We start from the raw sequence: 115,343 nt of genomic DNA on the forward strand, positions 1-115,343 counted from the left end.
TACCAATATGCAAATGCAAGGTGCAATAGCAATTTTTACAGTCAACTTAAAAAGAATACTCAAATTAATGTAGAAAATGTAATCTACACATGCATTTTGCCAAATGAACCTGTATAAGTCAAAAACCGACTCATATAACCTACAATAAAAAACAGTTGCAAAAAAAAAACGCTTATAACGGATGTTTGAAATCCTGTTACAAGCGTTTTTTATTATCTAAAAAAGGATGCTAATCAAAATAAGCGATGTTTTTCAGTGCCCTCGGCTGTTCGCTATATCTTTTATTCCGCTTGGGCTCCATAAAAGGATGCCGCTGCCATCCTTTACGCACGTGAACCCGTTGCAGCAGCACGCCTACACGAGGAACTGTAGCGAAATTATAAACAAAAAAAAGAGGAATCTCACTTAGTGAATTCCTCTTTTCTATTTTATAAAATGTTGCTAATTTACTTTTGTAGTATCTACAGCTTTCTTTTTCTTTTTAAACAGTCCGTTGAGCAAATCGGCTGCTTTTGCTTTAACTTCTTCTTTTGTAGCAGGTGCAGTAGGCGTAGCTGTTTTTGTGGTATCGCCTGGCTTTTTATTTTTGTTAATATAATCTGTAATTGCAGAGGTTCCCTTTTTAACCAATCGATCTTTTTGTTGGTTTACCAGTTGTGTTGTAAGCTTAGTGACTGCCGTCTTTACATCAGTTGTAATTCTCGGATTGGTAAAATTACCAACTAAGGACGCATTGATAGGTAAATTCTCTAGTTTGGCAGCATCAGCAGGTGTCAGTTTAGCTAGTAACGCATTGGCCTCCGAGCCTAAATATTTGGCAGGCACATCAAATTTTAAGGTGTAATTCATAGTTTGATCAAATCCATGCGTTCCGCCCACAGAAGCTTTGATGTCTTTGTATTTAATATCAAATGGCTTTACATTTACCTTTCCGTCCTTGAACGTGATGGCTGCTTTAATGTCATTTAAATTAAGTTTGTTTACATCAATAAATTTGATGTTAGACCCAATTGCTTTGAGTAAAGTAGAATTATTTGCGTTTACAGTAGATGACAACAACTGACCCAATAAGTCTCCGGTAAGTGTTTTTAAATCGGGAGTAAATTCAGTTGCGTCTAGATTTCCGTTTAGCTTAATGCTCGAGTTCAGCTTCCCGTTGATGATACCTGCAATAGGAGCAATTTTTTTCAGCATGTCCAGCTGCGTAAACGATTGTGCAATATCTACTTGATTTAATTTCAAATCCATGTTGAAAACGGGAGTCTTTCCTTTAGTAGAAACGGCTCCGTTTACGCCAATTGTTCCTCCAAAAATAGATGTTTTTACGTTTTGTAAACTTACCTTTTGGTCTCTTACGGTCAATTTTCCAGATACATCTCTTAGTGTAAGGTTGTCATATAAAACCGTAGTAGCTTTTGCGGTAAGCGTGCAGTTTAAGAACGCAGGAATCTTCATGGCATCGGCTTTTTTAGCTGTACCAGCGTCGGTTTTTGCAGGTTCGCCTGTTGTCATAAAATCGTCAACAGCTATTTGCTTTGAAACCATATTGAAATTTCCTTTTAGTTCTTGATTTCTAAAGATAAAACCGTAAAAATTCTCTAAAATTCCACTTACACTAATATCGCTTTTTCCTGTTGTAGCATTCAATTGTTTTAAATTCACTTGGCTAGGATTGAACTGAACCGCTGCTGTGCTTATGTTCATTGTTTTTCCGTTTTCGTCAGCGTATTTAAAACCAGATAAACTTATGTTACCGGCATTCTTTATTTTTTCATAGTCGCTTTTCTCTACAGATTGCATGTCAAATTTTGTAGTAACATCAGCTTTTAAAATACCTGATAAAGGTTTGTCAAGTTTGATAGGATAGGCCTTAGAAAGATTTGCTAAGTTAATAGTTCCTTTTAATGCGGCATCAACTAGTGCGTTTTGCGTAACGTTTCTAATATTGGCTTTGGCATTAAATACATCCTGATCAATTTGAAACGAAAGTTGGTCTAGGTTTACATAAGTGTCATTAAGAATCCCTGTTTCGTTGATGATTTTGGTATCTATTACAATTTTATCAACTGATTTTGGCAAGTTCGGATATTGAAACGAAGCATTATTTGAGGCAATGGCTATGTTAAACTTCGGAACAGTAGTCTCAGAGTACAACCCTTTTGCAAAACCAACTATGGTGAAATCTCCCGTAGTTTTTACATTGTCCAGACTAGCGGCGTAGGCTTCAGGGATAATTCCTAAGAAGTTTTTGAAGGACGAGGTAGGTGTTTTAAACTTTAAGTCATATTGTTGTCCGTTTGGCATTATTTGTATAAAACCATCAAATTCTAACGGCAATTGATTGATTAAGGCTTTGTTTTCTTTAAACGTATATTTGCTTTGCGCCAAATCAATTCCTAAAACGGCATCTAGTGTCAAGGCAACTTTATTCATATAGTTGACCTTGTCCAGATTGAGAGAAACTTTGGCTGTAGTTTTAGTGTCTAAGTCTAATTTTTGTGCGGCAAAATCTCCAGTTCCTTGATGGTTAAGACTATCAATAACCATCTTAATTTTAGAACTTTCATCAAAATAACGAAATTGAAAGTTCTCAATTTTATAATCTTTGATTTTTAAAAGTAATGGACTGCTTGGACCTTCTTCTTTTGCTTTTTGATCTTTGAGCGCAATATCAAAGTTGCCAATTCCATTTTTATTGAAAATGATATTAATTAATCCATTTTTAGAGTAAATGCCATCAATAGCAATGGCTTCTTTTTTATCCTTAAAAAGTTCTTTGATAGACATTTTTAAGTCTAATTCTCCCAATGAAACAAGAGTGTCACCTTCAAACGGAGCTTTATTGATTATGACAAATTTTTCTAAGGTTACATTTGCATTTGGAAAATTTTTAAAAAGACTTAAATCTGCTTCTGCAAAGGTTACTTTGGCATCTACATTGGCGTTTATAGCCTCAGATATTTTTGCTTTTATCTGGTTTTTGAATAAAAACGGTGCAGCAAATAGCGTTACTGCCAAAAGCAATAAGATGATTCCAATGATTTTTAAAATTTTCTTTACCATAATGTTTTAGTTTTTAATGGGTTAAGACCAAGGGGGATTTTGGACAACTCTATACAAAAATAGTAGTTTCTTGGGGAAATTGTATGTAATGTTTTCATAAAACCAAAAATATTTATTATTTGAAAATAAAAAAATCCGCTCGAGCATCATACTCAAGCGGATTTTGTAAGCTTTTGATTTTTTTAATTACCTAATGTTGATTTCATAAGGCAATATAGCTTGTACACCTTTGCGGTTTTGAAGCTTTTTTATTTCCTGCATCACACGGTAGTTTTCTTCTCCAATTTCTTCTTTAATAAATGCTGCCTTTGAACTAGCAAATGGGAATCCAGCAAATAACTCTTCAAAATTTTTCTCATATTCAGGATAATTTTGAGTGCTGTATGTTTCTATTTTAGCAAGCTTAGCAGCATTTGCAATAGCATCATCAAGACCACCTATTTTATCTACAAGTCCTATTTTTAGTGCTTCAGATCCTGTCCAAACTCTTCCTTGAGCAATGGCGTCTACTTGAGCAAATGTCATTTTTCTTCCTGTAGCTACATGCGTTACAAATGTTTTGTAGATGTGTTCTACCCCTTCAAGAGTAACGGCTTTAAAGTTTTCGTCTAATGGTACAAATGGACTGTAATCAGCTGCATTAGTATGAGTTTTAACTTGCTCGGTATAAATTCCCATCTTTGTTGCCAGTGGCGTAAAATTTGGTAAAACTCCAAAAACTCCTATAGATCCCGTAATGGTATTTTCTTCAGCAAAAATAGTATTGGCGTTACAAGCGATATAATATCCTCCAGATGCTGCGTAATTCCCCATGGAGACTACAATAGGTTTAACTTTTTTGGTCAATTCTATTTCTCGCCAAATCAAGTCAGATGTCAGTGCACTTCCACCTGGACTGTCTATTCGTAAAACAATTGCTTTTACGTCTTTATTATTTCTGGCTTCCTGCAAAGAGCGACGCATAGATCCTTCACCTATTACTGTTACATCTCCTTCACCACCCATAATTTCTCCCTGAGCATAAATAATTGCAATTTCATTTGAGCTATCTTTTGATAGGGAGGTTGTAGCTACTTTTTGTGCATAATCAACAACAGATATGGTGTTGTATTCTTCGTCTTTGTCTACTTTTAAAATTTTCTTAATGGCATCATGATATACATCTTCGTAGGCAATAATATCTACCAGTTTTTGTGCTTTTGCCATTTCTGGTGTTCTAGCTTGCAGGCCATTGGCAATTTCATTTAGTTTTGCCACTGGTATATTTCTGCTTTTTGAAATGTCATTTACAACAGAATTCCAAACAGACGTTAACAAAGCTGTAGTTTGTTCTCTATTGGCGTCACTCATCTTGTTTTCAAGAAAAGGTTCTACAGCACTCTTGTATTTTCCGTGGCGGATTACTTCCATTTTTAATCCTGATTTTTCTTGGAAATCTTTGAAAAACATAATTTCGGATGAAAGACCTTTAAAGTCCATTTCTCCAACAGGGTTAATATAAATAGGACTCGCAACAGAGTTGATGTAGTACTCTTTTTGCGAATACACATTGGCGTAAGCCATAACAAATTTCCCTGATTTTTTAAAACTTTCTAGTGCATCGCGCAAGGCTTTGCTTTGTGCTATACCTAATCCAGAATTGCTGTTCAGAATAGATATTCCTTTAATATCATCATCATTTTTTGCTTCTTCAATAGCATTTAAGATATCAATTAAACCAATGGTTTTATTTTCTGAGAAAACGGTAACCCAAGGGTCTTTGTATTTACCTGCATAATCATTTTGTATACTTCCTAAATCCAACTCGATAACTGAATTATTTTCAACTACAACTCCTTCAGATTCACCACCAAAAATGGCTCCAATGAGAACAATGCCAAAGAAAAACAACATGAAAAACACAAAAATACCAATGATGGTAGCTAATACATTTCCTAAAAATTTCATACTTATATTTTTTTAATAAGTCTCTGAAACCATCGTATTGTTACACAAATGGGAGACTTTTTTATGTTTATTATTTTATGCATAGCGCAATTTGATATAATTCTAAAATTCTTTTAGTTAATTTGCACCCCATTATGAAATCACAACATCAAGTCATATTATCCATAGGAAGTAATCAAGGAAATCGCAAGGAAAACATCCTTCAATGCCTGCACTTAATACATCAAGAGGTTGGTACAATTATCAAAACCTCTAAGTTATATGAATCACCCGCTTGGGGTTTTGAGAGTGAAGCCTTTTATAATTGTGCTGTACTAATTCACACGTATCAAGCGGCGCATAAAGTTTTGAATCAGGTTTTAAAAATTGAAAAACGTTTAGGACGTGTTCCTAATCTATCATCTGAATACCAATCTAGAGTAATTGATATTGATATTGTTGCTTTTGATGATGATGTTATTGCTACTGAAAAACTACAGGTGCCACATCCTTTAATGCAAAATAGGAATTTTGTTTTGGTTCCCGTTTTGGATCTGAATCTAGATTGGAAACACCCTGTTTTGCATAAAAATGTTTCGGAGTTGCTGGCATGTACTACAGACACAAGCGCTTGTGTATACGTAAAAGATCTTGATGAACCGTTGCGTAATATTCCGCTAGAGCGCTATAATTATGTAGCTTTTGAAGGTAATATAGGCGCAGGAAAAACAACCTTAGCATCAAAAATAGCGGAAGATTTTAATGCTAAAACAGTTTTAGAGCGATTTGCCGATAATCCTTTTTTGCCAAAATTTTATAAAGATCAAAACCGTTATGCCTTTCCGCTAGAGATGTCTTTTCTTGCCGATAGGTATCAGCAATTGTCAGATGACTTGGCGCAATTTGACTTGTTCAAAGATTTTTTAGTTGCTGATTATCATATTTTTAAATCGTTAATTTTTGCCAAGATTACACTCGCTGAAGATGAATACCGCTTGTATCGCAACTTATTTGATATCATTTACAAAGAAATGCCTAAGCCAGATTTATACGTTTATTTATATCAAAATTCAGAGCGCCTGCTGCAAAACATCAAGAAAAGAGGACGCAGTTATGAGCAAAAAATCCCAGCCGATTATCTAGATAAAATAAATAGTGGTTATTTAGATTACATTAAATCTCAAACAGATCTCAATGTTTTGATCATTGATGTGTCTAATAGAGATTTTGTTAAAAATCAAGAAGACTATTTGTTTATCTTGAACGAAATTCAAAAGAAAATCAATACTGGAACTGTTTAAATAAATCCCAAACTACAATCCCAGCACTTACAGATATGTTTAAGGAATGTTTTGTTCCTAACTGAGGAATTTCAATACAACCAGTACATAATGCAACGGCTTCTTGTGAGACACCATGGACTTCGTTGCCAAAGACTAAAGCGTATTTTTTTTCTTTTTCAACTTCAAAATTTTGAAGAAAAACAGCATGCTCTACTTGTTCAATAGCTAGAGTAATCACATTTTCATTGTTTAATTTTTCTATAACTTCTAAGACGCTATCGTAATGTTCCCAAGCAACAGTGTCTGTAGCGCCTAGTGCTGTTTTGTGAATCTCTTTGTTAGGAGGAGTAGCTGTTATGCCGCACAAATAAATTTTTTCAATTAAAAAAGCATCTGCGGTACGAAACACAGATCCGATATTGTGCAAGCTTCTAATATCATCTAACACCAATATCAGGGGTGTTTTTGTAGATTTTTTAAAGGTTTCAATTGATTTACGTTCGAGTTCACTGTTTTCTAACTTTCTCATGGTGTGGAATTATTCAAAAAAAAAGCTTCCAATTTTACAGGAAGCTTTAGAGTATTTGTTGTAAAAAGAATTAGCTTTTTGATGTTTCAGCTGCTAAAACGTTTCCTTTTATAGTAAGAGTTTTTGTAGGAACAACTGCGTTTGATGTTAACGTGATTGTTTTTGTAAACGGCTGTCCTCCTCTTGAAGTGTCATATTTCACTCCAATAACTCCTTTTGCTCCTGGAGCAATAGGCTCTTTAGGGTAACTAGGTACAGTACAACCGCATGATCCTTGCGCATTAGTAATGATCAATGGTTTGTTTCCGTTATTTGTAAATACAAATTCTCTTTTTCCATCAGAGTTGTGAGCAACCGTACCATAATCAATGGTTTCGCTTGCAAAAAGCATTCCTGCTCCATTTACTTTTGTAGCAGCAATTTTAGCTTTTACTGGTTTCAATTTTTTTGTAGTTTCTTGTGCGTTCATACCTGTTATCCCAAAGGTAACTAGCATAGCTAAAGCAATTATTTTTTTCATGTCAGTATAATATTAAATTGTACGTACAAATTTAATTAAAAAAAATATATGTTGCATCTAAAAATCATACTAAAATAAATACTTTACCCTGAATTACATTCAATTTTGTTTAAAAATCTATAAATTCGCCTAAATTTTAATTACCAAATACCTCAAAAAAAGTGGCGTCAAAAGATAAAATAGTCAAGGAAACACCATTGATGAAACAATATAACGAGATAAAAAGAAAGTATCCAGATGCTTGCTTATTGTTTCGTGTGGGCGATTTTTATGAAACCTTTGGCGAAGATGCGGTTCGAGCCTCAAAAATCCTTGGAATTGTTTTGACCAAGCGTGGTGCTGGATCCGAAGGAGAAACTGCCTTGGCAGGTTTTCCACATCATTCCTTGAATACGTATTTGCCTAAGCTTGTCAAAGCAGGTTTGCGTGTAGCAATTTGCGATCAGCTCGAAGATCCTAAAATGACCAAAACCATTGTAAAACGTGGGGTTACGGAACTTGTTACGCCTGGAGTTTCAATGAACGATGAGGTTTTGCAATCTAAAACAAACAATTTTCTTGCGGCAATTTATTTTGCCAATAAAATCATAGGGATCTCTTTTCTGGATGTTTCAACAGGAGAGTTTTTAACCGCTCAAGGCAACGCGGAATATATAGATAAGTTGCTTCAAAATTTTAGTCCAAGTGAGGTTTTGATTCCAAAAAATAAAAAAGGGGAATTTAAAGAAGCTTTTGGCGAAGACTTTCATAATTTTTATCTGGAAGATTGGGTTTTTAAGGAAGATTATGCCTTTGAAACGCTCACAAAACATTTCCAAACCGTTTCTTTAAAAGGTTTTGGTATTGAAGATTTGAACGAAGGTATCATTGCATCTGGAGCCATATTGTATTATTTGTCCGAAACACAACACAATAAGGTGCAACACATAACGTCTATACAGCGTATTGCTGAGGATGCTTATGTATGGATGGATCGCTTTACGATTCGCAACTTAGAGCTTTACCATAGTTATAATCCTAATGCGGTGACCTTGCTTGATGTAATTGATAAAACGCTTTCGCCAATGGGTGGAAGGCTTCTCAAACGGTGGCTAGCTTTGCCTTTAAAAGACAGTCATAAAATAAAAGGCAGGCATCAAGTGGTGTCTTATCTAAAAGAGAATCAGAGTGTTTTAAAAAACATTCAAAATCAAATCAAACAAATATCCGACTTAGAACGATTGATTTCTAAAATTGCTGCTGGCAAAGTTTCGCCACGCGAAGTGATTTACTTGAAAGAATCTCTTGATGCCATAATTCCCATAAAAACACTTGCTTTACAAAGTCAGCAAGAAGCAGTAAAAGTAATAGGGGATAGCTTGCATAGTTGCGATTTGCTGCGCGAAAAAATTAAATCGGTTTTAAATCAAGATGCTCCAGTGGCTATTGCCAAAGGAAATGCTATTGCGCCAGGAGTTCACGCTGAACTAGACGAGTTGAGAGCCATTTCAACTTCAGGTAAGGAATTTTTAGAGGGTATTGAAAAACGCGAATCACAAGCAACGGGGATTTCATCATTGAAAATCTCATTCAATAATGTTTTTGGCTACTATATTGAAGTGCGTAATATGCACAAAGACAAAGTGCCTGTAGAATGGATCAGGAAACAAACACTAGTCAATGCGGAACGGTATATTACGGAAGAACTAAAAGAATACGAAACTAAAATCCTAGGCGCCGAGGAAAAAATTCATAAAATAGAAGTCGAATTATTTGAGCAATTGGTGAGTTGGATTGCAACGTACATCAAACCAGTTCAAATGAATGCGAATTTAATTGCACAACTTGATTGCTTGTGCTCATTTACTCAGTTAGCTGTTGAGAATAAGTATGTTTGTCCTGAACTTGATGATAGTTTTGAATTGGATATCAAAAACGGAAGACATCCAGTGATAGAAAAACAATTGCCTGTAGGTACGCCTTATATTGCAAATGATGTTTTTTTGGATAGAGAGACACAGCAATTAATTATGATTACAGGACCTAACATGTCTGGTAAATCAGCAATATTAAGACAAACCGCCTTAATTGTACTTTTGGCTCAAATGGGAAGTTTTGTTCCTGCCGAAAGTTTACGAATGGGAATTGTAGATAAAATATTTACAAGAGTAGGAGCAAGTGATAACATCTCTATGGGTGAGTCTACTTTTATGGTTGAAATGAATGAAACGGCATCTATCTTGAATAATATTTCAGATCGAAGTTTAGTTCTATTAGATGAAATTGGTCGAGGAACCAGCACCTATGACGGAATTTCGATTGCTTGGGCCATAGCCGAATTTTTACACGAACACCCATCTCAGCCCAAAACTTTATTTGCTACGCATTACCATGAATTGAATGAAATGAGTGAGTCATTAACACGCATACAAAATTACAATGTGGCTGTCAAAGAATTAAAAGACAATGTTCTTTTTATTCGAAAATTAGTAAAAGGAGGAAGTGCACACAGTTTTGGGATTCATGTAGCCAAAATGGCTGGAATGCCTCAAATAGTGATTTTAAAAGCCCAAAAACTACTCAAGAAATTAGAGCGTAACCATTCTAGTGATGCCTTAAATGGTACTAAAACCTCAAAGCAGGGATCAATACTAAAAGGAGAACCGGAGGAGCCAATGCAAATGAGTTTCTTTAACCTTGACGATCCTTTACTTGAAGAAATAAAAGAAGAGATCATTAGTCTTGATATTAATACCATAACGCCTATGGAGGCGTTAATGAAACTCAATGAAATTAAAAGAATGTTGACTCGGAAATAATTTATTTTTTTAGTAGCACATTATCAGATTGTTATCTTTTTTGTTTGATTTTTTTGTAAAAAAGACTTGTTTAATCCAATAAATGTCTTAAATTTGCATCCGCAATACAGAACAAGTGTTGTGGTTCTTTTAAATACAAAATGCGAAAATAGCTCAGTTGGTAGAGCGCGACCTTGCCAAGGTCGAGGTCGCGGGTTCGAGCCCCGTTTTTCGCTCAAACACCTCTTAATGCTCGGATGGTGAAATTGGTAGACACGCTGGACTTAAAATCCAGTGAACAGCAATGTTCGTGCGGGTTCAAGTCCCGCTCTGAGTACAAAGCTCCTTCGTTTGAAGGGGCTTTTTTTATGACCTTTTTTTATTGCTGATTATCTGTGGTTTTAGTTGTTAGTGGGTTAATTGTTTTTTATCTTTTTAATAATATGTATGGGTGCTTTTGTAATTAGTAAGCGGTATAATGAGGAGTATAAATTTGTTTTTACTTCTAGAAAAGGGAAGGTAGTTTTTACAAGTTTGAGTTATGAGTTGAAGTTTGAATGTGAGGAAGCCATTGAGCAATTTAAACTTAAAAGTGATACTGCTGATTTTTTAAAGTTCAAATCTACGTCAGGTAAATTTTATTTTAAGCTCATGCTTGAGGGGAGTCATTTTGCAACAAGTAGAAAGTATACCACGTCCTTGCGTCTTCAGAAAGGTATTGATGAAATTGTACGCTACGCATCGGTATCTGAGATGTTAGATTTTACGTCGAATGATTTGATATTTTTAGAAGATTAAACTAAATATTGTAAACTAAAAAAGAGCGCCTGGAATTAAATTCAGGCGCTCTTTTTAATTATGACTGTACTCCAATAAAAAAGCCATCTCGCAAGGCGGATGGCTCTTAAAATTTTTAGAACTGGGTTCTAATTATTTTTTTGCAGCTTCAGTAGCAACTTCAGCAGCTTCAGTAGCAGTAGCAGCAGCAGAATCAACAACAGTTGCAGCAGAATCAACTACAGCAGCAGCAGAATCAACAACAGCAGCAGCAGAATCAACTACAGCAGCTTCGTCAGTAGCAGGAGCATCAGCTTTTTTACAAGAAACAACAGTTAATACAGCAACAGCAGCTAAACTTAAAAATACTTTTTTCATCTTAATTTAATATAAAGGTTAATTATTAATTCGTGGCAAAGATATAAATTTTTTAATATGTAAAATATTTTTTTATTTTTTTTTTGAAAAATAATATACTTTTTACCAACACTGTATTTGATTACAATTTTTGTGCCAATTTTAATAAAACAAACGGTGTTTTTCTTGTTATTAATTTTTGAGCAAAATCTGACTTTATTTTGTGTTTAACTTTTTTGTTGTCAACCTTTTACTTTTTTTTGGGTGTACCAGTTTCAACTCATTGATTAGATTTTTCGCCCCAGCGTATTTATCCATAATGAAGAGCACATAGCGGATGTCTACCATGATGTTTCTACAAATACTTGGGTCGTAATAGATATCACTCATTGTACCTTCCCAAACGCGGTCAAAGTTCAAACCGATCAAGTTCCCGCTAGCGTCTAGAGCAGGGCTTCCTGAGTTGCCTCCAGTAGTGTGGTTTGTACCTATGAAACATACGGGCATTTTTCCGTTTTCAGCATACTCACCGTAGTCTTTCTTTTGATACAAATCAATCAGTTTTTTTGGAACATCAAACTCGTAGTCACCAGGAATGTATTTTTCCATTACGCCATCTAAGTACGTTATTGGATTGTAGAGTGTAGCATCTTTGGGCTCGTATCCTTTGACTTTTCCGTACGTAACACGTAAGGTACTGTTTGCATCTGGGAAAATTCTACTATCGGTGTTAAGTTCTAATTGCGCCTTCATATAAGTGCGTTGCAATGCCGTAATCGTTTGGTTGATTTCGTCATACTTTGGAGCTACAAGTGTATTGTAGCTATCTGCAAGTTCTTTTGCTAATAGATATCCAGGATCTTTATTTAAATTCGCTAAAACGGTTGGTGCGTCTCCAGTTAAAACTTCTTTCAAGCTGTTGTAGCTCGTTAATCTTGAATTGGTGTATATTGTTGTAGCTAAATTTTTGGCATCAATATTTTCTAAACTTTTCGGTAAAAATTGTTTTGGAGATTTTGTAGCGTACAATGCTATCAATTGTTCAAAAACTTTTTCGTCAACGGTAGCATTGAAGTTTTTATAAAAATCAGTCAAGCCGCTAACTAAATTGTTTTTTCGATCCGTAAAGGCTTGTTCACCTTTTGATTTGTATACTTGTTCTAATTGATACAATCTGAAGGCGGTACTCAATAGTTCAGTATTTCGTTGTACGGTTTCCATAAAGTAATCTCGAGCAAGCGCGTAGGGCGCAATTGCTGCGTAGTTCTTTTCAAAATCAGCTAAAAGTGTACCGTATTCTTTTTCTTTACCAGCTTTAGTGATTTTTTGCTGAAAAGCTTTTTCAGCCTCTCTTTTTACAGCTACCGCATTCGATTTTTGAAGTCCTTGAGTTTCACCAATCCATTTTTTCCAATAATTAGCAATACTAGCATATTTAGAGGCGTACTGAATTTTAATAGCATTGTCTTTACGCATGAATCCATCGGCTACTTTTAAGGCTTTATCGCGTATTTCAATCTTTGCAGGATTGAGTTCGTTGACAATTTGTTCGATGGCTACAGATGGTAGGTATTCGTTGGTTTTCCCTGGGTAACCAAAAACAAGCGTGAAATCATCTTCGGCTATACCGTCAAGCGAAATAGGTAAGAAGTGTTTTGGAGTATAAGGAACATTGTCTTTGGAGTATTTTGCGGGACGGTTATTTTTATCGGCATAAATACGGAATAGCGAAAAATCTCCTGTATGACGTGGCCAAACCCAATTGTCTGTGTCAGACCCAAATTTCCCTATTGATGTAGGCGGAGCTCCAACCAAGCGCACATCAGAAAAAGTCTCAGTTACAAAAAGTACGTATTGATTGCCTTCGTAAAAAGTACGAATTTTGTTTTCTTGCCAAGATTCTTTCGGGAAAGAGGCACTCAATTTGGTGATGTTTTCTTGAATTTTTTTTTGTTTGTCAGCCTCGTTTGATATTGACGCTGTACCTTCAAGTATTTGTGTAGTTACGTCTTCAATTTTTACCATAAAAGTTACAGTCAAATTTTCGTTTGGTAATTCGTCTTCCATTTTATAGGCCCAAAATCCATCGGCTAAATAATCTTTGTCTACTGAAGAGTGTGATTGAATTTGCGAATAACCGCAATGGTGATTGGTAAGTAATAAGCCTTTTGGCGAAATCACTTCAGAAGTACAGCCACCGTTAAAATGCGGCACTGCGTCTTTCATACTAGACTGATTGACATCATAAATGTCTTTTATCGACATTTTCATGCCCAGATTCTTCATTTCGGTTTCATTCATTCCTTTCAATAAAGAGGGAATCCACATACCGCCTTGTTGCGCTTGTGTTTGAATGACAAATAGTAATAAGAACAATTTTAAAAATTTCATTGGTATATAATTTAGTTTGAGAAAAGTGTGATACAACTGGATGATTGATTTTAAATATAATGGAACAAAAAATGTCTTAATGTCGTTTGCCTTTCCAAGTTCCTCCGTATTTATATTGAGGCAATGTTTTTGATTTTTCGCAGCAAGATTGACAAACGAAAATCCAATTTTTTCCCGTTTTAATTTGAACCCGAAACATTGTATTGGCTGCAATGGAGCAAATTTCACATATTTTGGTTTTCATATTATTAGCTCAATAGCGTCGTTTCATTTTTAAAATCAAAACTTACTTTGAATAGGTTTCTACAAAACGAATCAATTTTGTATATCTTTTAGAAAGTCCGTGTTTGATTATTGTATTAGCAATTTCAATCGGTTTTAAGACGCATTAATTTTCGATTATGCATTTCGAAACCGCTGGCAAGATACAATTTTTGCGCTTTTGTATTGTGTGGTTCTACCTCAAGATAGATCAGTTTTAACGATAATTTATGGCTTTTGGCTTTTATAAAATCTATGGCTTTGCTGCCAATGCCTTTGCCTCGAGCTGTTTCTGTGACGAATAATTCATCTAAAAAAGCAATTTTTCCTTGGTATTCAAAACTAAACACAAAAGTTAGAATAAGGTAGCCTACCACTTGCTCCTGCCAATAGATCAACCAAGCTTTTCCTAACGCTGGATTGTCTATAAATTGATCTAGTAATTCTTTTGTCTTTTCTGTAGCAATAGGATAACCGTCAATGTCGTAAAAATCAACCATCAAAGCACTGACAGTATTTAAATCTTGTTTATCTATTGGTTTAAAGTGAATCATATTGTTCTATTTAGTAGCGTAAAGGTAGTTAATATCGAATTTGGTCTTGTCATAACCGTTCGTCATTTGCATATAACCGTTCGTCATTTTTCATCAAAACTACAGCCTTAGCCCTTCTATATTTGTCTCATCAAAACAAACAAAAACAATTTAAACAAATAAAAATGAGAACAGAAATTTTAAAAAAAGGAGTTGTTGTAGTAAAAGCAGTATTAGGTTTTATTTTAGGCTTTGCATTGTTTCATCTAGTTAAAACGTTAATCGGCTAAACTCAAATTGGCGTAAGCAGTTCCCTCATCAATCAATCAATCAATCAATCAATCAATCAATCAAGTAACATCTATGGGACAATACAAGGCAAACTCAATAAATTCTCAAAATTTCAATTTAACATTTGACAATCAGAAAATTGGGGAACTAATTTATGAAAAATGGTATTCTTTCAACGCTAAAATTTTAATGTCTGACGGTGCAAAATATCAACTTGAACCAAAAGGTTTTTGGAACTCTAAAATTGAGTTGAAAGACGGCACAAAAGCTTTATTAGAATTTAAAATGGGTTGGAAAGGAATAATTATCAAAACCTTTTTTGATAACAAAGAAGATACTTTTTTATTAAAACTTAACGGGCTTTTGAGTAGTAAGTTTGTTTTAATTGACACAGACAAAAGAGAGTTAATGGTTACTGAAACTGATTTTAAATGGAATAAACTTAACTATGACTATAATATTGAAACAACCCAAAACTTTGAAAAGTTTGACAATAAGGAATTATTAATACTTACAATATTGCACTGCATAAATTACTATATGACAATTTTTGTATCAGCAGAATAAAATGACAAAAGAAGCACAAAAAATGCCCGAACCGCTAACAGCCGTTTGGCGTGATTGGGGTTTTGGGCTGAATTTAAGGATAGATTTGTGTTTGGAAAAATTTGTGTTTAACCGAAAAATCCCGCATCTTTCATCCCCAACCTCGCCAAGCGTCAGAACGTTAATTGCCTAAATTCAAATTGGCGTAAGCAATTCTATCATCAATCAATCAATCAATCAATCAATCAATCAAAAATATGAAAACAGAAATTTCAAAAAAAGGGTTAGTTATTTTAAAAGCAGTTTTTGGTTTTGTAATAGGTTTTTTACTAGTTTACTTAATGAAATTAATAATGGCTTAAAAAATATATCATCAATCAAATCAATCAAAACAAATCAATCAAATCAAATCAATCAAAATCAATTTAAATCATGAAAAAAAATATCATTGTACTTGCACTAGCAATAATGGGATTGTCAAATGCCAATGCACAAACACCTCAACTTGAAGCAAAAAGACCTGGCGATATTTCGCTGCCTTCGTCGAAAGGAGATCTAGAAAAATTAGCCTCTTTTGATAACGGAAATTACAAATATGCTGTTGAAGATTTCTTTACAAAAGCAAAAGCAAGAACGTTTAGATTATCACCTGACGGATTACGCATGTCTTATTTTCAAAAAATGGATAACGGCAAAACCAATGTGTACGTAAAGGAGATTAAAACAGGCAAAGTTTCTCTGGTAATAGAGGAAAAAGAAGAACTCATCAAAACGTATTTTTGGTTGAATAATGAGCGATTAATTTATGCCATGGATAAAGGAGGAAATGAAAATATACATGTTTATTCTGCTGGTATTGATGGTTCTGCTCCAATTGATTTGACGCCTTTTGACGGTGTACAGGCAGAAATTAATACGGTACTAAAAAATCAAAGAGATTTTATTATCGTTTCTATGAATAAGGAAAACAAGCAACTTAAGGAACCTTATAAAATCAATACCAAAACGGGAGCGATAGAAAGATTATATGCCAATACGGACCTTAAAAACCCAATACTGGTCTATAATTTTGATCAAGATGGTAATCTAATAGGCTTTGTAAGAGTGGCTAATGGAATAAGTATGCAGTATTACTATAAGCCTTCAGGTGCTAACGATTTTAAATTGTTAAAAGAATTTGAATCTACAGAAACCTTCACATTTGTTTCTTTAAATTACCAAACGCCCAATCCAGATGATGCTTATGTAATATCAAATTTAGAATCTGATAAAGCACAAATTGTTTTGTATGATTTGAAGCAGAATAAGATGATTAAAGAAATTTATTCTAACCCGACCTTTGATTCTAATATTCTAGGGCTTTCTGAAAAAAGAAAGTTTGAAGTGGACTACGTTGGTTTTAACGGAGAAAAAAACACCATCATCCCAATAAGTAAAACTTTTAAAAAGATATACGACAACATACAAAAGGAATTTAAGGATGCGCAATTTTCAATTGTTTCCCAAAGTGATGATGAAGAAAAAATGTTGATCATTGTTTCTAGTGATAAATTTTACGGAAAATATTATCAATATGATTCGAAGTTAAATAAATTGACTTATATGTTCGATTTAATGCCAAAACTAGAACAAAAAGATATGGCTGTAATGCAACCGATTTCGTTTAAAAGTCGTGACGGAATTTTAATTTACGGGTATATCACCTTGCCTAAAGAGGCTTTAGAAGGAAAAAAGGCACCTTTAATTGTTAATCCGCACGGTGGCCCACAAACGTTAAGAGACAGTTGGGGATTTAGTCCAGAAGCACAATTGTTTGCTAGTCGCGGCTATGCCACTTTACATGTAAACTTCCGAATTTCAGGAGGATACGGAAAAGAATTTTTGAAAGCAGGATATGGTCAAATTGGACGTAAAGTGATGGATGATATTGAAGATGGAGTGCAATATGTATTGTCACAGGGATGGATAAATAAAGATAAAATTGCTATTTATGGTGCAAGTCACGGAGGGTACGCCACTTTGATGGGATTAGTAAAAACACCTGATTTATATGCGTGTGGAGTGGATTATGTAGGAATTTCAAACATTGAAACTTTTTTCAGCTCTTTTCCTGAATATTGGAAACCTTATACAGAAGCGACAAAGAAAATTTGGTATGATTTAGATAATCCTGCACAGGCTAAAATTGCCAAAGACGTATCGCCTTTTTATCAAGTCGATAAAATCAAAAAGCCTTTGTTTGTGATTCAAGGTGCAAATGATCCAAGGGTTAACATTGGAGAATCAGATCAAATTGTGACTGCTTTACGCAAAAAAGGATTTGAAGTTCCTTATCTGCTCAAGTACAATGAAGGACATGGTTTTCTTAGAGAAGAAAATCAAATTGAGCTTTATAAATCAATGCTTGGCTTTTTTGCACAACACTTGAAGTAGTAAAAATTAATTTGAAAAAGTTTACTTTTGGCGGAGTAGTTGTACTTCGCCAAAAGTTTTAAAAGAGTTGTTTAATTTAAAATAAAACAAAATGGTAAAACTTATTTTGATTACAGTTATAAAGATTGTGGAGTACTTCACAGCACTAATTTCATAATAAAACAATGAAAACGAATTCAATAGAAAAAATATCAAAAAGAAAAAACACGTTTTGGATCATTCAAATTGTGATCTGGACTATTGTACTAGGCTTTATATTTATACCTCCAATGTTAGACCCTAAAAGAAATGTTTTAAGATATGAAAAATGGCAATTGGTTTTGGATTATGTATCTTATACTGTTGCTATCCTTGTTGTGACCTATTCTGTACGGTTCTTTTTTAATAAATATATTGATTTTGAAAGTTTTACGAGAAGAGATCTTTTTAAAATAATTGTAGTGTTTGTGATCTCAATCGCTATCTATTATTCATTCGTAATTGGGTATAACTATTTGATGCTTACATATGTGTATAAAAGGCCAGAAGTTTTAGATCACCCTAGCCAAAGTGTATTGGCAAATATTGTATTCATCATTTTGTTTTCTATTTTGTTTTTTTTGTGGATAATTTCATATACTGTTGTTAAAACAATTTTATTACTAAAAGACAATAAAATGAATCGATTAGAATTAGAGTCTACGCTCAAAGAGTCACAGATTAATGCTTTAAAAGGGCAAATTAATCCGCATTTTATGTTTAACAGTTTAAATAATATTCGCGGTTTGATTCTGGAAAATCCAATGAAATCAAGGGAAATGATCACGCGATTGTCTGAAATGCTGCGGTATTCTTTGACAAAAAGTGAAATCAACACCATTGCACTTGAGGAAGAAATTGAAATGGTTGAAAATTTTATCGCCATTTCAAAAATTCAATTAGAAGATCGATTGCAATTTATTTCAGAAATAGAAGAAGAGACTTTAAAATTGCCTATTCCGCCTATGATCATTCAAATGTTGATTGAAAATGCCATAAAACATGGAATTTCGCAACTAAAAAATGGCGGTATTTTATTGTTGAAAATCAAAAAAGAAAATACCAATTTACATATTCAAGTTAAGAATACAGGGAATTTGTCTCAACAAACAGGAACTACACAATTAGGTCTTAAAAATATTCAAAGAAGATTACACTTAATTTACGGCGAAAACGCCACTTTTTCACTTAATGAAATTGAAAATGAAGTCATTGCTAAAATAACACTACCTATTTCTTAGTAACCGATGAAAAAAATAAAAGCTGTCATAGTCGAAGATTCTCGTTTGGCTCGCAATGAGCTAAAGGAATTAATTAAAAATCACCCTGAAATTCAAATAATTGGTGAAGCCGAAAATGTAGATTTGGGTTTTGAACTCATCAACAATACGCAGCCCGACTTGCTTTTTCTGGACATCAACATGCCTGAAAAAGATGGTTTTGCCTTGCTTGAAATGCTCGATAATGTACCTATTACGGTTTTTACGACCGCCTTTGATGAGTATGCTATCAAGTCATTTGAATACAATGCGCTCGATTATTTGTTAAAACCAATCAATCCAAAAAGGTTTGCACAAGCAATAGAAAAAGTAAATACCAATTTGATCGAAAGAGCCGAAAAAAATGAGAAGAAACTAGCTTTAGACAATCAGATTTTTATCAGAGATGGCGAAAAATGCTGGTTGGTTAAAATCTCAGATATTTACTTATTTGAAGTTGATGGCAATTACACCAAAGTATTTTTTCAAAATGAAAAAGCTACGATCAATAAATCATTAAACCAAATTGAGGAAAAACTTCCCGAGAAATATTTTTTTAGAGCCAATAGAAACCAAATTGTAAATGTGCAATACATTGGTAAAATTGAAACCTGGTTTAGCGGTAATCTTTTAGCAGAACTTCCAAAAGATATTAAAGTGGAAATTTCTCGAAGACAAGCCAGCAATTTCAAAGACAAGCTAAGTTTATAGCAATGACTTAGTCTTCATTCAAGGCGGAAATGGTTATTAATTTGAATTCTAGTTTACAGCTCTTTTGCAAGAATTATTAAAATTAGCTTGTTCTCTAAATCATAAATAGAATTATGCAACAGTAAGCACAATGATTCTTAATTTTCTTAATGAACTTAATGGTTTATTGATTTGTGAAAGTTCTATTGGTTGACTAGACTAGTTTAATTGTTTATAACTTATTTGACAAAACCCACTATAAACGGGTTAAATTCGACTCACAATCATTTGCGTTGCGCCTTTGTTCATCTGTACAAAAGTGCTGCACATATGTCCTTTTTCGTGACGGATATCCTCATTTCGAATTAAATTTTCAAAAGCCTCGTTCAATTCTTGTTGATTGTTTATGGCAGTACACGCTTCCATATTAACCAATGCGATAGCTTCTGCAAAATGCGAATAATTGGAACCAATAACAATTGGAACACCAAAAGTAGCTGGTTCTAATACATTGTGCACGCCAGGATTCCCAAAGCCTCCACCTACATAAGCAATATCAGCATAACTGTAAATTTTGGTCAAAATCCCAATGGTGTCAATGATAAAAACATCAAAATCTGCCAGGTTTTTATTTTCTTTTTCAGAGAATAAAACAGTTTTTCGACTGATGCTGTTTTTGAGTTTTTGAATTTGATCGTCTTTAATATTGTGAGGAGCAATTATAAATTTCACATTCAATGCAGTCGAGTTAAGGAAGTTTACAATAAAATCTTCATCCTTTGGCCAAGAACTTCCCACAACAATTGTGGTAGTGTTATCCTTAAATTGAGCAATAAAATTCAGAGCATTATCTTTTTCTAAAATGGTAGCCACACGATCAAAACGGGTGTCACCAGTCACAATAACATTGGTTTTGCCTAATTGTTGCAAAAGTTTTTTAGAACTTTCATTCTGTACAAAAAAGTAAGTAAAAGCATCAAGCGCTTTTTTATAAAAACCGCCATACCATTTAAAAAAGGCTTGGTTTTTTCTTAAAATTCCAGAAATCAAATAGCTTTTTATGTCGCGTTTTTTGAGTTCGTTTAAGTAATTCGGCCAATATTCGTACTTGATAAAAAATACCATTTCAGGATGAACGAGGTCAAGAAATTGTTGTGCGTTTTCCTTTGTGTCCATTGGTAAATAAACCGTTATATCAGCTACAGCATTGTTTTTTCGGACTTCGTAACCTGATGGGGAAAAAAAAGTCAAGATAATTTTATGGCTTGGGAATTGTTCTTTAATTTTTTCAATCACGGGCAATCCTTGCTCATATTCGCCCAGTGATGCGGCATGAAACCAGATAGTTTTGTCTGTTGGTTTTATTTGCTGTTCAAGTTGCGTAAAAACACCTTTTCTGCCGTCTACAAAAAGTTTCATTTTTGGACTAAAAAGCGCCACAATCTTTAAAATAAAACTCGCAACTAAAACTAATAAATTGTAGATAAAAAGCATGGCTAAAATTTTTGGGCTAAAATACGTTTTCTTTAAGTGAATTTCTAACGCATCATTTTTTTAAATTTCAAGACTGCGTTTATTTTATTGTATTACCTGCTTTTTAAGAAACGTTGCATTGGTATCAAGACATAAATAACTATTTTTGTTCTTCGTTTTAAGAAAGGAACAAGAATGCAATCGCAGACTTCTCTTTCGAACATTAAACTGAAAATCGAAATGAAAAAAATCCAAATGGTTGACTTGAAAAGTCAATATGAAAAAATAAAAAATGTTGTAGATGCTTCAATTCAGGAAGTTTTAGACACTAATACGTATATCAACGGACCTAAAGTGCATGAATTTCAAAAATCACTAGAGAAATATTTAGATGTAAAGCACGTAATTCCTTGTGCCAATGGTACTGATGCCTTGCAAATTGCAATGATGGGATTGGATTTAAAACCTGGTGATGAGGTAATTACTGCCGATTTTACTTTTGCAGCCACTGTTGAGGTAATCGCTTTGTTGCAACTAACTCCCGTATTAGTAGATGTAGACATGTACAACATGAACATCTCTATTGATGGGATTCGTAAAGCCATAACTCCAAAAACAAAAGCGATTGTACCGGTTCATTTATTTGGACGTGCAGCCAATATGGAAGCGATTATGGCTATTGCCAAAGAACATAATTTGTATGTGATAGAGGATAACGCACAAGCTATTGGCGCTAATTGCAAATTCTCTGACGGTACAAAAAAGAAAGCAGGAACTATTGGTCATGTAGGAGCGACATCATTTTTTCCTTCTAAAAATTTAGGATGTTATGGTGATGGTGGAGCAATTTTCACGAATGATGATGCTTTGGCTCACAAACTTCGCGGAATAGTAAATCACGGTATGTATGAGCGTTACCACCACGATGTTGTGGGAGTAAACTCAAGACTAGACAGCATACAAGCTGCGGTTTTGAATGCAAAATTGCCTTTATTAGATCAATACGGAAAAGCCAGACAAGATGCAGCACGTAAATATTCTGCAGCTTTTGAAGGGCACAAAAATATAATTGCACCAAGTATTTGTGATATTTGTGACTGTCACGTTTTTCATCAGTATACATTACGAATTATCGATGCAGATAGAAATGGCTTGATGCAACATTTGTTAGACAAAGGCATTCCTTGTGCCATTTATTACCCAATTCCGTTGCATTCGCAAAAAGCTTACGCTGACGCTAGATATAAAGAAGAGGATTTTCCGGTAACCAATCAATTGGTTAAAGAAGTGCTTTCTTTACCAATGCACACAGAATTGGACGATGAACAAATAGAATTCATTACATTGAGTGTTTTAGAATATTTAGGATAATTGTAGAGACGCGATTTATCGCGTCTTTTTTATGAAATAAAATTTAATAATATATTAATAAAGTATGAAAATACTAGTAACAGGAGGTTTAGGATTTATAGGATCACATACCGTTGTTGAATTGCAAAATGAGGGATTCGAAGTTGTAGTTGTAGATGATTTATCTAATACGTCTTTGAATGTCTTAGATGGTATTCAAAACATTACGGGTGTGAAGCCTGCATTCGAAAAAATTGATTTAAGAGAGAAAGATAATGTTCAAGATTTTTTTAAAAGAAATCATGATATTGCAGGTGTCATACATTTTGCGGCTTCAAAAGCGGTGGGCGAAAGTGTTGAAAATCCGTTGTTGTATTATGAAAACAACATCAGTGCTTTGATTTATTTGTTGCAGGAGTTACAGCAAAAGCCAGAAGCCAATTTTATTTTTAGTTCCTCTTGTACGGTTTACGGTCAAGCCGAAACGATGCCGATTACTGAGAATGCGTCTATTCAAACAGCGATGTCTCCGTACGGGAATACTAAACAAATAGGTGAAGAAATTATCACCGACACAGCGAAAGTAACCAATATCAACGCTATTTTATTGCGTTATTTTAATCCAATTGGATCGCATCCATCAGCTGAAATTGGGGAGTTGCCATTGGGAGTGCCACAAAACTTAGTGCCTTTTATTACGCAAACAGGAATGGGTTTGCGTGCAGAATTATCGGTTTATGGGAACGATTATCCTACGCCTGATGGAACTGCCATTCGCGATTATATTCACGTAGTCGATTTGGCGAAAGCCCATGTTATTGCATTACAGCGCTTATTGAATAAGAAAAATGAAACCAAAGTGGAGACGTTTAATCTAGGTACCGGTACCGGAAGCTCTGTTCTAGAAGTTATTGAAACTTTCGAGAAAGTAAGTGGCAATAAGTTGCCTTATAAAATTGTGGGTCGACGAGAAGGTGACATCACATCAGCTTACGCCAGTACTGAAAGAGCTAATGAAATTTTAGGTTGGAAAGCACAATCAACACTAGAAGAAGCCATGGCAAGTGCTTGGAAATGGGAACAGAAAGTTCGTTTGTAGCGCTAGATCTTAGACGCTCTTGCTAAATAGAATGAAAATCCTGAATTATCGCAATGATAATTCAGGATTTTTTCTTTTAAGTAATTTGTTGTAAATTCGTTAAACTAAGAAATGAGTCATGGATGCTGAAAAAAACAAATCTGAAAATAGTAAAGCCGAAGAGCCTTCAATAGGTTATGAAACTTCAAAAATTAGGTTTAAGGGAATTGATAGAGCTACTTTTAATTTTGATGAAGAAGTGAAAAAAGGTTTGACTCCCGAGGAATTTAAATTTGAGATGTATAAAAGAATAAAAGCCTATCCTTGGAAAAAGTAATTTTTAAGGAAGAAATTCTACTATATTTTGATGAACTGATTTCTATACTCTTCGATCGAGAATATTTTAGTTACGAAAAGAATGCAATACTTTATGTTGATAAGATTGTAGATTTTATTATCTTAGAAATTAATAGTTTTCCGCATAAATCAACTCCACAAAAACTCCGTCATTTAGGATCAAACTATATTTTTTACAAAGCGAATAATCGAACTACTTGGTACATATTCTTTGAAAGAAAAGATTCCGTATTTTTAATCACAGGGATTAGTAATAATCATTGTGAAGAAGCTAAGAAGCTGTGAGAAAAAGAAAAGCCAAATCGGAACAGATTTGGCTTTTTTATGATTTATTTTTTTGCTGCTTCTTTCATTTTAGCAGCTGCTTCATCTAATTTTGCTGCACCTTTTTCAAGTGCTTTTCCAGTTTTTGATTGTAAAGTATCTACAGCCTTGTCCATTTTTACAGTGGCAGTATCTATTTTCGCTTCTAATTCAGTACCTACGGCATCTTTCGCCTCGTCTAATTTAGCTTTCGTTTCTTCTTTACAAGATACTGTTACTAGTGCTAAAAATGCTATTCCTAAAATTACTTTTTTCATATTCAATTTATTTATGTGTTTGTAATTTTAAAGATATAAAAAAATCCTCATAAAAATAGTTTCATGAGGATTTTTTAAGATTGAAAAGTAGCTTAGGCGTTGGCTGTAACTGCTTCTTTATTGATTTTTCCAATTAATCCAGCTAGTACTTTTCCAGGACCAACTTCGGTAAATAGGGTTGCTCCATCAGCAATCATTTGCTGTACAGATTGCGTCCATTTTACAGGAGCGGTTAATTGAATGATTAAATTTTTCTTGATTTCGTTCGGGTCCGAAATGGCACTTGCAGTTACGTTTTGATATACCGGACATATTGGTGTTGAAAAAGTAGTGGCCTCAATAGCTGCTGCAAGTTCTTCACGAGCTGGCTCCATCATTGGGGAGTGAAAAGCACCACCTACTGGTAATATCAAAGCTCTTTTGGCACCCGCTTCTTTCATTTTTTCGCACGCTAATTCAACGGCTTTGTATTCACCAGAAATTACCAATTGACCCGGACAGTTATAATTGGCAGCAACCACAACACCATCGATAGAAGCGCAAATGTCTTCAACAATTTTGTCGTCTAAGTTTAAAACAGCGGCCATAGTTGATGGAGTAATTTCGCAAGCTTTTTGCATGGCCAAAGCCCTTTGAGAAACTAGTTTTAAACCGTCTTCAAACGATAAAGCACCATTAGCAACTAGTGCAGAGAATTCGCCAAGAGAATGTCCTGCTACCATTTCTGGAGTAAAATTTTCTAAAGTTTTAGCCAATATTACAGAGTGTAAAAAAACTGCTGGTTGAGTTACTTTGGTTTCTTTTAATTCTTCGGCAGTTCCTTCAAACATGATATCGGTGATGCGGAATCCTAAAATTTCATTGGCTTTTTCAAATAATTCTTTTGCAAGTGGATTACTCTCGTATAAGTCTTTACCCATACCTGTAAATTGTGCGCCTTGACCGGGAAATACGTATGCTTTCATGTGTTTATTTTAAAGATTGAATATTACTAGGGATTGAAAATGTATTTCAATCAGCTTGCAAAAATACTATTTTTTTACAAGCGACAATAGTTTCCTTTTTTTCGGAATAGTACTGTAACGCTTTTTGATGTACGAAGACTAATTTGGTACACAAATAACTTTTCAAAATGAAAAAGACATTTACTTTTATTTTTTTATTGCTTTTAGGGTTTTTATTGGTTTACAATAACCTACCCGTTTTCAATTACGGTTTTCCGGGATTTGCTTTTATTGTACTTATTTTATTGGTTTTAGCTCTTTTGTTTTCGACGGGATTTGCTGTTTCAGGTTCCAATAATCAGTTGAAAGTGGTCTCGAAACCCAGTCGTTTTTTGGTGTATGCTTTTCTTGTTGTTTTAGGTTATTGTACGGTTTTGCCATTTGTAACTAGTCTCAAAATGTTTCGCTCTGATTCGTACCAAAAGTTACTTGGTAAGGTCAAAAACGGCGACAAAATAACCACTCACATCGCTCCAATTGCAATTGACAAAATTCGTGTTGTTGATGAAGAATTAGCACACTTGCTGGGAGAAAAAATATTGGGATCGCAACCAGCTCTAGGTAGCCAGGTAGAATTAGGTGATTTTTGTATTCAAAAAGTAAATAATAGTTTGTATTGGGTAGCACCTTTGTTACACTCTGGTTTTTTTAAATGGTTCAATAATCAAGAGGGAACAGCAGGATATGTTATGGTTTCAGCAACCAATGAGCGTGATGTAAAACTGGTACAAAACATAGCGGGTAAAGCAATCAAAATTAAGTACCAGCAAGGAGCTTTTTTTCAAAGTAATATTCACAGGCATATTTATTTTAACGGAAATGCGACAGTAGGTTTGACTGATTTTAGTTTTGAAATTGACGATGCTGGAAATCCGTTTTGGATTGTAACTAAATATGCTAAAAAAATAGGTTTCTCAGGAAGAGATGCCATTGGTGTAGCTGTTGTCAATGCACAAACTGGAGCTATTGTAGAATACTCTATTGATAAGACACCAAAATGGGTGGATAGAATTCAGCCTTTAGAATTTATTGAAGATCAGTTGAATGATTGGGGCGAATACGTGCATGGATATTGGAATTTTTCGAACGCGAATAAACTTCAAATTACCGAAGGTTTGACATTAGTTTACGGAAACGATAACAAATCATACTGGTATACGGGTTTGACATCAGTAGGAAAGGACGAATCTGCTGTGGGTTTTGTATTGGTGGATACCAGAACCAAAGAAACTACTTTTTACAAACAAGGTGGAGCAACTGAATTTGCTGCCCAAAGTTCGGCTCAGGGTAAAGTTCAAGAAAAAGGATATGAGGCATCTTTGCCTATTCCTTACAACATAAATAACATTCCAACGTATGTGATGACTTTGAAAGATAAAGGCGGATTAGTTAAAATGTTTGCTATGGTTGCAATTTCGGATTATACCATTGTAGGTGTTGGAAATACCATGCGTGAAACGCTGACTTCGTTTAAAAATGTCTATAATATGGCAGATAATAAAATCAATCCTAACAGTGCTGCGACTCAAAAGTCAGTACAATCTATTGTGACGCGCATTCAAAATGATGTAAAAAATGGAAACAGCTTTTATTATTTCAAAGTTAAAGACTATCCTAATATTTTTGTAGGCTCATCGCAAATATCCAATCAACTGCCTGTGACGATGGTGGGTGATAGCGTGATGATTTCTTTTGATGTCGATTTAGAAGAAGTGATTGATGTGGCAACATTTGCCAATAAAACTTTGAAGACAAGTTCAAAAGCAAAATAGATAGAATAGTTTAAGATAAAAAACACCCCAAAAAGTTCACGACTCTTTGGGGTATTTTTTTAGGATTTCTTTTTTTCTTTTGGCAAAAGGGTAAAGGAGGTTGCCTTGAAACGATTGTTGACGACTTCGCCTTGTACAGATGCCTTTCTAATGGCAGAACAAAAGCCATCTTTGGCATGCGCATCTCCGTGAGAATCGATGGAACTGCCATCAACAAAATAAGATTTTCCGTCTATGCGAACGGCTAAATCGCATCCGTGTCCTGTCATACCAAATTGGCATTGACCACAAGAAGCTTCAACAATTTTAGCTTTTTGATTTTCTTTCTTATCCTGAGCGCTGGCAAGTGTAGCCATAAATAGAAGCGCTAAACAAAGTATTTTTTTCATGGTAATAGAGTTATAGAAAACAAAGATACCTGTTTTTTACATCGAATAATTTTTGAACATGTAAATCCATAACAGTCGCGACAAACGAATATTGAACGAAGCTAAGGCGATTATCACAAAGGCAATAATGGGTATGATTCTCAAATCAAATCTTTCCTGAAAGAAAAACTGAGCAATTCCATAAGTGGCTATACTTTGCGCCACTGTTAGGCCATAATTGACATACATAGCTCCAAAAAAATAGCCAGGTTCTTTCTCAAATTTGTAATGACAATGCGAGCAGTATTCGTTCATTTTAGGGAAACCAAAAGTAAAAAATATACTCTTTTCATTAAAAACCTTACCTTTTTGACACTGTGGACAATCATTATTTAGGATATGAGCGATAGCGTGCGACATGATATTTATTTTTATCAAAGGTATTTCTTATTGCTATGCTTAGTATTTTCTATCTTCGCTACTTCTAGGACAATAAAGACATTTAGATATCATGGCTAAGTATCCCATTTACAACATTCAGCGGTTTAATTGCAATGCAGTCAACAGTAGTTTGTATATCAATACCTTTAAAAATCATTTAATTACGCACAGTTTTGTTGAGGAGCCCCACCGTCATAACTCTTATGTTTTAGTGTTTTTTACACAAGGCTCGGGGACGCATGAGATTGATTTTGATGTTTTTGATATTCAGCCAGGAAGCATGTTTTTTATGCAACCTGGACAAATTCACCATTGGCATTTATCCGAAGATGTTGAAGGATATGTTGTTTTTTACTCGCAGGAATTTTACAACCTTTACTTTGGACAAAAAGATATTGCCGACTATCCTTTTTATTCTGCTGTGGATAATAAACCCGAGCTTGTATTACAAACTGCCGAAAGTCTAGCGATTGTGCCGTATTTTGAAAGACTTATCGAGGAGTCACAGTCTCATCAGCCTTGGCAAAAGGATTTCATTTTGAATCTTTTGGACTGCATTCATATTCAAATTGCGCGTAAGTATGAAAGATCGAATTTGCATCAAGCAAATGCTTATAATGTGAAAATTAAAGCTTTTGAAACCGAATTAGAAAAGCATTACAAAACAGAAAAAGCGGCCTCTTTTTATGCAGCCCAGCTTCACATAACGCTGAAACATTTAAATAGAATTTGCAACGAAAGACTCCAAAAAACCACCACCGAAGTGATCACGGACAGAGTTATACTCGAAGCCAAACGCATGTTGTTTGACAAAGATTTTACGGTGAACGAAATCGCGTCACGTTTAGGATATGAAGATTACTCGTATTTTACCCGATTGTTTAAGAAACATACGGGATTGACACCTAGCCATTTTAGAACCACCAAAAATTAGTTTTTGGTGGAGATGTTTTGTTTTTTCTTTGCCAGTACCACATAGATAATACACAAACTGCAAAAAGTATTAATGAAATACAAATAATTAGGCTTTATAAAAGTCACTTCAAGGATTAATGAAGTACTGTTTATAATGAGCGCGCAACTAGATAGCAAGAGTAGGGTATTTTTAAATTTCATATTGGCAAATATTTAGAATTTATGTCTTACGTTTTAATGCATGCACTTATGGGTGAACCGTTATTTGTGCTGCTGCTTTCTTCGCTTTTTCTACAAGAATGTCAATTGGTGTTTCAAGCGAGTCATTTACTAAAGCGACTCCCATACGTCTATAAGGTCTTGAAGTGGGTTTGCCAAAAATTCTAAAATCAGTTTTGGGTAAAGCAGCAATCTTTTCTATTCCTGTAAAACTAGGGCTTTCAGAGTTTTCAGATGCCAAAATAACGGCACTAGCACCCACTTTTTCTAGGGTGATTTCAAAAATAGGCAAGCTTAAAATAGCACGTAAATGCAATTCGAATTCGTTAAAGTTTTGCGTTCCCGCTAAAGTTACCATTCCTGTGTCGTGAGGTCTTGGTGATAATTCTGAAAAATAAACACCATCATCAGCCAAGAAAAATTCGACTCCAAAAAGTCCTGCTCCTCCCAAAGCTTCGGTAACTTTCTCGGCCATATCTTGGGCTTCGTATAAGTCTTTGTCAGATATTAGGGCAGGTTGCCAGCTTTCTTGATAATCGCCACGTTCTTGTCTATGACCAATTGGAGCACAAAAAAGCGTAGGATTATTATTTTGCGTGACGGTCAATAATGTAATCTCCGAATTGAATTTGACAAAAGCTTCTACAATTACTTCAACTACATCACCACGAGAACCATCAACAGCGTATTGCCAGGCTTTTTCGATATCAGATTCCGTTTTTATGGTCGATTGCCCTTTTCCAGACGAAGACATCAATGGTTTTACCACGCATGGCATTCCGACTTCGGCTACCGCTTTTGTTAATTCTTCGGCGGTGGTGGCGTAACGATAGTTGGCAGTTTTTAATCCAAGATCTTTGGCGGCCAAATCACGAATGGCTTTACGGTTCATCGTAAAGTTGGCTGCTTTTGCGGATGGCACTACGGTTATACCTTGTTTTTCGTAATCATAAAAACGTTCGGTACGAATAGCTTCTATTTCGGGAACGATAAAATCGGGTTGGTGTTTGGCAACAATGCGGTCTAATGCATCGCCGTCAAGCATATTAATGACTTCAAAACCGTGCGCTACTTGCATAGCAGGGGCATTTTCATAACTGTCTACTGCAATTACAGTTTGCCCAATGCGTTGTGCAGCGATTATAAATTCTTTGCCTAATTCGCCAGAGCCGAGGAGTAGTATTTTCATTTTGAAGTTTGTTGTATAGTTGTGGGATTTTAGAATAGTAAAAGTAACTAAAAATGTTTTTAACCGCAAAGTCCGCGAGGATTTACGCGAAGATCGCAAAGCTTTGTGTTGAATTAAAAAGAGTCAATAAAGGCTTCAGTGAAAGCTCTTTGAGCCTTGTGTAAGTTTAGATTCCTTTTGGGTTAAGTTTTAATCGCGAGCTAAGTAACTAAAAATGTTTTTAACCGCAAAGTCCGCGAGGATATACGCGAAGATCGCAAAGCTTTGTGTTGAATTAAAAAAGGTTCGCAAAGACTTTATGAAAAAATCTTTGCGAACCTTGCGTAAGCTTTGTGCTCTTTGCGGTTAAGATCTAATGAAAATGATCTTCTTCAATTTCGAATTCAGCATCTTTTTCCCAAATCTCCATTTCACAGGGTTTACAATTGAATTTGAGTTTGTATTCTAATTCGCCTTGTTTTAATACCAAAGGTTCTTTTACCTTTTTGTCCATATTTTCACGATGGTATTTTGGACAGCGTTCTAATTCGTATTTGATGCAATATTTCGTGGTCATCACCCGTGATTTTCCAGGATCCCACTGCAATTCAAAGGCTTTTTCGATTTCGGTAACGCCGTGACGCTCGTAGAATTTACGGGCTAGTTTGTTTGAAACATTGTACATGAAATCCAGTTTTGTCTCTGGATAAGGATGCGATGTTTTAACCAATTGGTGTTCCTCAACTTTGTAATTAGCCAAACGAATTTCCGACAGTTGTTCGAAAACTGTTCTTCGCATTTCGTTGATTTTGGATATTGGTAGGAACCAATTTTCAGAAAATGCAATTGTAATTTCATCGGCTGTATAAGGCGTGAAACCTGTTTTTGCCAAGTTAATTTTAAAGTTTTCTTCAATCGACTCGTTGTTCTTGGTTCTTTCTTTTTGGTGTGCCAATTGAACCTTACTCACATTACCATCTTCGTCAGTAGCTTTTAATTCAAAGCCATTTTCTGTTTCGGATAAGTGCAAAGTGGTACTTATTTTACGAACCGCACTGTCTTCACGTTCTACAATTTTGATAAAAGCTGCATCGTTGTTACGGTATATAAAAGTACCTTCTTTTAGTTCTTTTAATACATTTGGGTAAGCCAAGCCATTTTCGACTTTATTTACATAAATTCCGTCAGCCTCGTTGTTCTCATTGATGTAACACAAACCGTCGCCGTTGTGGAGTAATTCGCCGTTTTCTATTTCATAAGCGTTACCTACAGTACGAATCAGTTTCCCGATGTATTGCCCTTTTGATTTTGGACTTTCCCAAGAACCGATAGATTGGTGTCTTTCGTTTACAAAATAATCGGTGTATCCACGATTGAAACTTTTGTTCAAAGCTGAGTCAAAAGTGTAGGTACATTTTCCAGAAGAAGCTTTGGTGTAGTTTTCATTCCCTTCCAAGAAAGCATCTAATTTTTGACGTAAATACGAAACATTATTTTTTACATAAACGATATCTTTTAAACGCCCTTCGATTTTAAAGGACATCACGCCGGCTTCTATAAGATTTGGAATTTGATCCGAAACATCAAAATCTTTAATTGAAAGTAAGTGACTGTTCTTGATTAAAGTGTCACCATTACCATCAATTAAGTTGTACGGCAAACGGCAGTTTTGTGCGCAGGAACCACGGTTAGCCGAACGCTCGCCATTGGCCACACTCATATAACAGTTTCCGCTGAATGACACGCAAAGTGCACCGGTTACAAAAAATTCTAACTCAACATCAGCTGTATCTGCAATTTCTTTGATTTGGTGTAAATTCAATTCACGAGCCAAAACGACGCGTTTCATTCCGGCATCTTTCAAGAATTTAATCTTATGAGGATCACGGTTGTTGGCTTGAGTACTAGCATGCAATACAATAGGAGGCAAGTCCATTTCCATGATGGCCATATCTTGCACAATTAAAGCATCAACTTTAATATCATACAATTGCCAAATCATCTGGCGGCAAGTTTCTAGCTCGTTATCGTACAAGATCGTGTTGATAACCACAAAAACTTGTGCATTAAAAAGGTGTGCGTACTCCACCAAAGCAGCCACATCTTCGATAGAGTTGGTGGCATTAGAACGGGCTCCAAATTGTGGTGCACCAATATAAACGGCATCAGCCCCACTATTGATAGCTGCCATACCATGAATTAAATCTTTGGCAGGTGCTAGAATTTCTATTTTTTTCTTCATCGATTTGATGATAAATTAGTTGTTTTTTAACACTTTAGTCTTTTTGGTGGTTCCAAAAAAAAAGTGAGCAAAGGTCTAATAAATTATTCAAGATTTCTAATGAATAGGTGATTTTTTAGAAATAAAAGAAACACTCCATTCGGATTTAAATTGTCCTACTACAAAAGAGCTATTTTAGAATAGAATATGAAATTTTTGGTATTAAATAGAAAACCACTTTGCGATAGAACAAAGTGGTTTTAACATTGAAATGTGAATGGTGCCTAGTGCACTTTTTTGGATTTTATCTCCGTCAAAGTGTGTTGAATGCTTTTTAACTGCTTGGTAATTATTGCAATTTGCGTAGCTTCAAGATTATTTTCTTCTAACACTTTTTGGTATCTCATAACTGCAGCTTCATCTCCTGTGATGCAAGCGTTTAAAATTGCATCAGAATCACCTGCTGTTAAAGATGATTTAATGTCAATCCAAGTACGATGTAAGGACCCTAAAAGTCCACCGCCAGCTGTATCAGTAGATTTTCCAAGTTTATTAATTTCATCTTGCATGGCTACAATAAAGAGGTCGCGTTCTCGTGCATACCCTAGTAAATCGGTTTTTACAGCATGATTGTCTACATGTTCAGCTGCATTTGTATAGCCTAGTTTTCCGTCTTCTAGAATCGAAATAAGTCCTTCAAATGTATCGATGGCTTCTTTTCTGGTTTCATCTGTGTGTGTCATAGCAAATATTTTTTATTAATACTTACTTCAAAGTTGGCGCTATTGGCTTGGTAAATTGTTACAGAATTAAAGCTAATGTTTGTGACTTTTTTGTTATCGAAATCGACTCTGTTACTATTTATTTACTGTTGTTTATGATAGCTTCATTACTGTAAAGTATAAAAAAATGCCCCAAGAAATAAATCTTGAGGCATTGTATATTAAATATTTCAATACTAGTTTTAGGCGACTGCTTCTTTAATGCGACGCAATGCTTCTTTTAATAATTCTTCGCTAGTAGCGTAAGAGAAACGAATGCAGTTTGGATTCCCAAAGGCGTCACCAGTTACAGTAGCTACATTAGCTTCGCTTAGAAGATACATAGAAAAATCATTGGCATCTTTGATAAAAGTTCCTTTAAGAGTTTTTCCAAAGAACGATGAAACGTCAGGAAAAACATAAAAAGCACCTTCTGGAACATTGATTTTGATTCCTGGAATGTCTCTCAGTAATCCTACAACTAAATCTCTACGGCTGTGGAAAGCATCTACCATGTGTTTTAAAACACTCGGGTCAGCATCAACAGCAGTAATTGTAGCGCGTTGCGCTATAGAATTGGCTCCTGAGGTTACTTGTCCTTGAATTTTTGTACACGCTTTTGCAATGAATTCTGGAGCGCCAATGTATCCAATTCTCCAACCTGTCATGGCAAAAGCTTTGGCTACACCATTTACAGTGATTGTTCTTTCTAGCATTCCCGGGATAGATGCAATGCTGCAAAAAGTCCCCGAGAAATTGATGTGCTCATAAATTTCATCAGCAACTACATATACGTGTGGGTATTTTTCTAACACAGCAGCAAGTGCTGTTAATTCCTCACGGCTGTAAACAGATCCTGATGGGTTACATGGCGATGAAAACCACATCATTTTAGTTTTTGGTGTAATGGCAGCTTCTAATTGTGCTGGTGTTATTTTGAAATCTGTTTCTACAGATGTAGGAACTTCAACAGGGACACCTCCTGATAATTTTACAATTTCGAAATACGATACCCAATAAGGTGCTGGCAAAATTACTTCGTCACCATCATTCAGCATTACTTGAGCGATGTTGTACAACGATTGTTTCGCTCCGGTAGAAACCACAATTTGTGTGGGTTTATAGTCTAAATTATTATCTCTTTTAAACTTTCGGCAAATGGCTTCTTTCAGTTCAAGGTAACCTTCAACAGGAGAATAGGTGCTGTAATTTTCATCAATAGCACGTTTTGCTGCTTCTTTGATAAAATCAGGCGTATTAAAATCAGGTTCACCAAGGCTTAAACTGATGATGTCTTTACCTTGGGCTTTTAATTCTCTGGCTAAAGCCGCCATGGCTAAGGTTTGTGAAGTAGATAAATTATTTATTCTATCGGATAATGGATTCATTGGTATTAAGTTGTAGTTAGTTTTAATATGTTAGTAGCCCATAAAGGCTTTTTTTATGCGGTTAATGCTGGATTTTGTCCTAAATCTTTTAAATGTTTGAAATGAGCAATCACGGCACTTCTCATTGTTTTGTATTCGTAATAAGGGAGGTTGCATTCTGCAGCAGTTTCTTTTACAATTTTTGCAATTTTACCATAATGTACGTGGCTTATATTTGGGAAAATATGGTGCTCAATTTGATGATTCAAACCGCCAGTGTACCAGTTTACGATTGCGTTTTTTGGTGCGAAATTAGTAGTGGTAAACAATTGGTGAATAGCCCAAGTATTGTCCATTTCGCCCAATTCGTTTGGTGTAGGATTTGTAGTTTCCTCTACTACGTGCGCTAGTTGGAATACAACACTCAAGATCAAACCAGCAGTATAATGCATCACAAAAAATCCGATTAGTACTTTCCACCAAGTGATCCCAATTACGATTGGTAAAACAATCCAAATGGCAACATAGATAATTTTAGTAATGATCAATGTTGTCCAAAGTATTTTTGGGCTCTTAGCTTCTCCGTAAGATAATTTTCTTTTGAGGTAGTTGCGCATTTGCTTAAAATCAGTAGTAATAGCCCAATTGAAAGTCAATAAACCATACAAGAAAATAGAGTAATATTGTTGAAAACGGTGAAAGTTATACCATTTTGCTTCTTTGGTAAAACGAATAACACGACCAGCATCTAAATCTTCATCATGTCCCGGAATATTGGTGTATGTGTGGTGCAAAACATTGTGTTGCACTTGCCAGTTGTACACATTACCTGCTAGTACGTATATCGTTCCGCCCATGAATTTGTTAACCCATGATTTGTTTGAATATGACCCGTGATTTCCGTCATGCATCACATTCATTCCAACTCCAGCCATACCAATTCCCATGACGATTGTCAATAATAAGTGTGCCCAAAATGGCATACCAAGGGTGAGAATTAAAAAGTAAGGTGCTAGAAAAACAGAAAATAAAATAATCGTTTTCAGGTATAATTGCCAGTTGCCTGTTTTTTGAATGTTGTTCTCTTTGAAGTAGTTGTTAACCCGAGAGTTAAGTGTTCTAAAAAATTTTAGGCTATCTTGCTTAGCAAAAGTAGGGGCATTGTTATTCATATAATGAGGATAAGGTTCAAAGGTAATTATTAAAAATTTTTTGGTATACAAATTTGAGATAAATATTTTAACCATAAAGTATTACTTTTGTTAAAAAAATAATAGATGGACGAGATTTTAAAGTATTTTCCTAATTTAAGTGATCTTCAGAAGGAACAGTTCGAAAAGCTCGATTTTTTATACCACGAATGGAACGAAAAAATCAATGTGATTTCGAGAAAAGATATTGATTCTTTATATACCAAACATATTTTACATTCACTTGGAATTGCTAAAATAATGAAATTTGAACCTGGAACGTACGTTTTAGATGTGGGAACTGGCGGTGGATTTCCAGGAATTCCATTGGCAATTCTTTTTCCGGAAACTAGATTTTATTTGATTGATGTTATTGCCAAGAAAATAAAAGTGGTTCAGGCTGTTGCCGAAGGTTTAGAGTTGAAAAACGTAAAAGCAGAGCAAATACGTGCTGAAAATGTAAAAGGTGATTTCGATTTTATTGTGAGTCGCGCCGTAACCAATATGCCTGATTTTGTGTCTTGGGTAAAAACCAAAATTAAAAAACAAAACAAACACGAATTGAAAAACGGAATCCTCTACCTAAAAGGAGGCGACTTAACCGAAGAGTTAAAAGATTTCCCTAGAGCTACTGAATACAACTTAGCAGATTATTTTGAAGATGAATTTTTTGAGACTAAGAAAGTAGTACACTTGCCGTTGAAGTTTCAGCAGTAGTCATAAGGTAGAAAGTTTAAAGACAATAAAAAAAAAAGCCGAATCTAAAACTTTAGATTCGGCTTTTTGGTATTTGCTAAAATGCTTTAAAGACTTTTGACTTTAAAACTTTAGGACTAAAAATTACTCTCCTAAAAATGGGTATCTGTAATCAACTGGAGTTACAAAAGTTTCTTTGATCGTTCTTGCAGAAGTCCATCTCAATAAGTTTTGCATAGATCCTGCTTTATCATTCGTTCCTGATCCTCTTGCTCCACCAAACGGTTGCATCCCTACAATAGCTCCAGTTGGTTTATCATTGATGTAGAAGTTACCAGCTGCATTTTGTAATTTTACAGTAGCTTCTTCAATAGCATAACGATTTTGACTGAAAACTGCACCTGTCAAAGCGTACTCTGATGTAGTGTCTACTAATTCCAATGTTTCTGCCCATTTAGCATCTTCGTAAACATAAATAGTCACAACTGGTCCGAATAATTCGGTTTCCATTGTAGCGTATTTTGGATTACTAGTTAAGATAACCGTTGGCTCTATAAAGTACCCTTTTGATTTGTCATAATTTCCACCGATAATTACCTCTGCATCTGCATCAGCTTTAGCTTGGTCAATGGCTTTAGCCAATTTATCAAATGAACCTTCAGAGATTACCGCAGTGATAAAGTTGCTCATATCTTGTGGCGATCCCATTTTCATTGATTTTAAATCAGCTTCTAATTCAGCTTGTACAGCTGGCCATAAGCTTTGTGGGATGTACACGCGTGAAGCAGCGCTACATTTTTGACCTTGATACTCAAAAGCACCACGTGCTATACCTGTACTAACTTGTTTTGAGTTCGCAGATGGGTGTGCAATGATGAAATCTTTACCACCTGTTTCACCTACAATACGTGGGTATGTTTTGTATTTGCTAATATTGGTACCAATTTTTGCCCAAATATCATTAAATACGCCTGTAGATCCTGTAAAGTGAACTCCAGCTAAATCACGGCTAGCCAATAAAGTTTCGGTGATCATTCCTGAGTCTCCCATAACCATGTTGATAACACCATTTGGTAAACCTGCTTCTTTGAAAATTTGCATCAATAAGTTGGCAGAGTACACTTGAGTTGCTGCAGGTTTCCAAACCACAACGTTACCCATTAAGGCAGCGCTTGTAGGTAAGTTTCCAGCAATTGCTGTAAAGTTAAACGGTGTTATGGCATATACAAAACCTTCAAGAGGTCTGTATTCAACGCGGTTCCACATGTCTGATGTTGACTTTGGTTGCTCGTTGTATATTTGTGTCATGTACTGTACGTTGAAACGTAAGAAGTCAATTAATTCACAAGCGGCGTCAATTTCGGCTTGATATATTGTTTTAGACTGTGCAATCATTGTTGCTGCATTGATCTTAGCTCTGTAAGGTCCAGCTAATAATTCTGCTGCTTTTAAGAAAATTCCAGCGCGTTGTTCCCAAGCCATTTTAGCCCAGTCTTCTTTAGCTTCAAGTGCTGTTGAAATTGCAGCTTCTATATGTTTTTTTTCGGCTTGGTGATATACCCCTACAATATGCTGGTGGTCATGAGGAGCAGACATTTTTTTAGTGTCTCCAGTTCTAACTTCTTCGTTTCCTATATAAAGAGGAACGTCTACTGTAGCGTTCCACATTTCGGCGTATGCTGCTGAAACCGCTGCTCGCTCTGGCGAGTTAGGGGCATAGCTTTTTACAGGTTCGTTTACTGCGTTGGGTACGTGAAAAAATCCTTTTAACATATTGATGTTTTTATTGGGTTAAAAATAGTGTTGTATTGTTTTTTAAACTAAAAACAAAAGTACAAAGGTTTCTTTAAAGATTTGATATTTTTTAAAGTAATCTAAAGCATCTTGTTGTCCTTTATCTAGATTGTAGCCCTGATAGTAATGGAAAGCTTTTTATGATGGAAAGCCGATTTTGCAGCGCTAAAAAAGCGACTGGAAGAAGCTCTTTTTAGGGCTAGGAAAACGTGCTTGACATTTAAAAACTTGAAATGAATAGCAGGATGTGCTCCTAATTAAATATATTAATTAAGTGCAAATGGAGCACATAGCCTGAAAGTAGGCACGATTACTTTGAAATTTCTAGTTGAGGTAAAATTAATCATGTTGAAGTGTCCTTTCATGGCGCCGTACGGTGACGATAACAAGCAACCTGAGCTATAAGTATGCTGCTCGCCCGGTTTTAGTACTGGTTTTTTTCCAATAACGCCTTCGCCATCCACAATTTCGTTGTCATTCAAAGAATCAAAGATTTCCCAATGGCGTGAGATTAATTGTACAGAATCCTTACTGTGATTTTCGATTGTAATTACGTAACTAAAGGCAAAGTGAATCTTATAGTTTTTGAAGTAAGTGCCTTCAAAACTAGTTAACACTGAAATTTTTATGCCTCTTGTTATTTGAGAAACCATATTAAAAGAATGAATATGCGTTTATTATTGACAAATTTACAAAAAAATGATATTAAATCATTCCGTTCTATAAAAAGTTTTTTCTAGTTAATGATGTTCAAGGAACTTGCTACGCCTTTACCAACCACGCGCTCGTACCTATCAATGCTTTCTTTATAATAGACTAATATGGTGTATTCATTTTCGGTTTGGTAAAAGTTGCCATCAATGTTATTTTCTTGATCAATTATGCCTGCGTCATTTGCTATTGTGTATTGAAAATTAGCGAAACCTTGTTTTATTAAAATGGCTTTTTCATACCGGCCGTTTTTAGGATTGTACTCCATCTGGTTTTCGGGAGTTAAGGCGTAGTTGTTGAACATTCCTGTTATATACACATTTTTATTCATTCTGAAAGTTGGAGCTGATAGGTTAAAGTATACCCAAGCGTAATCAGCTTCAATTTCGCTTTTTAGAGTATTTATATTTTTCACAACAAAGGTCCCGTTTGCATCTTGAGTAAATGTATACGGAAAATTTGCACGAGCTGCATTTGTATGTAAAAAGGTTCCGTAAATAGGAGTGCTAGAATCTATTCTGGCAACGTTATTACTGGCTGATCGAATGTCTTTGTTTTCAAAAAATAAGAATTCATTTCCAGCCCAGAACTGCGTTTCGGTATCGTATTTATAAACTAAATCATTGCCTATTGTAAACTGCGGTGGGATATTTTTTAAGGCTGTTTTGAACTGAGCATTTTGTAAAAGAAGCACTTTTACGTTTTTTATAGGGTTTTGAAAGGTGATACTGCTAGATTTAATGCTAAAATCAAGATTGTGTTTTGCATCATTGCTTTGTACAGTTCTTGCTCTTTTTATTTGTAAGGGAACCGTAACAAGGTCTTCATAGAGAATGAATTTTCTAGAAAAAACCACCTCTTTACTATCATCGGTAATTTTAAGGATGTAGTTCCCACTTATTTTAAGGCGTTGTGTAAACTGATTGGGAATGGCTAGTTTGTAATGGGAATAAATTTGTAAGGCATTGAATGAGTTGGTGTAATCTTGTATTCTTTGATTGTCAAAACCTTCTAGGTATTCAATTTTAGGGATAGGAGTGGGATTCCAGTTGTAATCACAGTGGATGATTTCATAGTAATAATTAGCCTCATTCCCATAAAGATCATCAAACTCTAATTGAAATCCTTCGCCTAGTTTTATGAACGGAACTATATTTTGATCGTTTTGGATGAATGAAACGGTTTTTATGTGGTATGGTGGATCAATTTCTTTTTCGGGTTGTGCAAAAAGAGTAAAGTGGTTTACTAGAATTAAGAAAAAGAGTGAAGATTGAAGTCGGTTTTGTGACATTGTTTCAATAAAACTTATTAGATTTTAAAGATACTAAAAAAAAACAAGAGGTTAAAAAACTATTTTTTATGTATATGAAATGCTTTTCAAAACTAAAACCTGCTATTTCATTGAAGTAGCAGGTTTTTTTTATTCTAGTATAAAATCTAAATTTTCTTCAATATCAGGGCTGATGTGATTTTCATCAAGCAGTGCATCCGAAAGCAGTTTTTTGTTTTCCTGCAAACGAATGATTTTTTCCTCAACGGTATTCTTGGTAATGAATCGAACGACATTTACTTTGTTCAACTGTCCAATACGATGCGCGCGACCAATTCCTTGCTTTTCAGCAAAGGGATTCCACCAAGGGTCTAAAAACAAAACATAAGAAGCTTTGGTAATATTTAGTCCCACGCCACCCGCTTTTAAGGAAATGAAAAACAATTTTGAGCGCTCTTGTTCTTGAAACTTTTGCACTTGATACGCGCGTTCATTTTGTGGGGTTGCGCCAGTCAATTCACAAAAATCAATTTTGTTTTCGATGCTCCATTTTTTGTAAAACTCAAGATTAGAAACAAACGAACTGAATACAATCGTTTTTTGATTAGATTGCACCAAGGATTCTAAATATCGTGTTACCGCAATATATTTCCCCGAATCTAGTTCTGATTTTTTATCAATCATTTTCGGATGATTGCTCAATTGCCTCAAACGCATCAACGTATTGATAATATTGATTTTGTCAATACCAGAACCATCGGTTTTTAAAAGTGCATTTCTCGCTTTTGACTTTTCTTCTTCGTATAATTTCTCTTGTTCGGGTTCCATCTCGCAATGAAAGACTTGCTCCGAGAGTTCTGGTAAGTCTTTTAAAACTTGCTCTTTGGTGCGTCTTAAAATAAAGGGACTGACTAAATTTCTTAATTCTGACAGACTGTTTTCGTCCTGTTTTTTCTCAATCGGAAATTTGTAATGCTCGGCAAAGAAAGTATAACTCCCCAAAATATTCGGATTGATAAATTGCATTTGTGACCACAAATCGTCTAACGAGTTTTCTATTGGCGTACCACTCAACGAGATTTTATGAGTCGTTTGCAGTTGATTAATGGCATGAAAAATTTTCGAGTTTTTATTTTTGATATATTGACTTTCGTCCAAAATCAAAAAACGAAATTGATACTTTTCTAAAATGGAAAGATCTCTCGCCACCACTGCATAACTCGTAAAGATCAAGTCGTATTTTTCTAATTTTTTAGAAATTAGTTTTCGATCTTGTCCTACATATTGAATTCTCCTGAAATGAGGCGTAAATTTTCTAGCTTCGTTGTACCAGTTGAACACCAAAGAGGAGGGAAGTACAATCAAGGCTTTTAGGTACTCTTTGGCAACAGGAATTTCATTGCCAAACAAATCGAGTTGTATGTTTTCGGCTTTTTCAAAATCTAATTTTTCTTGGACGGCGACTAGTGTTGATAGGGTTTGCAATGTTTTTCCCAATCCCATATCATCGGCTAAGCAAGCGCCTAAACCGTTGTTGTAATGTTCTAGAAGCCATTGTACGCCTTCTATTTGGTACGGTCGCAACGTTGCTTTAACCAAAGCCGAAGGTTGGTATTGAACAGTATCTTTTACATGCAAGGTCTGTTTTAATTGCGGGATATCTTCAAAAACAGCAAAATTACTTTTGAGAACCGCCATAGTTCCGTTGTTGATTTTAGCCAGTTTAGCCATGGCTGCATAGCGCGTCATCCATTCAATTGGAATCAAAAAATAATTCCCGTTAGGTAAAAGAAACAAGCGATTTTGGCTTTTTATATTCGGAATCAAGTCGCTGAAATTGAATTCAAAATCATCACAAACCACAGTCATTTTAATATCAAACCAATCGTTTTGTATGGTGTTGGAGAATATAATGTTTACCGTGCTATTATCAATATTTCTTCCATCGATTTTAATATTTTCTAATGAAAAACCTACTGATTCTAATTTCTCTCGATGTTCTAATATCCATTGAACACAAGCGTAAGTGTCTTTTTGTTCTGGTTTTTGTAAAAGTCCAAACAGATTGTTGTCTTGCTTGCTAAGTCCAAGTGCTTCTAAGGATTCAATAAATGTATCCTCGGCTTGACTGCGTTTGTATTGGATTAGTTTTATATTTTCCAAGTCTTTTAAATCAATTTCGGTATGCGTGTTTTTGGTTTTAGTGGCATCAAAAACGTATCCGTTATAATCAAATGAAAGACTGATGAAATAGGTGTTTTTAAAAAAATCATGCACTAATTGTAGGTTGCAAGAACGTATAGTGGTTTGGGTGATCACTTCAAAACCCGTGGCGCTTATGTCTACTTTTTTGGCAATGTCTTTAATGAATTTTTCAAAATAGTCGGGCACTAATTTCGAAGGAATTTCGACCATTTTTTTATTTAAAAAAGGGGTTACTTTTTTGGAATTGATGCTTTTTAACGCATACAGTTTATGGTGTGCAACCAACCATCCCGGTTCGTCTAACAACAATGTTACTGTTGTGTTCGAGGGATAAAAAGCAAGGTCGTTTTCCTTTAGTTTTAAAGTATATGAAATTCCGTTTTCGTGTTTGTCAAAATGCAGTTCGGTTTCTAGAGTTGGATTTTGCGTGCTAATACGACTGATGCGAAAATCTTTTTCCTTGCCAAGATTTAATGAAAGTGGGAAATCATGCAGCTTGATATGGCTGTAAAATTGGGCTAAGTTTATTTTCATGAATTGATCAATACCCAGTTTTATTTTATCGTCCTTGAGGATGTCTTCAATTTTTTTTGCCGATTTGCTTTTGGTTCGGAACTTTTTAAATAAGGCCTCAGGTTGGAGTACCTCACAAAGCGAAAGAATTTTTTGTGTAGTACTATCCAAATTCCCGATTGTTATCCCCATGCTTTGAAGGACTTCGGGACTTGCTTTTTTTTCTAAATACGTGATGGTTTCCGTATGCCCAACCACATACGAATTAGGAATATAGCAATTGAATTTTGCTTCAAAACTAAGATCAAAGCAAAACTGGAAATGATTTTCGGGTTCCAAAAGTATAACGTTATTTGATGGTTAGGTTATATAGACACAGATTCCACAAATTCACACAGATTAATTTGCGCAAATTTGTGGAATCTGTGTTGGATTTTAATCTACTAAATATTATTTAAAACAAACGGGTATGATTTCTCCTTTGGCCAAACAGTATTTTTCGACTAGTTCAGGAGCAATTTTGTTAGTGTAATCTTCTTCAACAACTGTAAAACCTATGCTTCTTAATTTGTTAAAATAATCTCGGCCATAAATGCGCACGTGGTCGTATTGTCCAAATATTTTGGCACGTTCTTTCTGGTCGGTAATGCTGTCATCCGCAAAAGTTACTTCTCTTTTTAAATCTTGTGGGATTTGTAAAATAGCCATTCCGCCTGGTTTCAAAACACGATACAATTCCTGCATCGCTTTGGTATCGTCAGGGATGTGTTCCAAAACGTGATTGCACAAAATCACATCGTATTGATTGTCCTTAAAAGGTAAATTGCAAATGTCTGCTTTCACATCTGCCAAAGGCGAAAACAAATCGGTGGTGGTATAATCTAAGTTTTTTTGCTTTCGAAACAATTTATAAAAAGCTTGTTCAGGAGCAAAATGCAAAACTTTTTTAGGTGCAGTAAAAAAATCTGTTTGCTCGTTGAGGTACAACCACAACAAACGGTGTCTTTCCAATGAAAGAGTACTTGGCGATAGCACGTTGTTACGCTGTGTTTCGTATCCGTACGGCAACATTGATTTGAAGCTTTTACCGTCAATAGGATCAGTAAATTTGTCTCCTTTAAGAGTAAAGGCTATTATTGGTCGAGCCACATAACTCAAACGAATTAATAACGGACGTGGAATGGTATTGAGGATGGTTTTGAAAAGTCTTTTCATAGTTTGTTACACAGAGATTCACAAAGAAGTCGCAGAGATTCGCAAAGTTTTACAATTCTCTAGCGGTGTTAATGAATCGTTTAATATTGTTTTTTAAAATTTTTGAATTATAATTGATTAGTAATCCTAGTGGATATTGTCCTAATTTCAAATAGGTTAAAATTTGAGCAAAATGTACCGAAGTAAAACTTTCAACAGTTTTCAATTCCACGACTAATTTGTCTTCAATTAATAAATCAATTCTATATCCATGATCAATTTTTATTTCTTTGTAGATAATTGGTAGCAGTACTTCTTTTTCAACTTTAAAACCTGCCTTTTTTATTTCATAAAAGAGACATTGTTGGTAAGCAGACTCTAATAGGCCAGGGCCTAATTGTCTATGAACTTCAATTGCTAGCCCTATTATTTTATAAGAAAGTGATTCTAAATCAGCAGGGATTTTTGATAGTTCTTCTTCCATTTGGTTACCATTGTTGAATAGAAATTTGTGAATCTCTGCGATTTCTTTGCGAATCTTCGTGAAATAATTTACATCACCAAAGGCACTTTTCTAAATTCATCTTCCTCATTGCTCACAATTCCCAGTGCTTTATACACATAGGCAAAAGTGGATAAAATTTCAGGTTTTCCATCAATAATGGCTACATCGTGTTCAAAATGGGCTGATGGTTTTCCATCGGCAGTAGTTATTGTCCAGCCGTCTTTATGTTGTTTGATGTTGCGGGTTCCCATATTGATCATCGGTTCTATGGCAACCACCATACCTTCAATAAAAAGTTTACCACGACCTTTTTTACCGTAATTTGGCATTTCGGGATCTTCATGCATTTTTTGGCCTAAGCCGTGACCTACCAGCTCACGCACTACACCATATCCATGTGCTTCGGTATATTTTTGAATAGCATTACCCACATCTTCCACACGATTTCCTAGACGGAGTTCGCGAATTCCTACGTACAAGGATTCCTTTGTAACTTGTAATAATTTTTTTGTTTCGGGTGCTACTTCGCCAATTTCGAAAGAGTACGCATGATCACCATGATATCCGTTTTTGAAAGCACCGCAATCCACCGAAATTACATCACCACTTTCTAATGGTTTATTGTTTGGAATTCCATGAACTACTTGTGAGTTTGGACTCATGCATAATGAATTTGGAAAACCGTACAATCCTAAGAAACTTGGAACTGCGCCGTGATCACGAATAAAGGCTTCGGCAAGTTTGTCTAAGTATAATGTGGTTACTCCTTCTTTGATCTCGGAGGCAATCATTCCTAATGTTTTGGATACGATTAAGGCACTTTCGCGCATTAATTCTATTTCTTCACGTGACTTTGCTATAATCATAATTTCGAATTTTCAGTTGGCAAAAGTACGATTTTATAATTATTTAATCCGGATTGGCCATAATTTTAAACAGCTCCGAATTTGAAATGTAAAAGCGGTTTTCCAATGCTATTTTTGAAAGTTGTGCACTCACTAAATTGTTCTCTCTAGTATTGATTAAAAATAGAGAGCTTTCTCCAAATGAAAACAAGCGCTCCTCAGATTTGAGCATGGTTTGACTGTCTTTTACCAGACCTTTTATTAATTCTTTTTGTTTTAATAAAGATTCGATTTCTGTTTTTTGAGCATTAATCTTGTTCGTCAATTGTACTTTTTCCAGATTCAAAGCAAATTCTGTTTCTTGTACTTTGAATTTAGCTAATTTAAGGCTGCCTCTTTCTTTTCTTAAAAATAATGGAAAGTAAAAATTTAATCCAATTTTGTAATCTTCAAAGCGGTAATTGTCTATATAGCTCGGTTCAGAAAGATAGGAGTAACCGATGTCAATTTTGGGTAAAAGCATATTGGCTTTCAGTTTTTGTTCCACTGTAAGCATGTCAATCTTGCTTTCGAGTGCGTTAATTTTTGGATGATTGGTAATCGAAAAGTCTTGATTAACCAGGTCATTTGTTCTTAAACTTTCTTGAATGGTAAATTCCAATTGATTTTCCGGAATTAAATCCTCAGCTAATTCTAGCGGAACGTTGTTCTCCAGCCATAAATAATTAGAAAGTTCTAATTTGGCTTTGGTAAGTTTTAATTTAGAATCTTCTAGACTTAAAGCTCTGTTTTTTACGATAATTCCGGCTTCTACACTGTCTATTGCAGGTTTGTCTCCTTGATTGATTAGGGATTGTATTCCTTTAAATCGTATTTGCGCATTTTGATTGTATTCCTCGTAGAGTTGTACTTCATTGAAGTTTTTTTTCCAATTAAAATACGCCACTGATGCGTCATAAAGCACAGCAATGGCTTGCAGTTTTCGCTCTGCTTCGCTTAGTTTTATTTGCATTTTTGCTTTTCGAACATCAGCCATTCTTTGATTAATTAACAATCCTTGTCCAAGCGGAACAGTAACTCCCAAAGATGTTAGCCCTTGATTAGGTACTGTGTTTTCGGGATTCAGGTATATGCCTTCATTGTTATCAAATCCAGCTTTAATTTCGATACCATACCAAGTAGGTATTTTAAAACTGCTGTTTAAAATAGAATAATACTCTTTGTCTTTGAATTGTTTTTTGCTAAAATCGACTTCAATTTTCGGATCAAAACCACCTCTAGCCATCATTAAGTTGGCTTGCGCTTTGTTTATTTCAAGATTAGCATTTTTTACCAAAGGATGGTACTTTTTTACATAACCTAAAAATTCAGTATAGGTCAACTCGTTTGAAACCGTAGTTTGAGCGGATAATGAGATGGTAAAAAATGAAAAAGCTATTAGTAGTTGTTTCATTACTTTTTATCTTTTGTAGGTTGAGCAGCAGGTTTGTAATAATTAGGGGGAAAGCCGTTTAATGTTCTCCAAAGTTCAAACCACACTGGTACATTGTTCAGTAGGGCAATAGTTTGTGCTCCTGCACCTATGCTTAATTGTTTTGGCCACTTGTCCTCGTTTTCATCAGGAGCTATTAATACACGGTATTTGCCGTTTACGCTAATAAAATTTTCAATGGCTACAATTTTTCCACCAAAGGTTCCGTAAGACATATTAGGCCAACCCGAAAATACAATGGTAGGCCAACCATCAAACCAAACGCGTACTTTTTCACCTTTACTTAAAAGGGGTAAATCAATAGGATTCACAAATGTTTCAACAGCAATGTCATATTCTGAGGGCATAATCGTGGCTATTGGAGTTCCCTCCTTTATGGTTTCACCAATACCAGATTGCAAGGCTCTATTGACATATCCGTTTTGCGATGCTTTGATATAATACATGCCGTTTCTAATGCTGTAATTTGCATATTGATTTTCTAGTTTATTGACTTGTGCATCTGTATCAAATTGGCTGCTCAATGCGGTATACTTATCACTAGTAGCTTTGGATGCTTTTTCAGCATATTCTGCACTTATTCTATTTATTTCAACTTTGGCATTTATAAATTCGTTTTTACTAGTCAAATATTTATTTTCCTGAGTGATTATTTTGGCTTCAACCTCTTGTAATTTTAGCCTTTTTTCTTCAATATCTGTAAGTGGTTTTAATCCTTCTTTGTTTAAAGCAACAGAACGGTTGAATTGTGTTGTCGCAATTTTTAGTTGTGTTTTTACTGCTACTAAATCAATACTATCACTTTTAATTTTTAAAACAGATTGTTTGATTTTATTTTGAGCTTGCTCTAGTTTTAAACCCTTTTCTCTTTCAATAGCTTCTACTTGTCCGGTTAATGTGCTTACTTTTGCGCTGTAGGATTCTAAGGATTGTTTCTTTGCATTGATTTGGTTCCTAGTATTTTGTACTAAATTTGGATCCATGTAATCTTCCTTAATCTCTGATATAAAAACTATGGTGTCCCCTTTTTTTACATAATCCCCTTCTTGTACATACCATTTTTCAAGTCTACCTGATATCACACTTTGTATGGATTGCGGTCTTTGGTTTGGTTTTAATGTTGTTACGCTGCCGCTTCCGGAAATGTTTTGTGTCCAAGGCAAAAATAAAGCGATGACTCCTACAATTGAAACCGCAGCAATAATCTTATTTAAAATTTTGTAATGAGGTCTATTAACCAAGTTATGTACCGTTGTGAAACGGTCAAAAGAGGGTAGTTTTGTTTTGTTTTCGGATATGTTTAGCATGGCTAATTATTTTTTTAAATCTTGTTCAATTACACCGTTATTCATAATGATTACACGGGAGCACTTGGTTTTCCAGTATGGATTTTTTGATGAAACTATGATAGTCCATTTGTGTTTCTCAGAAGTTATAAAATCTATAATTTCATTAGCAACAGTGGTATCCATCTTATCTGTTGGATCTTCATAAAACAAAATTTTAGGTTTATGAATGATGCTTCGGGCTAATAAAATCTTTTGGCAATTCGATGAAGAGAGTTGTTTTCCTTCAGGTAATATATTAGTATCAAGTCCTTTTGGTAATGATTTTACAAATGAAGTGAGTTGAACGCCATCAATAGCCCATCTTAAATCCTCAGTCCTTATGAATTTATCATTAAAGGTTATGTTTTCAAGCAAGGTACCTTCAAATGGGGTTTCTCCAGTAATGATAGATCCTATTTGGGATCGGTATTGTTTTATATTTATTTTTTTGAAAGTATCATCATTAATATATAAAGCACCTGATGTAGGCTCTAATAAACCCGATAAAATTCTGATTAATGTTGATTTTCCAGATCCGTTTTTACCCTCAATTGCAATGTGCTCTCCTTGTTCAATTTTTAATGAGATGCCATTTAAAATTTCCTTTGGTGAGTCTGGGAATTTAAAACTCGTTTCCTCCATCTCCAGCGAAATTTTATTATAACAGCTATCACTAGTAAAGGCCATTTCTTCTTCAAGTTCTAAATCTGTTACTTGTCCTATTTTTTCAACGGATGTTAATACGTCATAAAACGTCTCAAGGCCCAAAATAATTTTTTCAACAGAGTTGATGACCAATAGGATAATAATTTCTGCAGCCACAAATTGACCGATGTTCATTTGTTGTGATAGCACTAAAAAACCACCAATGGAGAGTAAACTGGCTGTAATTATTATTTTAAAAATAATCAATTGACTGAATTGTCTTTGAATAATTTTAAAATGCTTTTCTCTGTAAGACAAGTAATCGCTTACAAGGGTGTCATTTTTTTGCAATCCAAAATTGTAATTTAAATCGTTTTTAAAACTATAGCTATTTCTTGCCATTTCTTGGATCCAACTCGCTACTTTATATTTGAATTTAGATTCTTTTAAACTTGTTTCAAGTCCCGCTTTGTATGAAAACTTGAATATAAAATAGAGTAATAAAAACAGTAATGCCCCAAATACTATAAAATAAGGGTGGTATAAAGACAACAATATAATACCAAAAATAATTTGAAGTAAGGCTGCCGAAAAGTCAATCAATAATTTTGATGTTCCTTTTTGTATTGCTAAAGTATCAAAAAACCTATTGGCAAGCTCAGGTGGGTAAGTATTGTAGAGTTCTTCAATTTTTATTTTGGGTAAACGAGCACCAAATTCAAATGAGGAACGTACAAATATTTTTTGCTGTAAGTTCTCTGTAATTCGGAGTTGCATTAATGATAATAATCCAACTAAAGCTACACCAAATACAACCAATACTATTAACACAATCCATGAAGCACTTACGCGGCCTGATTGTATAAAATTTGTAATTGCTTGAATACCTAATGGGAGTGATAAGCTTATTAAACCAGCAAAAATAGCATAGAAGAAAATTTGGTAGACATCTTTTCTATCTAATGTAAGTAAATTATAAAATCGTTTTAAAGGTGTATTTTTCATGTTGTTTATTTTGCAATTCTTTCTACTAGATCTATGTAAAAATCTGTTGGCGAAATGGTTTCATTACAATTTGTAATGGTTTTTAAATGGTCTTTTAAAAAATGCTGGTGCAAAGCTCCTTCAACAATTGACGAGGCTAAACTTTTTGCAAAATGGTACTCGTGGTTGATTGCAATTATCATTTCAATGAGGCGGTTAATGACTCTTTTATAAACTAAAAAAAAGCCTTCTTTATTCTCTTCGTCTACTTCTTTAGTAAGTAAGGTTTTAGTAAACTCTGCAATAATAATTTTGTTCAAGATGCTTTCATTGATATGAGTTGTAGCATAATCATCTTCAATTTTTTCGGTTACTATTGTGATTGCTTTTTTTAATCTGTCAATTGGTACAAGAATATTATTTGTGGCAAATACTAGTTTGTATTCAATCCATCCCCAGTACCAAGAAGATAGGTATAAAAGAAGTTTGTGTTTGCTTTCAAAATAGCGGTAAATTGAACTTTCATTAGAGCCAATTCGTTCTCCCAATTTTTTAAAAGTAAAATTTTCAAAACCAATTTCATCAATAAGTAAGATGCTGTTTTCTATTATTTTCTTGCCTAAAGTGGAGGTTTCGGGATTTTTAACGTACAACTTCTCGTTAATAGCAATACTTATATTTGATAAAATAGCGTCCATAATGTTTGTTTAAGCTCAATTTTGTATTTACAATAGTTGTAAATTTTATCTTATTAGAAATTCACTTTAATTCCAAAATTCAAATTTTTCATGTCTTGCAAGTCGGTTTTAATTTTGTTGTCTTTTAAGTCTATATATTTAAGATGATCTAATTTTTTTAAAGCAGGAACCTTCTCAATTATATTGTTTCCAAGAAATAAATTTTCAAGATTTTTTATTTCTAATAATTCAGTTGGTAGTGTTTTTAGCTGATCATTTTCAAGGTACAAAGATTTAAGTGTTGGCAATTTAGCTAAAACTTCAAGTGTTTTGGGTAGGTCCATTTTACTCTCGTCGTTTAGACGTACTTCTTCCAGTAATTTTAGATTTGAAAAATCGCTAGGAAGGACATCAAAATCATTCCCACTTAAATCAATTGATTTTAAAGTTTTTATTTTTGAAATGCCGCTTGGAATTTCTGTCAAATGGTCGTTTTTCAAACTTAAGTATTCAAGATTTATAAATTTAGACCAGTCTACACCATCAAGTTTTATGATTTGATTACTTAAATCTAATCGATAGATAAGTTCTGGAGTTTTTAAAGCTTCATTAAGATCATTGAACTCTCTATTTTTGTCATACTTAATTTGACTCCATAGACTAGTTGTAAGCAAAAGAACAAGGGCAGATAAAAAGTATGTTTTCATGGTTTCGGTTTTTAATTCAAACAAAAGTACGTCAAAATTGATAGTAATACTGTCATTTTTGATTATTTAACTTTAATTTAAGATGTGATTACTCTTTAAATAAGAGAGCGTTATTAACAAAAAAAGAGGTATTCAAAATACTTTTGAATGCCTCTTTCTTATTAATTATTTGTTTGTTTTAGTGGGACTTACCGTTTTTACCAGGAGCGCCACTTTTCCCATTCTCGGTTCCTATTGCATTTGAACCATTCTCACCAGGGCTGCCGTTATGTCCTGTTCCTAATGAGCTGCAACTATATAAAATTATAGTTAATAGCGCAATCATATACTTTTTCATAATAGAGAATTACAAGTCATTACCGCAGGTTTTTCAATACCCATCAATTCAAGTATTGTTGGGGCTATGTCTCCTAACACACCATTTTTAATCATCGTTAAGTCCTTATCTACTAGAATTAGTGGGACTGGATTTGTGGTGTGTGCCGTATTTGGACTTCCATCAGGGTTAATCATGGTTTCGCAATTGCCATGGTCCGCAATTACAAGCGTAGTGTAATTGTGAGCGAGTGCTGTAGTGATAACTTTTTCAACACATTGGTCAACAGCTTCGCAGGCTTGTATTGCTGCGCTCATGATGCCTGTATGTCCTACCATGTCTCCATTGGCAAAGTTTAAGCATACAAAATCAACTTCCTCTTTTTCAAGTTCTGGAATAAGTGCCTCCGTGAGCTCATACGCGCTCATTTCAGGTTGTAAATCGTAAGTAGCTACTTTCGGAGAGTTTTTTAAGATTCGGCTTTCGCCAATAAAAGGCAGCTCTCTACCTCCCGAAAAGAAGAATGTTACATGTGGATATTTCTCTGTTTCAGCAATTCGGATTTGTTTTTTGCCTGCTTTTTCGAGAACTTCACCCAGTGTTTCAGTGATGTTATCTTTATTGTAAACTACTTTTACGTTTTGATACGTTTCATCGTAATTCGTTAAAGTTACATAGTATAAATTAAGTTTGTGCATGTTTTGTTCATGACAATCCATTTGTGATAATACCTCTGTTAATTCTCTGCCTCGGTCTGTTCTAAAGTTAAAGAAAATAACTACGTCATCATCTTCAATTACGGCAATCGGCTCATTGTTGTTGGTAGTGATTACGGTTGGGTTAATGAATTCATCGGTAATATTTGCCTCGTAACTTTCTTGTATAGCCTGTACAGCATTAGTAGCAGCAGTTCCTTTTCCGTTTACCAGTAAATCATAAGCAAGTTTGACTCTTTCCCAGCGTCTATCTCTATCCATAGCATAATACCTACCAATAACCGATGCTATTTTAACAGAAGTGTTGCTAATGTATTCTTGCAAATCTTGAATGTAATTTTTTCCGGATTTAGGATCTACATCACGACCATCAGTAAATGCATGAATAAATACTTTCTCTAAACCATATTCTTGTGATGCATCAATCAATCCTCGTAAATGCGAAGTATGTGAGTGCACACCACCATCTGATACTAGTCCAAGAAAATGTACTTTTTTATTGTTGGTTTTGGCATAAGTAAAGGCATCTACTAGTACCTGTTCTTGTGCTAAAGTGCCGTGTGCAACGGCCAAGTTAATTTTGGCTAAATCTTGGTACACAATTCGTCCGGCACCCAGATTCATGTGACCTACTTCACTATTGCCCATTTGTCCTTCTGGAAGCCCCACATTTAAGCCATCTGTGCGTAATTGTGCGCTTGGGTATTTGTGATATAAACTGTTTATAAAAGGGACATTTGCATTATCTATTGCAGATACTTTTGGATCAGGTGATTTACCCCATCCGTCTAGTATCATAAGAATTACTTTTTTGTTCATCGTTTTAGTTTTAAACAAAGATAAAGTTTTTCTAAAAAGGATAAAGCACCTGTGTTTCACTATTGCAAAATCTTGAATAATCCCCGTAAATATTGATTATTTAAGGATATAAACACCTTGTTTTCAATTTAACTGCATTTAAAAATAATTTTTTACAGAGTTGTAATCAATGAAATAGCGCACACTAATAGAAAAAACGTGACTTAAAGCTTCGTTATTTAACAATTGGGTTACATTGTTTTCAAAATTCTTATTGATGGTTCTTTCACGTGCGGCTGCATTATTTCGGTATAAAATAGAAATTTGGCTTCCGGGAGCAAACCACCAAGTGTAGGATAGATCGGCGTTCCACGAGTAAAAACTAGAATTTTTATTGGTGTTGTATCCTGTAAAATCTTGTAATCTGCCGTTTTGTTCTAAGGATAAAATATTTTTATTCTCAGCATAAGACCAGTAATGACGCAAAGCAATATTAAAAGTCATCTGACTGTTTAAAGCATATTTTCCTGATAAAGTGTTAGAGTAGGTAACTACATTTCTATTGGCAAAGATTATAGTTGGAGGCACGTTTGTACTTGGATTCGGATTAGAAAAAGTGTCTATATATCCTTTATTGTTGTTTTGTCTAAAAAAATTGAAGTTGTAACTCAAGGATAATTTGTCACTGAAACGGTATCTTGGTCCTATCGCAAAACCATAAGTTTCTCTGCCAGCTTCATTAAAAACAGTATATGATGGATTCAAATCAATAGCAAAACGGTTATTATAATTAGTAGATATGTACAGGAATCCACCTACGCGCTCTGGTATGATTACAAATCTATTTTCAGCTTGTGCTTCATAATAATCATAGGATTCTAGTGGGTTGCTGTTTAATCCAAAACCGATGTAATGGTTTTTTTTGGTATCAGAGTTGATTTGAAAATTAAGATTGTTAGATTGTATCTTTCCCGTTTCTTTGTGAAATTGTGTGTACACATTTAGCCTTGTGTTAAAGGAGTTAAAATATTTAGTAGGGTTTAAAATTCTATAACTCGCATTTCCATATACACTGTAGTAATTAGTTTGAAAATAGATCCCTAAATCATTATTATCAAAATCTTTGGTCATGATTTCAGCTCCCATTCCATAGCGGTATTTACCACTTGTTTCGGAAAAATTAAGTTGAGAATTGATTCCTTTTTTTTCTTGTGCGGCGTTAATGTAGCTGTACTTGAAATCTCCAGCTAAGTTATAAGTGTTTTTCTTAGTGTTTAAATCCCATGCCAGTGCGGTAACGTTTCCATCTCTAAAACGCCCATTTCTAGTTACATTTGTATTGATGAATGCTACTGAGGAATTTTTGCGAAAGCGCTGGTCTAGCACGAATACATTGTAATTTGCTAGGGGTTCTACAACTTGTTCTCGTGTAGCACCAGTTACGGTATTTCTAATAGTTGCTGATGTTTTTTCGGTAACAGCATTTAATATTCCCACGCCTAGTCCGCCCTTAGTTCTGCCTGTGACTTTAAAGGCATTAATTAGGTTTACAGTGGTAGGATTAGTAGCAACAATTTCATTAGTTGTTACGTTAGGTCTAGTGCTTGGGCTTCCGCCAATACGCCTGGAATAAAGTAAATTTCCTTTGCTAAACAAATCTGTTCCTTCTGTAAAAAAAGGTCTGTTCTCATTGAATTGCTGTTCAAACGGGCCTAAATTCAAGATCTGATCGTCAAATTTTGTTTGTCCAAAATCAGGAATCAAAATCATATCTAGCGTAAAAGCATCGTTGATACCGTATTTTAAATCTAGTCCGCCTTTAAGTGTTCCGTACGTTTTTTGTTTAGCATTGGCATTTACATAAAAAGAGGAATAGGGCAATAAGAAAAGCCTAACGGGAGGTTTGACGTTTTCAATACCTTCCAAAATACCGTTTTGTTGTGTAAAAGTTCCTAGTTTAGAGTCAATAAAATTCCAAGAATATTTATATCGATCTCTTCTTACTTCTCTAAAAAAGTTCAGTCCCCAAGTTTGTTTGTTTTCTGCCGAAAAGCGAAGCGCAGCATACGGAATTCGCATTTCTACAACCCAGCCTTTATCAGTAATAACAGACTTGCTTTCCCAAACTGCGTCCCAAGAATAATCCTCTCCGTTTGAATCAGTTGTAATACAATCGGCTTGACCATCAGCAGCATTTACAAAAAATTGAAAATCTTGTTGACCATCATTAAATCCATTTATAAAAACCCCAAAAATATCCGAAGTTCCAAAATCATCTCGCTGTGTAATCTCTCTTAAAATTTCACCAGGATTTTCATCATTCATCAGTGCACCTATATATATTGCATCATTGTCATACAATACTCTAACTTCTGTTTTCTTAGATTCAGGAATGGGCTTTCCATTATCAGGTTCAAATGTGATAAAATCGCCTGCTACAGCTGCTGAGTTCCAAATAGCTTCATTTAGTTTACCGTCAATTTCTATTTTTTCAGAAATGAATTTGGTTTGTAATGTTTTCTTTTGGCTGTAGCCAATGAAAAAAAGAGAAATAAAACAAAATAAAAATAGATTTTTCATGTAATGATTGTGGATGATTGATGATTAAAACTGGTTTCGATGTAAAGCTCAAGACTCCACAGATTCATAGTTTGTCATAATAGACTTGCTTTAGATTGATTTGTTACACTTTTCTTAAATAAATAACCAGAAAACAGGAATTATTATTTTAGAGATTATGATTATAAAAAAGTAAAGCAAGTAAAATGATACTGCTTTTTATCTAAAAAGAGGAGGTAGTAGTGACGGGAATAGTGGTTTAAAACATTCATTATCAAGTATTTTTTAAATAAAAATATGTTAAATCCGTTGAATGACATGTTATTATGTTTAATTTTGCGACTCCAAATTCAATTTTAACCCAATAGACTCGAATGATTTATACGATGCTACCTACTATTTTATTGCTTTTATTCACTTCATTGACAGAAAAACCACGTTTTGTTGATAAAACCCCAAGCAGGCACAATGTATATGCAAATAATGCAGTACCTACCGACGAATCTAAAATGGAACAAATGTACCGAAGTTTGCATTCGGATCGTTTTTCATTACCTAAGCTAGAGAGTTTTACTGAGGCTCTCAAAGGATATTATTCTTTAAAAGAAAAAGGAATTATTAAAAAAGAAATACTCACCATCATTGATTTTAGTTTGTCGTCTAATGCTAAAAGACTTTGGGTGATAAATATTGAGACCGGTGAAATTTTATTTCACTCCCTTGTAGCGCATGGTCGTAACACCGGAGAAGAGTATGCCTCTCAGTTTTCTAATGCGTCAGAATCATATAAAAGTAGTTTGGGTTTTTATGCCACAGGCGAAATTTACACCGGAAAACACGGTACGTCACTGCGTTTAGACGGTCTAGAAAAAGGAGTAAATGATAATGCTAGAGCACGTGGCGTTGTTATGCACGCTGCAGATTATGTGTCTGATTCTTTTATAAAAAACAATCAACGCTTAGGCCGTAGCCAAGGATGTCCAGCAGTTCCTGCAGAATTATCTAAAGAGATCATCAATACGATTCAAAATAAATCTTGTTTTTTTATTTATCACCCTTCAAGAGCAACAGTTTTTGGAAGTAAAAGCATTTCGTAATGCTTCATAAAAATAGGTAGGAACACTTATTGAGTAGTGTTTTTTATCTTATTGGTGCTTAAAACAGGTGTTTTTAAAATATTTTTTATATTTTTTTTTAAAGCTTTAAAGCGTTATAATAAATTCATATTAAATTATTTACGGTTTTAAATCATGGTTTGTATAAAGGTCGAACGGTTGATAGCTTTGACTTTTTCTAAAAAAAACTTGCATTAAAGGAAACTTATTAAGTATATTTGCACCGTTGTTAATGCGAAAGTAGCTCAGTTGGTAGAGCTCCAGCCTTCCAAGCTGGTTGTCGCGAGTTCGAGCCTCGTCTTTCGCTCTAAGTTTCAAGTTTTACTTAGAAATTTTTTTACGCTTATAATGCGAAAGTAGCTCAGTTGGTAGAGCTCCAGCCTTCCAAGCTGGTTGTCGCGAGTTCGAGCCTCGTCTTTCGCTCTTAAACCCCGAACTTTCGTTTGGGGTTTTTTGTTTTAACGTTGTGCTTGTCCCGAAGCTTCGGGATATCCCGTGAACGAAGAGATACGTGAAGCCTCGTCTTTCACTCTTTGAAGCCGAAACTTTATGTTTCGGCTTTTTTGTTTTAACGTTGTGCTAATCCCGAAGCTTCGGGATATCCCGTGAACGAAGAGATACGGGAAGCCTTGTCTTTAACTTTTTGAAGCCGAAACTTTATGTTTCGGCTTTTTTTTTGTTTCAAAAGTTTCTTTAAAATTATTTAATATAACTCAAGTCAGTTTCTGTTTCAAGTTCTGTGGGAGTTTGATTTTGACCAAACAATCTTGCGGTTAAATTGCCTTTCAAGGTTATTTTATCTCCTTTTACTTCTAGCCAGCTGCCTTCTCTCAATCCTAATACGGGAACCGAATTGTATGCGTGGAATTCCTTAATTCTAGTTTCGCGTGTTTCACCCATGTGAGTAGATTTTGTATCTGGATCAAGGTAATGCGGATTTAAATTAAACGGAATCATTCCTAAGGTTTTAAAACTAGGAGGATAAACAATAGGCATGTCATTTGTGGTTTGCATGCTAAGTCCGCATATATTACTGCCTGCACTTGTGCCTAGATACGGGGTTCCTTTCTTTATAGCATCAGCAAGTGGTTGCATGATGTTGTTTTTATACAATTGGGATACCAAAACAAAGGTGTTTCCGCCACCGGTAAAAATTCCAGATGCTTCTTGTATGGCTTGAACGGGATTTTCAAATTCCTCAATTCCATTTACAGTAATATTAATTTTGGCGAAAGCCAATCTAACAATTGTTGTGTATTCCTCGTGAGTAATACCGCCAGGTCTAGCATATGAAATAAAAAGGATGCTATTACAATCCTTAAAATGTTTGGTTAAGGTAGGCAATAGATACTCTAAGTAACTTTGATGAGCAAGTGTTGAGGTACTTGCAATAATCATATTTTTCATTGTTCAGGTATTATTTTTTTATAAAGATATTAAAACCGTCTTTTTTAACTGTGATTTTTAATTAACATTTTTTTACCATCCTATTAGTAATTAATTTGCAAAGCATTACGATACTTTTACAACGAATCAATACTCCTTTTTTTACGAATGTTTAAAGTGCTGTGCTTGCTTATAATTTTGATGACTACACAAATGGAGTCGCAAGGGTTGCCTAGAATTGTTCTAAAGGGTTCGGTAGTGGTGCAAGAAGAGGTTTTAGAGGGTGTTGATGTTGTGAACAAAAAGACTAAAGAAACCACTCGAACTAATGCTCAAGGAAATTTTTCGATACTTGCAGCGGTTGGAGATACCTTGGTATTTAACGGATTGCAAATAAATGATACTTACATTCCAATATCGGCACAGCAATTTCTTCAAGGATTTATTTCGGTACAAGCAAACTTACGCTCGTATCAATTAAAGGAAGTTGTAGTTCAAAACGGAATTAATGCTAGAGCACTCGGAATAATCCCAAAAGGACAAAAGACGTACACTCCAGCTGAAAGAAAATTATATACTGCAACTGACTTGAATGCCTCTTTAAATGCAGGTTCAATGGCTGGTGGCTCAGTATCAGTAGATCCATTGCTTAACTGGATTTCTGGTAGAACAAAAAAGTTAAAAAAGCAGTTGAATGCAGAGAAGAAGGAATTGTATATAATTCAAATAGAAAATTGGTTTACCAATGAATATTTTATGACTAAGTTTCAAATACCGGCTTTGTACGTAAAAGGATTTGGATATTATTGCATAGAAAACGATAGTTTTGTTGCGGCTTTAACCTCAAAAAATGTGGCATTAACTACTTTTTTGATGGGAGATTTAGCCTTACAATATAAAGAAATAATTGCCAGTGAAAATTAAAAATACATTATTGTTTGTGCTGTTTATGATGGTGCAATCAATGTACAGTCAAGATACGCCCGTAAAAGAGATTCGGGGTAAAATTGTAGCAGATTCGGTTGCTGTAGACCGCATTAATATTGTTAACCTTACTACCGAGAAAGCAACAACATCTGATGTAAATGGTTTCTTTACAATTCTTGTAAAAGAAGGTGATATACTTGTTTTTACCGCTGTAAATCTAGAAGGACTCCGAAAAAAAATAGAGAAACAAGATCTTGATCAAAAGGTTTTATTGGTGAAAATGAATTCCAAAAGTATTATTTTAAAGGAAGTTATTATTAACGAAAATAACATTAGTGCCGAAAGTTTGCGAATCATTCCTTACGGTCAAAAAAAATATACTCCCGCAGAGCGAAAGATGTATACTGCAACATCTGGCGGAGGTATTGACGGCTTGCTTAACACTTTATCAGGACGAAAAGCGATGCTTAAAAAGGAAATAATTGTAGAGAAAAAAGAACAGTTGTTAGCAAAGTTAGGCTCTTTATTCGAGGAGAAATATTATGTAGAAAATTTAAAAATTCCGCAAGAATATATCTTAGGATTCCAGTATTACTGTGTTGATGATGTTGAATTTGCCGACGCTTTAAAAACCAAAAACAAATGGAAGGCCATGTTTTTAATTTCGAAACTAGCTCAAAATTATAACGAAATTATAGCTCTTGAAACAAAATAATATCATAGCATTAATAACAATATTAGTGAGTATTTGTGCGCAGGGGCAGGTTGTGAATGAAAAAATCCTAACTGGGAAAATAGTAGTAAATGCTAAACCTACAGTTGGTGTTCATGTCTTGAATATTGTAACTGAAAAAGAAACGGTAAGTGACAGTTTGGGGATTTTTAATATAATGGCAAAACCAGACGACCTTTTAGTTTTTACAGCGCCGAATTTAGAAATCCATAGGTACAGCATTGACGAAAAGGATATGAATCAGAAACATTTAGATTTTGAAATGTTTACAAAAGCAATTGAATTGCAAGTGGTTTATGTTAATGCTCATCCAGGAATTAATGCTAGGGCACTGGGTATAATCCCTAAAAATCAAAAAGTAGTAACGCCAGCGGAACGCGGTAGGTATTCCCAACCCAATGGACCACTGCAAGCAATAAAAATAATGATAACTGGTAAAAATCCGGCGCTTGATAATGCTCTTAAAGTAGAACGGAATATAGCAGCATTAAATAGACTTAATGGGATTTTTCAAGATAAATATTATATTGAAACCTTAAAAATTGACAAAGATTACATCAAAGGGTTTCAGTATTATTGTATAGAAGATGCAGAGTTTAGTGCGTCTCTAAAAAGCAAAAACAAGTGGAAATTAATGTTCAGAATTGTAAAGCTCGCCGAAATTTATAATGAAATTAATGCGTCACAATAAATTTAAAATAGTCTTTTGTGTTCTTTTTTTATTCCAAATTGCATTTGGTCAATCTACTGTTGATAAGGTTTATAGTGGAAAAGTAATTGTAAGCAATCAGTTTACAGCAGGTGTAGCCATTACCAATAAAGAAAAAGGTTTACAAGTTAGGACTAATCCAGATGGCTTTTTTTCTATAGCGGTTCATGTTAAAGATACTCTAGTTTTTGAAGCCGTTCACTTGCAAAAGAAACAAATAATAATCTTAGATGCTGATTTCGAAAAAGCAGATGCTGTAATAGAGATGCAACTAAAGAATACGGTGTTGAAAGAAGTTGTTGTCAATGGTAAAAAGATAGATGCCTACAGTTTAGGTATAGCGTCAAAAAATACTAAAAAGTTCACTCCTGCTGAACGAAAGTTACAAACAGCGGGGGATTGGAAACCCATCATGCTGTTAGGTTTATTAGGTGGTTCAATGGAATTAGATCCCTTGATCAATAAAATAAACGGCAGAACCAAACGCTTAAAAAAAATGATTGTTCTTGAGAGAAAAGAACTGAATATCAAATGGATTTCCGAGGAGTTTCAAGATGCTTTTTTTATAAATCAATTAGGGATTAAACAGGAATATATCAGTGGGTTTAAATATTATTTGGTTGAAAATGATAACTTTACAAAAACACTACTTACTCGGGACAAAGATCAAATTATTTTTAGCATGATACCCTTGGCACAAGAATATAAAGATAAATTAAAAGGCAACTGAAATAGCAATTTTGAAAAATCAATAATATGAAGCTGCTGTTACTTATTTGTATTCTTTTTGGTAGCGTTTTGTAGGCTCAAAATAATTATAGAAAGCCATTGCATGCGCGATTGATCAATGATTTTACCATTGTAGATAATGGATATGTTTTTAATTTGAATGCCAAGACTAAAACGTTTATCAGCAAGTAGGTTTTTTTTTGATATTTTGGCTCAAGCCAAAGATACGTTGCTCATTTCTAGCTTAAATTTTAAGTCGAGAAAGATCATTGTTTCTGAAAACGATTTTTTAAAACCACTCTCTTTATTTGATTTGGCAACGCAGTTGACGGCCTTAAAAGAAGTTGTGGTCAAAGTAAAGTTAGACCCAAAGCCTTCTTTGCCTAACACCCAAAGAATAGTTGACATGAAATTCATAAGCGATGAAAAATCAGCTGTCAAGAATAGCGCTATGCCATCGGATAGATCCATTGAAAACGGATTTGATTTTGTACGCGTTTTTAAAATGCTTAAAAAAGCATTCTCAAAGAAAAACGGAGAGGTGGATGAGAGCAACAATACAGATGTGTTTCCTGAACTAGTTTTGTCTAGAATTGCTGGTTATTTTTTTACGAATACTTTAAAATTAGCACCAGATGAAGTCAATTTATTTTTGGATTATTGTAAAAACGAGACTGCTTCAAGTAAGTATTTAAAGGATATAGATACCTTTTTACTAATGGATTTTTTGGTTAACAAGAACAAAGAATTTAAAAGATTCACTACTTTTGAAAAATGAAAAAAATAATTACAAGAGTTCTTTTTGTAGTACTCATTCTCTCTATGTCATCTTTTGCGGCACACAAATTTTATGTTGCCTTGTTTCAAGTAAATTATGTTTCTGAGAAGAAAATGATTCAAATCACGGCACGTATTTTTGTAGACGATTTGAATAATGCCTTGGAAAAAAAGCACAATAGAAAAGTAAATTTAGGTTCAGAAATGGAGACAGCTGAAGATGTCTTGCTTTTAAAAAAATATCTTAATGAAAAGTGTATTATTAAAGTAGATGGACAAACTAAAGTTATAAATTTTGTGAGCAAAGAGATGGAAGGGGATGTGCTTATTTGTTATTTGAGTATCAAAGAAATCAAAAAAATGAAGGCGCTAGATATATATAATGCAGTATTGACACAAAATAATGTTGAGCAACAAAACATTATGCATTTTAACGTTTTAGGGGTCAAAAACACACTTTTATTTACGACATCAACATCAAAAGGAGTGTTAAAATATTAATTTGTACCTTTTTAAACAAAAAAAATATTATTTTCACGCATTGAAATAACCAGATTTCCAACTATGAAAAAATTATCCTTATTCTTGCTGCTTCCTGCAATGCTATTTGCACAAGAGAAAACGGCACCTGTAACTCCTAAGCAAACAGGCAGATATGACAACAACAAATTTAGCCAGATGTATGATGTTTTGGCAACGCCAAACATGTTTCGTACTGCATCTGGAGCACCAGGACCTGCTTACTACCAGCAACAAGCAGATTATAAAATTAACATTGAACTAGACGATAAAAAATCACGATTGACAGGTTCAGAAACCGTGACTTATTCTAACAACTCACCAGATACGTTAGAGTATTTATGGGTTCAATTAGATCAAAATCAAGCTGCTAAAAACTCGCAGACACCATTGGCAGACAGCCAAAGAATGGAGCAAGTTTTTCCAGCGGGAAGTTTTGCTACTAAATTTTTAAAAGAGCCAGCAGAACGCGGTTTTAATATTGAACAAGTTAAGGATGCTAAAGGAAATCCTTTATCGTACACGATTAATCAAACCATGATGCGTATTAATTTGGCATCACCATTAAAACCGGGAGAAAAATTTTCTTTTTCTATCAACTGGTGGTACAACATTAATAATTATAGACTAGAAGGCGGTCGTTCTGGATATGAATTGTTTGAAAAAGAAGGCAACAAATTGTATGTAATTGCTCAGTTTTATCCAAGAATGGCGGTGTACAATGATGTTGAAGGATGGCAAAACATGCAGTTTTGGGGTACAGGAGAGTTTACATTGCCATTTGGTAATTTTGATGTAAATATCACAGTTCCTGCTGATCACGTAATGGAAGCAACAGGAGAGTTAACCAATAGAAGCGAAGTTTTTACTGCAGAGCAAGTAAAAAGATACGAATTGGCAACTAAATCATATGATAAACCAGTTGTTATTGTAACACAGGCAGAAGCTGAGGCGGCTGAAAAAGGTTTCTCAGACAAAAAGAAAACATGGAAATTCAGTGCTAAAAACGTTAGAGATTTTGGTATTGCAACTTCTAGAAAATTCATTTATGATGCCATGGCGGTGAAACTAAATGATAAAACGGTAATGGCTGTTTCGGTTTACCCAAAAGAAGCCAACCCATTGTGGGGAGAAACTTCAACTAGAACAGTAGCTCATACTTTAAAAAGTTATTCAGCACATACGTTTGATTATCCGTATCCAAAAGCAGTTTCGGTTTCAGCAGAAGATCAAGGGATGGAATACCCAATGATTTGCTGGAATTACGGTCGCCCTGATGAAAAAGGAGTTACTAGTGAGCGTACTAAAAACGGAATGATAGGTGTGGTAATTCATGAAGTAGGACATAACTTTTTCCCAATGATTGTAAACTCTGATGAGCGTCAATGGTCTTGGATGGATGAAGGATTGAACACGTTTATGCAATACATGGCTGAGCAAGAAATGAATGTTAATTTTCCTTCAAGCCGCGGACCAGCAAGTAAAATAGTTCCTTACATGAGTGGTGATCAAAAATTCTTAGAGCCAATCATGTCAAATTCTGAAACTATAGTACAATTTGGAGCTAATGCCTACGGAAAACCTGCTACAGGATTAAACATTCTTAGAGAAACCATTATGGGTAGAGAATTGTTTGACCATGCGTTTAAGGTATATGCTAACAGATGGAAATTCAAGCACCCAACTCCTGAGGACTTTTTTAGAACTATGGAAGATGCTTCGGCAGTTGATTTAGACTGGTTTTTTAGAGGATGGTTTTACTCCACTGATTTTGTAGATATTGGTGTAAAAGAGGTAAAACAATATTATGTATCAGAAACGGCAACAAAGGAATTAAAAGATGCAGTTGTTCGTAGAGGGCGTTTTGGTCAAGAAAAAGGACCATTCGTATACTTAGTTCCTGCTACAAGTGAGGAGTTAAGCGCTAAAGATAAAAAAGCATTGGCTATTAACGAGGTAAGTTTATTATCTGAGTACGTAGAAAAAAACTTTACTGCCGAGGAAAAATCAGCATTAAAAGCACCAAAATATTTTTACGAAGTGGAGTATAACAAGCCAGGAGGAATGTTAATGCCAATCATTGTGGAGTTAACGTATGAGGATGACTCAAAAGAAACGTTTAAATACCCAGCTCAAATTTGGAGAAAAAACAATGACACTGCTAAGAAAGTATACGCTACAGACAAAGCGATCAAAAAAATTGTTGTAGATCCAAAATTAGAAACGGCTGATATTGATGTAACTAATAATACTTGGCCAAAAGAAGAAGTGAAATCAAAATTTGATTAATTACTTTTTTAATAAAATACAATACCCCCAAAAGCAACTGCTCTTTGGGGGTATTTTTATGAAATAATTAAAAGTCAAACATTCAAAAAGTAATATCTTTGTAACCATAAAAAATATAAAATTATGTTTGGTATAGGAGGAGGCGAATTAATTTTCATCATGTTTATTGTTCTTATGCTTTTTGGGTCAGATAAAATACCCGAAATTGCTAGAACCATGGGTAAAGCAATGGCACAGTTAAAAAATGCTACAAATGATATAAAAAGTGAAATTCAAAAAGGAGCAGAAACAAATGGTTTTGATACCAAATCTATTTCTAACATAACAGGATCGATTAATAGCGAAATCAATAAAGCGAAAGAATCTATCTTGGGAGACACCTCTCCATTTGATTCTATTACATCAGGTGTAACTGATGAGATTACGAAAGTAAAAGACAGTTTACTTGCAGAAACAAAACCTGTTGAAGAGGCAACTTCTTCACTTGAGGATGAAATTACAGGGCCTATTAAACGACAAATGTAATGCTAGAAAAACTACGTGCACTTGATGTAGAACTTTTTGTTTATCTCAATAGCCTTGGCAATGAAACCTTTGATGCAACTTGGTTATTTTTGACCAAACAAATCAATTGGCTTCCCTTTTTTTTATTGCTATTGTTTTTGGTTTACAAAAAATTAGGAAGCAAACAAACCTTGTATTTACTGCTATTTGTAGCGCTATTAGTCACCTTTACAGATCAAACTACAAACGCTTTCAAAAATGGTTTTCAGCGTTTGCGCCCTTGTAACAATCCAGATATTAATACTTTTATCAGGGTAGTTCAATCCAGAAGTTCTTATAGCTTTTTTTCAGGGCATGCCGCAAATTCTATGGCTGTTGCTAGCTTTTTATACTTTGTATTTAAAAACAAAATCAAGTACTTCGGGTTTTTATTTCTTTGGCCTTTAGTTTTTGCGTACAGTAGGATTTATCTAGGCTTGCATTATCCTTTAGACATACTCACGGGCTATTTCTTCGGCTTTGTTTTTGGGTATCTAATGCACCTTATGTACAAAAAAGCACAAAAGAAATATTTCCCTCAGGAGCTTTCATAACTCTTTTTATTTAGTAGCTTTTTCCTGCTATCCGCTGTATTCCCGATCAAAAAAACTACGGCAAAAGAGCCTTGTTTTTTAAGATCGGGAGATGCCGCTTCTATCAGGGCTAGGGCAGTTGTTTTCAGTAGAATTTTTAAACTAAAGAACTCTACTTACCGTTAATCCATCACGAATAGGTAGTAAAACGGTCTCTACTCTTGGATCTCTTGCTAATAAACGATTGTATTCTAGTAATATTTTCGTACTCAAATCTTTAGGATTCAGGGGTTCTAAAACCTTTCCGCTCCATAAAACATTATCAGATAGAATAATCCCTCCTTTATTCATTTTGGGCACGATCAATTCAAAATAGTTCAAGTAGTTTTCTTTATCAGCATCAATAAAAACCAAATCAAATTTTAAGTCAATCGTTGGGATAATGTCAACTGCTTCGCCGAGATGTTGAACAATTTGCGCACCCCAAGGCGATTTGTCAAAATGTTTCCGTTGAAAATCAACTAATTCTTCTTTGATGTCAATCGTGTGCAGTTGTCCGTTTTCTTGCATGCCTTCGCACAAACACAATGCTGAATAACCAGTATAGGTTCCAATTTCCAGAATATTCAGAGGTCGAATCAACTTTGACAACATACTTAAAACCCTACCTTGAAAATGCCCACTTAACATTCGCGGAAGCAAAATCTTTTGGTACGTTTCTTTGTTTAAAGCTGCTAATAATGCAGGCTCTTTTTCGGAATGTTGCTCAATGTAATCTTCTAATTCTGGTGAAATGAAATGCATTATCTTAAACTTTTTATTGGATTTTGAAAAGTGTTAAATATTCGAACAATGTAAATGGTATTGTGATGAAATTGGTAAAGTACTTTATAATTTCGGATAATTATTCTCTTGCAATCAATTCGGTATTCATCAATTTGAAATTGATCAGGGAAAGTGGTTGCCTTTATACTTTCGAAAATTTCATTAGTTATTCTAGTTGCAACATTAGGAGAGATCTTTTGTTCCAGCGAAAAATAAATTTCTTTTAAATCAAGTTTTGCATTTGTAGTCCAAAAGATTGGATACTTTGGATTACTCATTTTTCCAAGTTTTCATTTCTTCAATAAGATTTTCTTGAGAAACTACTCTGTTGTATTTAATATCTTCTAGACCTTCTTCAACTTTATTATGATATTCTGAGATTGTTAAGGAATTTCCTTTAACATCGTAAGAAACAATTTCATTCAAATAATTGTCAAATACCGAAGAAACAATACGCAATAAACGTTCGTCGGCATTTTCAATTTGCATTTGAATTTTCTGTTTTAATTCTGGAAGTCCCATGTCTATTACTGTTAGAAAAACAAAGTTACAAAATATAATTTTGAGGGTTAAAAAAAATCCATATAATTCAAAATTGTCATTAAATTTGCAGCATGGAAATCGAAAAAAAAGATATAAGATCCCTTTCAAAAGAACAATTGCGTGATTTTTTTGTTGCCAATAATGACAAAGCCTTTAGAGGAAATCAGGTATATGAATGGTTGTGGAGCAAAGGAGCGCACAGTTTTGAGGACATGACCAATGTTTCTAAACAAACTAGGACTATGCTGGAAACGCATTTTGTGATCAATCACATCAAAGTAGATACCATGCAACGCAGCGAAGACGGAACCGTAAAAAATGCGGTTCGGTTACACGATGGTTTAGTAGTAGAGTCGGTTTTGATACCTACAAATACACGAACTACCGCTTGTGTTTCGAGTCAAGTAGGGTGTAGTTTAGATTGTAATTTTTGCGCCACAGCGCGATTAAAAAGAATGCGTAATCTGGAACCTGCTGAAATCTATGATCAGGTAATTGCTATTGATAAAGAAAGCCGTTTGTATTACAATCATCCGTTGTCGAATATTGTTTTCATGGGAATGGGAGAGCCATTGATGAATTACAACAATGTTTTGAAGGCCATTGAAATGATTACTTCCACTGAAGGATTAGGGATGTCTCCAAAAAGAATTATGGTTTCCACTTCGGGAGTTCCTAAAATGATTAAAAAACTAGCCGATGACGATGTGAAATTCAAACTAGCTGTCTCATTACACTCGGCAATAGATGAAGTTCGTGCACGTATTATGCCTTTTAGTGCTAATTTTCCTTTGGCTGAATTACGGGAATCATTAGAATATTGGTACCGAAAAACCAAAAGCAAAATTTCCTATGAATATGTAGTTTGGAAAGGCATCAACGACACTAAAGAAGCGGTCGATGCATTAGTCAAATTTTGTAAATATGTTCCTTGCAAAGTGAATCTTATCGAATACAACCCAATCGATGATGGGGAATTTCAACAAGCATCGGAGGAATCCATAAATGCTTATATAAAAGCACTTGAAGCTAGCGGAATTGTGGTAAAAGTGCGTAGAAGTAGAGGTAAAGATATTGATGCTGCCTGCGGACAATTGGCCAATAAAGAAGCATAAAAAAAGCTGTCCGAAAAGTACTTTTGGACAGCTTTTTTTTGAGCAATTAATTTATTTTACTACTGAAGAGATTTCTTTCGCAATAGGATGATTGGCTTCAAATGTATAACCCATAATCTTAGCTATAGTTTGTGCAAATTGATCTTGATACAATTGATTGTCCTCTTTCATTTCCCCTTTTGCTTCAATTTTTGGTCCCATAGCAGCAAACCATATTTCTGAAGCGTCTTTTATTTGTGGTCCATGACTCGTCCATTCTGCTTTTATAAGATCGCCTCTGCCATGATCTGTTGTAAATACTAAAGCCGTTTTGTCTTTGTATTGAGGATCGTTTTGTACAAAGTCCCAAATCTCTTTGATCCAAGCATCCACTTGATGTGCCGCATCTAAATAGGAACGATAAAAGCCTGCATGAGCCCACTCATCCGTTTCGCCATAGGATATGTACAATACTTTTGGTTTGTTTGTTTTCAATTCTTCAAGAGCACCATAATGTGTAAATACATCCAAACATTCCTCCTCGTGAAAAGGTTTAAATGAATCTGCTAGCATAGCATTAATTAATTTTTGTCTCTCTGTAGGTGATTTTCCTCCTACCTTATCAAAAGCAGATACCACTGGAAAACCTGCTCTTTTTTCGTTTAGGATATTATCAAAAGCATCCCATGCTCCAAAAGCAGCAACTTTGCCTTTTATTTTTGCTTGTTTGCTTAAGAATTCTAAAACAGTAATATTTGGATTTGCAGGATACTTGTTTGTATTGATTAAAGTATCAGCGTAGCCTGTCATGATTTCGTTATAACCGGGATAACTAAACCAATAGGGATTGGCGTTATTTACCTTGTTGCCAAGGTTTCTGTTACCATAAATCTGTCCTTTTTTTGCTAGAACAGACCACATAAAAGGCATTAATTTTTCTCTTCGCTCGTTTACATTTTCAGCCCAATATTTTTTATAAATATAAGCACTGTCGTTTTGATTGAATTTTTTGTCCTTTGCTAAAGCTTCATCCATTCCTTTGAAAGCCTCTTGCCATCTAAATCCATCAGTGGTGATGATAATGATGTTCTCTGCTTTTTGGGCTTGCGAATTCACCGCAACAAGAAGGATCAGAATTAAAAATATTTTTTTCATTTTCATTTCAATTAAAAATTATCCCACCATATTTTTGCGTTAATATTGTCGCTTCCTCCTATTTTTTGTAAGGCCTCACTATTGTTGTCTTTGTTTACAGATTGCTCTAAACTTGGATATAAGATTCTTCTAGGTATTTTGCCATTGTTTTTAGCTCCCGGACCTGCCTGAATAAAACTTGGTTTTCCAGTTCTTTTCCAGTCCAACCATGATTCAATTCCTGTGTGGTATAAAGCTAACCATTTTTGGGTATATAGAACTTCATTTGCAGCGTTATATGGTGCTGTAACCGTCAAGTAATTATTTGGCATAGTTGTATTCCATTGCGCGAAAGAAGCTGTTACTGCAGTATCATAATACATTTTGGCTGATCCAGTTGTAATTAGATTGCGTTGGCTTGCTTCGGCCAGCAAGAAGTTCAATTCACTATAGGTCATGAATATGGAAGATATTTTTGTTTTTCCATAAAAATAATCTTCTGCTCTTCTAGAATATTTTGTTGGTTCCCCAATTTGATCTAGTGGTAATCCAGGTTTTAATCCTAAATGATTCGTTGTTCCTGCAATAGGATCAATCCATTCGTCAAGTCTAGGGTCATTATTTGCTATTAATGTATTCACTAGATTTGTGGAAGGAATCACAATATTGTAACCGTACAATCTGTTTACTCCATCACTCATAGGTGAAATGTTAGGATAGCTTCCTGAGTACACATAGTTTGCATTGTCAATATTCGATTGAAATAAGGGGTATACTGCTGGTTTAGTAACAATCTCATTTAATTTAGCGCTAACATTGACCTTGTTGGAAATTCGGATCAAGAGACGAACATGTAGCGAGTTACAGAATTTTTTCCATTTTAACATGTCACCACCATACAATAAGTCTCCTTCTACTTTTAATTTAACATTTATCAAAGCGTTTGCATTGTCTAAATTTAAAAGCAGTTGTTTATAGATAGCTTCTTGAGAATCATACTTAGGTTTTAATATTCCAGATTCTCCTTTTGAAGCTTCAGAATAGGGAACGTAACCATAGGTATCCGTAATTAGACTCATGGTATAGGTTTCAAGAACAAGACTAATGGCTTCGTAATTTTTGTCATTTAATGCGATGGCTTGTTTTTTAATATCATAGATATCGTTAAGCCATTTGTATAATCCCCAAAAACGGTTGTCAGCACCCCAGTCATAAACATCAAGTTGGTTGTACTCATAGAAACCACCATATTGAGCTACGATGTCTCCAAAGTCATAGGAGTTGGTTACGTTACTATTGGCCAAGTTAAAAATAACGTTGGGAAGCATCTGCTTAGGTTGTGAAGCGGTGGGTTGATTTTTATTAGTGTTGATTTCTTCAAACCCATCGGTACAAGAAATACTTAGAGTTAATAATACTATAAAGGCTATGATTTTTTTCATGATAATTTTTTTAGAATGAAGCATTTAATTTGATTCCATAATTTCTGGATGATGGCAGTTGCAATACTTCGAATCCAGGTAATAATGTACCACCACTTATTGCTTGAGTTTCTGGGTCAATGTTTGGAACTTTTGTCCAAAGTGCTAGATTGTTTCCAACTAATCCAATACTTAAGTTTTGCATTTTTATCGCTTTGGTCCATTTGTCTGATATTCTGTAATTCAAACTTACCTCTCTCAGTTTTACATAAGAAGCGTCAAATGAATTGGCTTCAATATTATCTCTACGGTAAGCATTGTTGTAATACCAGTTTTCTGCACTTACAGAAGTGGTGTTTGGTCTGTACGTTCCGTCTGTGTTTTTAACAACACCTTTACCTACAATTCCTGTTTCTCTGCCAGGTAATGAAACGGCAAGTATGCCACTTTCCATCCCAATTGAATTGGTCATTGAATATATTTTACCACCATGACGTACATCTAATAATGCATTAAGATTGAAGTTTTTATATTTAAGATTAGTGCTTAGGCCCAACATCCAATCTGGATTGTAGTTTCCTATTTTCTTGATTTTTGTATCTAAAATTGGGGAGCCATTAGTGTCGAATACAATTTGATTGTCAGGGCTTCTTAAATAACCACGCCCGTACATGTCTCCCATTCTTTCGCCAACACGTGCTTCAATTGTACCACCATTAGGACCTTGAGCAATGATGTAATTGTTAATACCTGGAGTCAGTTCTTTTACAGTACCACGGTTCTTAGTAAAATTAGCGTTAAGCGACCATTCAAAATTTTCTGTTCGAACAGGAGTTATTCCTAATCCTATCTCGATTCCTTTGTTTTGTATCTTACCTGCGTTGATTACGTTTGAATTAAATCCTGAGGCTTGTGATACATCTAAACCTACGATTTGATTTTTAGAATTGGTGATGTAATAACTAGCATCTAGCGTAATTCTTTTTTTGAAAAACTGAGCTTCAACACCTGCTTCATAGGATGTTGCAATTTCAGGTTTCAAATTACTGTTTAAAATAGTGCTAGGATTAGTCAATGTACCCGCTAAAGTTCCATTGTTGTATGTTTTAACTAATTTATAAGGATCAGTGTCGTTCCCTACCGAAGCTGCGTTTACTCTCAGTTTTAAGAAATCAATATTCTCATTCATTTCAAATAATGAAGTTGGAATAAAGCTTAGTGAAGCAGAAGGATAGAAGTAGGAATTATTGTCCGCTGGAAGAGTAGAAGACCAATCATTTCTAGCTGTTACATCTAAATATAGGAAATCTTTGTATCCAATATTTGCAAAACTATACATGCTGTTAATGCGTTTTTTGTAAATATCTCTTGATGAAATAGGCATAACATTAATGTTTTGTAAATTGTAAATTCCAGGAATACTGATTCCTTGTCCTTCAATTTTACTTTCAGATGTGTATTGATTCATGCTGTTTGCTCCGTAAGATAATTTAACCGAAAAATCCCCAAAATTATGATCGTAACTCAACAACATATCAGCATTGTATTCTGTAAAACCAATCGTTTGTTCACGGTACATTCCTGAAACATATCTTGAAGATCCAATTGGTCGCCTTGACCATCTAAAATCATTAGAATTGTCCATTCCTATTCTAGCCATAAACGAAAAGTTTTCATCGATTTGATAAGTAGAAGAAATGTTCCCAAAAAGACGTCCTTTTTTAAATGCATTAATATTTTCATTTGCAATTTTAAATGGATTGTCTCCCCAACCAAACATGCTGTTTTGTCTCACATCTTTAACAATCCAGTAATTTTTAAGCCAATCTAAGTCTACATTGGTGTGATTCCAAAGTAAATTGTACATAATTCCTTGACTTCCGTAACCAGTTACAGGAGTATTATCACTGGCACTTTTTGTGTAAGTAGCTACTGTGCTAATTTTCCATTTGTCTGAAATGGAGTAATTAAGGTTGAGATTTATGTTTTCTCTTTTTAAATTAGAGTTAGGTACTATGTCCTCGCTAGTAGTTTTGCCATAGCTTAGTCTGAAATTTGTTTTTTCATCTGAACCAGAAATCGATACTGAGTTTGAAATTGAGTTTCCTTTTCTAAAAAAGTCATTTAAGTTGTATCTGAATTCAAATGGTAAAACTTGTCCTTGTCCTATTGCATATCCTGGACTTCCATTTTGTAACAAAGAAACTCCTGAGTCAAAACGTGGACCTAAGTTTGTATCTGCTCCAGGATCGTATACTTGTTTTGATCCCGCACCATAAACACCTTGAATTTCAGGTAAGCGCAATGCTTCGCTTGTCATGAAAGAAGAAGCGATTGAAACACCAAATCCTTTGCCTTTTTTGCCAGATTTAGTTGTAATAACAATAACACCATTTGCTGCTCTAGAGCCATAAAGTGCTGATGCGGCTGCACCTTTTAATACGTTTACGCTTTCAATATTTTCTTGATTAATTTCTGAAGCACCATTGCCATAATCAGTTGGTAGGTTAGTCTGAGTAGTGGGACCGCCTCCTACACCATATACATTATTATTGATAGGAATACCATCAACTATAAACAAAGGACCGTTGTTATTGATGTTTAAAGATTTATCGCCACGGATAGTAATTCTTGAAGAACTTGTCACTCCGTTTCCAGAGCCTGTAATTTGAACTCCTGATATTTTACCTGTTAGGTTAGATACAAAATTTGCTGAGTTTACCTTATTGATGTCTTCTGCTTTTAACTCTTGGGATGCATATCCTAATGCACGTTTATCTCTTTTAATTCCTAAAGCAGTTACAACAACCTCTCCTAGAGAAATTGAATCGTCTTGCAATGTAACATTCAGATTTTGTTGGTTGGTCACTACAACTTCTTTGGAGCTAAAACCCATATAGCTAAAAATTAATGTCTTGCCTAGTTCGGTTTTAATGCTGTACTTTCCATTTTCATCTGCAGTGGATGCATTTTTAGTTCCTTTAACTAAAATAGTTGCTCCAGTTAGCGGGAATCCGGATGAATCGGTTACTTTTCCTGATATTGTATTGGTTTGCGCAGTAGTAATGTGTACGCAAAATAGAAGTAAAAGAAAGAGTAGATTTTTTCTTAAAATTTTCATTGGTGTGTTGTTTTATTTTTGTTTTGCAAACTTAGAAGGGAGGTGCCTTCAAGAGATTAAGGTAACTTTAACAAAATCAAGAATGTTATTAAGAATAGGTTAGCAATGTTAGGAATACATTTTTTTTTAAATTGAATCACTAAAATTGAGTTTTAGCGTATTTATATTTACTAAAAGCCGTAACTTTGATTTCTTAATGAATGTCACTTCTCAAATAAAACAGCCTATCTTAAAAGAAATGGAACTTTTTGAAAAAAAGTTCTATGAATCCATGACCTCTCAAGTGGCTTTACTCAATAGAATTACCTATTATATAGTAAACCGCAAGGGGAAACAAATGCGTCCTATGTTTGTTTTTTTGACTGCAAAAATGGTTGCTAATGGTCTTGTAAATGAGCGCACTTATCGTGGTGCCTGTGTGATAGAGCTTATACATACGGCCACACTGGTTCATGATGATGTTGTGGATGATAGCAACCGCCGGAGAGGTTTTTTCTCGTTGAATGCACTTTGGAAAAATAAAATTGCAGTACTGGTGGGTGATTATTTATTATCCAAGGGTCTATTGCTTTCTATAGATAACGGTGATTTTGATTTACTTAGAATTATATCTGTCGCTGTTCGTGAAATGAGCGAAGGGGAATTACTCCAAATTGAAAAAGCCCGCAGACTCGACATCACTGAAGATATTTATTACGAAATCATTCGCAAAAAGACAGCTACTCTTATAGCTGCCTGTTGTGCTTTAGGTGCTTGTTCTGTGATCGAGAATGAAGAGCAAGTTGAAAAGATGCGCAAATTTGGAGAACTGATAGGTATGGCTTTTCAAATCAAAGATGATTTATTTGATTATACGGATGAAGCCATTGGTAAACCAACTGGAATTGATATCAAAGAGCAAAAAATGACTTTGCCTCTTATTCATGTTTTAAATACTTGTACCTCAAAGGAGAAAAGCTGGCTTATCAATTCGATAAAAAATCACAACAAAGACAAAAAACGCGTTAAAGAGGTTATTGCATTTGTGAAAAACAACAATGGTTTGGTTTATGCCGAAGCAAAAATGGTTGCTTTTCAACATGAAGCACTTTTATTACTTCAAGATTTCCCTGAATCCGATTATAAAAGCGCCCTAATTTTAATGGTCAACTACGTTATTGAAAGAAAGAAATAATTTTTTTAAAAATATTTTAGCTTCTGAACGCCTTATTTTACTCGTTTTTTTGATTTTCAAAGTTCAAAATCAAAAAAAAATCAGATGTCATGCAACCTTTTTATATCGAAAAGCGTCTATGTAAATAGAGATGAGGTTCAATATCAAGATTTAATTGCAACAGCACTAAAATGCATTGACATTGATATTGATTTTTGTCATTGAAACTATTTATGAAAGTAATCAACTTACATCACGAAGAAATGGAATTAATCCGGTTGGCTGTCGATAATAATCGACAAGCGCAACAGCAAATTTACACCCAGTTTTCTCCTAAAATGCTAAGTGTTTGCCGTCAATACATAAAAGATATGCATCAGGCCGAAGATGTTATGATTACTGCTTTTATGAAGGTCTTTACCAATCTTAAAAATTACGAACACAAAGGAAGTTTTGAAGGCTGGATCAGGAGAATTATGGTTAATGAATGCATTTCTTTTATCAGAGTAAATAAAAAAATTAAATATATCGAAGATGATTTCGTGATCGGTCGCGATGAGGAAAGTTTTAATGCTATTGAAAGTCAATTGTCTGTAGACGACATTCAATCCTTGATAGATAATTTACCAGATGGTTATAAAATGGTTTTTAATTTATTTGCGATAGAAGGATTTAAACACCATGAAATTGCAACCCTGTTGGGAATTAATGAAGGAACATCAAAGTCGCAATTATCGCATGCTAGAAAAATGCTGCAAGTACAAATTAGTACAATAAAAAATTATGAGTATGGAACCGAATAAATTTGAAATGCAAATAAAAGAGCAGTTGAATGCTAGAGAAATCAAACCTTCGGCGATGGCTTGGGACAAATTAGATGCAATGCTTTCTGAGACAGAAAAACAAAAAACTAAATTCCCATGGTTGTATGTGGCGGCAAGTTTTGTTGGTTTTCTAATTGTTGGAACCCTATTTTTTGATCAAAAAGAAAGTTTGAATGTAAATCAAGAAAATCGAGTTGTATTTCAAAATTTAAATACTTCAAAAACCACCATAGTTCATGATAATTCGGTAAAACTAAAAACGGAAGAGGAAAAAGATTTAGTTACCAATGTTGTTCAAAGCACTACTTCAAAAGCTAATAAAATTCCGGGTTTAAACGAAAAATCAATAATTGAAAATATTAATTCAAATCAAAATCAAGTAGCAGAAGTTTCAATCATCAATCAAAAAGTTGAACAAAAATTAATCAAATCAAAAATCAGTGACGCTACAATTGACGAATTGTTAGCGGTTGTTGAGCATCCATCAAAGAAAGAAGAGCAATTGAATCAAAAATTAGTAGTGCGTGTAAATCCAGATGATTTACTTTCCCAAGTTGATGGAGAACTCGAACTTTCCTTTCGAGAAAAAGTGATCAATAAATTGAGCAAGAATTATCAAACGGTTAAAATTGCGTTAACCAATCGTAACTTAGAATAAAAATCATCAATCAAATTCAAAAATCAAATCATCATGAGAAATTTAACAATTTACTTAGTAATTTTATTATACTTGTTTTTAAGCAAATTAGTAGCACAGGAATCATTCGAGTCAAAAGCAAAAAAAATCGCTGAAAACATAGAATGGATTACCAGAGAACAAAAAGCTCTTTTGAAAGCAGAAGTTGAAGATGTCAATATCCAACTTGAAAAGGGGGAGATTACAATTGAACAAGCTAATTTAAAAAAGCAAAAGCTTGCACAAACACGAGCGACTATAATTGAAAATAAAGTATCAGTTGTACAGCAAGAGTTGAAAAATTTGGTACAAGATAAAGTGGATGGAAAAGTGCAAGACGCTAAAGACACTAGAAGTGGTGGCAGAATGATTATTTTTGGAACCAATTCTGAAGAGCTTAGACCAAATCAAACCGAATTTAATGTTTCCTCATTGAAAGTGTACAACGGACAAGAGGATAAGGATGAACGCCAATCCAAAAGAACAACGTCACAATTTGTTTTTGCTGCAGGATTGAACAATGTTGTGACTGATGGCGAAGTTAAAAAATCAGATTTCAGGTATTTAGGATCTCATTTTTATGAAATTGGCGTTTCTTATAATTCTAGACTTTTAAACAATTCTAACCTATTGCATGCCAAGTACGGTTTGTCAGTGATGTACAATAACCTGCGCCCTACAGATAATCTTAGTTTTGAGGTGAATGGCAATCAAACTAATTTGGCGGTGAATCCTATTGAATTAAAAGATTCTAGATTTAGAAATGTGAGCTTGGTATTTCCGTTACATTTAGAATTTGATTTTACAAAACCAGAGGTTAAGAACGATAAGACCTATTTTAAATCTCATCAAAGTGTTAGAGTAGGACTAGGCGGGTATGCAGGACTAAACCTTAAAACAAAACAAATTTTACAATATGAAAATTCAGATTTAAAATCAACCGAAAAAACAAAAGGTGATTTTAATACCAGTGATTTTGTCTATGGATTGAGCACTTATATAGGCTATAAAGCTACAAGTTTATACTTGAAATATGATTTAAATCCAATATTTAAAGACAATGCTGTCAAGCAAAACAATGTTTCACTAGGTTTGCGTTTTGATTTTAATTAATTGCTGATGGCATTTTAGCAGCATAAAAAAGCACTTTGTAAAGAAGTGTTTTTTTGTTTTTTAGATTGTGAATTATCCAATTTGATTTGTGTAATTTTACATTTTTCAATCCCTAAATATTTTATTCAACTTGATTTCAAAAGCTACAATTGATATTGTTTATGAAACTGCTCGTGTAGAGGAGGTTATTGGTGAATTTGTTCATTTAAAAAGAGCAGGAAGTAATTATAAAGGTTTAAGTCCATTCTCTGAAGAGCGTTCACCATCATTTATGGTTTCTCCGGCTAAAGGAATCTGGAAGGATTTTAGTTCTGGAAAAGGCGGAAATGCTGTTGCTTTCTTGATGGAGCACTCTCATTTTACGTATCCAGAAGCCATTAGATACTTAGCCAAAAAATATAATATTGAAATTGAAGAAACAGAGCAAACAGATCAAGAAAAAGCACTCACAGATACTCGAGAAAGCATGTATTTGGTCTCGGAATTTGCCAAAACGTATTTCCACAATACACTTTTAAATTCCGAAGAGGGAAAAGCTATAGGCTACTCGTACTTTAAGGAAAGGGGTTTTACAAATGAAACCATCAAAAAATTCAGTCTAGGATATTCACCTGAAAGCTGGGATGCGTTTACAAAAGAAGCTCTTGGCAAAGGATATAAATTAGAATTTCTGGAAAGTACAGGACTTACAATTCCCAAAGAGGACAGGCCTTTTGATCGCTTCAAGGGGCGTGTGATGTTCCCTATTGAGAGCATGTCTGGACGAGTCTTGGGTTTTGGAGGTCGTATCTTAACCAATGATAAAAAAGCAGCAAAATACCTAAACTCACCTGAAAGTGAAATTTACCACAAGAGTAAAGTGCTGTATGGTATTTATCAAGCCAAACAATCCATAGCAAAATTAAACAATTGTTACCTTGTTGAAGGATATACGGATGTGATACAATTCAATCAATCTGGTATTGAGAATGTGGTAGCGTCATCTGGTACTGCCTTGACGCCAGATCAAATTAGACTGATAAATAGATTAACAAAAAACATTACCGTTTTATTTGATGGAGATGCAGCAGGATTGCGCGCCTCTGTGCGTGGAATTGATTTGATACTTGAAGAGGGTATGAATGTCAAAGTATGTACTTTTCCCGATGGGGAAGATCCAGATAGTTTTGCAAAAAAAACGTCGTATGATGATTTAGTCTATTATCTTGAAAATAATTCTAAAGATTTCATTCAGTTCAAAGCATCGCTCTTAATGAATGAAGCCAAAAACGATCCAGTAAAAAAAGCCGACCTGATTCGGGATATGGTAGGGAGTATATCTAAAATTCCAGATCGAATTCAACGCGAAATTTACATTCAGGAATGTTCCCGAATTATGGATATTTCAGAGCAAGTATTACAAAGTACTCTGGCACAATTGTCTCAAAAAGAAGTTGCCGAGGTTGGAAAAAAACAAAAACAAGAGCAACAAGCTTTTGAAATTGTTAAAAATGAAAACCCTATTGCTGCCAATAAAGTTGATGTATTAAATCGATTGGAACGTAAAATAATTGAAATTTTACTGCTGTATGGCAACCTTGAAGAAGAATTTGAAGATGTTTTTTTGCGTACAAATGCTGAAGGCGAAATTGAAACTGTTTCAGAAAATAGAAACTATAAAATTTACCAGCGTATTTATCTCAGTTTGCAAGAAGATGAGGTGCAACTTGCCAATCCTTTGTTTAGGGCAATTTACAATGACTTGATAGCATTTTATAATGAGAATGAATCCTTTAGTATGGAGCAGTATTTAATGCGATTGGATGTTGACTTTGCCCAAGAAGTAACAGATATTTTAATGGAAGATGAGCAACTCGTTCTTCATGATTGGGTAGGTCAAAATATTTTTCCAAAAACTAAAAATGAAACCATTGGTCAAGAAGTTACGGAGACTATCTTAACACTTAGATGGTATCTTGTGGGCAGTATTATAGAAGAATTAAAAAGCTCCATATCATCTGAACCAAATTCAGATAATACAGAGCCTTTATCATTAGTTATGGATTATAATATTTTAATCCATTCTTTTTCAAAAAAATTAGGTCGTGTAATGTCAAGATATTACTAAACGATTTCTAATTTTTTTGCTTTGTCTACTAGATCAACCAGATTGGTAACATTTAGTTTAGTTAATAAACGTAATTTGTAAGTACTGATTGTTTTTTCATTCAGGTTTAAGATATCAGCAATTTCGTGATTCTTTTTCCCTCCACTCAAGTAGCGTAATACTTCTACCTCACGGTTTGAAAGCTTACGATACAATCGTTCACTTTTACTTTGTTTTGCAATCAAGGCTAAGTTTTTCTTCACGGTTTCATTCATGATGATCTTACCTTGTGATACTTTTATAATAGCAATTCCTAGTGTTTCTAACTTTTCGGATTTGTGCACAAAGCCAGATGCTCCGGCTTTAATGGCATTTGGTGCATAAATCTGTTCAGAGAGTCCACTGTATAAAATTACTTTTGTTTTTGGAAAATCTTTCAAGATCGTTTTGACCTCAAAGATGCTGGAAAGTCCTTCCAGATCCAAATCTAGTACTAATACATCAATGTCTTTGGTTTGAAGTATATCTCGTACCATTAAGAAATTGCCTACATTGGCTACAATGGAGATGTCAGCATTATCTTTAAAGTAAGATTTTACTCCAAAATGCACAACAGGATAATTATCGGCTATACATACTTTAATCATAATTTTAATTTTTTTTGAATTGTTTGTAATTGGAAATGTAAAATTAATAAATAAATTCTGTAATTAATTGTAAATCAACATAAAAATTTAATTTTTTATTAAATTTGTATTTTACAAACCGGAATAGGCTCCATTTTATGGCGGTTTGCAGTGTTTAAACGTTTGTAAATTTCGAATACATTTTTTTGTCTTCCTTCAAAATCAGATACTTTTTTTCCAGATTCATCAGCGAGCATTGCCCATTCTAATTCGTCATAACTAGCTCCTAGTTGGTCTTCATCTGTTCTATCATCACCAAAAAGACCATCTGTAGGAGATGCCTCTTGAATAGAAGTTGGAATTTTTAGATATTGGCCTAACTCATACACTTCAGATTTCATCAAGTCAGCAATAGGGCTCAAATCTACGCCGCCGTCACCATATTTTGTATAAAAACCAACACCAAAATCTTCAACTTTGTTTCCGGTTCCAGCAACTAGTAATCCATGTAGTCCTGCAAGGTAGTACAAGGTAGTCATGCGTAAACGGGCACGCGTGTTCGCTAAGGAAAGGTTGAGTTTTGCCTCATCAATGCTATGAGGAACGCATTGTTTAAAAGTTTCAAATACAGCTGTCAAATCAGTTTGTACGCTTTGTACGTTTGTGAATCTAGATTTTAATTGCTCTATGTGCTCTTGAGCTCTTTTTACATGACTTTCGGCTTGATGTATGGGCATTTCAACACATAAAACTTGAAGGCCTGTTTGTGCACACAAAGTAGAGGTTACTGCAGAGTCTACACCACCCGAAATACCTATGACAAAACCATTAACTTTTGCGTTTTCGGCATAGGTTTTTAACCAATTGACGATATGGGTATTTACTTCTTCAACTTCAAAAACACTTTTTTTAGTCATAATAATTCACGTTTTAAAAAGGAGGGATGTATATTTGCAAAAGTAATTTGTTGTGCATTAATTCCCAGAGTTACATACACAAATTTAATTAATTAATATGAAAAAACACCTAATAGTAGCATTCTTTTGTCTTGTTCTAATGGCATGTGAGAAAAAAACGCAAGTAGAACGTGAAGTTGCATCGATTCCTGTAGACTTAAAGGTAGAAAGATTTGACAAACTTTTTTTTGAAACTAAACCAGAAAATTTAGATAAGGTTAAAAAACAGTATCCTTATTTTTTTCCTGCAGGTAATGATAATCGAGTTTGGATAGAAAAAATGCAAAACCCTCTTTGGCGTGAATTATATACAGAGGTTCAAAAAAAGTATGCCAACATACAACCTGTAAAGAAAGAGCTAGATGGTTTATTTAAGCAAATAAAATATCATTTTCCAAAAACAAGAACCCCAAAAGTGATCACTGTGATTTCTGAAATGGATTACACAACCAAAGCAATTTATGCCGACTCATTGGTAATCATTTCTCTTGAATTGTACTTAGGAAAGGATCATAAGTTTTATCAATTTCCCAATTATCTAAAACAAAATTTTGAAGAAAGACAAATTGCACCTGATGTAGTGTCCAGTTTTGCCATGCGTAAAATTCCTCCGGGAACTCAAAAAGAGTTGTTGTCTCAAATGGTTTATTGGGGTAAGCAACTTTATCTGAAAGATGTACTACTGCCTACTTACTCAGATGCCGAAAAAATAGGGTACACTACTGAACAAATAAAATGGTGTGAAGAAAATGAAAGTTACATGTGGCGCTATTTCTTAGAAAAGGAGATGCTTTACAGTAGTGAGCAAAAATTAGCAAATAGGTTTATCAATGCTGCACCGTTCTCCAAATTTTATTTAGAAATTGATAATGATTCGCCCGGTCAAGTAGGCGTATGGGTAGGATGGCAAATTGTTAGGGCTTACATGGAAAATAGTGGCGCTTCACTAGAGGAATTATTAAAAACAGACGCAAAAGAAATCTTTGTTAAATCAAAATACAAACCCAAAAAATAATGTCAAATACCATTACATCAGAAATAAAATTTTTAGTTGAACTCGATGAAAATCGCGTTCCAGAAAAACTAATGTGGACTGCCAAAGATGGTGGCGTAGAGCACGAAGAAGCAAAAGCTATAATGTTATCAATATGGGATAGCAAAGCAAAAGAAAGTATGAGAATTGATTTGTGGACAAAGGATATGCCGGTAGATGAAATGAAAATTTTCTTCCATCAAACTTTAGTTGCCATGTCTGATACTTTTAATAGGGCTACAAACGACGAAAAAATGGCTGAAACAATGAAGGATTTTTGCGATTATTTTGCAGAAAAACTGGACTTAACCAAAAAATAAAAAAAATAAGAGCTGTTGCTACAGCTCTTATTTTTTTGGAATCGATTTCTTTTTAAGATCTTTCAATATTTTTTTAAGACTTCCTAATACTAATTTATTAGAGCTTCGATGAAAGTTGATATTGTCAATGAGTTTGTTTGATTTTTTGGTCTCCCAAATTGACTTTTGTTTTTCGGCACGATCGCTGCCAATTGCTTTTTGAGTATATATAATTTGATGTAAATTCAAATCGTATATTTCTAGAGTCACTTCAGCATTGTTTTCCTCTGTTGATTGTTCATCGTCAAATAAAGAGACTGTTCCTAACTCATCCTTATTTTTTTTAGTAGACACATTGATAAAGTAATCAAATCCGGTACCTGCTTGTAGTGATTTGATTTGTTCTTTATTGGGGTTAAGGGGTATGTTTTCAGGAAGGAGCAAACTATTAACATCAGCCCGAAAATAATAACGATTGCCTATATTTTCAGTGAAAAATAATGTTGTTTCTTGGGTGAGTTTGTCTCGGTTTTCCTTAGTGCTGTTAATCGTGTTTAAGAGCCATTTTCCTTGAGTAAAATCTACGCCTGTTTTGTAATCATGATTCGTAAGTAGATAGGTGTTTGATTTACAGGAAGTCAGAGTGATAAAAAGTGTTCCAACTATGAAAAAGATGTTTCTACTGTTTGAATTCATTGGAAAATTAGCTCTAAAATTGACTATTGTTTTTAAAAACTTCTTGATTTACATCATCAATATAGGTCAATAACTCTTCCTTTCCTGTTGATTCTGTTGCTGATGTAACAAAATACTGAGGCATTTCGGCCCAGTTATTAGCAAACATTTTCTTTTTGTAGGCGGCAATGTGGGAGTCAATTTTTACTTTACTAATCTTATCGGCTTTGGTAAAAATAATACAAAACGGAATTTCACTTTCGCCCATGTACGACATGAATTCAACATCTATCGTTTGTGCTTCATGTCTAATATCAATTAGTACAAAAGCGCAAACAAGTTGTTCTCTTGTTTCAAAATAATCAGTAATGAATTCTTGAAATATAGACTTCGTTTTTTTAGATACTTTAGCGTAACCATAGCCAGGTAAATCAACTAAGAACCAGTTATTGTTAATCAAAAAATGATTTATTAATTGTGTTTTTCCTGGGCGTCCCGATGTTTTAGCTAATTTTTTGTGGTTGGTAATCATGTTAATCAATGATGATTTTCCCACATTAGATCGGCCTATAAAAGCATACTCCGGTAAAAAGTCTTTAGGACATTTAGAAACATCGGAGTTACTGATAACAAATTCGGCAGTATTAATTTTCATGTTGTAAGGTGTAAAATGCAGCTTCGCATTAATGTATTGCAAGATGCGTATTGGTAAGCCATTCTTCAAGTAAGCGATTGAATTCTTCTGGATGCTCCATCATAGCAGCATGGCCGCATTTGTCAATCCAATATAATGTAGAATTGGGTAATAATTTATTGAATTCTTCGGCAACATCTGGAGGTGTCACTTTATCATTTTTCCCCCAAATAATACAAGTTTGTACGTGCATTTTAGGTAAATCTTTGGCCATATTATGGCGTATAGCGCTTTTAGCAATTGTAAGCGTCTTTATCAGTTTGATACGGTCATTTACAGATTCGTATACTTCGTCTATTAATTCTTTCGTCGCTACTTTTGGGTCGTAGAATACGTCTTCGGCTTTCTTTTTTATGTATTCGTAATCACCTCTTTTTGGGTAGCTGTCGCCCATGGCGCTTTCATACAGTCCAGAACTGCCTGTTATTACTAAACCTGCTACTTTTTCAGGATACATTTTAGTATGGTATAATGCAATATGTCCTCCTAATGAGTTTCCAAGTAAAATAACACGTTCTAGTCCTTTGTAGGTAATGAAGTCTTTAACGTATTTGGCAAAATTTTTTACATTGGTTTTTAAAATATTTTGTGTGTAAATAGGTAAATCTGGGATGATAATTTTGTAACCCTTTGACGAAAAGTGATTGGCAACAGCATCAAAATTACTAAGCCCGCCCATAAGTCCATGTAAAATGACAATTGGAGTCCCTTCACCTGCTTCATAATAGCTGTATCTACCCTCTTTTTTATAGTGTTTTTCCATTTTTTTTAAATCCCTATTTTCAATTTTGACAAATATAGGATTTAATAAATAAAAATGAATTTTTAAGGCAATTTTTAATTGTAAAATTATCACTAGTGTGAGGTAAATAATGTTATTTATGTTGCGAATCATTGTGTTTTTTATCCTAAAAATAGATAGTAAAAGCTTGAGATTTCAATATTTTCAATAATACAATTTCAATTTGTCTTGCTCGAAACCATGTTTAATAAAAGAGAGTGTAACTTTTTGATATTGTGCAAATTAATAGTTTTGGCTAGAAAGTGGTTAAACTTATTAACAAAGTGGTAGTAAGTGGTAAATAGTGGTAGATTTTTTTCTATTTTTGCTCTCCATCATTTAATACTTTTTGTTTGGACACAATTGTAGGAACATATGAATGCAAAGTTGATGCAAAAGGCAGGATGCTACTACCAGCACCGCTTAAAAAGCAATTGGCTTCATCACTTCAAGACGGTTTTGTTTTGAAGCGTTCCGTGTTTCAGTCCTGTCTCGAGTTGTATCCTATGCAAGAGTGGAATGTGATGATGGCAAAAATTAACAAACTCAATCGGTTTGTGAAAAAAAACAATGATTTTATCCGCAGGTTTACTGCAGGAGTAAAAGTAGTAGAGATTGACGCGTTAGGTAGATTGCTGGCTCCGAAGGATTTAGCGGTTTTTGCAAGTATTACTAAGGATGTTGTTTTCTCCTCATCAATTAATATGGTAGAGATTTGGGACAAAGATTTGTATGAGAAATCAATAAGTGGAGATGATCTGGATTTTGCAGATTTAGCAGAAGAAGTAATGGGGAATTTAAATGACGACAACAATGGAATATCATAATCCTGTTTTGCTCCAGGAATCAGTAGATGGTTTAAATATTCATCCTGATGGAGTATATGTAGATGTAACTTTTGGAGGAGGAGGTCATTCAAAAGAAATTTTGAAACGGCTGGGGCCAAATGGGAAGTTGTTTGCCTTTGATCAAGATGAAGACGCATTAGCAAACGCATTAGCTGATGATAGATTTACCCTGATAAATGAAAACTTCCGTTTTATAAAACGGTTTTTGCGTTTTTATGGAGTAAAGAGTGTTGATGGCATTTTAGGAGACCTTGGAGTTTCTTCTCATCAGTTTGATGTTCCAGAAAGAGGTTTCTCAACTCGTTTTGATGCTGACTTAGATATGAGAATGAGCCAGAAGAATGACTTGAGTGCTTACAAGGTGGTAAACGAATATGATGAAGCTAACTTAAAAAGAGTTTTCTTGGATTATGGAGAATTGAAAAATGCTCCGGTACTGGCAAGAACTATTGTGGAGGCCAGAACGCAATATCCAATAAAAACTACCGATGAGTTAAAAGAGGTTTTGTCAAGGTATTTGCCAGAAAGAGTTAAGAATAAAATATTGGCTCAGATTTATCAAGCCATACGTATAGAGGTGAATCAAGAGATGGATGTTTTAAAGGAGTTTTTAGAACAATCTTTAGAAATCTTAAAACCAGAAGGACGTTTGAGTGTTATTTCATATCATTCACTTGAAGACCGATTGGTAAAAAGATTTGTAAAAAACGGAATGTTTGATGGGGAGCCAGAACGTGATTTTTTTGGAAATTTTTCGGTTCCATTTAAAACCATTGGAAAATTAATTGTTCCCAATGCTAACGAGATTAAAGAGAATAATAGAGCAAGAAGTGCCAAGTTAAGAATTGCTGAAAAAAGATAAAAAATGAAAAACAGGATTTACAGTTTATTAAAAGCAAAGTTTCTGGTAAACGATGATGCTGTAAAAAACTGGCGATTCATTGTTTTTGGAATTGCACTTGCTATTATTATGATTGCAAATACACAAAGATTTGAACAAAAAGTATTTGAAATAGCGGCACTCTCTAATCAAGTGAAAGAATTGCGATCAGAGTTTGTGGATAGAAGATCAGAATTAATGAAATTAAAAATGGAATCCACGATATCTGAGAAAATGTTGCAAAAGCAAATTTTTCCATCCACGGTGCCACCGGTAAAAATTAAAGTAGTTAAAGAAGAAGAAAAAAACTTTTTCAAAAAAATATGGGAGTAGACGATAAAAATATATCCTACAGAATTTATCTGGTTGCTGCATTCATCTTTGTGATTGCAGTGGCTATTACTATTAAATTAACCAATATCCAATGGGTTGAGGGAGATTATTATCGAAAATTAGCCAAAGAAAGAACGGTAAGAAATTTTGTAATCCCAGCCAATAAAGGAAATATTTACTCGGCTGATGGCAGTTTGTTGGCTACGTCGATTCCAAATTATGATATACGTTTTGATGCCGTTGCACCCAAAACGGAAGTCTTTGAAAAGAATGTAAAATCACTATCGGATTCTTTAGCAACAGTGTTGGGTAAAACATCTAGCTACTTTGAAAATGAATTAAGGAAAGCACGTGCCAACAAGAATAGGTATTATTTAATAGGTCGTAAACTAGGGTATACATCTTATTATAAAATTAAAGGCTTTCCATTATTTAATTTGGGAGCTTTCAAAGGCGGTATTATTGTAGAGCAAGAAACAGTTAGGGAGCATCCTATAGGTAAAATTGCCGAAAGGACAGTGGGGTATGAGCGTACTCAAAATGGCCAATCAATTGATGGAAAAGGTATTGAATGGGCTTTTAGAAAATATTTGAACGGGAAAGACGGCAAGATTTTAAAACAAAAAATTGCCAAAGGACAGTGGAAACCTATCAGAGATGTTAATGAGGTAGATCCTCAAGACGGGTATGATGTGATCTCTACTATTGATGTATACATTCAGGATATAGCGCATCACGCTTTATTGAAACAACTAGAGTGTTATGAAGCAGAGCACGGTACCGTAGTTGTAATGGAAACTAAAACAGGTCATGTAAAAGCAATTTCTAATTTAGGAAGAGCTAATGATGGTACCTATTATGAAACCACAAATTACGCCGTAGCAGAGTCTCACGAGCCAGGTTCTACCTATAAATTAGCAGGATTAATGGCATTGTTAGACGATAAAAAAGTTGATACAAGCGCAATTTATGATAGTAAAAATGGGGTAATAACTTATTTTGGAAAAAAAGTAGAAGATTCTCATGAAGGTGGATACGGTAAGATTTCGTTGGCTAGAGGTTTTGAGGTTTCTTCTAACACGGTTTTGGTTCAGGCGGTTTATAATGCATACAAAGAGAATCCGTCACAGTTTGTAAATCATCTTAATAACTATGGTCTTAATAAAACATTAGGACTATCTATTAAAGGGGAAGGAATTCCTTATGTGCCTCAACCTACAGATAGAAGTTGGTCTAAAATATCATTGCCTTGGATGGCTTTTGGGTACGGAGTGCATATTACACCAATGCAAACATTAGCTTTTTATAATGCCGTTGCAAATGATGGGGAAATGGTAAAACCACAATTTGTATCTGAAATAAAAGAGTGGAATAGAACCATAAAAAAATACGAAAAAGAAGTTTTGAACCCTAAAATTTGTTCCAAGGAAACAATTGTTAAGCTTAAAGCAGTCTTGGCTAATGTGGTGAAAAAAGGAACGGGATCTAACTTGTTTTCTAAAGATTTTTCAATGGCAGGAAAAACCGGTACGGCACAAGTAAATTATGGTAAAGCAGGAAGAACCGGAATGTATTACGCTTCTTCTTTTGTGGGCTATTTTCCAGCCGAGAACCCAAAGTATTCTTGTATAGTGGTTGTGCATAAGCCTAATACCGCTCTTAATAATTATTACGGTGCTGATGTGGCTGGGCCAGTATTTAAAAGAATTGCACAAAAAATATTTACCGATGCGCCATCTACCAATACTATAAAAAATCTTGACAGGAAAATTGATAAGCAAGAGCAAAGTTATGAGGCTTACTATTCAAAAGTTCAGAAAAAGCAGAAAGTAGTTCCTAATCTTAAAGGAATGTCAGGCATGGATGCTGTAGCGCTTCTTGGAAATTTAGGGATGAAAGTAAAAGTTGTAGGTGTAGGAAAAGTTAAAAAACAGTCGTTGCAAGCAGGTGAAAATGTAGTAAAAAATGCAACAATATTATTAGAGTTATCATGAAAGTACTAAAAGACATATTATACAAAGTAGCTATAGATTCGGTAACGGGTCTTACAGATATTCCTGTGAATAAAATAGAATTTGATTCTAGAAAAATTCTCAACGGAGATATGTTTGTTGCTATTCACGGTACAGTTTCAAACGGTCATGATTATATAGATAAAGTTATCCAACAGGGAGCCACCGCAATAGTTTGTCAAATTTTGCCAGCTGAACTTACACCAGGAGTAACGTATATCAAGGTTCAAGATACAAATGCTGCATTGGCTTGCATGGCTGCAAATTTTTATGAGTCGCCTTCGCAAAAACTAAAATTAGTTGGTATTACAGGTACTAATGGTAAAACCACTATTGCCTCTTTATTATACCAATTATTTATAAATGCTGGGTATAAAGTTGGCTTGCTTTCTACAGTAAAAATCATGGTGAATGAGAAAGAATATAAAGCTACTCATACCACTCCAGATTCGTTAACAATAAACCACTACTTAAATGAAATGATAGAAAGTGGTGTTGAATATTGTTTTATGGAAGTGAGTTCGCATGGAATTCATCAAAAGAGAACAGAAGGATTGCATTTTACAGGTGGGGTTTTTACCAATTTGTCTCATGATCATTTAGATTATCACCCCACATTTGCTGAGTATAGAGATGTAAAAAAAGCTTTTTTTGATAGTTTACCAAAAACTGGTTTTGCACTCACTAATGCAGATGATAAAAACGGATCTGTCATGTTGCAAAATACCGTTGCCACTAAAAAAACCTATGCCCTAAAAACCTATGCCGATTATAAAGCACAAATTTTAGAAAATCAATTATCAGGATTGTTATTAAAAATAAACGGTCATGAAGTTTGGGTTAAATTGATTGGAGATTTCAATGCGTATAATTTGCTTGCAATTTACGGTACCGCTATAGAATTAGGACTTGATAGTTTAGAAGTTCTTAGGTTGTTATCTAATTTAGAAAGTGTTTCAGGCAGGTTTCAATATATAGTATCGAATTCTAATGTAACTGCTATTGTTGATTATGCTCACACACCAGATGCTCTTGAAAATGTTTTGAAAACAATAAATACCATTCGTACTCAAAACGAGCAGCTGATTACGGTTGTGGGTTGTGGGGGTGACAGGGATAAAGCAAAAAGACCAGTAATGGCTGATATTGCTGCAAGTTTAAGTGATAAAGCTATTTTTACATCGGATAATCCAAGGAGTGAAGATCCTTTAGAAATTATTTCTGAAATGGAAAAAGGAGTCGCTCCACATCATTTTAAGAAAACAATTTCTATTACAGATAGAATGCAAGCAATTAAAACAGCGTGTCAGTTAGCACAGCCTAATGACATCTTATTGGTTGCAGGTAAAGGTCATGAGACATACCAAGAAGTTAATGGTGTTCGTCATGATTTTGACGATATGAAAATAGTAAAAGAACTATTAGAACAATTAGGAAAATAATTTCAAATCGTTTAGTATTTAAAACGATCCATAAGAAAAAAAAATAAAGGTTAACCAGATAAACAAAGATATATGCTGTATTATTTATTTGAATATTTAGACAAAATGATGGATGTTCCTGGAACAGGAGTTTTTCAGTACATTACTTTTAGATCAGCATTAGCCTTAATGTTATCGCTATTATTGTCTACTATTTATGGGAAACGAATTATTCGCTTTTTACAAAAACAGCAAGTAGGAGAAACGGTTAGAGAACTTGGTTTAGCAGGTCAAAATGAAAAAGCGGGTACTCCTACCATGGGTGGTTTGATTATCATATTTGCAACGCTTGTTCCGGTTTTGCTTTTTGCAAAACTGCACAACATTTATATAGTATTGCTTATTGTTACCACGCTTTGGATGGGAACAATAGGATTTATAGATGATTATATTAAGATTTTTAAAAAGGACAAGCAAGGTTTAAAAGGAATTTTTAAAGTAATAGGACAAGTAGGTTTAGGACTAATAGTAGGGACAGTTCTTTATTTTCATGCGGGTGTTACTGTACGTACAGATACGTCTACATCAGATATTTTTAGAGCACCTACTAGCACTGTTGTGTTGCCAGCACCTATTGAAGAGAAATCAACAGCAACTACAATTCCGTTTTTTAAAAATAATGAGTTTGATTACGCCGAAGTTTTAGCTTGGACTGGAGAAGGATATGAAAAATGGGCCTGGTTAATCTTTATCCCTGTGGTAATTTTTATTATCACAGCTGTTTCAAATGGTGCTAATTTAACAGATGGTATAGATGGTCTGGCTGCAGGAACATCGGCCATTTCAGTGCTGGCATTGGGTATTTTTACATTTGTTTCGGGAAACATTATTTTTTCCAATTACTTGAATATTATGTACATCCCTAACTCAGGAGAAATGACGGTTTTTATAGCGGCATTTGTAGGGTCTTTAATTGGGTTTCTTTGGTATAACTCGTATCCAGCATCGGTATTTATGGGAGATACGGGAAGTTTGACTATTGGGGGTATCATTGCTGTACTAGCAATTGCAGTTCGTAAAGAAATGCTAATCCCATTGTTATGCGGAATTTTTCTAGTTGAAAATTTTTCGGTAGTACTTCAGGTGAGTTATTTTAAGTATACCAAGAAACGTTTTGGCGAAGGCCGAAGAATATTTTTGATGTCCCCTTTACACCATCATTATCAAAAGAAGGGATATCATGAGAGTAAAATTGTTACCCGTTTTTGGATTGTAGCCATCATGTTAGCCATACTGTCCATAGTTACATTAAAATTGAGATAATATGAGACTAGTTATTCTTGGTGGAGGAGAAAGCGGTATTGGAACTGCAATTTTAGGAAAAAAGAAAGGGTACGACGTTTTTGTATCTGACTTTGGAAAAATAAAAGGGAATTATAAGGAGGTTTTATCTCTGAATTCAATTCCATGGGAAGAAGAAAAGCATACTGAGGATTTAATATTAAATGCTGATGTGGTTATGAAAAGCCCTGGTATTCCTGATAAATCTCCTATTGTTAAAAAACTTTTAGAGAAAGGGGTTTCGGTAATATCAGAGATTGAGTTTGCAGCTCCTTTTACAAATGCTACCATTATAGGAATTACAGGTAGTAATGGAAAGACAACTACAACTATGCTTACGTATCATTTATTGAAATCAGCTGGAGTAAATGTAGGTTTAGGAGGAAATATAGGTAAAAGTTTTGCCTGGCAGGTGGCCGATAATAAGTTTGATTATTATGTGCTTGAATTGAGCAGCTTTCAACTAGACGGCGTATTTAATTTTAAGCCACACATTGCAATTATTACGAATATAAGTCCAGATCATTTAGATCGATACGAATATAAATATGAAAATTATATCGATTCAAAGTTTAGAATAACTATGAATCAAACAGAGGAGGATTATCTAATTTATGACGCAGATGACGAAGCGATAAATAATTGGTTAACAACTCATCAAACAAAAGCAAAATTAATTCCTTTTTCATTGACAAAAACATTCAACGAAGGAGCTTACACAATACAAAATAAAATGGAAATCAAAATTAACCGAGAGGATTTTTCAATGGATACAGAGCATATCGCCTTAGAGGGAAAACATAATATTAAAAACGCAATGGCAGCCACTTCAGTAGCAAAATTAATGCAAATCAGAAAAGCTACTATCCGTGAAAGTTTGTCAAATTTCCAAGGGGTTGAGCACCGTTTAGAAAAGGTGTTGAAGATTCAAAACATTCAATATGTAAATGATTCTAAGGCTACAAATGTAAATGCTACTTTTTTTGCTTTAGATAGTATGAATGCACCCACAGTATGGATTGTAGGTGGTGTTGATAAAGGGAATGATTATAATGAATTAATGTCTTTAGTACGTGAAAAAGTTAAGGCAATTGTGTGTCTTGGAGTTGATAATAAAAAAATTATAGATGCATTTGGTAATGTAGTAGACGTGATGGTTGAGGTGACTTCTATGACTGATGCTGTTCGAATGGCGCAGCGCTTATCAGAGAAAGGTGATACTGTATTATTGTCTCCTGCTTGTGCTAGTTTTGATTTATTTGAAAGCTATGAGGATCGTGGTAAACAATTTAAACAAGCAGTTAAAAGTTTGTAAGTAAATAGTATTTTAAAGTGGTGAATATCGGTTTTATCTGCTGCAATAAAAGGATAAGAATTGGTAACAAAGAATGAAAATGAAAAAACTAATAAGCAATTTAAAAGGGGATAAAGGAATTTGGTCATTTGTGGCCTTGTTAGCCTTGTTGTCTTTTATGCCTGTTTTTAGTGCGAGTAGTAATTTGGCTTACATAGGAAAAGGAGATGGGAATACGCTAGGATACCTCGTAAAACACATTGTTCATATCGCAATAGGATTTACAATAATTTTTATGGTGCACAAAGTACCTTATCATTATTTCAAAGCTATTGCAAGGGGTTCCTTATACTTTGTTTGGTTACTTTTGGCGTTTACATTATTCAAAGGCACGGTAATTGCAGGTGCTAATGCTAGTAGATGGATTCAAATTCCTTTTATTGGTGTTACTTTTCAGCCCTCAACTCTTGCCTCCATGGTGTTGTTCATATTTGTAGCTCGTTTTTTATCAAAAAAAAGAAAAGAGGCTTTAACGTTTAAAGCGTCTGTATGGGAGCTATGGGTGCCGGTTTTTATGACGTTAATATTTATTTTGCCTGCAAATTTTAGTACAACAGCACTTATTTTTTCTATGGTGTTGATGTTAGTTTTTATAGGTAAATATCCATTGAAATACATGGGTATCGTTATTGGTTCCGGAGTTGTGATGTTGGCTTTTTTCATGATTATTGCAAAAACTTTTCCTGACGCATTTCCCAACCGTGTGGATACATGGATAAGTAGAGTTGAAAATTTTACAAGTGATAAACCAGGAGAAGATGATTATCAAATAGAGAAAGCAAAAATTGCAATCGCATCAGGAAAACTGTATGGTTTAGGGCCAGGTAAGAGTGTGCAAAAAAACTTTTTGCCGCAATCTTCCTCCGATTTTATATATGCAATTATAATAGAGGAATATGGTCTTGTGGGCGGAGTTGCAGTAATTGTACTGTACTTGTTGTTGCTATTTCGATTTGTTGTTGCTTCTCATAAAGCAAATACTCTTTTTGGGAAATTATTGGTTGTAGGTTTAGGTTTTCCAATGGTTTTTCAGGCCATGGTGAATATGGCTGTCGCTGTTGAATTATTACCTGTTACAGGGCAAACGCTACCGCTTATAAGTAGTGGAGGTAGCTCCATTTGGATGACGTGTTTTGCATTAGGAATTATTATTAGCGTGACCAAAAAAGAAGAAGAAATAGCAGAAGAAAAAAAGGATGCTGCAAAAAGAGAAGAAGCATTGCAAAAGCTAATTGATAGAGAGCTTGATGAGGAGTATGAAGTGGTGCAAGATTATTCCATAGAGGATAAAGCTGCAAATCCTATGAAAGCAGTTTTTAATAAATAGTGTTCTAAATTTTTATAAATAAAATGAAAAAGTACAAATTCATACTTAGCGGAGGAGGAACTGGTGGACATATTTATCCAGCGATTGCTATTGCAAATGAATTAAAATTGCGTTTTTCAGATGCTGAATTTTTATTTGTAGGAGCTCAGGACAAGATGGAAATGCAAAAAGTGCCTCAAGCGGGTTATGGTATAAAAGGATTATGGATTGCAGGATTGCAACGTAAATTAACTGTTGATAATATTTTGTTTCCTGTTAAAGTGCTTTCTAGCCTGTGGCGCTCTAGATCAATTATAAAAGAGTTTAAGCCAGATGTTGTAATAGGTACTGGTGGATTTGCAAGTGGACCATTATTACAAGCTGCGGGTCAAAGCGGAATTCCTACCTTGATTCAAGAACAAAATTCTTTTCCAGGAATTACAAATAAATTATTGAGTAAAAAGGCTAGTAAAATTTGTGTAGCATACGAAAATCTGGAACGGTTTTTTCCACAAGACAAAATCATTCTAACAGGAAATCCGGTACGTCAAGATCTTTTGGATATTGATTCAAAAAGAAGTGAAGCTATATCGTATTTTAATTTAGACGATAATAAAAAAACGCTTCTAGTTTTGGGTGGGAGTTTAGGTTCAAGACGAATTAATCAGCTTATTGAAAAAGAACTTGATTTTTTAATTGCCTCAGGAGTACAAGTTTTTTGGCAATGTGGAAATTTTTATATGGCCGAGTATAAACATTTTTCTGATAGAGAAAATGTGCAAGTAGTTTCGTTTATTGATAGGATGGATTTAATTTATGCTGCTGCTGATTTTGTGATTTCGCGTGCAGGTGCGTCTTCAGTATCTGAATTGTGCTTGGTAGCTAAACCCACAATTTTTATACCATCGCCTAATGTAGCCGAAGATCATCAAACCAAAAATGGTAAAGCAATTGTAGATAATGGTGGAGCTTTGCTGCTTAAAGAAAGTGAGTTAGATACAAAGTTTGAGTCCGTTTTTAATAAACTTATTCATGACGAACAACTTCAATTAAATTTGAGTAGTAACATGAAAAAATTAGCTAAACCTAATGCGACTAAAGATATTGTTGATGCCATCGTTTCATTGTTAAAATAAATAAAAGATAAAGTAGTTTAATACTATAAGAATAAAACAAAAATGAATTTAGAAAACATACATAACGTTTATTTTATAGGCATCGGAGGAATCGGGATGAGCAATCTTGCTCGTTATTTTAAAACATTAGGAAAGCAAGTTTCTGGATATGATAAAACCCCTTCAAGTCTTACAAATGAATTAATAGCGTCTGGAATTTCAATTCATTTTGAAGATGATGTTCAATTGATTCCAAAAGATTTCTTGAACAGTAATACACTTGTTGTAGTTACTCCGGCTGTGCCAAAAACGCATTTAGAGTGGAATTTTTTCTTAGAAAAAGGATATGAAATAAAAAAGAGAGCAGAGGTTTTAGGTTTGATAACCGAAAATACGTTTTGTTTTGCAGTAGCAGGAACACATGGCAAGACAACGACATCTGGGATTTTAGGACATATTTTAAATGAAAGCGGTGCTGATGTGACTGCTTTCATAGGTGGAATTGTTGAGAATTACAATTCAAATTTAATAGGCAACGGTAAAACAATTACTGTGGTAGAAGCAGATGAATTTGATCGTTCTTTTTTACATTTGCACCCCAATATTGCTTGCATCACATCTATGGATGCGGATCATCTTGATATCTATGGGACAAGTGCAGCAATTGAAGAGTCGTTTGTAGAGTTTGCCTCTAAAATAGAAGACAAGAGTAATCTTTTCATAACAAGGGATTTACCATTAGAGGGTATTACCTGCGCCGTAAATGAGGATGCTGTTTATAAAGCATTTAATGTGCGTGTAGGAAACGGAAGTTATGTTTTTGATGTTCAAACACCATCTGGTGTGATGCAGGATTTGCATTTTGGGCTTCCTGGAAAACATAATCTTATGAATGCCTTGATGGCAATTGGTATGGCAAATTTATATGGAACTCCTCAAGATGCTATTGCAAAAGCTATTGCATCATTTAAGGGTATAAAAAGGAGATTTTCATATCAAATAAAAACAGATAATAAAGTTTATATAGATGATTATGCTCACCATCCTACTGAGATTAACGCGGTGCATCAAGCTGTAAGAGAGTTGTATCCTAACCAAAAAGTGTTGGCGATTTTTCAGCCACACTTATTTAGTAGAACTCATGATTTTGGGGATGATTTTGCCAAAAGTTTATCGGCTTTTGATGAGATTTTGCTTTTGGATATTTATCCTGCAAGAGAATTGCCTATGCCGGGAATAACATCAGAATGGTTGTTGCAAAAAATGACTAATGAGCATAAAGAATTAGTTGAAAAGAAGGATTTAGTTAAAAAGATTGTAAGTAGTGATGCAGCAATTATTGTTACAATAGGGGCAGGAGATATAGGAGAATGGGTGTCAACAATTAAAATAGCATTAAATGAAACTCTTTAATTGGACAAATATACGATTAGTGCTCATGTTTGTACTGGTGATTTTTTTATTTTCATTCACATCAAAACGAAATGAAAATAGAAAACTGAAACAATCTTCAGTAATATTTGTGGGAGTTAATTCGCCATTTGTTAAACAAGAAATAGTTAATAAATTGTTGATAGAAAATAGTGACAATGTAGGAAGCATTCAAAAAGTTGATTTAGATTTGAATAAACTAGAAACCACCATTGATTCACATGCTATGATTAAAAAATCAGAAGTATATGTGACCATTGATGGTGTCTTAAAAGCAGTGGTAGAACAAAAGACACCAATTGCTAGAGTGTTTAATAAAGACAACTCTTTTTATATTGATTACCAAGGAGGTAGAATGCCTTTGTCAAGTAACTTTACAGCCAGAGTACCGCTTGTTTCAGGAGCGATGAATAAAAAAAATAGTGAAGAATTAACAAAATTATTTCAAGTTATATACGATGATGAATTTTTGAAAAAAAACATCATTGGAATACAAATAATGCCAAACGGTAGCCTAATTATGCTCAATAGAAATTTTGATTATCAAATAGATTTTGGTAGTCTAAATTTTGCTGTGTTAAAATTTAGGAATTATAAAGCTTTTTTTCAAAAGGCTGTTTTGGATGGTTCTTTGTATAAATATAAAAAAATTGACCTCCGATTTACGGATCAAGTAGTTTGCACTAAATAATTGATAATGGAAAAAGAGAAGATTGCAGTAGGACTAGATATTGGGACAACTAAGATAGTTGCCATGATAGGCAAAAAAAATGAATATGGTAAACTGGAAATTTTAGGTTTAGGTAAATCTAAAAGTCTTGGTGTGGCTAGAGGCGTTGTTAATAATATTACACAAACCATACAGTCTATACAACAAGCAATCCAAGATGCCGAAAATAATTCAGGTTTTAAAATTAAAGATGTAGTAGTAGGTATTGCTGGTCAGCACATACGTAGTATTCAACATACAGATTACATAAGCAGACACAATCCAGAAGAGGTTATAGGAGAGAATGATATACAATTGCTTATAGATCAAGTCAATAAGCTGGCTATGTTGCCTGGCGAAGAAATTATACATGTTTTGCCTCAGGAGTTCAAGATTGATGGTCAATCAGAGATTAAAGAACCGATAGGAATGTATGGTGGAAGACTTGAAGCTAGTTTTCACGTAGTTGTAGGGCAAGCAGCATCAATAAGAAATGTTGGGCGTTGCATTCAAAGTTCTGGTATTGAGCTTTCTGGACTTACACTGGAGCCATTAGCGTCTGCTGATGCGGTTTTAAGTCAAGAAGAAAAAGAGGCAGGAGTTGCCTTAATTGATATTGGTGGTGGAACTACTGATTTGGCCATTTTTAAGGATGGAATCATTCGGCATACAGCTGTTATTCCTTTTGGGGGTAATGTCATTACAGAAGATATTAAGGAAGGATGTTCTATTATCGAAAAACAAGCTGAGCTTTTGAAAGTGAAATTTGGATCTGCTTGGCCTGGAGAAAACCGTGACAATGAAATTGTTTCTATACCAGGATTAAGAGGAAGAGAGCCAAAAGAAATCTCATTGAAAAATCTTTCTAAAATTATTAACGCACGTGTAGTTGAAATAATTGAACAAGTTTTTACTGAAGTGAAAGCCTACGGTCATGAAGATCCGAGAAAAAAATTAATTGCAGGTATTGTGTTAACTGGAGGTGGAGCTCAGTTAAAACATATCAAGCAGTTGGTAGAATATATTACAGGAATGGATACCAGAATAGGATATCCAAATGAGCATCTAGCAGGAAGTTCAGATGAGGAAATATCAAGTCCTTTATATGCAACAGCTGTGGGGCTAGTAATGAAAAGTATAGAAAACAAAACTCAAAGTGCAGTACGATTGGATCTTGTTGCTCCAGTAAAAGAGCAACCAGTTTATAGAGCGCCTGAGGCTGTGGCACCAGCTCCTGTAAATGAAGTATCTGAGATTGCAATAGAGGAAGAATACCATATTAAAGAGAAACAACCGGATTCTACCGCAACTAGAATTCAAAAAAACTTCTTTGATCGTTATGTGGATAGGATCAAAGAATTTCTTGATAATGCAGAATAAAACTCAAAAAAGAAGCTAAGAATTAATAACAATTTTCAAAAAACCCAAAATTATGCCAAGCAACACAGAATTTGGAAGTATTTCATTTGATTTACCTAAAAACCAATCAAATGTAATAAAAGTTATAGGGGTCGGTGGAGGCGGAAGTAACGCTATCAACCACATGTTTAAGCAAGGAATAAAAGGCGTGGATTTTATAGTGTGTAATACAGATTCTCAAGCGTTACACAGCAGTTCAGTGCCAAATAAAATACAGTTGGGAGTTCACCTTACCGAGGGATTAGGCGCAGGTGCTAATCCTGATGTAGGACAGCAGTCCGCTATAGAGAGTATTTCTGAGATCGAAAAAATGTTGGATCAAAATACCAAGATGGTTTTTATCACTGCAGGAATGGGTGGAGGAACTGGAACCGGTGCAGCACCAGTAATTGCCCAATTAGCTAAGGAAAGAGATATTTTAACAGTAGGTATTGTTACGCTACCGTTTCTTTTTGAAGGGAAAGTGCGTCAAGAACAAGCTTTAATTGGAATAGAAAAATTACGTAAGCAAGTTGACTCCTTAATAGTTATTAACAATAACAAACTTAGAGAAGTTTATGGAAACCTTGGTTTTAAAGCAGGATTTTCAAAAGCGGATGAAGTCTTGGCAACTGCTTCACGCGGTATTGCTGAAGTAATTACGCATCACTATACTCAAAACATCGATTTAAGAGATGCTAAAACGGTTTTGTATAATAGTGGAACCGCAATTATGGGTTCATCAGTTTCATCCGGTGAGAACAGAGCAAAAGAGGCTATTATTGCAGCTCTAGATTCGCCATTATTAAATGATAACAAAATTAGTGGTGCCAAAAACGTATTGTTGCTTATCGTTTCTGGTACTAATGAAATTACTATCGATGAAATTGGAGAAATCAATGACCACATTCAAAACGAAGCAGGACATAATGCCAATATTATCATGGGTGTTGGTGAAGATGAGTCGCTTGGGGACGCCATTGCAGTAACTATTATTGCAACTGGATTTGATATAGAGCAGCAAAATGAAATTGTAAACACGGAGCCAAAAAAAATAATCCATACTTTAGGAGATGAACAAAAAAATGTTTACAACTTAATAAACAATTCTGTTACTGCATTTGACTTGAATATGGAGACTCCAAAAGCGCCTTCTGCAAATGATAGAATTGTATTTGATTTGATGGAGGATGAAGTAGTTGTCAAAACCCCAGTAGTGAGCGCACCAACGATCAATAATGAGGACTTGGTTGAAATGTCTGATTTTATAAATAATCTAGATGTAACATTCGAAATAGTTTCGCCTATAACTGATATTGATTTTATAGTTTCGTCACCAGTAGTAGAGCCGCAATTAGTTCAAAATAAAACAATAGAAAGACAAGAACAAACAACATTTTCATTTGACTTACCTCTTTTTAAATCAGAAGTTCTAGAGCAAAAACAAGATAACAATGTGATTTTTGAACTGACTAATGAAACAAAAGAAATTAAAGTGAATGAAGCGGTTCAATTTGTACCTGTGACAGAACTTTCAGATAATGGAATCATAAAATATTCTCTTGAAGAGTACATGGATGAAGAATCAGATTTTTTGCGAAAAGCTGTAGTAAAAACACCTGAAGTAGCTACACCTGCAGAGTTGAATATTACTTTGAAGCAAGTTAACATACCAGCTGCCGCACATATAGATTTTGAAGACATTGCTCCTACAGAAATGACGATTGAAGAATCTTTACGAATGAAAGCTGATGAGCGCAGAAAGAAATTAAAAGAGTTCAATTACAAGTTTCATAACAATGTTTCTAAAATTGATGAATATGAGAAAGAACCTGCTTACAAAAGATTAGGAATTGACATTTCAAACAATCAAATGAATACAGTAAATTCTAGGATATCTGTTGGTACAGATAGTAACAATGATTTACAATTGCGTTCTAATAATTCGTATTTACACGATAACGTAGATTAAATTGCTAATTAATTCTAGGGAACCCGAAAATTAATATGATTTTCGGGTTTCTTTTTTACTACAATCCACCAGATAGCAGTTGCTATTCCCGTTAAAATACTGTAATTTTGTTGGGCCTAAATCCAGCTGTTGTTACAAGCTTTTTGTGCAAAACGCTTTTTTCTAAGTTCTTAAAAGAGCTTCTTTCAGTCGCTTTTTAAGCCCGAGAAAAAAATGCTTTTTGCCCTAAAAAGGCTTTTCACGACCATCTGGGGCAGTAAACAAGAGTGCATTGTAACTACTGTTTCATCACAATTGAAAAAACAAAGACATAAGATATGAGTTTATCAACATTAATCATGGAGGAAATGAAAACCGCCATGAGAGCCAAAGATACCGTTGCACTTGAAGCTTTAAGAGCAATTAAATCAGAAATATTACTTGCTCAGACCGCTTCAGGATCTAAAGAAGAAATTTCAGAAGACGATGAAGTTAAGTTGTTACAAAAACTTGTAAAAACACGTAAAGAAAGCGCAAGAATTTTTACAGAACAAAACCGTTTAGATCTTGCTGAACCAGAATTAGCACAAATAGCAGTTATTGAGAAATTTTTACCAGCTCAATTGAGTGAGGCAGAAGTAGAAACAGTTATTGCAGCAATTATTGCCGAAACCGGAGCATCAGGTATTGCATCAATGGGGAAAGTTATGGGATTAGCAGCAGCAAAACTTGGAGGGACTGCTGAGGGTAAAACGATTTCTACAATAGTTAAAAAACTACTTACATAAAAAACGATTGAACCACGCGTAATATTTCATTAGTTGCTCAATTCTGTATCAAAAATGGCTGCGTAGTTCAACTGGATAGAATATCAGATTTCGACTCTGAGGGTTGCAGGTTCGAACCCTGTCGCGGCCACTTTTTAACTTTTAAATGCCTCAAAAAATCACAAGTTATCTTGATTTTTTTGAGGCATTTTTTTTAATGAATTACTTTAATTATGGTTGTTCAAGTAGTTTTAACAGTTTTTATTGGTCTCTTTTTTCTTTTGTTTATACTCTTTAAAGTTATTGAGCCATCTTATATCATGTTCTTTAATAAGCCATTGTTCATACATTGGTATCCTTTCTCTAAACGGCTGAAGCCACATCAGCGAAAAATTTTATCAGACAATTTTCCTTATTACAGTACCCTATCGGATAAAAGAAAAGAGTATTTTGAACATAGAATACTTATGTTCACTAAACAATATCAATTTATAGGTAAAGAGATTGTAGTTACAGAGCAAATGCGACTGCTAATAGCAGCTACTTATGTCATGCTTACCTTTGGGATGCGTAAATATCTTGTTCCGTTGTTTAAACGGATTGTAATTTATCCTACGGCATACTACTCAACCGAAAATGAAGTTTTTCACAAAGGCGAGTTTAACCCTATGATGAAAGCAGTTGTTTTTTCTTGGGAGGATTTTATGTTAGGTCATTTAAGTTCAACTGATAATTTGAATCTAGGATTACATGAATTTACGCATGTACTGCATTTTCATTGTATGAAAAATAACGATCCCAGTTCTATCATCTTTTTTGATGCCTTTAATGAAGTAGTCAAGTATTTTTCTGATCCAGTTCTAAGCTCTTTATTAATCGATACTCAATATTTTAGACCGTATGCGTATGAAAATCAATTTGAATTTTTAGCAGTAGTTTTAGAACATTTCTTTGAAACGCCAGCTCAATTTAAAACCGTGCATCCAGATTTGTATGAGCATGTTGTTACCATGATTAATTACAAAGAAAATCAATAAAAATGGCGCACTAGGCGCCATTTTGTATTAAAAAGTAGTAAGCTTTTTTAGATCTTGAATTGTTTGTACAGGGTCTGTTGCTTTAAAAACAAAACTTCCTGCAACAAGAACATCGGCTCCAGCTTCAACAAGTTGTTTTGCATTAGCACTAGTTACACCTCCATCAACTTCAATAAGGGTGTCTGCTCCTTTTCTTGTAATTAAGACTTTTAGTTTTTCAACTTTAGAATAGGTGTTTTCAATAAATGATTGACCACCAAAACCAGGATTCACACTCATGATACAAACTAAATCAATGTCATTAATAACATCTTCTAGGAGGTCAATTGAAGTATGCGGATTGATGGCAACTCCAGCTTTCATTCCCTCTGCTTTTATGGCTTGTAGTGTTCTGTGCAAATGTGTGCACGCTTCATAATGTACGCTAAGGATATTGGCTCCAAGTCCAGCAAATGTTTTGATGTAACGATCAGGATCGACAATCATTAAGTGTACATCAATTGTTTTGGTAGCGTGTTTCGCAATGGCTTCAAGTACTGGCATTCCGTATGAAATATTAGGTACAAAAACGCCGTCCATGATGTCTATATGAAACCAATCGGCTTCACTGTTGTTGATCATTTCAATGTCCCGCTGTAGGTTTCCAAAATCAGCCGCTAATACTGATGGAGCAATAAGTGTATTTTTCATTTTTTAATGATGTGTTGTTATGAAACAAAATTAGTTTTATTTAAAGTTGATTCAAAATCTTTCTTTTGGATGTATCCAAGAAACTAAAACTAAGTTTTATAACAGTAGGCCTATTGCTTCATAATACGCTGACCTTAATTTATCTTTCTATTTTTTTACTTATTTATTTAAAGACTTTTTTTTTGGGAATCGATTTCTTTTTGAATAACATTCCAGTTATAGAAATGAAAAGTCATTCCGTTACTCATTGCTACAAATAATCCGTTAGGGAATGATGCTCCTAGATTTACGGATGTAACATCAGCACCATCACATTCTATGGTAGAGGTTGGGATTTCAGCAATCTTTTTATGTTGGTTAGGATTGTTTTTTTCTCCCTCTCTTTCATAAATAACAAAAGTATTAGCTTGCTGATTAGAAACTAAAATATAGCCCGTTTTCTCTGTTTTTTTGTAAATAGCGATCCCTTCGTTATCTGATTTAAAATCATTTTTACCAAAAAAAGCAATTTCCGTATTGTTATTTTTTGCAGGATCGGCATAATATTTTTTAATTCCTGATTGCTCATCTGAATAATAAATAAATCCAAGTTCATTATCTACGGCAATAGCTTCAATTTCTTTTTTTTCACTAAAAGAGCCAAATTTACGGACTACTTTTGCACTGATAGAACCATCTCCAGAATCTATAAGTTCATATTGCCAAAGATACGATCCAGTTGGTCCCGATTTTCTTCCAACAACTGCAAATATAGCATTGTCTTGAGCTCTAGTATAGAGTGCAATGCCCATTGGATCACGTTCCTTTTCATTTTCAAATACTGCAATTCCACCATTATCAATTGGAATCAAGTTCGGCAAAGAAAAAATTCTAATTCTATTTTTTTTGCGTTCTGTTGTTACTACGATATCGGTTTTTTGTCCGTTTACCAGCATGCCATAAGCAATATCTACATTGTTGGGGCGATCCATATTAATGTAGCTATTTACTATCTTTCCCTTTAAATCATAGACATATAGACCGCCGCCAATTTCTTTATCGGTCCCAATAATTAAACTTTTTGAAGGGTCAGTTGGATGAATCCAAATTGCAGGGTCATCTGTATCATGAAGAGTTTTTTCGGTTGTTATTGAAGGCTTTAATGCATTTGTTGCAACGGGAGCAAGAGTATCTTTACAAGAAATAAAGAGTAGTCCAAATGTGAGTAGTAAGATTTTTATTTTCATGGGGGTTCAAATTTTTATTTCTATTTATTTAATTCAAATTTATATAAAACAGTAGCCTTTTTTTTATCAGCGTTTATTACTTGCACAAGTAGTTGATTGTTTGTAATTGAAAAAGTCATAAACCCAGGTTTTGAGGCTGAGAAAATACTACCTTCTCTAATTCCTGATGGTCTTACTTCACTACCAGCTCCAGATAAAAATTGAGTGGTATATCTTCCCTTTGGTCGAATTATTTGTAAATCATGCTCATGTCCACACAAGTAGGCGTCCACACGATATTCATCAAAGAGATTGGCAAATTTAGATTCAAAAAGCTTGATGTCCTTATTTTCCTTTCTATATCCTCCACTGTATAGAGGATGATGGCCAACTACAATTTTCCATTTAATAGACTTATCTTGGGTAGACAAAGTTTCTTTGAGCCATTTTTTTTGAGCTAATGTGTCTTGTTCTTTAATACCTGCATATTTTTCAGGGTTTTTGTGATAACTATCAATAAAAGGATTGGTGTCCATTACAACCATCAATATTTTGTCACCGTTATGTAATGCAAATGTTTTGCTATAATATCGGTTGGGCATTTTCCATCTTTTGCTAACTTTTGAGTAGTCAAGTTGAGCTTGAACATTCCCATGGTAGTCATGATTACCTAATGAAGCATACCAAGTTCTGTATAAGGAAGGATCGGAGTAAATAGATTCAAATGACGAAATCCATTGGTAGTCTTGCGTACTTTCAACTCCATCTGGATAAAAATTATCGCCTACTGAAATAATAAATTTTGCATCTGTAATGGTAGTTGCATGACCCATTTCTCGGGCTACATCTTTTTGAAAATAATTACCTACTCGACCAAAATCACCAAGTACAAGAAAATTTAAACTATTTTCTAGAAGAGTCATTTTAGGGATGTTATTTCCTAAATAACCACTTTTTTTTTCTTTTATAAATGCTGCGTTTTTAGTTTGGGCTGTGCTATTGATGCTTATCAAAAGAACTATAAATAACAGTATATTCTTCATTCTATAGTTTGTTAAAAAGGTATTGCATAACAGAAACAACTGTTTTACAACACCTTAATTAAATAGTAAATAATGCTAAAGGTCAAACTTCATACCTACATTAAATCTTGCTTGGTAATATTCCATTTGCATGGTTCTTGATGCAATACCCTGATAGTAGCGTAATGGTTGATTAGTTAAATTATTAGCTTCTGCAAAGATTCTCAATTTATTTGTTATTTTGTATGATGCATTAGCGTCTAAAAATAATTGTTTGTCATAATAGCGATCATCAAAGTTATTTCCACCTAATTCATCAAGATAATCGGCGGTGTAATTTAGTGAAATTCTTGCAGAAAACTTTTTATTCTCCCATGATAATGAACTGTTAAACATGTGAGGTGCGGTACCGGGTAAAGAAACGGATGTTCTTTTATTACCGTCAGAATTTGTTATTCCCTCGGCTTTTGATTTTGTATAAGTATAATTTAAATATACTCCAAAACCTTGTAAAAATTTACCGGGTAAAAAGTCTAATTGTTTTTGTAAAGCAATCTCAAAGCCATACATGTCAACACTTTCTCCATTACGTTGTTGTGTTAATGTCCAATTTCCTGGATTGCTAACAGGAATGGGGTTAGGCTGAGAAGGAAAATCTGTAGTAAACTTTTTATTAGTATATTGATTATCTCTGTACGTGAAAATAAAATCATTTAAGGTTTTATAAAAAACACCTCCAGATACTACACCAACAGATTTGAAATATTTTTCTACCATCAGATCTAAATTATATGCATACGTTGCTTTTAAGTTAGGATTTCCTGCTTCGATGGCTGAATCGTCATCAGCTAGAACGCTAATAAAAGGGGTAAGTGCAAAATAATCTGGTCTTGCAAGTGATGTAGTTGCTGCAGCTCTATACACCCAGTCATTTTTACCATTATACTTTAATGCAACGCTAGGAAGTACATTAGTGTAGGAATTAGTATTATTGATTTTGCCAATTAATTCCTCTTCATCTAAAATGTAATTTGCAGCGTAATTAAGATAAGTATTTTCAATTCTAACTCCTGTGATCATCGATAAATTTTCATTAAAATTTTGATCCCAACGAATATAACCTGCGTAGATTTTTTCTTTTGCAGTATAATTTAAGCCTAAATATTCAGCAGGGACATCCTCTGCTTCATACAAATCAATATTGGATAAATTTAAATTCCCCAAGAATGAATTACTAACAAATGTACCGGGAATATATTGAGAACCTGCCTGCCAATCTTGACCGCCGTAAAAAGAGTTTGGAATCGTGTTTAGGTTTCCTAAATCATTTACTGGGCTGTATTCTGTCCAGCTGTTAGCTCTTGACTTATCCTTTATTCTTAATCTAGCTCCAAAACGTAACCTTCCTTTTTGATCATTAAGCACAGAAAATGGAATTCTGAAATTTAATTTAGCACCTAATTCACTTTCTTCGGTATAATCATTATTTTCTGACAGTTCTCTAAATTCAAAATCTTCAGTTGCATTAGCTCCTAAAGAGTTAATTAAAGGAAATCTAGTGTTTGATAAATCCATATTAAAATCAAGATCTCTATTTTGATATTCAATATAGCGTTCATTTGGTCTAAATTCACTAGCTTGAGCATAATTTACTGACCAATCCATATCTAGTTTCGAACTTAATAGATGTTCGCCCCCAATAGAATAATTCTGTACAGTTTGTCTTTCTAAACGTCCGTTTTTATTTCGATTATTGTCAATGCCCCCTTTGGTTTGTCTTCTAACATCACCTGTAAATCCTATTATGTTATCTGTGGCATTGTAAATAGGATCAATCCCTCTATATCGTGCTCTGTATCTGTTTTCTATATCATCTCTAAAATTATACATCGCATTAAAATAAATAGAATTGTTGCCATTAAATTTATAATCAGTTGCTAGAGCAAATGAGTTTCTAACGCGTTGTACATCATATTTTCTAACATCGTATTCCTCTAGATAAGCTTGTTGTTTTTTACCTTCTACCCATACACCCTCTACATTATCAGATCCAAAAGTGTTATTGTGATAAGAAGTACTTAATACTAAACCTAGTTTTTTATCTAAAAATCTATTTCCATATACAAAACCCGCAGTGTAGTTCCCTTTATCTCGTATGGGGCCGTAACCTCCAGCTAGTGTTGCTGAAACACGTTCTCCATTTGGGGAAGCTCTTGTGATAAGATTTACAGATCCACCTATAGCATCAGCATCCATATCAGGTGTAAGTGTTTTATTTACTTCTATTGTTGAAATCATATCTGCAGGAATCAAGTCCATTTGTACATTTCTATTATCTCCCTCTGCCGATGGAATACGGTCACCATTTATAGTAACAGAGTTCAGGCTAGGAGCTAAACCACGAATTATAATATTTCTTGCTTCTCCTTGATCATTTTGCATAGTAATCCCAGGTACTCGTTTTAGAGCGTCACCAATATTTGCATCAGGAAAACGACCTACTTGGTCAGAGGAAATTACATTAGTAATGTTGTGATTACTTTTTTGTTTATTAATTGCTTTTGCCTGTCCTCTAAGTCTATCGCCAATAACCACAACAGCATCAAGTTGTTCAGTACCTGGTGCTATTGAAAAGTTGATAGTGCTATTTTTACTGGCTACTACATTTACGCTTTGTTTTTGTTTTTGATATCCAATGTAAATTACGTCAATTTCATATGTACCGGGTTTAATATCTAAGAACTCAAATTCACCTATTTGATTTGTTACGGCGTATTTGTTATTTCCAATAATTTTAATCGTAGCTCCTGGTAGTGAGAAATTACTTTCGGACTCTGTTACTTTTCCGGTGATAATCCCCGAATTCTGAGCGTTCATGCCTAAACTAAGCCCGAGAAATAGTAGTAAAATTAGTTTTTTCATAGTTATGTTTAATTAGATTTTTTTTTTTGCAAAAATAAATTTAATTAAGCATCTCCTTCTTTACGAAAGTGTCATTTAATTTTTACAATAAAGTTATTGAATTGCACCTAACATGAATTTAATATTAATAACTTAAATATTTGTAGAGAGTTCATACCCGAGAGCTATGCTCGAACAGGCTGAGGTTTTGCTGAAAAAAAACACAACCTCGTACACTCGATCCGCCTCGGCGGAGAACAGACTGAGGTTTTGCTGAAAAAAAATAAAACCTCGTACACTCGATCCGCCTCGGCGGAGAACAGACTGAGGTTTTGCTGAAAAAAAACACAACCTCGTACACTCGATCCGCCTCGGCGGAGAACAGACTGAGGTTTTGCTGAAAAAAAATAAAACCTCGTACACTCGATCCGCCGCGGCGGAGAACAGACTGAGGTTTTACTAAAAAAAAATAAAACCTCGTACACTCGATCCGCCGCGGCGGAGAACAGACTGAGGTTTTACTAAAAAAAAATAAAACCTCGTACACTCGATCCGCTGCGGCGGAGAATAGACTGAGGTTTTATTGAAAAAAATAAAACCTCGGTAATCAGCCGAGGTTTCAATCATCAATCAAAAAACGAACAGTTAATCAGACTGTTGTTTGCTTTAAAAAAGTTTCAAGTTTAAGGTTTCAAGATGTTTTGAGCAACCTGAAACTTTAAACTTGAAACAAATATAGTTATCCTAAATAGGTTTTTAAAATTTTACTTCTAGAAGTATGTTTTAATCTACGGATTGCTTTTTCCTTGATTTGACGCACACGCTCACGAGTTAGGTCGAAAGTTTCTCCAATTTCTTCTAAAGTCATTGGGTGTTGGTCACCAAGACCAAAGTACAAACGAACCACATCAGCCTCACGAGGTGTAAGAGTTTCAAGAGAACGCTCAATTTCGGTACGCAATGACTCGTGAATTAACTCTCTATCAGGGTTTGGAGATTCGCCAGAACGCAATACATCGTAAAGGTTAGAATCTTCACCTTCTACAAGTGGCGCATCCATTGATAAGTGACGACCAGAGTTTTTCATAGACTCTTTTACATCATTTACGGTCATGTCAAGTTCTTTTGCAATTTCCTCAGCAGATGGCGGACGCTCGTTAGATTGCTCTAATAACGCATACATCTTGTTGATTTTGTTGATAGAACCAATTTTGTTCAATGGTAAACGTACAATACGAGACTGCTCAGCCAAAGCTTGCAAAATCGATTGACGAATCCACCATACAGCATATGAAATGAATTTGAAACCACGAGTTTCATCAAAACGTTGTGCTGCTTTTATAAGTCCAAGATTTCCTTCGTTAATTAAATCGGGAAGAGTTAAACCTTGGTTTTGATATTGTTTTGCCACCGATACTACGAAACGTAAGTTGGCTTTTGTTAATTTCTCTAAGGCGCGCTGGTCACCAGCTTTAATCTTTTGTGCTAACTCTACCTCTTCATCAGCCGTGATAAGATCAACTTTTCCAATTTCTTGTAAGTATTTGTCTAATGATGCAGTTTCACGATTCGTTACCTGCTTGGTAATTTTAAGTTGTCTCATGGTGTTGTCTCCTCAATTTTAAAGTGTACATATAGTTATACGTGAGGAGTTGCTAAAAAGTTACATTTATTTTTAATTTTTATTTTAAAAAGATTTTTTGGGCATTTTCGCCGCGGCGAATCGGGCTATTCTTTACAATCTTTTTATGCGCCGCGGCGCATAAAAAGGATTTCCACTGCTATCCCTAATGCACTTGGTAGTAAGGATAATATTTTAGACAAGCTGATTTGGCGCTTTTGTTCAAAAAATTAAATCTTCGTCCTTTAGTCATTGGTAGACATAGATTAATTATCTACCTCAAAAATCCATTAGCTCTAATCTCTTTGTGAATTCTGGCAATATCTTCTGGGATTTCTCCAGAAATTAACCAGTTAACATCTAATTCATTATTAATAGCGGTATGCATTAAAAAAGAAGTGTGATAAATTAGTTTTCCTAATGTGGCAAGGTCTTCTTTAAAATCCATAAAATAGTCCTCATCTATCGCCTTTATTAAGAGCAAAATTTTAAAAGTACGTGCAATTACATAAATGCATAAAGTGTATGCTTTTGAGTAGGGTACAGCTTCTATTCTTTCACTGTTGATTGTTATGAGTTGAATTAACATTTTAAGATTAAGACTTATTTCTCCAAACTTGTCTTTAGTTATTCTTACATGTTCGTTGATGTCCCCGCTTACATAGCGAATGTCTTGCAATAAAAAACCAACAGAATAAAAGCTACCACTTATATAACTGATTTTTTTAAGCATTGCAATTTCAAATGCATTTCTCTTTTCGTCCACCGTTTCTGTAGCAACTAGTTCAAAATGCAGGCGGTTTGCTAAATTCAAATCTTTTTTTAGCAATCGGAATATCAACTTGTCTTTTTCGGCACTTGGTAACTCTTCTATTGCTTTTTTGAATTCTTTAGAGAACATATTTTTAATGTTTTAGTGCTCAAATATATTACTTTCATGTCTAAACCAAAAATCCCGTTTCAAATAATTGAAACGGGATTTTCTATAAATAAACCTTTAGTAAACTAAGATCTGATTACTCTTTTTTCTCCTCGCGTGGAGGTCTAGCGATAAGTGCTTTACGAGACACTTTTTCTTTTCTAGTTTTTGGATCAAGTCCTAGGTATTTCACTTGAAATACATCGCCCATGTTTACAACATCAGTAACGTTTTCAGTTCTTTCCCAAGCTAGTTCAGATACGTGTAATAATACTTCGTTTCCTGGAGCTGCTGTATATTCTACAACCGCACCAAAATCAAGCATTTTTATTACTTTCACTTCGTAAGCTTCACCAATTTGTGGTTTGAAGGTAATAGATTGAATTTTAGCCAATACTGCTTCAATTCCAGCAGGATCAGTACCTAAAATTTCAATTACACCTTGCTCGTCTACCTCATTGATTACGATAGTTGTTCCTGTAGCTTTTTGTAATTCTTGAATCACTTTTCCACCAGGTCCAATTAAAGCACCAATAAAGTTACCAGGAATAGTTCTGGTGATAATTTTTGGAGCGTATGGTTTCACATCTTCTTTTGGAGCAGCAAGTGTTTCAATTAATTTTCCAAGAATATGCAAACGACCGTCACGAGCTTGAGCCAATGCAGCTTCCATAATCTCGTATTTCAAACCGTCAATTTTGATGTCCATTTGGCAAGCGGTGATTCCTTCAGAAGTTCCAGTTACTTTAAAGTCCATGTCTCCTAAATGATCTTCATCACCAAGAATGTCAGACAATACAGCAAAACGTTCTCCGTCAGTAATTAATCCCATAGCAATACCAGAAACTGGACGAATCATTTGGATACCAGCATCCATTAATGATAATGTACCAGCACAAACGGTAGCCATAGAAGATGAACCATTTGATTCTAATACTTCAGAAACTACACGAATTGTATAAGGACAATCAGCAGGAATCATATTTTTCAAGGCACGTTGTGCCAAGTTTCCGTGACCAACTTCTCTTCTTGAAGTTCCTCTTAAAGGACGAGCTTCACCAGTTGAGAAAGGAGGGAAGTTGTAATGCAAGTAGAATTTTTCTTCACCTTGTTCAGATGGAGAGTCAATTTGGTTTGCCTCTCTAGAAGTTCCTAAAGTAGCTGTTGCCAAAGCTTGTGTTTCTCCACGTGTAAACAATGCAGATCCGTGTACTGATGGTAAATAATCTACCTCACACCAGATTGGTCTGATTTCTGTAGTTTTTCTTCCGTCAAGACGAGTTCCTAAATCTAGGGTTACGTTACGAACAGCTTCTTTATTTGTTTTGTAGAAGTATTTAGAAACTAAATCTCCGTTTTCAGCCAATTCTTCTTCAGTAAATAAAGCTTTTACTTCTTCTTTTACTTCTGCAAATGCAGCAGTACGTTCTTGTTTAGAAGAACCTTTGCTTGCAATAGCATATATTTTATCGTAAGACGCAGCTTTTACTTTAGCGTAAATAGCTTCATCAGATTTTTCAGTTTCGTAAGTGCGCACTTCTTTTTTTCCAAAAGCGGCAGCTAATCTTTCTTGTGCAGCAATTTGTACTTTAATGTGCTCGTGAGCAAATTTAATTGCTTCTAACATTTCTGCTTCTGAAATCTCTTTCATTTCCCCTTCTACCATCGCGATAGAATCGGTTGAAGCTCCAATCATCATGTCAATGTCTGACAATGCTAATTGTGCACGAGAAGGGTTGATGATGAATTTACCATCAATACGACCAACTCTAGCTTCAGAAATTAAAGTTTCAAATGGAATGTCAGACAATGCAAGCGCTGCCGAAGCTGCTAATCCTGCTAATGCATCTGGCATTACATCCTCGTCATGAGACATCAATTGAATCATAACTTGAACTTCAGCATGGTAATCATCTGGGAAAAGTGGGCGCAATACACGATCTACCAATCTCATTGTTAATACTTCGTTGTCACTAGGGCGTGCTTCTCTTTTGAAGAAACCACCTGGGAAACGACCTGCTGCAGCAAATTTTTCACGATAATCTACCGTTAATGGTAAAAAATCAATACCTGGACTTGCTTTTCTTGCGGAAACAACTGTACCTAAAATAACAGTTTTTCCAATTCTTACTACTACAGATCCATCAGCTTGTTTGGCTAAACGACCTGTCTCGATTGTGATGCTTCTGCCATCACCTAAATCGATACTTTCTACAAATAATTGTGGAATCATAAATTTAATTTTTTAGTTAAACATGGGTTCTAGTTGTGTTGTAGTTGTTGTTTTGCGTAGTTAATGCCTAAAACCCAATGAAAAACCAAACTTTTTTTAATAATCAATCCAATTGAATTGATTTTTTAATTTTGTCTTAACTCTAATCCCTTTTGTGTCAGGACTTCTGTAGTGATTTAAGACAATAATATGTAAAATAAAAAAAGAGGCACTTTCGCACCTCTTTCCTATTGATTATTTTCTGATATTCAATACTTTGATAATTTCACGGTATCTGTTGATTTCTTTCTTTTTCAAGTAATCTAACAACGATCTTCTTTTACCTACTAGTAATACTAATGAGCGCTCTGTGTTGTAATCATGACGATTTTTTTTCAAGTGCTCCGTTAAGTGACTAATTCTGTAAGTAAACAAAGCGATTTGCGCTTCAGCTTTTCCAGTATTCGTTTTTTCTCCGTGTTGTGCGAAGATTTCTTCTTTAATCTCTTTAGTTAAATACATTCCAATATTATTTAATGATTCTTATGTATGTCTGCCATCTATTGGTAGACGGGTGCAAAAGTATAAAATAATTATGAATAAGGAAACAATAATGGCTATTTATTTTTTGAGGTTATTGCAAATTATCTTGAGCCTTGTAGTGAAATAGGGAGTGCGTACAGGACTCTAACATTTTGACCTCTTTGCATACCTGGTTTCCATTTGCCGTAACTCTTAACGACTCTAATTCCTTCTTGGTCTAAAACATCGTTTAAAGATTTGAGGATTTTCACTTCGTCTAGTTCACCTGTTTTTTCTACTACAAACGAGAGGAATATTTTTCCTTTTACTCTGTCATAAGCTCTTGGAATTTGGAAATTTCTCCCGATATGTTGGTAAAAATCTTTAATGCCGGTTAATGGTTCTGGTTTAACCTCTAATTGGGTGTAAGAATACTCATTATTGTCCTTATCAGTGCTCACTCCTGAAACTAACTTGCCGTTTCTATATTCTTCAGTATAGCCATAATTAGTGATAAAGGTTCCTTTCCAAGAACCTTCTCGCAGTCCATTTTTATACATTCCTTTTTCAGTTCCGAACTTAAAAGTCTTTTCATAAGTACCATTGCCATTTACTACTGTTTGAGTACCATCGGATTTCCAAAAATTTTTCATTTTTTGTACTGTAGAAAATTGGTCGTCCGTTTCTAGATATTCTGATTCAGATTCCTTTGTTCCATTTTCGTACCAAAGCTCTTCGTTTCCAATAATTCTACCTTTGAGGTAGTTAGTAACGCTCTTTTTATTTCCGTTTTCGTAATAATTAATGAACTCTCCTGATCGATTTTGAGCATTGTCCGTGAGTGCTTGACCTGACATTGATATGGCTCCAGATTTATAATACTCTTTAAAACTATACATATTAGTTTTCGTATCGAAAGATTCAATCACACGATAGTACAAGTGATTGTTGTAGTTTGTTTCTACACCAAGTGAGTCAAGATATATTTTTTTACCAACTGCATCTTGACCAAAGCCCAATACAGGTACTAAAGTCAAACACCATAGGATAAGTTTTGTGTAATTGTAGGCTTGCTTTTTATTTTTCATCCTAAAATAATGTTGCTACCTCTTGATTTACAAATTCCAAGAAACGCTCATCTTCTTCAGTAAAAGGATCTA

At 34.5% G+C, this 115,343-nt stretch carries 103 protein-coding genes and 5 tRNA genes (1 of these 108 running past the window's edge); 53 read left to right on the plus strand and 55 right to left on the minus strand.

All coding sequences use genetic code 11. From position 1 onward, the window contains the following. Positions 1-441: 441 nt before the first annotated feature. A complete protein-coding gene (locus FJV36_RS04190) occupies positions 442-3,063 on the minus strand; it encodes an AsmA-like C-terminal region-containing protein (protein ID WP_158729517.1) in 2,622 nt (873 codons plus the stop codon). 186 nt (positions 3,064-3,249) lie between these two features. Further along, complete coding sequence (gene sppA, locus FJV36_RS04195; protein WP_158729518.1) at positions 3,250-5,010, minus strand: signal peptide peptidase SppA; 1,761 nt, start codon at positions 5,008-5,010, stop codon at positions 3,250-3,252. Between the two features lie 134 nt (positions 5,011-5,144). Here sppA and folK point away from each other — a divergent pair, with 134 nt between their 5' ends. Then, positions 5,145-6,290 carry a 2-amino-4-hydroxy-6-hydroxymethyldihydropteridine diphosphokinase gene (gene folK, locus FJV36_RS04200; protein ID WP_158729519.1) on the plus strand — a complete coding sequence of 382 codons (1,146 nt, stop codon included), beginning with the start codon at positions 5,145-5,147 and terminating at the stop codon, positions 6,288-6,290. Here folK and FJV36_RS04205 read toward each other — a convergent pair. Both FJV36_RS04205 and FJV36_RS04210 read right to left on the minus strand, forming a co-directional pair. Then, positions 6,271-6,801, minus strand: coding sequence for an RNA methyltransferase (locus tag FJV36_RS04205; protein WP_158729520.1), 531 nt, complete (start codon positions 6,799-6,801; stop codon positions 6,271-6,273). The two genes, folK and FJV36_RS04205, sit on opposite strands and share 20 nt — an antisense overlap. A 70-nt stretch (positions 6,802-6,871) precedes the next feature. After that, positions 6,872-7,321, minus strand: a complete 450-nt coding sequence (locus tag FJV36_RS04210) for a DUF1573 domain-containing protein (RefSeq protein ID WP_158729521.1) — start codon at positions 7,319-7,321, stop codon at positions 6,872-6,874. Positions 7,322-7,482: 161 nt separating this feature from the next. Here FJV36_RS04210 and mutS point away from each other — a divergent pair, with 161 nt between their 5' ends. The 4 genes from mutS (at position 7,483) to FJV36_RS04230 (ending at position 10,896) form a co-directional block, all read left to right on the plus strand. Beyond that, complete coding sequence (mutS, locus tag FJV36_RS04215) at positions 7,483-10,119, plus strand: DNA mismatch repair protein MutS (protein ID WP_199250918.1); 2,637 nt, start codon at positions 7,483-7,485, stop codon at positions 10,117-10,119. Positions 10,120-10,261: 142 nt separating this feature from the next. Then, positions 10,262-10,334: transfer RNA gene (locus FJV36_RS04220), tRNA-Gly, on the plus strand. Between the two features lie 15 nt (positions 10,335-10,349). After that, a tRNA-Leu gene (locus tag FJV36_RS04225) sits at positions 10,350-10,435 on the plus strand. A 110-nt stretch (positions 10,436-10,545) separates the two neighbouring features. Beyond that, a complete protein-coding gene (locus tag FJV36_RS04230; RefSeq protein ID WP_158729522.1) occupies positions 10,546-10,896 on the plus strand; it encodes a DUF1508 domain-containing protein in 351 nt (116 codons plus the stop codon). A gap of 132 nt (positions 10,897-11,028) precedes the next feature. Here the strand turns inward: FJV36_RS04230 and FJV36_RS04235 are convergent, their stop codons facing one another. From FJV36_RS04235 to FJV36_RS04250, 4 genes are all read right to left on the minus strand, one after another. Continuing rightward, on the minus strand, positions 11,029-11,253 hold the full coding sequence (locus tag FJV36_RS04235) for a hypothetical protein (RefSeq protein ID WP_158729523.1): 225 nt from the start codon (positions 11,251-11,253) through the stop codon (positions 11,029-11,031). Between the two features lie 195 nt (positions 11,254-11,448). Continuing rightward, on the minus strand, positions 11,449-13,623 hold the full coding sequence (locus FJV36_RS04240; protein WP_158729524.1) for a S46 family peptidase: 2,175 nt from the start codon (positions 13,621-13,623) through the stop codon (positions 11,449-11,451). A 76-nt stretch (positions 13,624-13,699) separates the two neighbouring features. Next, positions 13,700-13,867, minus strand: a complete 168-nt coding sequence (locus tag FJV36_RS04245; RefSeq protein WP_158729525.1) for a hypothetical protein — start codon at positions 13,865-13,867, stop codon at positions 13,700-13,702. 124 nt (positions 13,868-13,991) lie between these two features. Beyond that, a complete protein-coding gene (locus FJV36_RS04250) occupies positions 13,992-14,438 on the minus strand; it encodes a GNAT family N-acetyltransferase (RefSeq protein WP_158729526.1) in 447 nt (148 codons plus the stop codon). A 342-nt stretch (positions 14,439-14,780) separates the two neighbouring features. Here FJV36_RS04250 and FJV36_RS04255 point away from each other — a divergent pair, with 342 nt between their 5' ends. From FJV36_RS04255 to FJV36_RS04275, 5 genes are all read left to right on the plus strand, one after another. After that, on the plus strand, positions 14,781-15,275 hold the full coding sequence (locus FJV36_RS04255) for a hypothetical protein (RefSeq protein WP_158729527.1): 495 nt from the start codon (positions 14,781-14,783) through the stop codon (positions 15,273-15,275). A gap of 1 nt (position 15,276) precedes the next feature. Next, on the plus strand, positions 15,277-15,447 hold the full coding sequence (locus FJV36_RS04260) for a hypothetical protein (protein WP_158980872.1): 171 nt from the start codon (positions 15,277-15,279) through the stop codon (positions 15,445-15,447). Positions 15,448-15,686: 239 nt separating this feature from the next. After that, complete coding sequence (locus FJV36_RS04265; protein ID WP_158729528.1) at positions 15,687-17,687, plus strand: S9 family peptidase; 2,001 nt, start codon at positions 15,687-15,689, stop codon at positions 17,685-17,687. Between the two features lie 164 nt (positions 17,688-17,851). Beyond that, positions 17,852-18,946 carry a sensor histidine kinase gene (locus FJV36_RS04270; protein WP_233264592.1) on the plus strand — a complete coding sequence of 365 codons (1,095 nt, stop codon included), beginning with the start codon at positions 17,852-17,854 and terminating at the stop codon, positions 18,944-18,946. Positions 18,947-18,952: 6 nt separating this feature from the next. Then, a complete protein-coding gene (locus FJV36_RS04275; RefSeq protein ID WP_086453683.1) occupies positions 18,953-19,675 on the plus strand; it encodes a LytTR family DNA-binding domain-containing protein in 723 nt (240 codons plus the stop codon). Between the two features lie 246 nt (positions 19,676-19,921). Here FJV36_RS04275 and FJV36_RS04280 read toward each other — a convergent pair whose 3' ends face one another. Continuing rightward, positions 19,922-21,148: a 3-deoxy-D-manno-octulosonic acid transferase gene (locus tag FJV36_RS04280; protein ID WP_158729529.1), complete on the minus strand. Its 1,227-nt coding sequence runs from the start codon at positions 21,146-21,148 to the stop codon at positions 19,922-19,924. 219 nt (positions 21,149-21,367) lie between these two features. Here FJV36_RS04280 and FJV36_RS04285 point away from each other — a divergent pair, with 219 nt between their 5' ends. The 4 genes from FJV36_RS04285 (at position 21,368) to FJV36_RS04300 (ending at position 24,197) form a co-directional block, all read left to right on the plus strand. Further along, positions 21,368-22,498 carry a DegT/DnrJ/EryC1/StrS aminotransferase family protein gene (locus FJV36_RS04285; protein ID WP_158729530.1) on the plus strand — a complete coding sequence of 377 codons (1,131 nt, stop codon included), beginning with the start codon at positions 21,368-21,370 and terminating at the stop codon, positions 22,496-22,498. 64 nt (positions 22,499-22,562) lie between these two features. Beyond that, on the plus strand, positions 22,563-23,576 hold the full coding sequence (galE, locus tag FJV36_RS04290; protein ID WP_158729531.1) for a UDP-glucose 4-epimerase GalE: 1,014 nt from the start codon (positions 22,563-22,565) through the stop codon (positions 23,574-23,576). 118 nt (positions 23,577-23,694) lie between these two features. Then, positions 23,695-23,892, plus strand: a complete 198-nt coding sequence (locus tag FJV36_RS04295) for a hypothetical protein (RefSeq protein WP_158729532.1) — start codon at positions 23,695-23,697, stop codon at positions 23,890-23,892. Further along, positions 23,880-24,197: a hypothetical protein gene (locus FJV36_RS04300; RefSeq protein ID WP_158729533.1), complete on the plus strand. Its 318-nt coding sequence runs from the start codon at positions 23,880-23,882 to the stop codon at positions 24,195-24,197. The genes FJV36_RS04295 and FJV36_RS04300 overlap by 13 nt, the downstream gene beginning before the upstream one ends. A gap of 44 nt (positions 24,198-24,241) precedes the next feature. On the opposite strand, the gene FJV36_RS04305 is transcribed toward FJV36_RS04300, so the two are convergent. Together FJV36_RS04305 and fabD are read right to left on the minus strand one after the other, a co-directional pair. Beyond that, positions 24,242-24,493 carry a hypothetical protein gene (locus FJV36_RS04305; RefSeq protein WP_086453677.1) on the minus strand — a complete coding sequence of 84 codons (252 nt, stop codon included), beginning with the start codon at positions 24,491-24,493 and terminating at the stop codon, positions 24,242-24,244. Positions 24,494-24,585: 92 nt separating this feature from the next. Beyond that, positions 24,586-25,458 (minus strand): ACP S-malonyltransferase, encoded by an 873-nt coding sequence (gene fabD / locus FJV36_RS04310; RefSeq protein WP_158729534.1) that lies wholly within the window; start codon positions 25,456-25,458, stop codon positions 24,586-24,588. Between the two features lie 167 nt (positions 25,459-25,625). On the opposite strand from fabD, the gene FJV36_RS04315 reads away from it, so the two are divergent. After that, a complete protein-coding gene (locus FJV36_RS04315; RefSeq protein ID WP_158729535.1) occupies positions 25,626-27,269 on the plus strand; it encodes a hypothetical protein in 1,644 nt (547 codons plus the stop codon). Between the two features lie 59 nt (positions 27,270-27,328). On the opposite strand, the gene FJV36_RS04320 is transcribed toward FJV36_RS04315, so the two are convergent. Both FJV36_RS04320 and FJV36_RS04325 read right to left on the minus strand, forming a co-directional pair. Further along, positions 27,329-27,658, minus strand: a complete 330-nt coding sequence (locus FJV36_RS04320) for a DUF6370 family protein (protein WP_144889421.1) — start codon at positions 27,656-27,658, stop codon at positions 27,329-27,331. A gap of 36 nt (positions 27,659-27,694) precedes the next feature. Beyond that, on the minus strand, positions 27,695-28,057 hold the full coding sequence (locus FJV36_RS04325; protein WP_086453673.1) for a DUF983 domain-containing protein: 363 nt from the start codon (positions 28,055-28,057) through the stop codon (positions 27,695-27,697). A gap of 91 nt (positions 28,058-28,148) precedes the next feature. Between FJV36_RS04325 and FJV36_RS04330 the strand changes: the two genes are divergently transcribed. Then, positions 28,149-29,012 (plus strand): AraC family transcriptional regulator, encoded by an 864-nt coding sequence (locus FJV36_RS04330; protein WP_158729536.1) that lies wholly within the window; start codon positions 28,149-28,151, stop codon positions 29,010-29,012. A 228-nt stretch (positions 29,013-29,240) separates the two neighbouring features. Here FJV36_RS04330 and purT read toward each other — a convergent pair whose 3' ends face one another. The 5 genes from purT to FJV36_RS04355 all read right to left on the minus strand — a co-directional run bounded on the left by purT (position 29,241) and on the right by FJV36_RS04355 (position 35,901). Beyond that, entirely contained in the window at positions 29,241-30,401 is a 1,161-nt protein-coding gene (gene purT, locus FJV36_RS04335) for a formate-dependent phosphoribosylglycinamide formyltransferase (RefSeq protein ID WP_158729537.1), read from the minus strand. Positions 30,402-30,753: 352 nt separating this feature from the next. Further along, positions 30,754-32,622 carry a U32 family peptidase gene (locus FJV36_RS04340; protein ID WP_158729538.1) on the minus strand — a complete coding sequence of 623 codons (1,869 nt, stop codon included), beginning with the start codon at positions 32,620-32,622 and terminating at the stop codon, positions 30,754-30,756. 263 nt (positions 32,623-32,885) lie between these two features. Next, the gene (locus FJV36_RS04345) at positions 32,886-33,344 is read right to left on the minus strand and encodes a PA2169 family four-helix-bundle protein (RefSeq protein ID WP_158729539.1); all 459 of its coding nucleotides are present in this window, start codon (positions 33,342-33,344) and stop codon (positions 32,886-32,888) included. A gap of 221 nt (positions 33,345-33,565) precedes the next feature. Then, positions 33,566-34,750, minus strand: coding sequence for a pyridoxal phosphate-dependent aminotransferase (locus tag FJV36_RS04350; RefSeq protein ID WP_144889405.1), 1,185 nt, complete (start codon positions 34,748-34,750; stop codon positions 33,566-33,568). A 53-nt stretch (positions 34,751-34,803) separates the two neighbouring features. Further along, complete coding sequence (locus FJV36_RS04355) at positions 34,804-35,901, minus strand: acyl-CoA desaturase (protein ID WP_086453666.1); 1,098 nt, start codon at positions 35,899-35,901, stop codon at positions 34,804-34,806. A gap of 105 nt (positions 35,902-36,006) precedes the next feature. On the opposite strand from FJV36_RS04355, the gene rsmG reads away from it, so the two are divergent. Then, a complete protein-coding gene (gene rsmG / locus FJV36_RS04360; RefSeq protein ID WP_158729540.1) occupies positions 36,007-36,636 on the plus strand; it encodes a 16S rRNA (guanine(527)-N(7))-methyltransferase RsmG in 630 nt (209 codons plus the stop codon). 123 nt (positions 36,637-36,759) lie between these two features. Here rsmG and pruA read toward each other — a convergent pair whose 3' ends face one another. The 15 genes from pruA to FJV36_RS04435 form a co-directional block, all read right to left on the minus strand. Continuing rightward, the gene (gene pruA / locus FJV36_RS04365; protein ID WP_158729541.1) at positions 36,760-38,388 is read right to left on the minus strand and encodes an L-glutamate gamma-semialdehyde dehydrogenase; all 1,629 of its coding nucleotides are present in this window, start codon (positions 38,386-38,388) and stop codon (positions 36,760-36,762) included. A gap of 287 nt (positions 38,389-38,675) precedes the next feature. After that, positions 38,676-39,062: a Co2+/Mg2+ efflux protein ApaG gene (gene apaG / locus FJV36_RS04370; RefSeq protein WP_158729542.1), complete on the minus strand. Its 387-nt coding sequence runs from the start codon at positions 39,060-39,062 to the stop codon at positions 38,676-38,678. Between the two features lie 83 nt (positions 39,063-39,145). Then, positions 39,146-40,411: a DUF5103 domain-containing protein gene (locus tag FJV36_RS04375; RefSeq protein ID WP_158729543.1), complete on the minus strand. Its 1,266-nt coding sequence runs from the start codon at positions 40,409-40,411 to the stop codon at positions 39,146-39,148. 129 nt (positions 40,412-40,540) lie between these two features. Continuing rightward, positions 40,541-43,447 carry a DEAD/DEAH box helicase gene (locus tag FJV36_RS04380; protein WP_158980874.1) on the minus strand — a complete coding sequence of 969 codons (2,907 nt, stop codon included), beginning with the start codon at positions 43,445-43,447 and terminating at the stop codon, positions 40,541-40,543. 111 nt (positions 43,448-43,558) lie between these two features. Further along, positions 43,559-44,323, minus strand: coding sequence for a class I SAM-dependent methyltransferase (locus FJV36_RS04385; protein ID WP_158980876.1), 765 nt, complete (start codon positions 44,321-44,323; stop codon positions 43,559-43,561). Positions 44,324-44,372: 49 nt separating this feature from the next. After that, entirely contained in the window at positions 44,373-44,786 is a 414-nt protein-coding gene (locus FJV36_RS04390; RefSeq protein ID WP_158729546.1) for a GxxExxY protein, read from the minus strand. Between the two features lie 68 nt (positions 44,787-44,854). Further along, the gene (map, locus tag FJV36_RS04395) at positions 44,855-45,673 is read right to left on the minus strand and encodes a type I methionyl aminopeptidase (RefSeq protein WP_158729547.1); all 819 of its coding nucleotides are present in this window, start codon (positions 45,671-45,673) and stop codon (positions 44,855-44,857) included. Positions 45,674-45,716: 43 nt separating this feature from the next. Then, positions 45,717-47,105: a TolC family protein gene (locus FJV36_RS04400; RefSeq protein ID WP_158729548.1), complete on the minus strand. Its 1,389-nt coding sequence runs from the start codon at positions 47,103-47,105 to the stop codon at positions 45,717-45,719. Next, entirely contained in the window at positions 47,105-48,451 is a 1,347-nt protein-coding gene (locus FJV36_RS04405) for an HlyD family secretion protein (RefSeq protein ID WP_158729549.1), read from the minus strand. The genes FJV36_RS04400 and FJV36_RS04405 overlap by 1 nt, the downstream gene beginning before the upstream one ends. Positions 48,452-48,457: 6 nt before the next feature. After that, positions 48,458-50,122, minus strand: coding sequence for a peptidase domain-containing ABC transporter (locus tag FJV36_RS04410; protein ID WP_158729550.1), 1,665 nt, complete (start codon positions 50,120-50,122; stop codon positions 48,458-48,460). 5 nt (positions 50,123-50,127) lie between these two features. Next, on the minus strand, positions 50,128-50,799 hold the full coding sequence (locus FJV36_RS04415) for a TetR/AcrR family transcriptional regulator (protein ID WP_158729551.1): 672 nt from the start codon (positions 50,797-50,799) through the stop codon (positions 50,128-50,130). A 53-nt stretch (positions 50,800-50,852) separates the two neighbouring features. Then, positions 50,853-51,485 carry a leucine-rich repeat domain-containing protein gene (locus FJV36_RS04420; RefSeq protein WP_158729552.1) on the minus strand — a complete coding sequence of 211 codons (633 nt, stop codon included), beginning with the start codon at positions 51,483-51,485 and terminating at the stop codon, positions 50,853-50,855. Between the two features lie 178 nt (positions 51,486-51,663). Further along, positions 51,664-51,822, minus strand: coding sequence for a hypothetical protein (locus FJV36_RS04425; protein WP_158729553.1), 159 nt, complete (start codon positions 51,820-51,822; stop codon positions 51,664-51,666). Further along, entirely contained in the window at positions 51,819-53,336 is a 1,518-nt protein-coding gene (gene gpmI / locus FJV36_RS04430; RefSeq protein ID WP_158729554.1) for a 2,3-bisphosphoglycerate-independent phosphoglycerate mutase, read from the minus strand. Before gpmI ends, FJV36_RS04425 begins: the two co-directional genes overlap by 4 nt. Before the next feature lie 138 nt (positions 53,337-53,474). After that, on the minus strand, positions 53,475-55,895 hold the full coding sequence (locus FJV36_RS04435) for a DUF5916 domain-containing protein (protein WP_158729555.1): 2,421 nt from the start codon (positions 55,893-55,895) through the stop codon (positions 53,475-53,477). A 353-nt stretch (positions 55,896-56,248) separates the two neighbouring features. Between FJV36_RS04435 and FJV36_RS04440 the strand changes: the two genes are divergently transcribed. The 3 genes from FJV36_RS04440 to FJV36_RS04450 all read left to right on the plus strand — a co-directional run bounded on the left by FJV36_RS04440 (position 56,249) and on the right by FJV36_RS04450 (position 57,412). After that, entirely contained in the window at positions 56,249-56,971 is a 723-nt protein-coding gene (locus FJV36_RS04440) for a murein L,D-transpeptidase catalytic domain family protein (protein ID WP_158729556.1), read from the plus strand. Positions 56,972-57,223: 252 nt separating this feature from the next. Continuing rightward, positions 57,224-57,296, plus strand: a tRNA-Gly gene (locus tag FJV36_RS04445). 43 nt (positions 57,297-57,339) lie between these two features. Continuing rightward, positions 57,340-57,412, plus strand: a tRNA-Gly gene (locus FJV36_RS04450). 276 nt (positions 57,413-57,688) lie between these two features. On the opposite strand, the gene pepE is transcribed toward FJV36_RS04450, so the two are convergent. Further along, positions 57,689-58,396 (minus strand): dipeptidase PepE, encoded by a 708-nt coding sequence (pepE, locus tag FJV36_RS04455; protein WP_158729557.1) that lies wholly within the window; start codon positions 58,394-58,396, stop codon positions 57,689-57,691. Positions 58,397-58,576: 180 nt separating this feature from the next. Here pepE and FJV36_RS04460 point away from each other — a divergent pair, with 180 nt between their 5' ends. The 9 genes from FJV36_RS04460 (at position 58,577) to FJV36_RS04500 (ending at position 66,155) form a co-directional block, all read left to right on the plus strand. After that, on the plus strand, positions 58,577-59,299 hold the full coding sequence (locus FJV36_RS04460; RefSeq protein ID WP_233264594.1) for a hypothetical protein: 723 nt from the start codon (positions 58,577-58,579) through the stop codon (positions 59,297-59,299). Continuing rightward, positions 59,289-60,017, plus strand: coding sequence for a carboxypeptidase-like regulatory domain-containing protein (locus FJV36_RS04465; RefSeq protein WP_233264595.1), 729 nt, complete (start codon positions 59,289-59,291; stop codon positions 60,015-60,017). Before FJV36_RS04460 ends, FJV36_RS04465 begins: the two co-directional genes overlap by 11 nt. Further along, positions 60,004-60,726: a hypothetical protein gene (locus FJV36_RS04470; RefSeq protein ID WP_158729559.1), complete on the plus strand. Its 723-nt coding sequence runs from the start codon at positions 60,004-60,006 to the stop codon at positions 60,724-60,726. The genes FJV36_RS04465 and FJV36_RS04470 overlap by 14 nt, the downstream gene beginning before the upstream one ends. Continuing rightward, positions 60,713-61,474, plus strand: a complete 762-nt coding sequence (locus FJV36_RS04475) for a hypothetical protein (RefSeq protein ID WP_158729560.1) — start codon at positions 60,713-60,715, stop codon at positions 61,472-61,474. Before FJV36_RS04470 ends, FJV36_RS04475 begins: the two co-directional genes overlap by 14 nt. 159 nt (positions 61,475-61,633) lie before the next feature. Further along, on the plus strand, positions 61,634-62,251 hold the full coding sequence (locus FJV36_RS04480; RefSeq protein ID WP_158729561.1) for a hypothetical protein: 618 nt from the start codon (positions 61,634-61,636) through the stop codon (positions 62,249-62,251). Beyond that, positions 62,248-62,751, plus strand: a complete 504-nt coding sequence (locus tag FJV36_RS04485) for a DUF6702 family protein (protein ID WP_158729562.1) — start codon at positions 62,248-62,250, stop codon at positions 62,749-62,751. Before FJV36_RS04480 ends, FJV36_RS04485 begins: the two co-directional genes overlap by 4 nt. 63 nt (positions 62,752-62,814) lie before the next feature. Continuing rightward, the gene (locus FJV36_RS04490) at positions 62,815-65,058 is read left to right on the plus strand and encodes a M1 family metallopeptidase (protein WP_158729563.1); all 2,244 of its coding nucleotides are present in this window, start codon (positions 62,815-62,817) and stop codon (positions 65,056-65,058) included. Positions 65,059-65,181: 123 nt separating this feature from the next. After that, positions 65,182-65,583 (plus strand): twin-arginine translocase TatA/TatE family subunit, encoded by a 402-nt coding sequence (locus tag FJV36_RS04495; RefSeq protein ID WP_158729564.1) that lies wholly within the window; start codon positions 65,182-65,184, stop codon positions 65,581-65,583. Next, complete coding sequence (locus FJV36_RS04500) at positions 65,583-66,155, plus strand: phosphatase PAP2 family protein (protein WP_158729565.1); 573 nt, start codon at positions 65,583-65,585, stop codon at positions 66,153-66,155. The genes FJV36_RS04495 and FJV36_RS04500 overlap by 1 nt, the downstream gene beginning before the upstream one ends. Before the next feature lie 141 nt (positions 66,156-66,296). On the opposite strand, the gene FJV36_RS04505 is transcribed toward FJV36_RS04500, so the two are convergent. From FJV36_RS04505 to FJV36_RS04515, 3 genes are read right to left on the minus strand one after another with little or no spacing between them, the layout of a single operon-like run. Then, positions 66,297-66,938: an O-methyltransferase gene (locus FJV36_RS04505; protein WP_158729566.1), complete on the minus strand. Its 642-nt coding sequence runs from the start codon at positions 66,936-66,938 to the stop codon at positions 66,297-66,299. Next, positions 66,938-67,237, minus strand: a complete 300-nt coding sequence (locus tag FJV36_RS04510; protein ID WP_158729567.1) for a type II toxin-antitoxin system RelE/ParE family toxin — start codon at positions 67,235-67,237, stop codon at positions 66,938-66,940. Before FJV36_RS04510 ends, FJV36_RS04505 begins: the two co-directional genes overlap by 1 nt. Then, positions 67,230-67,481, minus strand: a complete 252-nt coding sequence (locus FJV36_RS04515; protein WP_158729568.1) for a hypothetical protein — start codon at positions 67,479-67,481, stop codon at positions 67,230-67,232. Before FJV36_RS04515 ends, FJV36_RS04510 begins: the two co-directional genes overlap by 8 nt. Before the next feature lie 92 nt (positions 67,482-67,573). Between FJV36_RS04515 and rlmN the strand changes: the two genes are divergently transcribed. Beyond that, the gene (gene rlmN, locus FJV36_RS04520; RefSeq protein ID WP_158729569.1) at positions 67,574-68,617 is read left to right on the plus strand and encodes a 23S rRNA (adenine(2503)-C(2))-methyltransferase RlmN; all 1,044 of its coding nucleotides are present in this window, start codon (positions 67,574-67,576) and stop codon (positions 68,615-68,617) included. Between the two features lie 51 nt (positions 68,618-68,668). Here rlmN and FJV36_RS04525 read toward each other — a convergent pair whose 3' ends face one another. The 3 genes from FJV36_RS04525 to FJV36_RS04535 are packed head-to-tail and all read right to left on the minus strand — an operon-like array spanning position 68,669 to position 74,272. After that, positions 68,669-69,751: a phosphoglyceromutase gene (locus FJV36_RS04525; RefSeq protein ID WP_158729570.1), complete on the minus strand. Its 1,083-nt coding sequence runs from the start codon at positions 69,749-69,751 to the stop codon at positions 68,669-68,671. 11 nt (positions 69,752-69,762) lie between these two features. After that, positions 69,763-71,172, minus strand: coding sequence for a SusD/RagB family nutrient-binding outer membrane lipoprotein (locus FJV36_RS04530; RefSeq protein ID WP_158729571.1), 1,410 nt, complete (start codon positions 71,170-71,172; stop codon positions 69,763-69,765). 10 nt (positions 71,173-71,182) lie between these two features. Then, positions 71,183-74,272 carry a SusC/RagA family TonB-linked outer membrane protein gene (locus FJV36_RS04535; protein ID WP_158729572.1) on the minus strand — a complete coding sequence of 1,030 codons (3,090 nt, stop codon included), beginning with the start codon at positions 74,270-74,272 and terminating at the stop codon, positions 71,183-71,185. Positions 74,273-74,468: 196 nt separating this feature from the next. Here FJV36_RS04535 and FJV36_RS04540 point away from each other — a divergent pair, with 196 nt between their 5' ends. The 5 genes from FJV36_RS04540 (at position 74,469) to dnaG (ending at position 80,145) form a co-directional block, all read left to right on the plus strand. Next, positions 74,469-75,446 carry a polyprenyl synthetase family protein gene (locus FJV36_RS04540; protein ID WP_158729689.1) on the plus strand — a complete coding sequence of 326 codons (978 nt, stop codon included), beginning with the start codon at positions 74,469-74,471 and terminating at the stop codon, positions 75,444-75,446. A gap of 212 nt (positions 75,447-75,658) precedes the next feature. Then, complete coding sequence (locus tag FJV36_RS04545; RefSeq protein WP_158729573.1) at positions 75,659-76,228, plus strand: RNA polymerase sigma factor; 570 nt, start codon at positions 75,659-75,661, stop codon at positions 76,226-76,228. Then, positions 76,215-76,907: a hypothetical protein gene (locus FJV36_RS04550; RefSeq protein WP_158729574.1), complete on the plus strand. Its 693-nt coding sequence runs from the start codon at positions 76,215-76,217 to the stop codon at positions 76,905-76,907. The genes FJV36_RS04545 and FJV36_RS04550 overlap by 14 nt, the downstream gene beginning before the upstream one ends. 33 nt (positions 76,908-76,940) lie before the next feature. Beyond that, on the plus strand, positions 76,941-78,038 hold the full coding sequence (locus tag FJV36_RS04555) for a hypothetical protein (RefSeq protein WP_158729575.1): 1,098 nt from the start codon (positions 76,941-76,943) through the stop codon (positions 78,036-78,038). A gap of 130 nt (positions 78,039-78,168) precedes the next feature. Then, the gene (gene dnaG / locus FJV36_RS04560; protein WP_158729576.1) at positions 78,169-80,145 is read left to right on the plus strand and encodes a DNA primase; all 1,977 of its coding nucleotides are present in this window, start codon (positions 78,169-78,171) and stop codon (positions 80,143-80,145) included. Here dnaG and FJV36_RS04565 read toward each other — a convergent pair. After that, positions 80,142-80,771 (minus strand): response regulator transcription factor, encoded by a 630-nt coding sequence (locus FJV36_RS04565; RefSeq protein ID WP_158729577.1) that lies wholly within the window; start codon positions 80,769-80,771, stop codon positions 80,142-80,144. The two genes, dnaG and FJV36_RS04565, sit on opposite strands and share 4 nt — an antisense overlap. A gap of 98 nt (positions 80,772-80,869) precedes the next feature. After that, complete coding sequence (gene nadE, locus FJV36_RS04570) at positions 80,870-81,667, minus strand: NAD(+) synthase (RefSeq protein ID WP_158729578.1); 798 nt, start codon at positions 81,665-81,667, stop codon at positions 80,870-80,872. 97 nt (positions 81,668-81,764) lie between these two features. Between nadE and gldB the strand changes: the two genes are divergently transcribed. Both gldB and gldC read left to right on the plus strand, forming a co-directional pair. Beyond that, positions 81,765-82,721: a gliding motility lipoprotein GldB gene (gene gldB, locus FJV36_RS04575; RefSeq protein WP_158729579.1), complete on the plus strand. Its 957-nt coding sequence runs from the start codon at positions 81,765-81,767 to the stop codon at positions 82,719-82,721. Further along, complete coding sequence (gldC, locus tag FJV36_RS04580; RefSeq protein WP_199250919.1) at positions 82,721-83,059, plus strand: gliding motility protein GldC; 339 nt, start codon at positions 82,721-82,723, stop codon at positions 83,057-83,059. The genes gldB and gldC overlap by 1 nt, the downstream gene beginning before the upstream one ends. Before the next feature lie 27 nt (positions 83,060-83,086). Here gldC and FJV36_RS04585 read toward each other — a convergent pair whose 3' ends face one another. From FJV36_RS04585 to FJV36_RS04595, 3 genes are read right to left on the minus strand one after another with little or no spacing between them, the layout of a single operon-like run. Beyond that, positions 83,087-83,734 carry a hypothetical protein gene (locus FJV36_RS04585; protein ID WP_158729580.1) on the minus strand — a complete coding sequence of 216 codons (648 nt, stop codon included), beginning with the start codon at positions 83,732-83,734 and terminating at the stop codon, positions 83,087-83,089. 13 nt (positions 83,735-83,747) lie between these two features. After that, positions 83,748-84,368 (minus strand): ribosome biogenesis GTP-binding protein YihA/YsxC, encoded by a 621-nt coding sequence (gene yihA, locus FJV36_RS04590; RefSeq protein WP_158729581.1) that lies wholly within the window; start codon positions 84,366-84,368, stop codon positions 83,748-83,750. A gap of 28 nt (positions 84,369-84,396) precedes the next feature. Then, on the minus strand, positions 84,397-85,170 hold the full coding sequence (locus FJV36_RS04595; protein ID WP_158729582.1) for an alpha/beta fold hydrolase: 774 nt from the start codon (positions 85,168-85,170) through the stop codon (positions 84,397-84,399). Between the two features lie 371 nt (positions 85,171-85,541). Here FJV36_RS04595 and FJV36_RS04600 point away from each other — a divergent pair, with 371 nt between their 5' ends. The 16 genes from FJV36_RS04600 to FJV36_RS04675 all read left to right on the plus strand — a co-directional run bounded on the left by FJV36_RS04600 (position 85,542) and on the right by FJV36_RS04675 (position 103,091). Continuing rightward, positions 85,542-86,015 carry a division/cell wall cluster transcriptional repressor MraZ gene (locus FJV36_RS04600; protein WP_158729583.1) on the plus strand — a complete coding sequence of 158 codons (474 nt, stop codon included), beginning with the start codon at positions 85,542-85,544 and terminating at the stop codon, positions 86,013-86,015. After that, entirely contained in the window at positions 85,990-86,898 is a 909-nt protein-coding gene (rsmH, locus tag FJV36_RS04605; protein WP_176330677.1) for a 16S rRNA (cytosine(1402)-N(4))-methyltransferase RsmH, read from the plus strand. Before FJV36_RS04600 ends, rsmH begins: the two co-directional genes overlap by 26 nt. A gap of 3 nt (positions 86,899-86,901) precedes the next feature. Next, complete coding sequence (locus tag FJV36_RS04610) at positions 86,902-87,249, plus strand: FtsL-like putative cell division protein (protein ID WP_158729584.1); 348 nt, start codon at positions 86,902-86,904, stop codon at positions 87,247-87,249. Then, on the plus strand, positions 87,240-89,243 hold the full coding sequence (locus FJV36_RS04615) for a penicillin-binding transpeptidase domain-containing protein (RefSeq protein WP_158729585.1): 2,004 nt from the start codon (positions 87,240-87,242) through the stop codon (positions 89,241-89,243). The genes FJV36_RS04610 and FJV36_RS04615 overlap by 10 nt, the downstream gene beginning before the upstream one ends. Beyond that, the gene (locus FJV36_RS04620; protein WP_158729586.1) at positions 89,240-90,703 is read left to right on the plus strand and encodes a UDP-N-acetylmuramoyl-L-alanyl-D-glutamate--2,6-diaminopimelate ligase; all 1,464 of its coding nucleotides are present in this window, start codon (positions 89,240-89,242) and stop codon (positions 90,701-90,703) included. Before FJV36_RS04615 ends, FJV36_RS04620 begins: the two co-directional genes overlap by 4 nt. 72 nt (positions 90,704-90,775) lie before the next feature. Further along, complete coding sequence (gene mraY, locus FJV36_RS04625; protein ID WP_144889314.1) at positions 90,776-92,005, plus strand: phospho-N-acetylmuramoyl-pentapeptide-transferase; 1,230 nt, start codon at positions 90,776-90,778, stop codon at positions 92,003-92,005. A 1-nt stretch (position 92,006) separates the two neighbouring features. Further along, a complete protein-coding gene (gene murD / locus FJV36_RS04630) occupies positions 92,007-93,338 on the plus strand; it encodes a UDP-N-acetylmuramoyl-L-alanine--D-glutamate ligase (protein ID WP_158729587.1) in 1,332 nt (443 codons plus the stop codon). Positions 93,339-93,417: 79 nt separating this feature from the next. Continuing rightward, on the plus strand, positions 93,418-94,704 hold the full coding sequence (locus tag FJV36_RS04635) for an FtsW/RodA/SpoVE family cell cycle protein (RefSeq protein WP_158729588.1): 1,287 nt from the start codon (positions 93,418-93,420) through the stop codon (positions 94,702-94,704). Positions 94,705-94,727: 23 nt separating this feature from the next. Continuing rightward, complete coding sequence (murG, locus tag FJV36_RS04640) at positions 94,728-95,819, plus strand: undecaprenyldiphospho-muramoylpentapeptide beta-N-acetylglucosaminyltransferase (protein ID WP_158729589.1); 1,092 nt, start codon at positions 94,728-94,730, stop codon at positions 95,817-95,819. Between the two features lie 42 nt (positions 95,820-95,861). After that, positions 95,862-97,211 carry a UDP-N-acetylmuramate--L-alanine ligase gene (murC, locus tag FJV36_RS04645; RefSeq protein WP_158729590.1) on the plus strand — a complete coding sequence of 450 codons (1,350 nt, stop codon included), beginning with the start codon at positions 95,862-95,864 and terminating at the stop codon, positions 97,209-97,211. Beyond that, a complete protein-coding gene (locus tag FJV36_RS04650) occupies positions 97,198-97,920 on the plus strand; it encodes a cell division protein FtsQ/DivIB (RefSeq protein ID WP_158729591.1) in 723 nt (240 codons plus the stop codon). Before murC ends, FJV36_RS04650 begins: the two co-directional genes overlap by 14 nt. A 6-nt stretch (positions 97,921-97,926) precedes the next feature. Continuing rightward, positions 97,927-99,318, plus strand: coding sequence for a cell division protein FtsA (gene ftsA, locus FJV36_RS04655; protein WP_158729592.1), 1,392 nt, complete (start codon positions 97,927-97,929; stop codon positions 99,316-99,318). Positions 99,319-99,370: 52 nt separating this feature from the next. Next, complete coding sequence (gene ftsZ / locus FJV36_RS04660; protein ID WP_158729593.1) at positions 99,371-101,308, plus strand: cell division protein FtsZ; 1,938 nt, start codon at positions 99,371-99,373, stop codon at positions 101,306-101,308. A 317-nt stretch (positions 101,309-101,625) separates the two neighbouring features. Next, entirely contained in the window at positions 101,626-102,075 is a 450-nt protein-coding gene (locus tag FJV36_RS04665; RefSeq protein ID WP_158729594.1) for a GatB/YqeY domain-containing protein, read from the plus strand. Positions 102,076-102,131: 56 nt separating this feature from the next. Next, positions 102,132-102,205: transfer RNA gene (locus FJV36_RS04670), tRNA-Arg, on the plus strand. A gap of 169 nt (positions 102,206-102,374) precedes the next feature. Next, a complete protein-coding gene (locus FJV36_RS04675; protein ID WP_233264598.1) occupies positions 102,375-103,091 on the plus strand; it encodes a zinc-dependent peptidase in 717 nt (238 codons plus the stop codon). 27 nt (positions 103,092-103,118) lie between these two features. On the opposite strand, the gene rpe is transcribed toward FJV36_RS04675, so the two are convergent. From rpe to FJV36_RS04725, 10 genes are all read right to left on the minus strand, one after another. Then, positions 103,119-103,781, minus strand: a complete 663-nt coding sequence (gene rpe, locus FJV36_RS04680) for a ribulose-phosphate 3-epimerase (RefSeq protein WP_158729596.1) — start codon at positions 103,779-103,781, stop codon at positions 103,119-103,121. Between the two features lie 167 nt (positions 103,782-103,948). Next, a complete protein-coding gene (locus FJV36_RS04685) occupies positions 103,949-105,007 on the minus strand; it encodes a phytase (RefSeq protein WP_158729597.1) in 1,059 nt (352 codons plus the stop codon). A gap of 20 nt (positions 105,008-105,027) precedes the next feature. Beyond that, positions 105,028-106,029 carry a tartrate-resistant acid phosphatase type 5 family protein gene (locus FJV36_RS04690; protein WP_158729598.1) on the minus strand — a complete coding sequence of 334 codons (1,002 nt, stop codon included), beginning with the start codon at positions 106,027-106,029 and terminating at the stop codon, positions 105,028-105,030. A gap of 75 nt (positions 106,030-106,104) precedes the next feature. Further along, entirely contained in the window at positions 106,105-108,930 is a 2,826-nt protein-coding gene (locus FJV36_RS04695; RefSeq protein ID WP_158729599.1) for a TonB-dependent receptor, read from the minus strand. Positions 108,931-109,648: 718 nt separating this feature from the next. After that, positions 109,649-110,512, minus strand: a complete 864-nt coding sequence (locus tag FJV36_RS04700; RefSeq protein ID WP_026707723.1) for an RNA polymerase sigma factor RpoD/SigA — start codon at positions 110,510-110,512, stop codon at positions 109,649-109,651. A gap of 292 nt (positions 110,513-110,804) precedes the next feature. Continuing rightward, the gene (locus FJV36_RS04705) at positions 110,805-111,431 is read right to left on the minus strand and encodes a hypothetical protein (RefSeq protein WP_158729600.1); all 627 of its coding nucleotides are present in this window, start codon (positions 111,429-111,431) and stop codon (positions 110,805-110,807) included. 115 nt (positions 111,432-111,546) lie between these two features. After that, the gene (locus tag FJV36_RS04710; protein ID WP_158729601.1) at positions 111,547-113,682 is read right to left on the minus strand and encodes a polyribonucleotide nucleotidyltransferase; all 2,136 of its coding nucleotides are present in this window, start codon (positions 113,680-113,682) and stop codon (positions 111,547-111,549) included. 234 nt (positions 113,683-113,916) lie between these two features. Next, a complete protein-coding gene (rpsO, locus tag FJV36_RS04715; protein ID WP_086453034.1) occupies positions 113,917-114,183 on the minus strand; it encodes a 30S ribosomal protein S15 in 267 nt (88 codons plus the stop codon). 122 nt (positions 114,184-114,305) lie between these two features. After that, positions 114,306-115,271, minus strand: coding sequence for an energy transducer TonB (locus tag FJV36_RS04720; protein WP_158729602.1), 966 nt, complete (start codon positions 115,269-115,271; stop codon positions 114,306-114,308). 1 nt (position 115,272) lies between these two features. Then, positions 115,273-115,343, minus strand: partial view of a GAF domain-containing protein gene (locus FJV36_RS04725; RefSeq protein ID WP_158729603.1) — the end only. Its footprint extends 385 nt past the window's final position; only the last 71 of its 456 coding nucleotides appear in the window; the start codon falls outside the window, past its right edge — the gene reads right to left on this strand; it ends in the stop codon at positions 115,273-115,275.

Source organism: Flavobacterium sp. I-STPP5a, from assembly GCF_009764685.1.
Lineage (GTDB): Bacteria > Bacteroidota > Bacteroidia > Flavobacteriales > Flavobacteriaceae > Flavobacterium.

Bases quoted from the DNA above. Each gene is read 5' to 3' on its own strand.
- rpsO (WP_086453034.1), bottom strand. From the start codon at position 114,183: ATGTATTTAACTAAAGAGATTAAAGAAGAAATCTTCGCACAACACGGA.
- FJV36_RS04585 (WP_158729580.1), bottom strand. From the start codon at position 83,734: ATGAATTCAAACAGTAGAAACATCTTTTTCATAGTTGGAACACTTTTT.
- FJV36_RS04420 (WP_158729552.1), bottom strand. From the start codon at position 51,485: ATGAAAACATACTTTTTATCTGCCCTTGTTCTTTTGCTTACAACTAGT.
- FJV36_RS04480 (WP_158729561.1), top strand. From the start codon at position 61,634: ATGCCAAGACTAAAACGTTTATCAGCAAGTAGGTTTTTTTTTGATATT.
- pruA (WP_158729541.1), bottom strand. From the start codon at position 38,388: ATGTTAAAAGGATTTTTTCACGTACCCAACGCAGTAAACGAACCTGTA.
- FJV36_RS04325 (WP_086453673.1), bottom strand. From the start codon at position 28,057: ATGTCGCACGCTATCGCTCATATCCTAAATAATGATTGTCCACAGTGT.
- fabD (WP_158729534.1), bottom strand. From the start codon at position 25,458: ATGAAAGCATACGTATTTCCCGGTCAAGGCGCACAATTTACAGGTATG.
- FJV36_RS04700 (WP_026707723.1), bottom strand. From the start codon at position 110,512: ATGAGACAACTTAAAATTACCAAGCAGGTAACGAATCGTGAAACTGCA.
- FJV36_RS04375 (WP_158729543.1), bottom strand. From the start codon at position 40,411: ATGTCACAAAACCGACTTCAATCTTCACTCTTTTTCTTAATTCTAGTA.
- FJV36_RS04565 (WP_158729577.1), bottom strand. From the start codon at position 80,771: ATGATTAAAGTATGTATAGCCGATAATTATCCTGTTGTGCATTTTGGA.
- FJV36_RS04410 (WP_158729550.1), bottom strand. From the start codon at position 50,122: ATGAAAAATACACCTTTAAAACGATTTTATAATTTACTTACATTAGAT.
- FJV36_RS04315 (WP_158729535.1), top strand. From the start codon at position 25,626: ATGAAAAAGACATTTACTTTTATTTTTTTATTGCTTTTAGGGTTTTTA.
- FJV36_RS04260 (WP_158980872.1), top strand. From the start codon at position 15,277: ATGACAAAAGAAGCACAAAAAATGCCCGAACCGCTAACAGCCGTTTGG.
- FJV36_RS04275 (WP_086453683.1), top strand. From the start codon at position 18,953: ATGAAAAAAATAAAAGCTGTCATAGTCGAAGATTCTCGTTTGGCTCGC.
- FJV36_RS04205 (WP_158729520.1), bottom strand. From the start codon at position 6,801: ATGAGAAAGTTAGAAAACAGTGAACTCGAACGTAAATCAATTGAAACC.
- FJV36_RS04635 (WP_158729588.1), top strand. From the start codon at position 93,418: ATGAAAAAACTAATAAGCAATTTAAAAGGGGATAAAGGAATTTGGTCA.
- FJV36_RS04440 (WP_158729556.1), top strand. From the start codon at position 56,249: ATGATTTATACGATGCTACCTACTATTTTATTGCTTTTATTCACTTCA.
- FJV36_RS04665 (WP_158729594.1), top strand. From the start codon at position 101,626: ATGAGTTTATCAACATTAATCATGGAGGAAATGAAAACCGCCATGAGA.
- gldC (WP_199250919.1), top strand. From the start codon at position 82,721: ATGTCAAATACCATTACATCAGAAATAAAATTTTTAGTTGAACTCGAT.
- FJV36_RS04355 (WP_086453666.1), bottom strand. From the start codon at position 35,901: ATGAATAACAATGCCCCTACTTTTGCTAAGCAAGATAGCCTAAAATTT.
- ftsZ (WP_158729593.1), top strand. From the start codon at position 99,371: ATGCCAAGCAACACAGAATTTGGAAGTATTTCATTTGATTTACCTAAA.
- FJV36_RS04695 (WP_158729599.1), bottom strand. From the start codon at position 108,930: ATGAAAAAACTAATTTTACTACTATTTCTCGGGCTTAGTTTAGGCATG.
- FJV36_RS04230 (WP_158729522.1), top strand. From the start codon at position 10,546: ATGGGTGCTTTTGTAATTAGTAAGCGGTATAATGAGGAGTATAAATTT.
- murD (WP_158729587.1), top strand. From the start codon at position 92,007: ATGAGACTAGTTATTCTTGGTGGAGGAGAAAGCGGTATTGGAACTGCA.
- murG (WP_158729589.1), top strand. From the start codon at position 94,728: ATGAAAAAGTACAAATTCATACTTAGCGGAGGAGGAACTGGTGGACAT.
- FJV36_RS04305 (WP_086453677.1), bottom strand. From the start codon at position 24,493: ATGAAAAAAGTAATTTTAGGAATAGCATTTTTAGCACTAGTAACAGTA.
- FJV36_RS04550 (WP_158729574.1), top strand. From the start codon at position 76,215: ATGGAACCGAATAAATTTGAAATGCAAATAAAAGAGCAGTTGAATGCT.
- FJV36_RS04405 (WP_158729549.1), bottom strand. From the start codon at position 48,451: ATGCTAAACATATCCGAAAACAAAACAAAACTACCCTCTTTTGACCGT.
- FJV36_RS04710 (WP_158729601.1), bottom strand. From the start codon at position 113,682: ATGATTCCACAATTATTTGTAGAAAGTATCGATTTAGGTGATGGCAGA.
- FJV36_RS04250 (WP_158729526.1), bottom strand. From the start codon at position 14,438: ATGATTCACTTTAAACCAATAGATAAACAAGATTTAAATACTGTCAGT.
- ftsA (WP_158729592.1), top strand. From the start codon at position 97,927: ATGGAAAAAGAGAAGATTGCAGTAGGACTAGATATTGGGACAACTAAG.
- FJV36_RS04340 (WP_158729538.1), bottom strand. From the start codon at position 32,622: ATGAAGAAAAAAATAGAAATTCTAGCACCTGCCAAAGATTTAATTCAT.
- FJV36_RS04620 (WP_158729586.1), top strand. From the start codon at position 89,240: ATGAAAGTACTAAAAGACATATTATACAAAGTAGCTATAGATTCGGTA.
- FJV36_RS04650 (WP_158729591.1), top strand. From the start codon at position 97,198: ATGAAACTCTTTAATTGGACAAATATACGATTAGTGCTCATGTTTGTA.
- gpmI (WP_158729554.1), bottom strand. From the start codon at position 53,336: ATGAACAAAAAAGTAATTCTTATGATACTAGACGGATGGGGTAAATCA.
- FJV36_RS04245 (WP_158729525.1), bottom strand. From the start codon at position 13,867: ATGAAAACCAAAATATGTGAAATTTGCTCCATTGCAGCCAATACAATG.
- FJV36_RS04535 (WP_158729572.1), bottom strand. From the start codon at position 74,272: ATGAAAATTTTAAGAAAAAATCTACTCTTTCTTTTACTTCTATTTTGC.
- murC (WP_158729590.1), top strand. From the start codon at position 95,862: ATGAATTTAGAAAACATACATAACGTTTATTTTATAGGCATCGGAGGA.
- purT (WP_158729537.1), bottom strand. From the start codon at position 30,401: ATGAAAATACTACTCCTCGGCTCTGGCGAATTAGGCAAAGAATTTATA.
- FJV36_RS04555 (WP_158729575.1), top strand. From the start codon at position 76,941: ATGAGAAATTTAACAATTTACTTAGTAATTTTATTATACTTGTTTTTA.
- FJV36_RS04255 (WP_158729527.1), top strand. From the start codon at position 14,781: ATGGGACAATACAAGGCAAACTCAATAAATTCTCAAAATTTCAATTTA.
- FJV36_RS04530 (WP_158729571.1), bottom strand. From the start codon at position 71,172: ATGAAAAAAATCATAGCCTTTATAGTATTATTAACTCTAAGTATTTCT.
- gldB (WP_158729579.1), top strand. From the start codon at position 81,765: ATGAAAAAACACCTAATAGTAGCATTCTTTTGTCTTGTTCTAATGGCA.
- FJV36_RS04500 (WP_158729565.1), top strand. From the start codon at position 65,583: ATGCTAGAAAAACTACGTGCACTTGATGTAGAACTTTTTGTTTATCTC.
- FJV36_RS04720 (WP_158729602.1), bottom strand. From the start codon at position 115,271: ATGAAAAATAAAAAGCAAGCCTACAATTACACAAAACTTATCCTATGG.
- FJV36_RS04540 (WP_158729689.1), top strand. From the start codon at position 74,469: ATGAATGTCACTTCTCAAATAAAACAGCCTATCTTAAAAGAAATGGAA.
- FJV36_RS04235 (WP_158729523.1), bottom strand. From the start codon at position 11,253: ATGAAAAAAGTATTTTTAAGTTTAGCTGCTGTTGCTGTATTAACTGTT.
- FJV36_RS04415 (WP_158729551.1), bottom strand. From the start codon at position 50,799: ATGGACGCTATTTTATCAAATATAAGTATTGCTATTAACGAGAAGTTG.
- rpe (WP_158729596.1), bottom strand. From the start codon at position 103,781: ATGAAAAATACACTTATTGCTCCATCAGTATTAGCGGCTGATTTTGGA.
- FJV36_RS04505 (WP_158729566.1), bottom strand. From the start codon at position 66,938: ATGCATTTCATTTCACCAGAATTAGAAGATTACATTGAGCAACATTCC.
- FJV36_RS04210 (WP_158729521.1), bottom strand. From the start codon at position 7,321: ATGAAAAAAATAATTGCTTTAGCTATGCTAGTTACCTTTGGGATAACA.
- apaG (WP_158729542.1), bottom strand. From the start codon at position 39,062: ATGGTTTCTCAAATAACAAGAGGCATAAAAATTTCAGTGTTAACTAGT.
- pepE (WP_158729557.1), bottom strand. From the start codon at position 58,396: ATGAAAAATATGATTATTGCAAGTACCTCAACACTTGCTCATCAAAGT.
- FJV36_RS04390 (WP_158729546.1), bottom strand. From the start codon at position 44,786: ATGGAAGAAGAACTATCAAAAATCCCTGCTGATTTAGAATCACTTTCT.
- galE (WP_158729531.1), top strand. From the start codon at position 22,563: ATGAAAATACTAGTAACAGGAGGTTTAGGATTTATAGGATCACATACC.
- FJV36_RS04460 (WP_233264594.1), top strand. From the start codon at position 58,577: ATGACTACACAAATGGAGTCGCAAGGGTTGCCTAGAATTGTTCTAAAG.
- FJV36_RS04595 (WP_158729582.1), bottom strand. From the start codon at position 85,170: ATGGAAAAACACTATAAAAAAGAGGGTAGATACAGCTATTATGAAGCA.
- FJV36_RS04525 (WP_158729570.1), bottom strand. From the start codon at position 69,751: ATGAAAAAAATATTTTTAATTCTGATCCTTCTTGTTGCGGTGAATTCG.
- FJV36_RS04690 (WP_158729598.1), bottom strand. From the start codon at position 106,029: ATGAAGAATATACTGTTATTTATAGTTCTTTTGATAAGCATCAATAGC.
- FJV36_RS04675 (WP_233264598.1), top strand. From the start codon at position 102,375: ATGTTCTTTAATAAGCCATTGTTCATACATTGGTATCCTTTCTCTAAA.
- FJV36_RS04705 (WP_158729600.1), bottom strand. From the start codon at position 111,431: ATGTTCTCTAAAGAATTCAAAAAAGCAATAGAAGAGTTACCAAGTGCC.
- FJV36_RS04280 (WP_158729529.1), bottom strand. From the start codon at position 21,148: ATGCTTTTTATCTACAATTTATTAGTTTTAGTTGCGAGTTTTATTTTA.
- FJV36_RS04295 (WP_158729532.1), top strand. From the start codon at position 23,695: ATGGATGCTGAAAAAAACAAATCTGAAAATAGTAAAGCCGAAGAGCCT.
- FJV36_RS04270 (WP_233264592.1), top strand. From the start codon at position 17,852: ATGAAAACGAATTCAATAGAAAAAATATCAAAAAGAAAAAACACGTTT.
- FJV36_RS04385 (WP_158980876.1), bottom strand. From the start codon at position 44,323: ATGAAAAGACTTTTCAAAACCATCCTCAATACCATTCCACGTCCGTTA.
- FJV36_RS04475 (WP_158729560.1), top strand. From the start codon at position 60,713: ATGCGTCACAATAAATTTAAAATAGTCTTTTGTGTTCTTTTTTTATTC.
- FJV36_RS04490 (WP_158729563.1), top strand. From the start codon at position 62,815: ATGAAAAAATTATCCTTATTCTTGCTGCTTCCTGCAATGCTATTTGCA.
- FJV36_RS04615 (WP_158729585.1), top strand. From the start codon at position 87,240: ATGGGAGTAGACGATAAAAATATATCCTACAGAATTTATCTGGTTGCT.
- map (WP_158729547.1), bottom strand. From the start codon at position 45,673: ATGATTATAGCAAAGTCACGTGAAGAAATAGAATTAATGCGCGAAAGT.
- FJV36_RS04345 (WP_158729539.1), bottom strand. From the start codon at position 33,344: ATGACACACACAGATGAAACCAGAAAAGAAGCCATCGATACATTTGAA.
- rsmH (WP_176330677.1), top strand. From the start codon at position 85,990: ATGACGACAACAATGGAATATCATAATCCTGTTTTGCTCCAGGAATCA.
- FJV36_RS04685 (WP_158729597.1), bottom strand. From the start codon at position 105,007: ATGAAAATAAAAATCTTACTACTCACATTTGGACTACTCTTTATTTCT.
- FJV36_RS04510 (WP_158729567.1), bottom strand. From the start codon at position 67,237: ATGAGTAATCCAAAGTATCCAATCTTTTGGACTACAAATGCAAAACTT.
- FJV36_RS04240 (WP_158729524.1), bottom strand. From the start codon at position 13,623: ATGAAATTTTTAAAATTGTTCTTATTACTATTTGTCATTCAAACACAA.
- FJV36_RS04190 (WP_158729517.1), bottom strand. From the start codon at position 3,063: ATGGTAAAGAAAATTTTAAAAATCATTGGAATCATCTTATTGCTTTTG.
- rlmN (WP_158729569.1), top strand. From the start codon at position 67,574: ATGGAAATCGAAAAAAAAGATATAAGATCCCTTTCAAAAGAACAATTG.
- FJV36_RS04320 (WP_144889421.1), bottom strand. From the start codon at position 27,658: ATGAAAAAAATACTTTGTTTAGCGCTTCTATTTATGGCTACACTTGCC.
- FJV36_RS04330 (WP_158729536.1), top strand. From the start codon at position 28,149: ATGGCTAAGTATCCCATTTACAACATTCAGCGGTTTAATTGCAATGCA.
- sppA (WP_158729518.1), bottom strand. From the start codon at position 5,010: ATGAAATTTTTAGGAAATGTATTAGCTACCATCATTGGTATTTTTGTG.
- FJV36_RS04285 (WP_158729530.1), top strand. From the start codon at position 21,368: ATGAAAAAAATCCAAATGGTTGACTTGAAAAGTCAATATGAAAAAATA.
- FJV36_RS04485 (WP_158729562.1), top strand. From the start codon at position 62,248: ATGAAAAAAATAATTACAAGAGTTCTTTTTGTAGTACTCATTCTCTCT.
- FJV36_RS04610 (WP_158729584.1), top strand. From the start codon at position 86,902: ATGAAAAACAGGATTTACAGTTTATTAAAAGCAAAGTTTCTGGTAAAC.
- nadE (WP_158729578.1), bottom strand. From the start codon at position 81,667: ATGACTAAAAAAAGTGTTTTTGAAGTTGAAGAAGTAAATACCCATATC.
- FJV36_RS04495 (WP_158729564.1), top strand. From the start codon at position 65,182: ATGTTTGGTATAGGAGGAGGCGAATTAATTTTCATCATGTTTATTGTT.
- FJV36_RS04425 (WP_158729553.1), bottom strand. From the start codon at position 51,822: ATGAAAAAGTATATGATTGCGCTATTAACTATAATTTTATATAGTTGC.
- FJV36_RS04435 (WP_158729555.1), bottom strand. From the start codon at position 55,895: ATGAAAAATCTATTTTTATTTTGTTTTATTTCTCTTTTTTTCATTGGC.
- yihA (WP_158729581.1), bottom strand. From the start codon at position 84,368: ATGAAAATTAATACTGCCGAATTTGTTATCAGTAACTCCGATGTTTCT.
- FJV36_RS04515 (WP_158729568.1), bottom strand. From the start codon at position 67,481: ATGGGACTTCCAGAATTAAAACAGAAAATTCAAATGCAAATTGAAAAT.
- folK (WP_158729519.1), top strand. From the start codon at position 5,145: ATGAAATCACAACATCAAGTCATATTATCCATAGGAAGTAATCAAGGA.
- FJV36_RS04545 (WP_158729573.1), top strand. From the start codon at position 75,659: ATGAAAGTAATCAACTTACATCACGAAGAAATGGAATTAATCCGGTTG.
- FJV36_RS04350 (WP_144889405.1), bottom strand. From the start codon at position 34,750: ATGAATCCATTATCCGATAGAATAAATAATTTATCTACTTCACAAACC.
- FJV36_RS04400 (WP_158729548.1), bottom strand. From the start codon at position 47,105: ATGAAACAACTACTAATAGCTTTTTCATTTTTTACCATCTCATTATCC.
- FJV36_RS04265 (WP_158729528.1), top strand. From the start codon at position 15,687: ATGAAAAAAAATATCATTGTACTTGCACTAGCAATAATGGGATTGTCA.
- mraY (WP_144889314.1), top strand. From the start codon at position 90,776: ATGCTGTATTATTTATTTGAATATTTAGACAAAATGATGGATGTTCCT.
- rsmG (WP_158729540.1), top strand. From the start codon at position 36,007: ATGGACGAGATTTTAAAGTATTTTCCTAATTTAAGTGATCTTCAGAAG.